At 67.0% G+C, this 110864-nt stretch carries 115 protein-coding genes, 1 tRNA gene and 1 other RNA gene (2 of these 117 only partly in view); 49 read left to right on the top strand and 68 right to left on the bottom strand.

Annotated features, from left to right (window positions below):
- The 3 genes in view from ATO11_RS02745 to bcoG are tightly spaced (each overlapping or abutting the next) and all read right to left on the bottom strand, a layout consistent with a single transcriptional unit that may run on beyond the window.
- Nucleotides 1–569, bottom strand: the start of a protein-coding gene (locus ATO11_RS02745; RefSeq protein ID WP_050529264.1) for a carnitine 3-dehydrogenase. 850 nt of this gene lie to the left of the window's left edge; the window shows 569 of its 1419 coding nt (coding positions 1–569); the start codon lies at nt 567–569; the stop codon falls past the left edge of the window.
- Nucleotides 566–1327 (bottom strand): SDR family oxidoreductase, encoded by a 762-nt coding sequence (locus ATO11_RS02740; protein ID WP_050529263.1) that lies wholly within the window; start codon nt 1325–1327, stop codon nt 566–568. Before ATO11_RS02740 ends, ATO11_RS02745 begins: the two co-directional genes overlap by 4 nt.
- Nucleotides 1324–2232, bottom strand: a complete 909-nt coding sequence (gene bcoG / locus ATO11_RS02735; RefSeq protein WP_050529262.1) for a 3-dehydrocarnitine:acetyl-CoA trimethylamine transferase BcoG — start codon at nt 2230–2232, stop codon at nt 1324–1326. The genes ATO11_RS02740 and bcoG overlap by 4 nt, the downstream gene beginning before the upstream one ends.
- A 74-nt stretch (nt 2233–2306) precedes the next feature.
- On the opposite strand from bcoG, the gene ATO11_RS02730 reads away from it, so the two are divergent.
- The gene (locus tag ATO11_RS02730; RefSeq protein WP_050529261.1) at nt 2307–3272 is read left to right on the top strand and encodes a GlxA family transcriptional regulator; all 966 of its coding nucleotides are present in this window, start codon (nt 2307–2309) and stop codon (nt 3270–3272) included.
- Between the two features lie 28 nt (nt 3273–3300).
- Nucleotides 3301–3528 carry a hypothetical protein gene (locus ATO11_RS02725; protein ID WP_050529260.1) on the top strand — a complete coding sequence of 76 codons (228 nt, stop codon included), beginning with the start codon at nt 3301–3303 and terminating at the stop codon, nt 3526–3528.
- A 7-nt stretch (nt 3529–3535) separates the two neighbouring features.
- On the opposite strand, the gene ATO11_RS02720 is transcribed toward ATO11_RS02725, so the two are convergent.
- From ATO11_RS02720 to ATO11_RS02710, 3 genes are all read right to left on the bottom strand, one after another.
- Nucleotides 3536–4258 (bottom strand): RlmE family RNA methyltransferase, encoded by a 723-nt coding sequence (locus ATO11_RS02720; protein WP_050529259.1) that lies wholly within the window; start codon nt 4256–4258, stop codon nt 3536–3538.
- Nucleotides 4259–4350: 92 nt separating this feature from the next.
- Entirely contained in the window at nt 4351–5463 is a 1113-nt protein-coding gene (locus ATO11_RS02715; protein ID WP_050529258.1) for a Ppx/GppA phosphatase family protein, read from the bottom strand.
- A gap of 64 nt (nt 5464–5527) precedes the next feature.
- The gene (locus ATO11_RS02710) at nt 5528–6190 is read right to left on the bottom strand and encodes a sulfotransferase family 2 domain-containing protein (RefSeq protein WP_050529257.1); all 663 of its coding nucleotides are present in this window, start codon (nt 6188–6190) and stop codon (nt 5528–5530) included.
- 157 nt (nt 6191–6347) lie between these two features.
- Between ATO11_RS02710 and ATO11_RS02705 the strand changes: the two genes are divergently transcribed.
- The 3 genes from ATO11_RS02705 (at nt 6348) to ATO11_RS02695 (ending at nt 9342) form a co-directional block, all read left to right on the top strand.
- A complete protein-coding gene (locus ATO11_RS02705; protein ID WP_050529256.1) occupies nt 6348–6644 on the top strand; it encodes a virulence factor in 297 nt (98 codons plus the stop codon).
- A 26-nt stretch (nt 6645–6670) separates the two neighbouring features.
- A complete protein-coding gene (locus tag ATO11_RS02700) occupies nt 6671–7597 on the top strand; it encodes a methylenetetrahydrofolate reductase (RefSeq protein WP_050529433.1) in 927 nt (308 codons plus the stop codon).
- Nucleotides 7598–8268: 671 nt separating this feature from the next.
- Nucleotides 8269–9342 (top strand): methyltetrahydrofolate cobalamin methyltransferase, encoded by a 1074-nt coding sequence (locus ATO11_RS02695; protein ID WP_050529255.1) that lies wholly within the window; start codon nt 8269–8271, stop codon nt 9340–9342.
- Here the strand turns inward: ATO11_RS02695 and ATO11_RS02690 are convergent.
- The 7 genes from ATO11_RS02690 to ATO11_RS02660 form a co-directional block, all read right to left on the bottom strand.
- Nucleotides 9339–9839, bottom strand: a complete 501-nt coding sequence (locus tag ATO11_RS02690) for an RES family NAD+ phosphorylase (protein ID WP_050529254.1) — start codon at nt 9837–9839, stop codon at nt 9339–9341. The two genes, ATO11_RS02695 and ATO11_RS02690, sit on opposite strands and share 4 nt — an antisense overlap.
- Nucleotides 9836–10237, bottom strand: a complete 402-nt coding sequence (locus tag ATO11_RS02685) for an MbcA/ParS/Xre antitoxin family protein (protein ID WP_207382929.1) — start codon at nt 10235–10237, stop codon at nt 9836–9838. The genes ATO11_RS02690 and ATO11_RS02685 overlap by 4 nt, the downstream gene beginning before the upstream one ends.
- Nucleotides 10238–10293: 56 nt before the next feature.
- Nucleotides 10294–11181, bottom strand: coding sequence for a dimethylarginine dimethylaminohydrolase family protein (locus ATO11_RS02680; RefSeq protein WP_050529253.1), 888 nt, complete (start codon nt 11179–11181; stop codon nt 10294–10296).
- Nucleotides 11182–11375: 194 nt separating this feature from the next.
- Nucleotides 11376–12770, bottom strand: coding sequence for a dihydrolipoyl dehydrogenase (gene lpdA / locus ATO11_RS02675; RefSeq protein WP_050529252.1), 1395 nt, complete (start codon nt 12768–12770; stop codon nt 11376–11378).
- Nucleotides 12771–12899: 129 nt separating this feature from the next.
- Complete coding sequence (locus ATO11_RS02670) at nt 12900–13478, bottom strand: DUF924 family protein (RefSeq protein ID WP_050529251.1); 579 nt, start codon at nt 13476–13478, stop codon at nt 12900–12902.
- Nucleotides 13479–13610: 132 nt separating this feature from the next.
- The gene (locus tag ATO11_RS02665; RefSeq protein WP_050529250.1) at nt 13611–14867 is read right to left on the bottom strand and encodes an MFS transporter; all 1257 of its coding nucleotides are present in this window, start codon (nt 14865–14867) and stop codon (nt 13611–13613) included.
- Between the two features lie 109 nt (nt 14868–14976).
- Nucleotides 14977–15615: a GntR family transcriptional regulator gene (locus ATO11_RS02660; RefSeq protein WP_050529249.1), complete on the bottom strand. Its 639-nt coding sequence runs from the start codon at nt 15613–15615 to the stop codon at nt 14977–14979.
- Between the two features lie 95 nt (nt 15616–15710).
- Here ATO11_RS02660 and ATO11_RS02655 point away from each other — a divergent pair, with 95 nt between their 5' ends.
- Together ATO11_RS02655 and ATO11_RS02650 are read left to right on the top strand one after the other, a co-directional pair.
- Nucleotides 15711–16355, top strand: coding sequence for a pyrimidine 5'-nucleotidase (locus ATO11_RS02655; protein WP_050529248.1), 645 nt, complete (start codon nt 15711–15713; stop codon nt 16353–16355).
- Between the two features lie 67 nt (nt 16356–16422).
- Nucleotides 16423–17622: an FAD-dependent monooxygenase gene (locus ATO11_RS02650; protein ID WP_050529431.1), complete on the top strand. Its 1200-nt coding sequence runs from the start codon at nt 16423–16425 to the stop codon at nt 17620–17622.
- Nucleotides 17623–17628: 6 nt separating this feature from the next.
- On the opposite strand, the gene ATO11_RS02645 is transcribed toward ATO11_RS02650, so the two are convergent.
- Nucleotides 17629–18549 (bottom strand): DMT family transporter, encoded by a 921-nt coding sequence (locus tag ATO11_RS02645; protein WP_050529247.1) that lies wholly within the window; start codon nt 18547–18549, stop codon nt 17629–17631.
- 60 nt (nt 18550–18609) lie between these two features.
- On the opposite strand from ATO11_RS02645, the gene ATO11_RS22025 reads away from it, so the two are divergent.
- The 3 genes from ATO11_RS22025 to ATO11_RS02635 all read left to right on the top strand — a co-directional run bounded on the left by ATO11_RS22025 (nt 18610) and on the right by ATO11_RS02635 (nt 20761).
- Nucleotides 18610–18780 (top strand): hypothetical protein, encoded by a 171-nt coding sequence (locus ATO11_RS22025; RefSeq protein ID WP_165586919.1) that lies wholly within the window; start codon nt 18610–18612, stop codon nt 18778–18780.
- 99 nt (nt 18781–18879) lie between these two features.
- The gene (locus ATO11_RS02640; RefSeq protein ID WP_050529246.1) at nt 18880–19914 is read left to right on the top strand and encodes a hypothetical protein; all 1035 of its coding nucleotides are present in this window, start codon (nt 18880–18882) and stop codon (nt 19912–19914) included.
- Nucleotides 19898–20761, top strand: coding sequence for a hypothetical protein (locus tag ATO11_RS02635; protein ID WP_134643052.1), 864 nt, complete (start codon nt 19898–19900; stop codon nt 20759–20761). The genes ATO11_RS02640 and ATO11_RS02635 overlap by 17 nt, the downstream gene beginning before the upstream one ends.
- Before the next feature lie 42 nt (nt 20762–20803).
- Here ATO11_RS02635 and ilvC read toward each other — a convergent pair whose 3' ends face one another.
- Nucleotides 20804–21826: a ketol-acid reductoisomerase gene (ilvC, locus tag ATO11_RS02630; RefSeq protein ID WP_050529244.1), complete on the bottom strand. Its 1023-nt coding sequence runs from the start codon at nt 21824–21826 to the stop codon at nt 20804–20806.
- A gap of 130 nt (nt 21827–21956) precedes the next feature.
- Here ilvC and ATO11_RS02625 point away from each other — a divergent pair, with 130 nt between their 5' ends.
- The 3 genes from ATO11_RS02625 to ATO11_RS02615 all read left to right on the top strand — a co-directional run bounded on the left by ATO11_RS02625 (nt 21957) and on the right by ATO11_RS02615 (nt 24112).
- The gene (locus ATO11_RS02625) at nt 21957–22412 is read left to right on the top strand and encodes an Lrp/AsnC family transcriptional regulator (protein WP_050529430.1); all 456 of its coding nucleotides are present in this window, start codon (nt 21957–21959) and stop codon (nt 22410–22412) included.
- Nucleotides 22409–22867: an Lrp/AsnC family transcriptional regulator gene (locus ATO11_RS02620; RefSeq protein ID WP_050529243.1), complete on the top strand. Its 459-nt coding sequence runs from the start codon at nt 22409–22411 to the stop codon at nt 22865–22867. The genes ATO11_RS02625 and ATO11_RS02620 overlap by 4 nt, the downstream gene beginning before the upstream one ends.
- Before the next feature lie 120 nt (nt 22868–22987).
- Nucleotides 22988–24112 (top strand): aminotransferase class V-fold PLP-dependent enzyme, encoded by a 1125-nt coding sequence (locus ATO11_RS02615; protein WP_050529242.1) that lies wholly within the window; start codon nt 22988–22990, stop codon nt 24110–24112.
- A 297-nt stretch (nt 24113–24409) separates the two neighbouring features.
- Here the strand turns inward: ATO11_RS02615 and glmM are convergent, their stop codons facing one another.
- From glmM to ATO11_RS02575, 8 genes are all read right to left on the bottom strand, one after another.
- Complete coding sequence (gene glmM, locus ATO11_RS02610; protein WP_050529429.1) at nt 24410–25753, bottom strand: phosphoglucosamine mutase; 1344 nt, start codon at nt 25751–25753, stop codon at nt 24410–24412.
- Complete coding sequence (gene folP, locus ATO11_RS02605; protein ID WP_050529241.1) at nt 25743–26768, bottom strand: dihydropteroate synthase; 1026 nt, start codon at nt 26766–26768, stop codon at nt 25743–25745. Before folP ends, glmM begins: the two co-directional genes overlap by 11 nt.
- A 13-nt stretch (nt 26769–26781) precedes the next feature.
- Nucleotides 26782–27690 (bottom strand): dihydroneopterin aldolase, encoded by a 909-nt coding sequence (locus tag ATO11_RS02600; RefSeq protein ID WP_050529240.1) that lies wholly within the window; start codon nt 27688–27690, stop codon nt 26782–26784.
- Between the two features lie 88 nt (nt 27691–27778).
- Nucleotides 27779–28417: a cell wall hydrolase gene (locus ATO11_RS02595; RefSeq protein ID WP_050529239.1), complete on the bottom strand. Its 639-nt coding sequence runs from the start codon at nt 28415–28417 to the stop codon at nt 27779–27781.
- Between the two features lie 149 nt (nt 28418–28566).
- The gene (locus ATO11_RS02590) at nt 28567–31095 is read right to left on the bottom strand and encodes a putative PEP-binding protein (protein WP_082176127.1); all 2529 of its coding nucleotides are present in this window, start codon (nt 31093–31095) and stop codon (nt 28567–28569) included.
- A gap of 53 nt (nt 31096–31148) precedes the next feature.
- Complete coding sequence (glyS, locus tag ATO11_RS02585; RefSeq protein ID WP_050529238.1) at nt 31149–33203, bottom strand: glycine--tRNA ligase subunit beta; 2055 nt, start codon at nt 33201–33203, stop codon at nt 31149–31151.
- Nucleotides 33203–33727, bottom strand: a complete 525-nt coding sequence (locus ATO11_RS02580) for a DUF6446 family protein (protein WP_050529237.1) — start codon at nt 33725–33727, stop codon at nt 33203–33205. Before ATO11_RS02580 ends, glyS begins: the two co-directional genes overlap by 1 nt.
- Nucleotides 33728–33730: 3 nt before the next feature.
- A complete protein-coding gene (locus ATO11_RS02575; RefSeq protein WP_050529236.1) occupies nt 33731–34651 on the bottom strand; it encodes a glycine--tRNA ligase subunit alpha in 921 nt (306 codons plus the stop codon).
- Nucleotides 34652–34864: 213 nt separating this feature from the next.
- Between ATO11_RS02575 and ATO11_RS02570 the strand changes: the two genes are divergently transcribed.
- On the top strand, nt 34865–36607 hold the full coding sequence (locus ATO11_RS02570) for a serine protease (protein WP_242601335.1): 1743 nt from the start codon (nt 34865–34867) through the stop codon (nt 36605–36607).
- Nucleotides 36608–37171: 564 nt separating this feature from the next.
- On the opposite strand, the gene ATO11_RS02565 is transcribed toward ATO11_RS02570, so the two are convergent.
- Both ATO11_RS02565 and rocF read right to left on the bottom strand, forming a co-directional pair.
- Nucleotides 37172–38215 carry an ornithine cyclodeaminase gene (locus tag ATO11_RS02565; RefSeq protein WP_050529234.1) on the bottom strand — a complete coding sequence of 348 codons (1044 nt, stop codon included), beginning with the start codon at nt 38213–38215 and terminating at the stop codon, nt 37172–37174.
- Nucleotides 38212–39150, bottom strand: a complete 939-nt coding sequence (gene rocF / locus ATO11_RS02560; RefSeq protein ID WP_050529233.1) for an arginase — start codon at nt 39148–39150, stop codon at nt 38212–38214. The genes ATO11_RS02565 and rocF overlap by 4 nt, the downstream gene beginning before the upstream one ends.
- A 71-nt stretch (nt 39151–39221) precedes the next feature.
- Between rocF and ATO11_RS02555 the strand changes: the two genes are divergently transcribed.
- Both ATO11_RS02555 and ATO11_RS02550 read left to right on the top strand, forming a co-directional pair.
- Nucleotides 39222–39680: an Lrp/AsnC family transcriptional regulator gene (locus ATO11_RS02555; RefSeq protein ID WP_242601334.1), complete on the top strand. Its 459-nt coding sequence runs from the start codon at nt 39222–39224 to the stop codon at nt 39678–39680.
- Between the two features lie 42 nt (nt 39681–39722).
- Complete coding sequence (locus ATO11_RS02550; RefSeq protein ID WP_050529232.1) at nt 39723–40610, top strand: fatty acid desaturase; 888 nt, start codon at nt 39723–39725, stop codon at nt 40608–40610.
- A 4-nt stretch (nt 40611–40614) separates the two neighbouring features.
- On the opposite strand, the gene ATO11_RS02545 is transcribed toward ATO11_RS02550, so the two are convergent.
- A complete protein-coding gene (locus tag ATO11_RS02545) occupies nt 40615–41670 on the bottom strand; it encodes an anhydro-N-acetylmuramic acid kinase (RefSeq protein ID WP_050529426.1) in 1056 nt (351 codons plus the stop codon).
- A gap of 95 nt (nt 41671–41765) precedes the next feature.
- Here ATO11_RS02545 and tyrS point away from each other — a divergent pair, with 95 nt between their 5' ends.
- A complete protein-coding gene (gene tyrS, locus ATO11_RS02540) occupies nt 41766–43001 on the top strand; it encodes a tyrosine--tRNA ligase (protein WP_050529231.1) in 1236 nt (411 codons plus the stop codon).
- A 121-nt stretch (nt 43002–43122) separates the two neighbouring features.
- A complete protein-coding gene (locus ATO11_RS02535) occupies nt 43123–43821 on the top strand; it encodes a GNAT family N-acetyltransferase (protein ID WP_082176100.1) in 699 nt (232 codons plus the stop codon).
- 88 nt (nt 43822–43909) lie between these two features.
- Here ATO11_RS02535 and ATO11_RS02530 read toward each other — a convergent pair whose 3' ends face one another.
- From ATO11_RS02530 to ATO11_RS02520, 3 genes are all read right to left on the bottom strand, one after another.
- Nucleotides 43910–44878, bottom strand: coding sequence for a DUF3179 domain-containing protein (locus ATO11_RS02530; RefSeq protein ID WP_050529229.1), 969 nt, complete (start codon nt 44876–44878; stop codon nt 43910–43912).
- A 95-nt stretch (nt 44879–44973) separates the two neighbouring features.
- Nucleotides 44974–45525, bottom strand: coding sequence for a peptidylprolyl isomerase (locus tag ATO11_RS02525; RefSeq protein ID WP_050529228.1), 552 nt, complete (start codon nt 45523–45525; stop codon nt 44974–44976).
- Nucleotides 45515–46024, bottom strand: a complete 510-nt coding sequence (locus tag ATO11_RS02520; RefSeq protein ID WP_050529227.1) for a peptidylprolyl isomerase — start codon at nt 46022–46024, stop codon at nt 45515–45517. Before ATO11_RS02520 ends, ATO11_RS02525 begins: the two co-directional genes overlap by 11 nt.
- A gap of 134 nt (nt 46025–46158) precedes the next feature.
- On the opposite strand from ATO11_RS02520, the gene ATO11_RS02515 reads away from it, so the two are divergent.
- Nucleotides 46159–47346, top strand: a complete 1188-nt coding sequence (locus ATO11_RS02515) for a phosphoglycerate kinase (RefSeq protein ID WP_050529226.1) — start codon at nt 46159–46161, stop codon at nt 47344–47346.
- Between the two features lie 81 nt (nt 47347–47427).
- Nucleotides 47428–48321: a fructose bisphosphate aldolase gene (locus ATO11_RS02510; protein ID WP_050529225.1), complete on the top strand. Its 894-nt coding sequence runs from the start codon at nt 47428–47430 to the stop codon at nt 48319–48321.
- Between the two features lie 174 nt (nt 48322–48495).
- On the opposite strand, the gene ATO11_RS02505 is transcribed toward ATO11_RS02510, so the two are convergent.
- From ATO11_RS02505 to ATO11_RS02495, 3 genes are all read right to left on the bottom strand, one after another.
- The gene (locus ATO11_RS02505) at nt 48496–50295 is read right to left on the bottom strand and encodes an ABC-F family ATP-binding cassette domain-containing protein (protein WP_050529224.1); all 1800 of its coding nucleotides are present in this window, start codon (nt 50293–50295) and stop codon (nt 48496–48498) included.
- A gap of 220 nt (nt 50296–50515) precedes the next feature.
- Nucleotides 50516–51268: a GNAT family N-acetyltransferase gene (locus tag ATO11_RS02500; RefSeq protein WP_050529223.1), complete on the bottom strand. Its 753-nt coding sequence runs from the start codon at nt 51266–51268 to the stop codon at nt 50516–50518.
- A gap of 62 nt (nt 51269–51330) precedes the next feature.
- The gene (locus tag ATO11_RS02495; RefSeq protein ID WP_050529222.1) at nt 51331–51792 is read right to left on the bottom strand and encodes an outer membrane protein assembly factor BamE; all 462 of its coding nucleotides are present in this window, start codon (nt 51790–51792) and stop codon (nt 51331–51333) included.
- A gap of 88 nt (nt 51793–51880) precedes the next feature.
- Here ATO11_RS02495 and ATO11_RS02490 point away from each other — a divergent pair, with 88 nt between their 5' ends.
- From ATO11_RS02490 to ATO11_RS02455, 8 genes are all read left to right on the top strand, one after another.
- Nucleotides 51881–52447, top strand: a complete 567-nt coding sequence (locus ATO11_RS02490) for a YceD family protein (RefSeq protein WP_082176099.1) — start codon at nt 51881–51883, stop codon at nt 52445–52447.
- A 204-nt stretch (nt 52448–52651) separates the two neighbouring features.
- Entirely contained in the window at nt 52652–52858 is a 207-nt protein-coding gene (rpmF, locus tag ATO11_RS02485; protein ID WP_050529221.1) for a 50S ribosomal protein L32, read from the top strand.
- Nucleotides 52859–52943: 85 nt separating this feature from the next.
- On the top strand, nt 52944–54011 hold the full coding sequence (plsX, locus tag ATO11_RS02480; RefSeq protein ID WP_423212691.1) for a phosphate acyltransferase PlsX: 1068 nt from the start codon (nt 52944–52946) through the stop codon (nt 54009–54011).
- Nucleotides 54008–54979 carry a beta-ketoacyl-ACP synthase III gene (locus ATO11_RS02475; RefSeq protein WP_050529219.1) on the top strand — a complete coding sequence of 324 codons (972 nt, stop codon included), beginning with the start codon at nt 54008–54010 and terminating at the stop codon, nt 54977–54979. Before plsX ends, ATO11_RS02475 begins: the two co-directional genes overlap by 4 nt.
- Nucleotides 54980–55094: 115 nt before the next feature.
- On the top strand, nt 55095–55397 hold the full coding sequence (gene ihfA / locus ATO11_RS02470) for an integration host factor subunit alpha (RefSeq protein ID WP_050529218.1): 303 nt from the start codon (nt 55095–55097) through the stop codon (nt 55395–55397).
- Nucleotides 55398–55403: 6 nt separating this feature from the next.
- Nucleotides 55404–56387, top strand: coding sequence for a MerR family transcriptional regulator (locus ATO11_RS22285; RefSeq protein ID WP_082176098.1), 984 nt, complete (start codon nt 55404–55406; stop codon nt 56385–56387).
- Nucleotides 56388–56450: 63 nt separating this feature from the next.
- A tRNA-Pro gene (locus tag ATO11_RS02460) sits at nt 56451–56527 on the top strand.
- 52 nt (nt 56528–56579) lie between these two features.
- Nucleotides 56580–57653 (top strand): 2'-deoxycytidine 5'-triphosphate deaminase, encoded by a 1074-nt coding sequence (locus ATO11_RS02455; protein WP_050529424.1) that lies wholly within the window; start codon nt 56580–56582, stop codon nt 57651–57653.
- A gap of 36 nt (nt 57654–57689) precedes the next feature.
- Here the strand turns inward: ATO11_RS02455 and ATO11_RS02450 are convergent, their stop codons facing one another.
- From ATO11_RS02450 to ATO11_RS02415, 8 genes are all read right to left on the bottom strand, one after another.
- A complete protein-coding gene (locus ATO11_RS02450; protein ID WP_050529217.1) occupies nt 57690–57920 on the bottom strand; it encodes a hypothetical protein in 231 nt (76 codons plus the stop codon).
- Between the two features lie 69 nt (nt 57921–57989).
- Nucleotides 57990–58589 carry an SMC-Scp complex subunit ScpB gene (gene scpB / locus ATO11_RS02445; protein ID WP_082176125.1) on the bottom strand — a complete coding sequence of 200 codons (600 nt, stop codon included), beginning with the start codon at nt 58587–58589 and terminating at the stop codon, nt 57990–57992.
- Nucleotides 58590–58645: 56 nt separating this feature from the next.
- Nucleotides 58646–59431 carry a segregation and condensation protein A gene (locus ATO11_RS02440; protein WP_050529215.1) on the bottom strand — a complete coding sequence of 262 codons (786 nt, stop codon included), beginning with the start codon at nt 59429–59431 and terminating at the stop codon, nt 58646–58648.
- Nucleotides 59432–59443: 12 nt separating this feature from the next.
- On the bottom strand, nt 59444–60436 hold the full coding sequence (locus ATO11_RS02435; protein ID WP_050529214.1) for a glycoside hydrolase family 3 N-terminal domain-containing protein: 993 nt from the start codon (nt 60434–60436) through the stop codon (nt 59444–59446).
- Complete coding sequence (locus tag ATO11_RS02430) at nt 60433–61458, bottom strand: SPOR domain-containing protein (RefSeq protein WP_050529213.1); 1026 nt, start codon at nt 61456–61458, stop codon at nt 60433–60435. The genes ATO11_RS02435 and ATO11_RS02430 overlap by 4 nt, the downstream gene beginning before the upstream one ends.
- A gap of 77 nt (nt 61459–61535) precedes the next feature.
- Nucleotides 61536–63281: an arginine--tRNA ligase gene (argS, locus tag ATO11_RS02425; protein ID WP_050529212.1), complete on the bottom strand. Its 1746-nt coding sequence runs from the start codon at nt 63279–63281 to the stop codon at nt 61536–61538.
- A gap of 70 nt (nt 63282–63351) precedes the next feature.
- Nucleotides 63352–63927: a Rossmann-fold NAD(P)-binding domain-containing protein gene (locus tag ATO11_RS02420; protein WP_050529211.1), complete on the bottom strand. Its 576-nt coding sequence runs from the start codon at nt 63925–63927 to the stop codon at nt 63352–63354.
- Between the two features lie 79 nt (nt 63928–64006).
- On the bottom strand, nt 64007–65146 hold the full coding sequence (locus tag ATO11_RS02415) for a deoxyguanosinetriphosphate triphosphohydrolase (protein WP_050529210.1): 1140 nt from the start codon (nt 65144–65146) through the stop codon (nt 64007–64009).
- A gap of 78 nt (nt 65147–65224) precedes the next feature.
- Here ATO11_RS02415 and ATO11_RS02410 point away from each other — a divergent pair, with 78 nt between their 5' ends.
- Complete coding sequence (locus ATO11_RS02410) at nt 65225–65548, top strand: HesB/IscA family protein (protein ID WP_050529423.1); 324 nt, start codon at nt 65225–65227, stop codon at nt 65546–65548.
- On the opposite strand, the gene ATO11_RS02405 is transcribed toward ATO11_RS02410, so the two are convergent.
- The 3 genes from ATO11_RS02405 to ATO11_RS21630 all read right to left on the bottom strand — a co-directional run bounded on the left by ATO11_RS02405 (nt 65549) and on the right by ATO11_RS21630 (nt 68297).
- Nucleotides 65549–66448 (bottom strand): DMT family transporter, encoded by a 900-nt coding sequence (locus ATO11_RS02405; protein ID WP_050529209.1) that lies wholly within the window; start codon nt 66446–66448, stop codon nt 65549–65551.
- Nucleotides 66445–67542 (bottom strand): DUF6902 family protein, encoded by a 1098-nt coding sequence (locus ATO11_RS02400; protein WP_050529208.1) that lies wholly within the window; start codon nt 67540–67542, stop codon nt 66445–66447. Before ATO11_RS02400 ends, ATO11_RS02405 begins: the two co-directional genes overlap by 4 nt.
- Nucleotides 67543–67622: 80 nt before the next feature.
- A complete protein-coding gene (locus ATO11_RS21630) occupies nt 67623–68297 on the bottom strand; it encodes a DUF6749 family protein (RefSeq protein ID WP_110553516.1) in 675 nt (224 codons plus the stop codon).
- 373 nt (nt 68298–68670) lie between these two features.
- Between ATO11_RS21630 and xth the strand changes: the two genes are divergently transcribed.
- Nucleotides 68671–69450 carry an exodeoxyribonuclease III gene (gene xth / locus ATO11_RS02390; RefSeq protein ID WP_050529207.1) on the top strand — a complete coding sequence of 260 codons (780 nt, stop codon included), beginning with the start codon at nt 68671–68673 and terminating at the stop codon, nt 69448–69450.
- 54 nt (nt 69451–69504) lie between these two features.
- Here the strand turns inward: xth and dksA are convergent, their stop codons facing one another.
- On the bottom strand, nt 69505–69927 hold the full coding sequence (gene dksA, locus ATO11_RS02385) for an RNA polymerase-binding protein DksA (RefSeq protein WP_050529422.1): 423 nt from the start codon (nt 69925–69927) through the stop codon (nt 69505–69507).
- A 191-nt stretch (nt 69928–70118) separates the two neighbouring features.
- Here dksA and ATO11_RS02380 point away from each other — a divergent pair, with 191 nt between their 5' ends.
- The 7 genes from ATO11_RS02380 (at nt 70119) to ATO11_RS02355 (ending at nt 76510) form a co-directional block, all read left to right on the top strand.
- A complete protein-coding gene (locus ATO11_RS02380) occupies nt 70119–70958 on the top strand; it encodes an AAA family ATPase (protein ID WP_050529421.1) in 840 nt (279 codons plus the stop codon).
- 222 nt (nt 70959–71180) lie between these two features.
- On the top strand, nt 71181–71636 hold the full coding sequence (locus ATO11_RS02375; protein ID WP_050529206.1) for a GNAT family N-acetyltransferase: 456 nt from the start codon (nt 71181–71183) through the stop codon (nt 71634–71636).
- On the top strand, nt 71637–73010 hold the full coding sequence (locus ATO11_RS02370; protein WP_050529205.1) for a DUF2927 domain-containing protein: 1374 nt from the start codon (nt 71637–71639) through the stop codon (nt 73008–73010).
- Between the two features lie 14 nt (nt 73011–73024).
- The gene (locus ATO11_RS22020; RefSeq protein ID WP_165586918.1) at nt 73025–73195 is read left to right on the top strand and encodes a hypothetical protein; all 171 of its coding nucleotides are present in this window, start codon (nt 73025–73027) and stop codon (nt 73193–73195) included.
- A 240-nt stretch (nt 73196–73435) separates the two neighbouring features.
- Complete coding sequence (locus ATO11_RS02365; protein WP_050529204.1) at nt 73436–74620, top strand: vWA domain-containing protein; 1185 nt, start codon at nt 73436–73438, stop codon at nt 74618–74620.
- A complete protein-coding gene (locus tag ATO11_RS02360; protein ID WP_050529203.1) occupies nt 74617–75768 on the top strand; it encodes a M24 family metallopeptidase in 1152 nt (383 codons plus the stop codon). Before ATO11_RS02365 ends, ATO11_RS02360 begins: the two co-directional genes overlap by 4 nt.
- 58 nt (nt 75769–75826) lie before the next feature.
- The gene (locus tag ATO11_RS02355; protein ID WP_050529202.1) at nt 75827–76510 is read left to right on the top strand and encodes a M48 family metalloprotease; all 684 of its coding nucleotides are present in this window, start codon (nt 75827–75829) and stop codon (nt 76508–76510) included.
- 418 nt (nt 76511–76928) lie between these two features.
- Here the strand turns inward: ATO11_RS02355 and ATO11_RS02350 are convergent, their stop codons facing one another.
- From ATO11_RS02350 to ATO11_RS22015, 3 genes are read right to left on the bottom strand one after another with little or no spacing between them, the layout of a single operon-like run.
- Nucleotides 76929–77471, bottom strand: coding sequence for an RSP_2648 family PIN domain-containing protein (locus ATO11_RS02350; protein WP_050529201.1), 543 nt, complete (start codon nt 77469–77471; stop codon nt 76929–76931).
- Entirely contained in the window at nt 77468–78664 is a 1197-nt protein-coding gene (locus tag ATO11_RS02345; RefSeq protein ID WP_050529200.1) for an RSP_2647 family RNA methyltransferase, read from the bottom strand. The genes ATO11_RS02350 and ATO11_RS02345 overlap by 4 nt, the downstream gene beginning before the upstream one ends.
- Before the next feature lie 40 nt (nt 78665–78704).
- Nucleotides 78705–79166: a DUF6778 family protein gene (locus tag ATO11_RS22015; protein WP_165586917.1), complete on the bottom strand. Its 462-nt coding sequence runs from the start codon at nt 79164–79166 to the stop codon at nt 78705–78707.
- 289 nt (nt 79167–79455) lie between these two features.
- Between ATO11_RS22015 and edd the strand changes: the two genes are divergently transcribed.
- The gene (gene edd / locus ATO11_RS02335; RefSeq protein WP_050529198.1) at nt 79456–81261 is read left to right on the top strand and encodes a phosphogluconate dehydratase; all 1806 of its coding nucleotides are present in this window, start codon (nt 79456–79458) and stop codon (nt 81259–81261) included.
- A 35-nt stretch (nt 81262–81296) separates the two neighbouring features.
- Nucleotides 81297–81929, top strand: coding sequence for a bifunctional 4-hydroxy-2-oxoglutarate aldolase/2-dehydro-3-deoxy-phosphogluconate aldolase (eda, locus tag ATO11_RS02330; RefSeq protein ID WP_050529197.1), 633 nt, complete (start codon nt 81297–81299; stop codon nt 81927–81929).
- A gap of 52 nt (nt 81930–81981) precedes the next feature.
- Here the strand turns inward: eda and ATO11_RS02325 are convergent, their stop codons facing one another.
- From ATO11_RS02325 to ATO11_RS02255, 15 genes are all read right to left on the bottom strand, one after another.
- Nucleotides 81982–82704, bottom strand: a complete 723-nt coding sequence (locus tag ATO11_RS02325; protein WP_050529196.1) for an alanyl-tRNA editing protein — start codon at nt 82702–82704, stop codon at nt 81982–81984.
- Between the two features lie 25 nt (nt 82705–82729).
- A complete protein-coding gene (locus tag ATO11_RS02320; protein WP_082176097.1) occupies nt 82730–85177 on the bottom strand; it encodes a DUF3772 domain-containing protein in 2448 nt (815 codons plus the stop codon).
- Nucleotides 85174–86208 (bottom strand): cysteine synthase A, encoded by a 1035-nt coding sequence (locus ATO11_RS02315; protein WP_050529195.1) that lies wholly within the window; start codon nt 86206–86208, stop codon nt 85174–85176. The genes ATO11_RS02320 and ATO11_RS02315 overlap by 4 nt, the downstream gene beginning before the upstream one ends.
- A 52-nt stretch (nt 86209–86260) precedes the next feature.
- Nucleotides 86261–87352, bottom strand: coding sequence for an NUDIX domain-containing protein (locus tag ATO11_RS02310; protein ID WP_050529194.1), 1092 nt, complete (start codon nt 87350–87352; stop codon nt 86261–86263).
- Nucleotide 87353: 1 nt separating this feature from the next.
- The gene (locus tag ATO11_RS02305) at nt 87354–87806 is read right to left on the bottom strand and encodes a TrgA family protein (RefSeq protein WP_050529193.1); all 453 of its coding nucleotides are present in this window, start codon (nt 87804–87806) and stop codon (nt 87354–87356) included.
- A 1-nt stretch (nt 87807) separates the two neighbouring features.
- Nucleotides 87808–89016 carry an SAM-dependent methyltransferase gene (locus ATO11_RS02300; RefSeq protein WP_050529192.1) on the bottom strand — a complete coding sequence of 403 codons (1209 nt, stop codon included), beginning with the start codon at nt 89014–89016 and terminating at the stop codon, nt 87808–87810.
- An 85-nt stretch (nt 89017–89101) separates the two neighbouring features.
- Entirely contained in the window at nt 89102–90523 is a 1422-nt protein-coding gene (locus ATO11_RS02295; protein WP_050529191.1) for a cryptochrome/photolyase family protein, read from the bottom strand.
- A gap of 51 nt (nt 90524–90574) precedes the next feature.
- A complete protein-coding gene (locus tag ATO11_RS02290) occupies nt 90575–91774 on the bottom strand; it encodes an aminotransferase class V-fold PLP-dependent enzyme (protein ID WP_050529420.1) in 1200 nt (399 codons plus the stop codon).
- A gap of 32 nt (nt 91775–91806) precedes the next feature.
- Nucleotides 91807–92472, bottom strand: coding sequence for a site-2 protease family protein (locus ATO11_RS02285; RefSeq protein ID WP_134643051.1), 666 nt, complete (start codon nt 92470–92472; stop codon nt 91807–91809).
- Nucleotides 92473–92590: 118 nt separating this feature from the next.
- The gene (locus ATO11_RS02280) at nt 92591–94273 is read right to left on the bottom strand and encodes a BCCT family transporter (protein WP_050529189.1); all 1683 of its coding nucleotides are present in this window, start codon (nt 94271–94273) and stop codon (nt 92591–92593) included.
- Nucleotides 94274–94526: 253 nt separating this feature from the next.
- Nucleotides 94527–95516, bottom strand: coding sequence for an acryloyl-CoA reductase (gene acuI, locus ATO11_RS02275; RefSeq protein WP_050529188.1), 990 nt, complete (start codon nt 95514–95516; stop codon nt 94527–94529).
- A 63-nt stretch (nt 95517–95579) separates the two neighbouring features.
- Nucleotides 95580–96680, bottom strand: coding sequence for a dimethylsulfoniopropionate demethylase (locus tag ATO11_RS02270; RefSeq protein WP_050529187.1), 1101 nt, complete (start codon nt 96678–96680; stop codon nt 95580–95582).
- Nucleotides 96671–97186, bottom strand: a complete 516-nt coding sequence (locus ATO11_RS02265) for a DinB family protein (protein ID WP_050529186.1) — start codon at nt 97184–97186, stop codon at nt 96671–96673. Before ATO11_RS02265 ends, ATO11_RS02270 begins: the two co-directional genes overlap by 10 nt.
- Nucleotides 97183–97890, bottom strand: coding sequence for a DUF1326 domain-containing protein (locus ATO11_RS02260; protein WP_050529185.1), 708 nt, complete (start codon nt 97888–97890; stop codon nt 97183–97185). The genes ATO11_RS02265 and ATO11_RS02260 overlap by 4 nt, the downstream gene beginning before the upstream one ends.
- A 3-nt stretch (nt 97891–97893) precedes the next feature.
- The gene (locus tag ATO11_RS02255) at nt 97894–98766 is read right to left on the bottom strand and encodes a DUF2182 domain-containing protein (protein ID WP_050529184.1); all 873 of its coding nucleotides are present in this window, start codon (nt 98764–98766) and stop codon (nt 97894–97896) included.
- A 54-nt stretch (nt 98767–98820) separates the two neighbouring features.
- Here ATO11_RS02255 and ATO11_RS02250 point away from each other — a divergent pair, with 54 nt between their 5' ends.
- Nucleotides 98821–99540 carry a FadR/GntR family transcriptional regulator gene (locus ATO11_RS02250; RefSeq protein WP_050529183.1) on the top strand — a complete coding sequence of 240 codons (720 nt, stop codon included), beginning with the start codon at nt 98821–98823 and terminating at the stop codon, nt 99538–99540.
- Here the strand turns inward: ATO11_RS02250 and ATO11_RS02245 are convergent.
- From ATO11_RS02245 to ATO11_RS02235, 3 genes are read right to left on the bottom strand one after another with little or no spacing between them, the layout of a single operon-like run.
- Nucleotides 99537–100796 (bottom strand): flavin-dependent oxidoreductase, encoded by a 1260-nt coding sequence (locus ATO11_RS02245; protein WP_050529182.1) that lies wholly within the window; start codon nt 100794–100796, stop codon nt 99537–99539. The genes ATO11_RS02250 and ATO11_RS02245 overlap by 4 nt on opposite strands.
- Entirely contained in the window at nt 100793–101974 is a 1182-nt protein-coding gene (locus ATO11_RS02240; protein ID WP_050529181.1) for a cytochrome P450, read from the bottom strand. The genes ATO11_RS02245 and ATO11_RS02240 overlap by 4 nt, the downstream gene beginning before the upstream one ends.
- Nucleotides 101975–101977: 3 nt before the next feature.
- Complete coding sequence (locus ATO11_RS02235; protein ID WP_050529180.1) at nt 101978–102745, bottom strand: SDR family NAD(P)-dependent oxidoreductase; 768 nt, start codon at nt 102743–102745, stop codon at nt 101978–101980.
- 86 nt (nt 102746–102831) lie between these two features.
- Here ATO11_RS02235 and ATO11_RS02230 point away from each other — a divergent pair, with 86 nt between their 5' ends.
- The 4 genes from ATO11_RS02230 (at nt 102832) to ssrA (ending at nt 105210) form a co-directional block, all read left to right on the top strand.
- On the top strand, nt 102832–103671 hold the full coding sequence (locus ATO11_RS02230; protein WP_050529179.1) for an SDR family NAD(P)-dependent oxidoreductase: 840 nt from the start codon (nt 102832–102834) through the stop codon (nt 103669–103671).
- A gap of 41 nt (nt 103672–103712) precedes the next feature.
- Nucleotides 103713–104426 (top strand): DUF1194 domain-containing protein, encoded by a 714-nt coding sequence (locus ATO11_RS02225; RefSeq protein ID WP_050529178.1) that lies wholly within the window; start codon nt 103713–103715, stop codon nt 104424–104426.
- Nucleotides 104427–104474: 48 nt separating this feature from the next.
- Nucleotides 104475–104822, top strand: coding sequence for a DUF4345 family protein (locus ATO11_RS02220; RefSeq protein WP_050529177.1), 348 nt, complete (start codon nt 104475–104477; stop codon nt 104820–104822).
- Between the two features lie 39 nt (nt 104823–104861).
- Nucleotides 104862–105210, top strand: a transfer-messenger RNA (tmRNA) gene (gene ssrA / locus ATO11_RS21130).
- Between the two features lie 71 nt (nt 105211–105281).
- Here ssrA and ATO11_RS02215 read toward each other — a convergent pair.
- Nucleotides 105282–105875, bottom strand: coding sequence for a hypothetical protein (locus tag ATO11_RS02215; RefSeq protein WP_134643050.1), 594 nt, complete (start codon nt 105873–105875; stop codon nt 105282–105284).
- A gap of 278 nt (nt 105876–106153) precedes the next feature.
- On the opposite strand from ATO11_RS02215, the gene chrA reads away from it, so the two are divergent.
- The 5 genes from chrA to ATO11_RS02190 all read left to right on the top strand — a co-directional run bounded on the left by chrA (nt 106154) and on the right by ATO11_RS02190 (nt 109924).
- Nucleotides 106154–107434, top strand: a complete 1281-nt coding sequence (chrA, locus tag ATO11_RS02210) for a chromate efflux transporter (RefSeq protein WP_242601333.1) — start codon at nt 106154–106156, stop codon at nt 107432–107434.
- Nucleotides 107435–107502: 68 nt separating this feature from the next.
- Nucleotides 107503–107985, top strand: a complete 483-nt coding sequence (locus ATO11_RS02205) for an SspB family protein (RefSeq protein WP_050529174.1) — start codon at nt 107503–107505, stop codon at nt 107983–107985.
- 94 nt (nt 107986–108079) lie between these two features.
- Nucleotides 108080–109471, top strand: a complete 1392-nt coding sequence (fumC, locus tag ATO11_RS02200) for a class II fumarate hydratase (protein ID WP_050529173.1) — start codon at nt 108080–108082, stop codon at nt 109469–109471.
- Between the two features lie 40 nt (nt 109472–109511).
- Nucleotides 109512–109691, top strand: coding sequence for a DUF4169 family protein (locus ATO11_RS02195; protein WP_050529172.1), 180 nt, complete (start codon nt 109512–109514; stop codon nt 109689–109691).
- Nucleotides 109688–109924 (top strand): ribbon-helix-helix domain-containing protein, encoded by a 237-nt coding sequence (locus tag ATO11_RS02190; protein ID WP_050529171.1) that lies wholly within the window; start codon nt 109688–109690, stop codon nt 109922–109924. Before ATO11_RS02195 ends, ATO11_RS02190 begins: the two co-directional genes overlap by 4 nt.
- 3 nt (nt 109925–109927) lie before the next feature.
- On the opposite strand, the gene ATO11_RS02185 is transcribed toward ATO11_RS02190, so the two are convergent.
- Nucleotides 109928–110197, bottom strand: coding sequence for a hypothetical protein (locus tag ATO11_RS02185; RefSeq protein ID WP_050529170.1), 270 nt, complete (start codon nt 110195–110197; stop codon nt 109928–109930).
- Nucleotides 110184–110864 carry the end of a [protein-PII] uridylyltransferase family protein gene (locus ATO11_RS02180; RefSeq protein WP_050529169.1) on the bottom strand. It continues 2076 nt past the right edge of the window, so the window shows 681 of its 2757 coding nt (coding positions 2077–2757); its start codon lies off the right edge, out of view — the gene reads right to left on this strand; its stop codon occupies nt 110184–110186. The genes ATO11_RS02185 and ATO11_RS02180 overlap by 14 nt, the downstream gene beginning before the upstream one ends.

Here is a 110864-nt window from a genome sequence, read left to right as displayed (position 1 = left end):
TCGGCGATATGCGCATCGATCTCGGCCCGAACCCGCAAGGGCGCCATGCCGAGCCCCGTCAGCACCTCTTCGGCCCAGGCCACGGCGCGCGGATCGTGTGTGTCGCCGGGCACCAGTTCGACCAGCGGGAGCAGGTAGACCGGGTTGAACGGGTGCGTCACGAGGATTTGCGTCGGGTCCTTGGCCCCCTGTTGCAACTCGGACGGTTTGAAACCCGATGTCGACGAGCCGATCACCGCCTCGGGGTCGAGATGCGACTGGATTTCGGCGAAGACCCGGTGTTTCAGGTCGAGCCGTTCCGGCACGCTTTCCTGCACCCAGGCCGCACCGGTTACCGCCTCGCCCACCGAGTTATGGAAGGTCAGCGTGCCTTCGTCGGGCAAAGCCACGTCGTAGAGCATGGGCAAAGCGCGGCGGGCGCCTGCCAGAACATCGCCGATCTTGCGCTCGGCCTCGGGGTCGGGGTCATGCACCCGCACGTCCCACCCCATCAGCAGGAACCGCGCGGCCCAGCCGCCGCCGATCACGCCGCCACCGATGATCGCGGCGGTCTGTCTTGCATCCGTCATGGCGCGTTCGTCTCCGTATGTCCGTCCACGGCCAGCACCTGGCCTGAAATCTTCGAGGCGGCGGGCGAGGCAAGGAACAGCACGCTGTCCGCGATATCGTCCGCCGTCACCCATGTGCGCATCGACACGCCCTGCACGTATTGCGCGCGCACCTCTTCCTTGTCGCGACCGCCTGCCTGCGCCTCGCGCTCCAGCACCCGCTCCATCCGGTCGCCTTCGACCGCGCCGGGGCAGATCGCGTTCACCCGAACTCCCACCGGCCCAAGCTCCATCGCAAGCGTCTTGGTCAGCCCGATCAGCGCCCATTTCGCGCTGGCATAGGGTGAGCGGTAGGGATGGCCCCATTGGCCCGACGTGGATGAGGTTATCGTGATAAGCCCCTGTTTCTGCTTGCGCATCACGCGCGCGGCCCAGCGGCAGGTCAGGAAGGCGCCGTGCAGGTTGACGGCCACGCAATCCTGCCACGCCTCATAATCCAGATCCTCGATCCGGCCTGCTGGCCCGCCGGTGCCTGCATTGGCGCAGACGACGTCGATCCCACCGAACTCCGCCTCGACCCGTGACAGGAAGGCATCCATCCCGGCTTCGTCCGTCACATCAACTGTCTCGGCCAAGACATTGGCATGGGACGATTTCATCTGATCGACAGCCACGGGATCGGCGTCACAGATCGCCACGCGCGCGCCCGTGTCGAGGAACCGTTCGGCAATCCGCCGACCGATCCCTGCAGCGCCACCCGTGACCAGAACGCGCGTCACCGGGGCGCTCGTTTGTTCAGACCAAGACGGGTGCGCACCTCCTCCGGGCCGATCACCCGCGCGCCCAAGCCTTCGATGATGCCCACCGCGCGTTCGACCAGTTGCGCGTTGGTCGCCAGCTGCCCCTTGCCGAGCCACAGGTTGTCCTCCAGCCCCACGCGGACGTTGCCGCCCGCCAGCACCGCCGCCGCGACATAGGCCATCTGGTGCCGCCCCAGCGAGAAGGCCGAAAACGTCCAGTCGCTGGGCACGTTGTTGACCATCGCCATGAAGGTATTCAGGTCATCCGGCGCGCCCCACGGCACCCCCATGCACAATTGCACCAGCGCGGGCGCGTCTAGGATGCCGTCTTCGACCAGCTGCTTGGCGTACCACAGGTGGCCGGTATCGAAGGCCTCGATCTCGGGCTTCACGCCCAGATCGGTCATCATCCGCCCCATCGCCTGCAACATGCCCGGCGTGTTGGTCATCACGTAATCGGCCTCGGCAAAGTTCATCGTGCCGCAATCGAGCGTGCAGATCTCGGGCAGGCACTCGGCGACATGGGCCACCCGTTCCTCGGCGCCGATCATGTCGGTGCCCTCGGCCAGCGGCAGCGGCGCCTTGGCGCTGCCGAACACGATGTCGCCGCCCATGCCCGCGGTCAGGTTCAGGACCATGTCGACCTCGGCGTCGCGGATGCGGTCGGTCACTTCGCGGTAATAGGCCAGGTCGCGGGCGGGCGTGCCGGTTTCGGGGTCGCGCACGTGGCAATGCACGATCGCCGCGCCCGCCTTGGCCGCCGCGATGGCGCTGTCGGCAATCTGTTTCGGAGAGCGCGGCACGTGCGGCGAGCGATCCTGCGTGCCGCCCGATCCGGTAACGGCGCAGGTGATGAAGACCTCGGTGTTCATGGTCAGTGGCATGCGGCATCTCCCTGTTTCGTGCGCCAGCCTAGTGCGCTAGACGGGACAAAACGCGGCCAAAGGCGACAGAAACCATGCAAGAGTGGACAAAACCGGCAGATGAGGCGACCTCGGTCGCGTTCGTGCTGTTCGACCGATTTTCAAACCTGTGCCTTGCCAACTGCCTCGAACCCCTGCGCGCGGCGAACACGCTGGCCGGGCGCGATGTCTTTGCGTGGCGATTCTACAGCCCCGATGGCGCGGCGGTGCGGTCGTCGTCCGAACTGCCCGTCCTGCCCGATGCAGCACTTGCCGACATGCCGCGCGTCGACCTGATGGTGGTGCTGGCCAGTTATGACCACCTGCGCCACGACACGCCGCAGACCCGCCGGTTGCTGAACGCCGCTGCTCGCCGAGCCAAGGTGGTCGTGGGCCATGATGCAGGTCCGTGGTTGCTGGCGGCGGCGGGGGTGCTGGCGGGCCATACCGCGACGCTGCACCGCGACCTGATCGATCCCTTTGCCGAGCGGTTCCTCGACGTAACGGTGCTGGACGATCCCGTCGTGCGGGACCGGGCGCGGCTGACCTCGGCGGGTGCGATGGCGGCCTACGACCTGACGCTCGACCTGGTGCGGGACGTGTGCGGCGCGGCCCTGACGCTGGATATCGAGGCGCTCTTTCTCAGCGACGCCGCCCCGCGTGGCCGCCAGCGGGAGCCGCGCGACCCGGTCCTCGCCCGTATGCTGGCCGAGATGCGCCGCACCCTTGGCGCGCCCATCCCCGTCGCGGACCTCGCGGCGCGGCTGGGGTTGCGCACCCGCACGCTCGACCGGCGCTGCCGCGCGGGGCTGGGGGCGAGCCCCGGACAGGTCTATCGCCATCTGCGGCTCAGCGCCGGGGTGCAGATGATCACGACGACCCGCCTGCCCCTGTCGGAAATCGCACTCAGATGCGGGTACGAAACACCCACCGCCTTCACCCGCGCCATCCGCGCACGGTTCGGCGCGACGCCGCGCGCGTTGCGCGCCCGCCCCGAAATGGCCCAAAGGCCGCGCAATTAAGGCCGTATTGGCGCGCTACACCCGTGCCATGGCCCCGAAGGACATCATATCCAACGCGACGCTCGAACGCCGCCGCCGCGCCAGGTTGATGGAGTTGATCCGTCAGCAGGATGCCGCGCTTCAGCGCCCTGCACCCTCCGACCCGCCATTGCCCACGGGTTTTGCCCGGCAGTTTCAGGACAATGCCGCGCGATCGCTGGGTCATCGCCCTGCCGATCAGATCCTGTCGTTGCGCCTGCGCGGCTGGCTCGGCTGACCCGCGCCTAGTCGTCCTCGACCGGCTCTGGCGGGCGAAACCCCTGCGCCACCACGAACTTTTCCGAACTGTCCGACCGCGATGCGGGTGGCTTAACGTTCGCCACCTTGGCAAAGCGCTGTTTCAGAAGCGTCTGAAGGCTCGCCTCCGCCCCGCCCTGCAGCACCTTCGCGACGAAGGTGCCGCCGGGTTCGAGAACGTCCATGGCGAACTCCGCCGCCGCCTCGCACAGCGCAACGATGCGCAGGTGGTCGGTCTGCTTGTGCCCGGACGACGCCGCCGCCATGTCCGACATGACCACGTCCGCCGGGCCGCCCAGCCAGTCCTTCACCTTCTCGTCTGCCCCGTCTTCGAGGAAGTCGAGGACATGCAGTTCGGCCCCCGGAATGGGCTCCACCTCCTGCAGGTCGATGCCAATGATGCGACCCTGCGCCTTGCCGGGCTTCAGTCCCAGCGCGTTGATGCGCGGCACAGCGACCTGGCACCAGCCGCCCGGCGCACAGCCAAGGTCGACGACCCGCGCACCGGGGACGAGGAAGCGGTACTTGTCGTCCAGTTCGAGGATCTTGTAGGCCGCGCGGCCACGATACCCGTCCGCCTTGGCGCGCTTGACATAGGGATCGTTCAACTGCCGCTGCAGCCAGCGGGTCGAGGACAGCTTGCGCCCCCGTGCGGTCTTTACCTTGACCTTCAGATCGCGCTGCCCGCGCCCGGATGTGTTCTTGGCCATCTCGTGGTCTCGTCTCAGGGGGTCGGCTGGCAAGCAGTCGACCTACATCTCCGCGGCGCCGTAGGTCGGCTGATCCTCAGCCGACCTGCCTGCTAATAGGGACCGTCCTCCAGCACGCCGTCGGCGCACATCTGCGCGTAAAGCAGGCCCTCGCGCAAGCCACGATCCGCCACCGACAGCCGGTCCGTCGGCCAGCAGCGCAGCAGCGCCTGCAGGATCGCGGCACCCGACATGATCAGCGCCTGCCGGTCCTGCCCGATCCGCGGATCGCGCCGCCGCCCCGCGGGGCCAAGTTCAAGGTAGTTGCGGATCACCGCCTCGATCTGGTCGGAGGTCATGCGCAGCCCGTCCACCTTGGTCCGGTCATAGCGCTTGAGCCCGAGGTGAGAGGCCGCAACCGTCGTGACGGTGCCCGAGGTGCCGACGATCTGGAACCCCTCGCGCGTCTGCTCGTCTTTGTAAGGCGCGAATTCGGCAAGGTTTTCCTCGAAAAACCACGACATCAGCGCATAGCGCGCCGCGTCGTCGCTCACGTCCGAGAACTGGTCGCGCAGCGTCGCCACGCCCAGCGGTACGCTGATCCAGTCCACCACCTTGGCCGCCGGAAACGGGCTTTCGGTCGAATGGAACCCGGCATGCAGGCGCATGATCGATTTCGGGCGGTCGCGCGGCGGCACGTCGCTGAGGTCGATCCAGACCAGCTCGGTCGAACCGCCACCGATGTCGACGACCAGCAATTGCTCGGTCTTGGTCGACACCAGCGGCGCGCAGGAGATCACGGCAAGCCGTGCTTCCTCCTCCGGCTGGATGATCTGCAGATCAAGCCCGGTCTCGCGCTTCACGTAGCGCAGGAAATCGCGCGCGTTGCGGGCGCGGCGGCAGGCCTCGGTCGCGACCAGCCGCATCCGCGTCACGTTGTGCCGCTTCAGCTTCTGCTGGCAGATGCGCATCGCGTGCACCGTGCGGCTCATCGAGGCACGGCTCAACCGTTCGGAGCTTTCCAGCCCCGATCCCAACTGTACGGATTTCGAGAAGCTGTCGACCACGTGGAACTGGCTGCCCTTCGGCTGGGCAATCAGCATGCGACAACTGTTCGTCCCCAGATCAAGCGCGGCGTACAGGTCCGCGGGATCGGGTTTGGCCGGTGCAGGGCTTTCGACCGGTTTCGGGAACGCGCCCGCACCTTTGGAGCGCCTGGGCGCCATCGTCACGCCCTCCGGATGTCAAGTTACCCTCACCCTATGGACCGACCCGACGTCACGCAAGGGGTCAGCCCATCGGATTGTCATAGAAGCCCTTCAAATAGGCGTATTCCGCCGCAAGGTAGGACCGCAGCGCATCGCGCGTCGCGGGCTTCAGATCGTCCAGCGTCATCTTCGCGCCGGTGCTGTTGGCCTTGGGGATCGAGACCGGCAAGCGGCTCCGCGCCGCCAGCGCCTCGGCCAGGTAGGGCATCTCCTCGGTGCGGTAGATGCGGTCGTAATGGTCGGTGATCGGCCCCGGACCGAGGAACAGCCACGCCTCGGCCACGTGATGCTTCACGACCGATGACGCCTCGGCATAGTCCCAGAGGTTCTGGAAGAAGAAATCGGGATCGGGATCGTCCGTCAGGTGCGGGAAATCCCCGCGCGCAAGACGGCGCGAGTTCTTCAGCTCGCCCCGCTTCACCACCCGGTCCAGGTAGCCCGACATCAGCCGCTTCACCGGGTCGCGCACGACGCAGAACCGCCAGTGATCGGCCACCGCGTCCCACCGGTGCGGGCGAAACCGCGTGGTAGGATAGGCCGTGTGCCATGCGCGGATCAGGTTCGGTTCGTCCGGCGCGATCTCCACCGCTGGATCGATCTGCGCCAGCGCCGCCTTGACCGACGTGCACCCCGCCTTCGGCAGCGCCATGTAGGCAATCTTGAAGGCATCCACCGTGATGACCATGACACTCTCGCACCTGCTCAGGGCCTTGTGGTACCGTTCGTCCCGCGACGCTCGCAAGCCCGCCTGTCGCCATTGTCGCGCGTGATGTCGAATTTGTCTCACACCCGCGCGCGGCTCCGGCGTATGAGGGCCGCAACATGAACACAGGAGCCGGGACATGCCCGACGTCACCATCGTCTACTGGCGCGACATTCCGGCCCAGGTCATCGTCGGCAAGGGCCGCCGGGGTGCCAAGAAACAACTGCCCGAACGGTTCGAACAGGCCATCGACCGCGCCGCGATGAAGGTTGGCGCGCAGGACACCGACGCCTATCTTGCCGAGTGGCGCAAGGCCGCGCCGGTTGCGATGGACGGTGACCCGGCCGAGCTTGCCGAAAGCGAAGCCACGCGGCTTGACACCGAATACGACGCCGAGCGCATCAAGGCGCTGATTGCAAACGACGGATGGGCGTGAACATCACGCGGATAAGGGAGGCTGCCATGGCCCTTTTGAACTTCAAGCGCAAGGACGCGCCCGTGACGACCTCCTCCCCCGAGATGGAGGCGTTCCTGCAAGGCTACTCGATCGAGGTGATGCCGCGCACCGCCGCCAAGGTCGAGGATTTCAAGGCGCTGCTGGCCCCCGGCACCCGCGTCTACATCGCCCATATCGAGGGCACGCCGATCGAGGAAATGGTGGATACCGCCAAACGCCTTGCCGCCGACGGCTTCCCCGTCATGCCCCACTTCCCCGCCCGCATCATCAAGGACGAGGCGACGCTGGCCGACTGGATCGCGCGGTACCAGGGTGAGGCCGGTGTCGACCAGGCGCTGCTGCTGGCCGGTGGCGTGACCACCCCGCACGGCGACTACCACTCCTCCATGCAACTGCTGGAATCGGGCCTCTTCGACAAGGCGGGCTTCAAACGCCTGCACGTCGCGGGCCACCCCGAAGGCAACCGGGACATCGACCCGGATGGCGGTGAGGCCAACGTGATGGAGGCCCTGCGCTGGAAGCAGGACTTCTCGAACCGCAGCGACGCGCAGATGGCCCTCGCCACCCAATTCGCGTTCGAGGCCGGACCGATCATCGCATGGGTCGACGGCCTCAAGGCGGCCGGCATCGACCTGCCCGTCCACATCGGCATCGCGGGCCCCGCCAAGCTGCAAACGCTCATCAAGTTCGCCATCGCCTGCGGCGTCGGCCCCTCGCTGAAGGTCCTGCAGAAACGCGCGATGGACGTGACCAAGCTTCTGTTGCCCTACGAGCCGACCGAGGTCCTGTCAGAGCTCGCCGCCCACAAGGCCGCCAACCCCGATTTCGGCATCGAACAGGTCCACTTCTTCCCATTGGGCGGGATCAAGACGAACGCCAACTGGGCGATTGAGAACGGCGGGGCGGCGACGCAACCGGTTGCTGCAGCCTGATCGCGGATCGGCCACAAAGTTGCTCAGCCCGTCCCAACAGGCCCGCGGGCGGAGAGGTTCCGGGTCAGGCCCCGGATGGGCAGCGCAACCGCCGCAGGCCTGATGCAGAATGTGCGAGTTCGGCCACGTAAGACTTGGCGGCCTCCTCCACGATTGCAGACGGGCCGCGGTACGTCGATCCAACGATCGAGGCTCTGCACTTTATGCCTGCCAAGCCCGCATTCCGCCCAAGCGACGCACCAAGCCGGGCCAAATCGACGTGCCGTGGGGGCGGCCCGTCGATGCGCGGCGGGCTGACGCCCTTGATTCCGCGCGGGTATGCAGCCCGGCGGTAACAGCTGACACGATGCGTCGAATTGGCATCCGGTCTGCCGTCCTTCTCAGGCAATGAAATGTTTGCCGTACGGCGACATTCCATCATTCAGGTCTATCCCGTTCACATCAGCTGCTTGTCACGCCTTCGCCATAGACGCCTGCTTCCGCCCGAAATGATGCTCCAAACAACACGTAGACGCCGCGTCTCGACGTCCTGTACCCACCCACCTCATCATCAACATGAGCCGAATGATCCTCCACGTCGCGGGCGTTCGCGGTTATGTCGTTTGCGCGCAGACCCTGCGCAGGCACCACTCTAAACATCGCGCAAACAGCGCCAGACAGAAGGCCCGCACATGACCCGCACCGTGATCGAGTCGAAGACCAAAACCGCCATCATCGGCTTTGACCAGCCGTTCTGCGTGATCGGCGAGCGGATCAACCCCACGGGCCGCAAGATCCTGAACGAAGAGCTGGAGCGCGGCGATTTCTCCCGCGTCGAAACCGACGCGCTGGCGCAGGTCGCCGCCGGAGCCAACGTGCTTGATATCAACTCGGGCGCGGTGTTTTCCAACAAGATGGCCGAAGACCCGCGCTATGCCGACAACAACTTCGTCGAGCCGGATTTGATGAAGCAACTGGTCGAGCGTGTGCAGGCCGTCACCGATTGCCCGCTCTGCATCGACTCGTCCGTGCCCGGTGCGCTGGAAAACGGCCTCGCCGCTGCCGAAGGCCGCCCGCTCCTGAACTCGGTCACCGGTGAAGAAGAGCGGCTGGAAATGGTCCTGCCGCTGGTCGCGAAATACAACGTGCCGGTCGTGGCGATCTCGAACGACGACACCGGGATCAGCGAAGACCCCGACGTGCGGTTTGCCGTGGCGAAGAAGATCGTCGAACGCGCCGCCGATTTCGGCATCCCCGCGCACGACATCGTGGTCGACCCGCTGGTCATGCCCATCGGCGCGATGGGCACCGCCGGCCTTCAGGTCTTCACCCTCGTCCGCCGGTTGCGCGAGGAACTGGGCGTGAACACCACCTGCGGCGCGTCCAACATCTCGTTCGGCCTGCCCAACCGCCACGGCATCAACAACGCCTTCCTGCCCATGGCGATCACCGCCGGCATGACGTCGGCCATCATGAACCCCGTCGCCCTGCCCGTCGGCCCCAAGAAACTGGCCGAGGCGAAAGAGAAAGTCGCCGCCGCGGGCATCGTCCTGCCCGACGGCATGGATGACGAGGCGTTCTGCCAGATGTTCAACCTCGGCTCCACCAAGCCCCGCGCAGGCAAGGAGATGGAGGCCATCCGCGCCGCCAACTTCCTGACCAACAACGACGAAGGCGGCGGCGCGTGGATCGCGTTCAACAAGCCCGCGGGTGAAGCTGGCGAGGGCCGTGGCCGCCGGGGTGGAGGCCGCCGCCGCCGCGCCTAGGGCCAGCTGCGCTGATCGCGCGGCAGATCGCCGCCGGGATCGTGGACGCGCACGCTGCCTTCGGTGAGGTTCGTGGGAAACAGAACGAGGTTCAGGCCGCCCGGCGCGATCTGCGACGGGAAGAGGATGCCCATCACGCCGTCCTCCACCGCGCGGTCACCGATCTCCCAGCTTCGGGGCGTCTTGCCTTCGATCCGATGGATGTAGCGCCAGTCGTCATCCCAGCCGGTGGGCGCATCGTCCTCTCGCATGTCGTGGACAAGCCGGACATCGACAAGATAGGTCACCGCCAGCAGCGGCCGCGACAACAGCGCCCCCTGCTGGGCCTCCTTGAACGCGGTCTCGATCTCCTGTGACAGGTAGAGCGCCGGGACGCCGGGACGGTTGAACCGTCCACCCAGCGACGCAGCCCCCGCCCCGCTCAACGGATCATAGGACCAGCGCGGGGTCAGGCAGCGGTAGAAGATGGCATCCGGCCCAAGACGGGCCAGCGTCACCCGTTCGCTCCGTTCTCCAGATCCTCGATGAACTGCATCACCGCGCGCGCATGACCCGCCGCCACCAGTTCCAGCGCGGTCTGGTTGCGATAGGCCGCGATGGGTTCGTTCCGGAACCAATATGCCGCCCGGTCCGGATCACCGCACAATTCGGTCGCGCGCATGATGATCCGCACGACCTCCTGCAGCTTGCCCTGCACGGTGTCCGATCCGGGGTTGCGCAGCGTGTTGCGGTGCAGGCCAAGCGCCTTCGACAGCCCCGATTTCGACATGCCCAGCACCTCGGCCAGGCGGTCGGGAGAAATATAGGGCGTGCGCGGCTCCTGCAGCGAGGCCATGAACCGCGCCACGCCGGATTGCGTCACCGCATCGGGATGCAACATCGTGTCAACGGGCATGTTCCGGCTCCTTCATAGCGTTATGCACACAAATATGCACATGATTGCGCACAATTTCAAGCCCCCTCCCTGCACAACGCCTGGCACAGGCAATGCACCCCGCCACCGCCAAGGGTGAACATCGACATATCCGGCTCGAACACCTCGAACCCCAAGGCACGCATCTTGCCATTCAACTCGTCCGCGCCCTTCATCGACAGAACCTTGCCGTCCCCTAAAGCCACAAGGTTCACGCCAAGGTTCTTCGCCTCGCGGTAGGGCACGTCAACGAAATCGAACCCCCAGCCGCGCAGATGGTCAACGAGCCAAGGCTCCATCGCGTCCACACAGGCCACCAGCAGCTTCTCGGCCAAGGGCACGACCAGCCCGTCCATATGCACGAACTCGCGCGAGATCGGGGCCGTCAGCGCGTCCCACCCCTCGTCGCGCACGAATTGCGCAACCTGCTCCGATCCCTCCTTCTCGGACCGCTCCCCGCAATATCCGATCAGCACCTTGCCGGGTTCGAGGATCACGAAATCCCCGCCCTCGAAATGCCCCGCCGTGGCGAACTTCCAGATCGGGATGCCCGCCTCTTGGTAGAACTTGATGACCGTCGCGTAATCCGCGCGGCGGCACTTCAATTGCATATGGCAGATCAACGCCCCCCACGGCGTCATGGCCGAGGAATCGCGGGCAAAGAAGTTGCGGTGCAGCGCCTCGTCCGCGTCGAGGTAATGGCACGCCACCCCCGCCTCTTCATAGACCCGCACCATCTCCGCATGCTGCGCCATCGCCAGCTGGTGATCGAACCGCACGCCCGTCCGATCCGCATTGGCCAGCGTCCGCCCGATCAGCGGACCCGCCTCCACCCAGCGATAGAACTCGGGCTTGCCCAGCAGCACGTGGCTCAGCCTGGCATAGTCGTTGTCGATCCCCCACGGGACGGTTGCGGCGTCTTTCATCGGCAGGCTCCCTAGCTGGCGGCAGCCTGTCACATCCCGACCGCGTCGCAAAATGGCGATTGCCGGACATCAGGTATTTTCGAACCAGAGAAGACCTGGACCACCGCCCTGCTTCTCTGGTTTCGAAATACCTCGGAGGTGAACGGGGAAACGCCGTGCGTTTCACCGGAGGGGGCTGGCCCCCTCCTGCACCGTCAGATGTGGATCACGCGGTCATAGGCGTCGAGAACCGACTCGTGCATCATCTCGCTCAGCGTGGGGTGCGGGAAGACCGTGTTCATCAGGTCTTCCTCGGTGGTCTCCAACTGGCGGCCCACGACGTAACCCTGGATCAGTTCGGTCACTTCCGCCCCGATCATGTGCGCGCCCAGCAACTCGCCGGTCTTGGCGTCGAACACCGTCTTGATCATGCCCTCGGCCTCACCCAGCGCGATGGCCTTGCCGTTGCCGATGAAGGGGAAGCGGCCGACCTTGATGTCGTATCCCGCCTCTTTCGCCTGCGCCTCGGTATGGCCGACGGAGGCGACCTGCGGCTGACAATAGGTGCAGCCGGCGATGCTTTCGGGTTTCACGGGATGGGCGTGCTTGCCCGCGATCAGGTCGGCGACCATGACGCCTTCGTGGCTGGCCTTGTGTGCCAGCCACGGCGCGCCCGCGATGTCGCCGATGGCATAGAGCCCGTCGACGCCGGTGCGGCAGAATTCATCGGTGATGACATGGGTCCGGTCGACCTTCACGCCGAGGCCTTCCAGCCCCAGCCCCTCGACATTGCCGACGATGCCCACGGCGCTGATCACCGTGTCGAACTCGTGCTGTTCGACCTTGCCGCCCGCCTCGATATGCGCGGTGACCTTGCCCTTGGCGCGGTCGAGCTTCTTGACCATGGCCTTTTCCATGATCTTCATGCCTTGCTTGGTGAAGCTCTTCTTGGCGAAGGCCGAAATCTCGGCATCCTCGACCGGCAGGATCCGGTCCATGACCTCGACCACCGTCGTTTCGGCGCCGAGCGTGTTGTAGAAGCTGGCAAATTCGATCCCGATCGCGCCCGATCCGATCACCAGCAGCTTCTTGGGCATGCGCGCCGGTTGCAGCGCGTGCTTGTAGGTCCAGACCAGGTCACCATCCGCCTCCAGTCCCGGCAATTCGCGGGCCCGCGCGCCGGTGGCGAGGATGATGTTCTTGGCCATCAGGTCCTCGGTCCCCTTGTCGGTCTTTACAGACACCTTGCCCTGGGCGGGGATCGTCGCCTCTCCCATCACGACGGTGATCTTGTTCTTCTTCATCAGGTGGCTGACGCCCGACGACAGCTGCTTGGCCACGTTGCGGGAGCGTTTAACCACGGCGCCAAGGTCATACCCCACGCCCTCGGCGCTCAGCCCGAATTCCTTGGCGCGGTGCATGAGGTGAAAAATCTCGGACGATCGCAGCATCGCCTTGGTCGGGATGCAGCCCCAGTTGAGGCAGATGCCGCCCATGTGCTCGCGTTCGACGATGGCGACCTTCAGCCCGTTCTGGGCCGCCCGGATCGCGGCCACGTACCCGCCGGGGCCTGCCCCGATCACCACCACGTCGAAGGATTGCTGCGCCATCTCCGCCTCCCATCTGAAACTGGTTTAACGCTAAACCATTTTTCCGGGCACAGCCAGACGGCCGCAAGGCTAGCAGCTATGCAGTGGTCGCAACGCTCGTTCGGCAGGCAGGGTTCCGAGCGGGACCGGTCAGGCGGCGAGTTTTTCCAGCTCGCGCACGATGGCGCCGTAGCCGCCCTCCTTCATGAAGGCGGTCTCGGCCTCGGTCGACGCACGGTCAAGCGCGGCGTTGCGGAACGGGAACCGTCCGAAGCGGCGGATCACCTCGCGATGCGCGCGGGCATGCAGCAGGGTGGAACCCTCGGCATCCATCCGTTCACACACCAGCCGGACGCAATGGTCCTGGTCGCTGAGGTTCTCGGAATGCATCAGCGGCATGTAGAAGAACTGCCGCGCGGGCGGGTCGATCTTGAGGTCCCAGCCATGCCGGATCGCGCTTTTCGCGGCGGCCCGCGCCCAGCGGTCGGCCGAGAAGGCGCGCGCGGTGTCGCGGAACATGTTGCGCGAGAACTGGTCGGTCAGGATGATGTAGGCCAGCGCGCCCGACGGGTAGGTCAGCCAGAAACCGTTCCGCCCGGCCAACGTGTCCTCGAATGTCGAAAGAAAGCGCTGGCGGATGGTCTCGTCCAGCGTGTCCGAAGCGGTGTACCAGTCCTCGGGCGACAGTTCGTCCAGCCAGAAGCCAAGGATTTCGTCCGGTTGCGCCATGATGCTCCTCCGCATGGGCCGCCTTGCGTCACACAAAGGTTAGCAAAAAGTTACGCGAAGACAGGAGGGAATTCTTGTGCCCTTGCGTCACTTTAGGCCCTGCGCGAGTCGTTTCTGCAACGCTTGGCCCGGTCAGTCGCCTTCTTCCTCCTCGGCCGCGGCATCGGCGGCGTATTCCCACGCCGCGTCGACGATCACCGCCGACGACCCCTGCGCGACCGGGGCATAGGCCCCGGTATCGTCCACCGCGGGCGCGGCGCGCTGGGTCATCCGCCACACGCCGTAGGCCATGATCGCGCCCAGCAGCGCGAGGATGAACAGGAAAAAGCCCGACGGTCCGAACATGTCGAGCATCCAGCCCGTGATCAGCGGCCCGGCAATCGCGCCCAACCCGTTGATGAAGATCAACCCGCCCGACGCCGCTGCCATGTCCTCGAGATCGAGGAAGTCGTTGGTGTAGGCCAGCAGCAGGGAATAAAGCGGGTTCGACATGCCGCCAACAAGGAACCCCGAGACAAGCAGCACGGCAAAGTTGCCGCTGAACATCGCGCCCAGCAGCGCGGCAAGCGCGCCCAGCCCGGCGGCACCGATGATCAGCACGCGACGGTCCATCCGGTCCGACAGCCAGCCCAGCGGGTATTGCAGCGCCAGCGCGCCAATGAAGAAGGTCGACACGAAGATCGAGATATGGGCGACGCTCAGCCCCGCCACGGTGCCAAAGACCGCCGACATGCCGAACTGCGCCGCGAAAACCCCGCCCAAGAGGAACATGCCGACGCAACCCAGCGGCGACACGCGGTACAGCGCCGTCAACGGCAGCGGTTTGGTGCTGTCATAGGGGGGTGTCGGGCTGATCGACAGAAGGATCGGCGTGAAGGCCACGGAAACGAGGACCGACGGGACGATGAACAGGATCCATCCGCCCGGATCGCCCAGACCGACAAGCGCCTGTGCGGCGACGATACCCAGCATCTGCACGATCATGTAGGCCGACAGTGTCTGCCCGCGCGTCTCGTTCGACGACGCGTTGTTGAGCCAGCTTTCCGCCGTCACGTAGAGGCCCGAGAAGCAGAACCCGACCAGCACGCGCAGCATCGTCCACGCCCAGGGATCGGTGATCGCGGGGAAGAGGATCAGCGCGGCCGAGACGAGCGAGCCGAGCGCCGCGAAGACCCGCACATGCCCGACCCGGCGGATCATGTCCGGCGCGGCGCGCGATCCGCCGAGGAACCCGGCGAAGTATCCCGCCATCACCACCGACATCTGGAAGGTCGAAAAGCCCTCGATATCGCCGCGCACACCCAGCAGCGTGCCCTGCACGCCGTTGCCGACCATCAGAAGCCCGATGCCCAGAAGCAGCGCCCACAATGACAGGATGATCTTCAGCATGGCGCGCTCCGCTGGCCGGTACCTTGTCCCGCCCTAGGCGAGTCGCCCGCCTGCTGCAATGCAGCAAACGACGCCGGATGTCGGTTTTGCGCGCGCGCGCCGGGGCGGATCAGTCCGCGGCGTCCTCGCGCAGCCGCGTGGTGAAGGCCTTCGAGATATGCTCGCGCAGGGCCGAATAGGCCGCCGCGCCGTCCTTTGCCTCGATCGCGGCGACGATGGCGGAATGCTCTTCCAGCGCCTCGGGTCCCCGCCCTTCGGCGGCAAGCGACGTCGTCGCGATCAGCGCCATCGACCGGTGCACGAGGTCCAGTTGCCCGACGAGGAAGCGGTTGTGCGAGGCCAGGTGGATCTGCTTGTGAAAGCGCCGGTTCGACCGTGACAGCGCCTGCGGGTCGTCGACCAGCGCGCGGTCCTCCTCGACCATGTCGCGCAACAGCCTCACCTCTTCCTCGGTCGCGTGCTGCGCGGCCAGCTTCGCCGCCAGCCCCTCCAGCTCGGCCCGCACGACGTAGAGTTCGGACATCTCGTTATGGTCCAGCGAGGCGACGATCAGGCTCCGCCCGTCCCGCGTCAGCAGCGATTGCGTCTCCAGCCGCTGCAAGGCCTCGCGGATCGGTGTGCGCGAGACGCCGAAGCGGTCCGCGAGATCGCTTTCGACCAGCCGGTCGCCGGGTTTGTAATCCCCGTCGTCGATCGCCTTGAGGATCATCGCGTAGGCGTCTCGTGGCATGGTCACCTGGTCCATCATCTGTCAATCCTTCCTGACACCTTGCCACCCTAGCGGAGGGATGCAAAAGGGATCAAGCGTCGCTGTGTCGCGCCGCGTAGAAGGGGACCCCGCCCATGCCCAAGCCCGATCTGGACCACGTGGAGACATGGGTCTTCGACCTCGACAACACGCTTTATCCGCCGGCGATGCGACTCTTCGACCAGATCGAGCTGCGGATGACCGCCTTCATCGAACGCACGCTGGGAATCGGGACCGAGGCCGCGAACGACCTGCGCCGCGTCTACTGGGACCGCCACGGCACGACGCTGGCGGGGCTGATGGCCGAACATGACGTGGAACCGATGACCTTCCTGCATGACGTGCACGACATCGATTTCTCGGTCCTCGCGCCCGATCCCGACCTTGCCGCGCGCATCACCGCCCTGCCCGGCCGGCGGATCGTCTATACCAACGGCGACGCGCACTATGCCGGCAACGTGCTGGCCGCGCGCGGCCTCGGCGGGGTGTTCGACGCGGTCTATGGCGTCGAACATGCGGGCTTCATGCCCAAACCCGCCCGCGCCGCGTTCGAAACCGTGTTCGCCATGGACGGGCTCGACCCTACCCGCGCCGCGATGTTCGAGGACGAGGCGCGCAATCTCGAAGCGCCGCACGCGATGGGCCTGCGCACGGTCCACGTCGCACCCGACCCGCTGCCGCGCCCCTTCATCCACCACCATACCGACGACCTGTCGGCCTTCCTCGCCGGAGGCAGGTGATGCCCTGCGACCAACCGCCCCGCCCCGGCCCTTGGACCACGGGCCGCCCTGCACCTACATAATGACCATGAGCGACACGACCTGCGATATCCTGATCTCCGGCGGCGGCATCGCCGGGCTGACCGCGGCGCTGCTGTTCGGACAGGCGGGGTTCGACGTGATCTGTGTCGACCCGGTGCCGCCGGTGACCGACGACACGCAGGACGGGGCCGACATGCGCTCGACGGCGTTCCTGCAACCCGCCCGCGACACGCTGGAAGCGGCTGGCCTCTGGGTCAGGCTGGGGGAGAACGCGACGCCCCTGCAGGTCATGCGCCTGATGGACGTGGCGACCGACCCGCCCGTCACCCGCGATTTCGATGCCGCCGACGTGTCCGATGCGCCGTTTGGCTGGAATGTGCCCAACTGGCTGATGCGGCGCGAACTGGTTGCCGCCGTCGCGGAGACCCCCGGCGTGACGTTCCGTCCCGGCACAGGCGTCGCGCGCTTCACGCCCCGCAGCGGCGAGGCGCTGATCGACCTGACCGATGGCGACCGCATCCGCGCCCGGCTCGTGATCGGCGCGGATGGCCGCAACTCGCCCACGCGCAAGGCGGCGGGGATCGGGGCACACACCACCCGGTTCGGCCAGCGCGCGCTTGCCTTCGCCGTGACCCACCCGATCCCGCATGGCAACGTCTCGACCGAAATCCACGACACCGGCGGCCCCTTCACGCTGGTGCCCCTGCCCGACCGGGACGGCGTGCCCGCCTCTGCCGTCGTCTGGATGGATCGCGGGCCCGCCGCGCAAGAGGTCTACAACCTCGATGAACCCGCGTTCAACGCGGCGATGTCGGAACGCTCGCACCACGTGCTCGGGCCGCTCACGCTCGCCACGCGCCGCTCGATCTGGCCGATGATCGCGCAACTGGCCGATCGGCTGGACGGGCCCCGCCTTGCACTGGTGGCCGAGGCCGCGCATGTCGTCCCGCCGATCGGCGCGCAAGGCCTGAACATGTCGCTCGCCGACCTCGTGGCGCTGCGCGATGCCGCCGTCGCCGCGCCCGACACGCTGGGAGAGCCAGAGATGCTGCGCCGCTACCACCGCGCGCGGTACGCCGATATCAGCGCGCGGGTGACCGGGATCACCGCCCTCAACCGCGCCTCGATGGCGGCGTCGCCACTGGCGCGGTCGGCGCGGGCGCGCGCCATGTCGGCGCTTTACGATGTGGCCCCGGTGCGGAGCGGGCTGATGCAACTGGGGCTCGGCACGCGCAAGCTGGGCTGACGCCACTCAGGCGCGCAGCAACAGCCGACGCAGGGCCGCGCCCTGGCTCAATGCCATGCCCGCAAGGATCAGGATCAGCGCCAGCAGCAACGAGGACGGCAGCGGCTCGGACAGGACGATCCAGCCCAGAAGCACCGACCAGACCGGCACGAGGTAGTTGACCAGCGACATGAAGACCGGTCCCGCCGTGCGCACCAGCACCACCCGCAACACGTTGGCAAAGGCCGTGGGCACCAGCCCAAGGTAGATCACCCACCAGAGCGACGCGCCTTGCGGCAACGACGGCGGCCCCTCGACCGCCCAGGCCAGCGGCACCGCCAGTACCGCACCGATCGCCAGAAGCACCCCGGCCAGCGTCACCGGGTCACAGGGCGGCAGCTTCCGCATCATCACCGAACTCAGCGCATAACACCCCGCCGCCGCGAGGCACGCGAGCCGCCCTGCCGGTTCAAGCGCGGCGCCGGTCGTGTCAAAGGCCTGTGCCCCGATCAGGAACACAACGCCCGCGAACCCGATGACAAATCCCAGCGACGTGCGCCAGGTCATGCCCTCGCCCGGTATCATCAGGTGCGCCATGGGCAGCACGAACAGCGCCACCGCCGCCATGCTGACCCCCGCGAACCCCGATGTCACGTATTGCTGCCCCCAGCACAACAGCGCGAACGGCAGGGCCGAGGACAACAGCCCGATCACGAACAACCTGCCCCACGGACGCGCGCCCGGCTCGGTGAAGAGCGGCTTGCCCCGTGCCCAGATGATCGCTCCCATGAGCAAGCTGCCCAGCAGGATGCGGCTGGCCGCCAGCCAGAACGGCGGCACGCCCTCCAGCCCCATCTCCATGGCCAGGAAAGCACCGCCCCATGTCAGGCTCAGCACGCCGACCAGCGCCCAGCTGGTCGCGGTGATCTGCGGCGGATTGGTCGTCATGGGAACCTCGGGATGCGGATGTCGTTGACCCGGTAACATCAGACAACCGGAGAACTCACAATGGATATTCCCTATGTCGTCCCGATTCTGGCACTTCTCACGCTTCTGGGCGTGACCGTCTTGGCGATCCGGTCGCAACAGAAGGTGCAGCACCGCATGGACAGCGACAAGGCCCGCAAATCGACGCTGGCCGCCGACAAGGCATCCGACGGCACACCCGCCGACGCCTGACCCGCTCACGCCCCGCGTGTGTTCGAAATTTAAAATTCTTGTCGGACATCGGGTCACTTGCTACGCTTGGGCCATTGAACCAAGAGTGCATTGCAGCCCATGTCCGACGCCAAAGCCAAGTATAACTTCGTTCGCAAGGTCGACGGTTTCCTGCGCGAGGGGATGTTCCTCGAAGAAGCGCTGAAAGCCGCGCGCGAACCCGATGCCACCACCCCGACGCTCAAATCCTATGTCGAGTGGAAGGAGATGATGGATTATGTCGAGGAGTTGCACGCCGACGGCCTCGTCGGCCTGCGCGTGGCGCTGGTCCGCTTCTTCTCTTCCGGCGTGTTCTTTATCATCCTTGGCGGGATTTTCCTTTATTTCTCGGTCGTTCTGCAGGGCGGCACGCATTCGTCCTTCACCTTCGTCTTCGTCGTGCTCGGCATCGCGATCCTGCTTTACGGCACCGGCACGCAGGGCACCGGCGCGCTGGAAAGCGACACCGCGACGTGGAAGCTGAAAGGCTCGATCGCCGGGGGCGCGGGCGTCCTCGCGCTGCTTGCCGGCTACCTTTTCGTCGAAAAGCACCCCGAGATCCGCAAGGCGTTCGAACCGCAGCGCCAGTACGTCAAGATCGTCACCAACCTCTCCGACCGGACCGCCGGGACCATTAAAGACCTCGACGTGAAGAACCTGTTTCTCGTCGCCAACCAGCACGGCCGCTCGGTCCCCGTCGCGCTGGAGGATGGGCGTTTCGTGCTTTACCTGCCCTATTTCACCCACAAGCGCCCCTGCGAATTCATCGTCGAGGTGATCGCGCACGATACCTCCGACCCGACCGCGCGCCCGCTGCAACAGATGTTCAGCCTGACCCAGCAGGCCACCGGCCGCGTGCAGGTCGAAAACGCGCTGTTCGACACCTGCGAGGCGCAGACCGTCTCGGTTCCCGCGGAGCCGGTGGAGCTTTATGCAAGCGACACCTCGGGCGTCGATTTCAATGAATTCGTCGCCGACATCATCTATACCGAAACCACCGCCGCCGCGCCGGTGGCGGTTGAGGTCAAGGAAACGGCGACCCTTGACCCGGTTCTCGAAGCGGACAAGCTGGCGCCATCACAATTCCAGGGTTTGCCGCATGTTGCATTCGACTGACCTCTTGCGCGCCATTGCCCGGATCGGCGCCGCCATCGCGACCTGCCTCGCCCTGCCCGGCGCGGCGCTGGCCAAGGATCCCGATACAAGGGATTTCTGCGGCGAACTCCGCGCCATCGCCGGTGTCGGACGGGTGATCCCCGAGGCGCTGAGCCTCGACTACCAGCGGTCGCTGCCCTGCATCACCTCCGCCCTACCGGAATTCGCCGACCGCCTGAACTCGCGCGAATTCGCGGGCAAATCGCCGTGGCTGCGCGAATACCTGTCGCTGACGGATACCGCGGCCGAAATCCTGCAGACCTACGGCGCGCCCGCGGTGCGGGTTTTCCGCGAACATGACAGCCTCGCCGTCATCGACGCGCTGGCCGCCGGGGCGCGGCACACCGAACGCGGCGTGCGGATCAATTCGGCGGTCATCCTGTCGAACGTGATCGACAACACCTCCACCTGCGTCGTGCTCGACCACCTCGCCGCGCCGGTGCGTGAAAGCGAGGTCGACAATCCCGATATCGTGGGCCGCTCGAACCTGATCGGCACAACGCTGTCGGTGGCGCTTTGGGCGCACCGCGACAATGCGCTCGCCCTGAAACAGACGCTCGACCGGATCAGGGAGCGGATCAGCGGCCTGCCGGACGCCGTCCAGAACAACCTCGTGAAGACGAAGGGACGGATCGAGGCAGTCGAAGCCCGCCTTGATGCGGCGCGCAACGGCGAGGGGCTGATCTCACCCGATCATGGCAAGGCCTTCATCGACGTGCCCCTGCCCGAAGAGATGCGCGCGGCCTGCGCCGCGCACACGTATCGTTACTGGTTGACCGACAACCCCTATATCCCGGTCACCCAGTAGCCGGGAGCGGGCCTGCATGGCCCGCCCCCGCTTTTTCGCGGATCAGTTGCGATCCTTGTCGACCATCTTGCCGGCCGAGATCCACGGCATCATGCCGCGCAGGGTCTCGCCCACGGCTTCGATCTGGTGCGCGTCGTTGTTGCGGCGGATCGCCTTGAACGACGGCTGGCCGACGGCGCACTCCGCCATCCAGTCGCGCACGAACCGGCCTTGCTGGATGTCTTCCAGAACCGCCTTCATGCGCGCCTTGGTCTCGTCGTAAGGCAGGATGCGCGGACCGCTGACATATTCGCCGTACTCCGCCGTGTTCGAGATCGAGTAGTTCATGTTCGCGATGCCGCCTTCATAGATCAGGTCGACGATCAGCTTCACCTCGTGCAGGCACTCGAAATAGGCCATCTCGGGCGCGTAACCCGCCTCGACCAGCGTTTCGAACCCCATGCGGATCAGCTCCACGAGGCCGCCGCACAGGACCGCCTGTTCGCCGAAGAGATCGGTTTCGCACTCTTCCTTGAAGTCCGTCTCGATGATGCCCGAACGCCCGCCGCCGATGGCCGAGCAGTAGCTGAGACCGATTTCGAGCGCGCGGCCCGAAGCGTCGTTGTCCACGGCCACGAGGCAGGGCACGCCGCCGCCCTTGACGTATTCGCCGCGCACGGTGTGGCCGGGGCCCTTGGGCGCCATCATCAGCACGTCCACCTCTTTCGGCGCCTCGATCAGGCCGAAATGCACGTTCAGGCCGTGGGCAAAGGCAATCGCCGCGCCGGGCTTGATGTTGTCCTTGACGTACTTGTTCCAGGTGTCGGCCTGCAATTCGTCGGGCATCGTGAACATCATCAGGTCACACCACGCCGCCGCGTCCGCGATCGACATCACCTCCAGCCCCTCGCCTTGCGCCTTGGCCGCTGAAGGCGACCCTTCGCGCAGGGCCACGGCCACGTTCTTGGCGCCGGAATCGCGCAGGTTGAGGGCATGGGCATGGCCCTGGCTGCCATAGCCGAGGATCGCCACCTTCATGTCCTTGATCAGGTTCACATCGCAATCGCGGTCGTAATAAACGCGCATCGTATCTCTCCATCATGTTCGACTGAGGTGCGTTATACGGGCGACAGCGCGGATTGTGATTTCGGGATTTTCAGGTATTTATCAAACCGAAGAAGAAACATTCGCGATATGAGCCATGGGCGAAGCAATCATTCTCGACGATGTGGACAGGCGCCTCCTGCGCTATTTCCAGTCCGATCCCGGTGCCTCTGCGGCGGACCTCGCCGAACGGGCGGGGTTGTCGGGTGCCGCGGGCTGGCGGCGGCTGGAGCGGATGCGCGAGGCGGGCATCATCCGCGGGGTCGAGGCGCGCATCGACTGGGCGGCGCTTGGATATGCCGTGGAAGTGTCCCTGCGCATCGCGCTCGACAAGGGCGAGGCGCGCGCCTTCGACACCTTCCTTGCCGCCGCGCGCGAGGTGCCCGAGGTGATCGAGATCCAGACCTTCCTTGGCCGCGTCGACGTGCGCTTGTCGGTCCTGGCCCGCGACATGGCGCATTACCAGCAGATCTACCGCGACCGCATCCTCGCCCTGCCCCACATCGCCGATATCGAGGCGCTGATGCTGGTCGCCCGCGTCCACCATGACGAGGCGCTGCCGCTGTGATCTCCCTCGACACCATCGACCGGCAGGTGCTGCGCGCTCTGTCCGAGGACGCCACGCAAAGCGCCTCGGCGCTGGGGCGGCGGTTCGGGCTGTCGCAACCCGCGATGTGGAAACGCATCCGGCGGCTGGAAGAGGCGGGCGTGCTGGCGGGCCGCCGCCTGAAGCTTGATGCCGAGGCGCTGGGGTTCGGCGTCACCGTCTTCCTTGGCGTGAAGCTTGGCACCAAGGGGCGCGTCAGCCTCGAGGATTTCGAACGCGCCGTCCGCGCCATCCCCGAGGTGCAGACCGTCGAACATGTTCTGGGGCTTTACGATTACCGCCTGCGCGTTGTTGCGCGCGACATCGCCGATTTCGAACGCGTCCTGCGCCGCCGCATCATGACCCTGCCGGGCGTGGGCGATGTGGAGGCCAACGTGCTGCTGAGCGAAGAGCGCCGCCCCGGTCCACTGGGCTAGCCACGGGTTTCCGATCGGCACCCGCCCTGCGACATCGCGGCACGTCCCCGGCGCGCTTGGCGGTGGCGGCAGGCCGCCGCGCACCCTAGATTGGCCCCATCATCGCAGGAGGTGCACGTCATGGCTTTGCTCGATACCGTCGATCCACAGGGGCTCGAAGAATTCTCGGTCGTCTTCACCGACCGCTCGCTCAACCACATGTCGCGCACCTTCCAGAAGGTGATGACCGACATCTCCGACATGCTGAAAGAGGTCTATGCCGCCGATGCCGTTGTCATCGTGCCCGGCGGCGGCACCTACGGGATGGAGGCGGTCGCCCGCCAATTCGCCCGCGACAAGCGCGTGCTGGTGGTGCGGAACGGCTGGTTCTCGTACCGCTGGTCGCAGATCGTGGAAACCGGCGGCTTGACCGCCGAGGCCATCGTGATGAAGGCCCGCCAGACCGGCAATGACAGCCGCGCGCCCTTTGCCCCGGCGCCCATCGACGAGGTGACCGCGCGCATCCGGGCCGAGAAGCCCGATGTCGTCTTCGCCCCGCACGTCGAGACCTCGGCGGGCGTGATCCTGCCCGACGATTACGTGGCAGCACTTGCCGAGGCCGCGCATGACGTCGGCGCGCTTATGGTGCTCGACTGCATCGCGTCGGGCTGTGCCTGGGTGGACATGCGCGAGCTGGGCGTGGACGTGCTGATCTCGGCCCCGCAAAAGGGCTGGTCGGCCTCCCCCTGCGCGGGTCTGGTGATGCTGTCGGACCGCGCTGTGGCGCGCATGGGCGACACGCAATCCGACAGTTTCGCGGTGGATCTCGGCAAATGGCACGCGATCATGCAGACCTATGAAGGCGGCGGGCACGCCTATCACGCGACCATGCCCACCGATGCCCTGCGCGAGTTTCGCGACACCATGATCGAGACGCGGGAATACGGGTTCGACCGCCTGCGAGAGGCGCAGTGGCGACTGGGCGACGCGGTGCGCGCGTGGTTCGCCGAACGCGGCGTGCGGTCGGTCGCGGCGGACGGATACGGTGCGCCCGGCGTGGTGGTCAGCTATACCGACGACCCCGAGATCCAGACAGGCAAGGCCTTCGCCGCCCAAGGCATGCAGATCGCGGCGGGCGTGCCGCTGCAATGCGACGAGCCCGAGGATTTCCGCACCTTCCGCATCGGGCTGTTCGGGCTCGACAAGCTGTATGACGTGGACGCCACGCTCGCCCGCCTGACCCGCGTGCTGGACAAGGTGATCTAGGGGAGCGCGAGGCCGGGCCCGGTAGCAAGAACAACAGTTTGTAAAACGTCTGCAGACGGGCCGCGGCGCGTCGATCCGACGGGCGGGCTAACGCATTTTATGTTTGCCAAGTTCGCGAGTTGCCCCAGCGATGCACCAAGCCCCACCAAATCGACGTGCCGTGCGGGCGGCCCGTCGATGCGCGGCGGGCTAAAGCCCTTGATTCCGCGCGGTACAAAGCGTTGCGGTTGCCAATCTGGTTTCTGCACGGCGGGCTGAAGCCCTTGATTCCGCGCAGGTGCGAGCAACCGTTGGGCGTTACACCACCGCTTCGACGGCAGCGACCACGCGGTCCACGGCCTCGACCAGCACCGCGTCATCCTCGCATTCGGCCATCACGCGGATCAGGGGCTCGGTGCCCGACTTGCGGATCAGCAAGCGCCCCTGCCCGTCCAGCTGCGCCTCGGACGCGCCGATGGCCGCCTGCACGCTGTCGGCATCCAGCGGCGCCTGCCCGGCGCTGAACCGCACGTTCTTCAGAAGCTGCGGCACCGGCGTGAAACTGCGCGCAAGGGTCGAGGCCTTCGCGCCGGTCCGCACCATCTCGGCCAGGAATTGCAGGCCGGCCATCAGCCCGTCGCCCGTGGTCGCGTAGTCGGTCATCACGATGTGACCCGACTGCTCGCCACCAAGGTTGTAGCCGCCCGCGCGCATCGCCTCCACGACATAGCGGTCGCCCACGCCGGTGCGGTGCAGCCGCACCCCATGCGCCTGCAAGAAGCGCTCAAGCCCGAGGTTCGACATCACCGTCGCCACCAGCGTGCCACCGTTCAGCCGTCCCTGATCGGCCCAGCGGGCGGCCATCAGCGCCATGATCTGGTCGCCGTTCGCCTCGGCCCCGTTCTCGTCGAGGATCAGCATCCGGTCGGCATCGCCATCAAGGCACAGGGCCACGTCGGCCCCGTGGGCCACCACCGCCTCGGCCGCGGTCTGCGGCTTGGTTGAACCGCAGGCCTCGTTGATGTTGGTGCCGTTCGGGGAGACGCCCACCGGGATCACCTCGGCCCCCAATTCCCACAGCACTTCCGGCGCCGCGCGGTAGGCCGCGCCGTTGGCGCAGTCGATCACCACCTTCATCCCGTCAAGGCCCATGCCCGCCGGGAAGGTCGATTTCACCCGCTCGACATAACGGTGCAAACCGTCGTCGATCCGCTTGGCGCGGCCGATGTTCCGGGCCTGCACGGGCGACACGCCGCCCGCGATCAGCGCCTCGATCTCCATCTCGGCCTCGTCCGACAGCTTGAACCCGTCGGGCCCGAAGAACTTGATCCCGTTATCCTGCGCCGGGTTGTGGCTGGCCGAGATCATGATGCCCACATCCGCCCGCATCGACGGGGTCAAAAGGCCCACCGCCGGCGTCGGCACCGGGCCAAGAAGCAGCACGTTCATGCCGGTCGAGGTCAACCCCGCCGTCAGCGCGTTCTCGAACATGTAGCCCGACAGGCGGGTGTCCTTGCCGATCACCACGCGGTGCGTGCGCTCGTCGTCGCGCCGGAAATAGCGCCCCGCCGCCGCGCCGATCTTCAGCGCCATCTCGGCCGTCATCGGATGGGTGTTGGCAAGACCCCGCACCCCATCGGTCCCGAACAGGTCACGCGCCATCGCGCTCTCCTCCATCCTCGACCGCGCGCCACAGCTTCAGCGCCTGTGCGGTCTCTTTTACGTCATGGACGCGCACCACCTGCGCCCCGCGCGCCGCCGCCGACAAGGCCACGGCCACCGAGCCGCCCAACCGGTCGGTCGGGTCCCTTGTCTCCCCGATCCGCCCGATGAACCCCTTGCGCGATGCGCCCAGCAGGATCGGGCAGCCAAGGCTGTGGAACAGCGCCAGCCCCTCCAGCAGCGCGAGGTTATGCGCCACAGTCTTGCCGAAACCGATGCCCGGATCGACAAGGACCTGGCATCGCGGCAGGCCGAGGCTTTCCAGGTGGGCCACCTGCGCCTCGAGGAAGTCGTAGACGTCAAGCAGCACATCGTCATAGCGCGGATCGTTCTGCATCGTCTGCGGATCGCCGCGGGCATGCATCAGGCAGACGGGCACGCTCCGTTCGGCGGCAAGAACCGCGAGTTCGGGATCGTGGGTGAAGCCCGACACGTCGTTGATCAGCCCCGCGCCCGCCGCCAGCGCCACCTCGGCCACCGCGCGTTTGCGCGTGTCGATCGACATCGCCACCGGCGTGCCGTGGCGCACCGCGCGCATCACCGGCTCGATCCTGGCGATTTCGGCCTCGACCGGCACCGGTTCGGCGCCCGGCCGGGTGGATTCACCCCCGATATCAAGGATATGCGCCCCGTCCGCCACCATCCGCCGCCCCGCGCGGCTGGCCTGTGCGGGGGCCGCGTGCAGGCCACCATCGGAAAAGCTGTCGGGCGTCACGTTCAGGATGCCCATGACGTTGCACTGGCTCATGTCGAGCCCCGCAAGCCGCCCGCGCCCGGCCGTCAGCCGCCGCAGGGACGCCTCGTCAAGGCCAGAGGCCGCCCTCCGCACCGGCGCGGCACCGCGCGACAGTTCCAGTACCTCGGTGAACCACAGCCGCCCGCCCGCCAACGTCTGCGCGTCGTCGGGCCGGTGCGGCCCGGCCTGCACGAGGGGGCGGATATAGGTCCTGCTCACGCCGCGCCGCCCGTCAGTCGAGATCGGCAAACCGCTGCACGACCACGACGGGCCGCGTCCCGCCTTCGGGAGGCGCCGCCGCCACGAAACTCATCCGCTCCGCGTCCAGCACGTCCGCCAGCCAGACCGCCAGCGCCTCGGGCACGTCCGAGGCGGGCTTCTCCACCGCGTCCAGCACCAGCTTGGAGGGTGCCCAGACGCTGATCTGGCCGTTCTTCATCGCCCAGTCGAGCTCGGTCCGGGTGTCGACCACGACACAGCGGGCATCGCGCGCGGCAAGGCACCACGCGTTCTGTTCCACCGCCAGCAGGTCGATCCGCCGCTGCGCCAGCGGATGCGCCGCCTTGGGCGGGGCGATGGCCGGTGCGCCCACGCACAGCACCAGCGGCACCGCCTGCGCCTCGGCCCGGTCGAGCCAGCCCGCCAGCGCGGGATCGTCGAACGCGTCATTGCCAAGGAACACGACATGTGGATGCACCACCGCGTGTTCGTCCGGCACCGGGTCCGCCGCGCGGGCGCGCACGATCTCCACCCCCAGCGCGCCGGGGCCGCGATCGAGCTTCTCGATCCGCACGAAGGCCCGCAGCGCCTGCGGTTCCAGCAGCACCCGTTCCGCCACCCGTTCGGCCAGCGTCTCCAGCAGGTTCAGCCGCTCCGCCGCCAGTTCCTGCGCGATCGCCTCGGTCACCCGGTCATAGGAAAGGATCGTGTCGACATCGTCATCCACCGCGTCCCGCGGCGCGACCTCGACCACCACGTTGAAACAGACCCGCTGGGTCGTCCCGCGCTCGGCCTGGAAGGCGCCGATCTCGACCTCGACCACGTGGTCGCGCAGCGAAATCCGGTCGGGCAAGCCGGTGCCTTCCGTGGCCCGCGCGCGCTCCGCCGGATGTTCGAATGCAAGGTGAATGTCGTGGCTCATGTTGTCCCCTGTCCCGTCGTGACAGACCTAGAGCCTTGCCGCGCCGAACGCACGGGGAAAATCCGCGCCCGGCACGACCTTGCCGGCCTCAGCCGCGGCGATAGAAGACGTGAACGCCGATCTTGGCCGTGCGCTTGAAGACACGCGACCATTTCGGGCGCACCGCCGTGGTGTGATAGAAGGTGGCGCCCTTGGTCAGCGGACGGCTGGCACCGTCCAGCATGGCGCGGGCCACCTTGCCCACCCGTTCGAAGGCGCGGGGTTCGTGGATCTTCTCGGGCCGACCGTCACAGGTATAGGTGAACTGGCAGGCGAACTTGCGCCCCGTGCCTTGGTTGATCACAGCGCAGAAGCTGTTCGGGAAACGCTTGCTTTCGACCCGGTTGGCGATCACCTCGGCCACCGCGAACTGGCCCTTCAGCGTCTCGCCGCGTGCCTCGAAATAAAGCGCCTCGGCAAGGCAATTCCATTCCCGCCCGCCCGTCGCCTTCGGCTGCGCATCAAGCCATGCCTGCGTGTAGGCGACTTTCTTGCCGCCCGACCGTGCCAGCAGCCCCTCGGGGCGCAGGCGCGGTTTGACCAGCGCTTCGAGCTTGCCCTCGGGTTGCGCTTCAAGCGCGGCCAGTTCGATGGAGACAAGCTGCTCGACCTTGCGCTTGGCATCCTGGGCCACGCCCTGGACACTCCACGCGACGAACAAGGCGATGGTCACAACGAACAGGCGCATTTACCACGGTCCCCCAACCGTTTTTCCTTCAGGCATCACGCGGGTTTACACCAGAAAACCCGTTCAGGCCAGCCAGTCGCGACCGGCATCGGCAAGGCCACGCCGCTTATGGACGCGGGAAGCCGATCTTGGGTCGCGGTCTGGAAGGGCTACACGATTTTGGGCTTCAAGGCCAGCTGGGCCGCGGCAAGCCGCGCGATGGGCACCCGGAACGGGGAGCACGAGACATAGTCGAATCCCGCCTCCCGGCAAAACTCGATTGATTCGGGGCTGCCCCCGTGCTCGCCGCAGATCGACAGCACGATGTCGGGCGCGGCGCGCCGCCCGCGCTCTGCCGCGATGGTCAGCAACTCGCCCACCCCGTCGCGATCGAGCGTGTGGAACGGGTCCTCGGGGAAGACGCCCTGCTGCACGTAGGCCGACATGAACCGCCCGGCATCGTCGCGGCTCAACCCGTAGGTCATCTGCGTCAGGTCGTTGGTGCCGAAGGACATGAAGGCACAATAGGGCGCGATATCCCCGGCCCTGAGCGCCGCGCGCGGCGTCTCGACCATCACGCCCAGCTTGTAGTCGAAATCGGCGCCGGTGCGCGTGCGCACCTCGGCCGCGACCGCGTCGACGCGGGTCTTGACCAGTTCGACCTCGCGCTTGGCGGTGACCAGCGGGATCATGATCTCCGGCACCACGGGCTCGCCGCCATCCTGGGCGATCGTCGCCTCGAAGATCGCGCGCGCCTGCATGTCGTAGATCTCGGGCAGCGCGATCCCCAGCCGCACGCCGCGCATGCCCAGCATGGGGTTGTATTCGGTCAGCTCCTCGACCCGGCGCGTCACCTCGCTCAGGGGGCGGTCCAGCGCCTCGGCCAGCGCCTGCTGGTCGACGCGGTTGGTCGGCAGGAACTCGTGCAGCGGTGGGTCGAGCAGCCGGATGCAGACCGGCTTGCCGGCCATGATGCGGAACAGGTCGCGGAAATCGTCGCGCTGCATCGGCAGCAGCAGGTCGAGCGCATCGCGCCGCTCTTCCGTGGTGTCGGCAAAGATCATCTCGCGCATCACCGTCAGGCGGTCGGCCTCGACGAACATGTGCTCGGTCCGGCAGAGCCCGATGCCGTCTGCTTCGAACATCCGCGCCGTCTCCGCGTCCTCGGGCGTGTCGGCATTGGCGCGCACCTTGATGTCGCGCACCTCGTCCGCCCAGCCCAGAAGCTTCCGGAACGCGTCGTCGAGAACCGGTTCGATCAGGCGCGGCGCACCGGCCAGAACCTCCCCGGTCGATCCATCGATGGTGATCGTGTCGCCATCGCGGACCACGCGGCCGTCGCGCGCGATCAACTGCTTGCGCCGTGTCTGGAACCGCAACTCGGACGCGCCGACCACGCAGGGCACGCCAAGCCCCCGCCCGATCACCGCCGCGTGCGAGGACATGCCCCCACGTTCAGTCAGCACCGCCGACGCGGCATGCATGCCGCGGATGTCCTCGGGAGAGGTCTCGCGCCGCACGAGGATGCAGGCCTCTCCCCGCGCCGCCGCGGCCTGCGCGGCAGAGGCGGTGAAGACAACCATGCCCGTCGCCGCGCCCGGAGATGCCGCGACACCCCGACCCAGCACATCGCGTTCGGCCCCCGGCGCGACCTGCCGGTGCAGAAGCTCTGCCAATGCCCGCGGCTCCACCCGGCACACGGCCTCCTCGCGCGGGATGATCCCGTCTTCGGCCAGCCGCACCGCGATCCGCACACCGGCGCGGTTCGAGCGCGGCACGCGCACCCCGTCGAGGATGAAGACCTCCCCGTTCTGGATGGTGAATTCCACCTGCATCTCTTCGCGCAGGCGGTGGCGCATCAGCGCTGAATGCTGTTTCAGGACCTCGAACGCCTCGGGCAGCGCCTCTTCCAGCGACGGCCCGCGCGGGTCGCGCTCAAGGTACAGAACGTCGCTCGCACCCCCCAGCGCCTCCCGGCCCTGGCTGCGGCCAAGGTAGCGCCCGGTGATCTGTTCCAGCCCCGTCTCGCTGGAGGCCAGTTGCATCACGCCCGATCCGCAATCGCCCTGCCCCAGCGCCATCTGCTGCACGATCAGGCCAAGGCCCGCATCCGCCGGCGCGCCCTTGGCCTGCCTGAGCAGCCGCGCCGTCGTGCCCTGCCACGCCCGCGCCATCGACCGCAGAACGCCGGCAAGCTGTTCCGCCGGGTCCTGCGGGAAGGGCGTCTCCATCTCGTCCTCGTAGGCGCGCAGCGCGGCGGCCAGCGCCACGTCGGGCGCCGCCTCCGTCTCTTCGAACTCGTCGGGGTCAAGGCGTGCCACGTGCACCGCGTAGGATTGCACGAACCGCAGGTAAAGCCGCGTCGCCTCTTCCTCGCCCAGCGTCGCGGCCAGCGCATCGCGCCGCTCGGCGCTCATGCCGACGTTCATCATCGCGCCCGGACCGCCCCAGTCGGGGTCCTCGGACGAGGGCCGCACGCACAACAGCACACCGGGTTCGAATTGCGACAGGATCATCCCGGCATCCGGCATCTGGCCGTTCGCGATCTCCAGCACCGTGTCGAAACTCAACACCACCGTGCGCGGCACCGGCAGGTCCAGCCGCACCAGCCGCTGCAGACATTTCGCGCGCCCGCCATGGGTCGCCACCGCGATGGGCGCGGTGGGCGTCACAAGCGTGATGTCAGGCTGCTGCGGCATGGGCTCGTCCTTTCGCAGGTGCAGCATAGACATGCGCGCCCGCCGGGCAAGCCCTACCCCTCGATCCGCGTCAAATCAGCCACCCCGGAACAGAGCTTGCGGATATCGCCCAGCAGGTTCAGGCGGTTGCGCCGCACCACGTCGGCCTCGGCATTGACCTGCACCGCTTCGAAGAACGCGTCGATGGGCGCGCGCAGTGCCGCCATCTCGGCCATCGCCGTGGCGAAATCCTGATCGGCCATCGCCGCCTCGATCCTGGGCCGTTGCGCGTCCATCGCGGCAAACAGCGCCTGTTCGGTCGCGTCCTCGGCGAACCTGGCATCCGCCCCGAACGAGTATTCGACCCCGTCCTTCTCCTCGGCCTGCGTCAGGATGTTGTTGGCGCGCTTGAACCCCTGCACGAGGTTCTCGCCATCATCGGTCTTCAGCACGTCGCTCAGCGCCTCGGCCCGCTTGACCAGCAGCGCCAGATCATCCGCGCCCGGCATCGCGATGCACGCATCGATCACATCATGCCGGATACCCTTGTCGCGCAGGTAGACCTTGAGGCGGTCGTGGAAAAAGGACACGAGATCAGCGGCATCCGCGTCGTTCTTCGCCTTCCCGATCACCTCGGTCAGTGGCAGCGTCGCTCCCGTTTCCAGCACGATCCGGATCACGCCCAAGGCCGCGCGGCGCAAGGCGAACGGGTCGCCCGACCCGGTCGGTTTCTCGCCGATCGCCCACATGCCCGTCAGCAGGTCCAGCTTGTCGGCCAGCGCCACCGCCTGAGAAACGGCACCCGTCGGCACATCGTCTGACGGGCCAAGGGGCTGGTAATGCGCGGCGCAGGCCTCGGCCACGGCCTCGCTCTCACCCGCCGCGCGGGCATAGTAGACGCCCATGACGCCCTGCAATTCGGGGAATTCGTACACCATTTCCGAGGACAGATCGGCCTTGGCAACTTCCGCCGCCCGAGCGGCTTCGTCAGGATCGGCACCCACCACGGGCGCCAACTCGCGCGCCAGCGCGGCGATCCGGTCGATGCGTTCCTTCTGTGACCCGATTTTGCGGTGGAACGTCACGTTTTCAAGCGCTTGCAGCCAGACGCTCATGTCGGTCTTGGCCACGCGCAAATCGTTCTCCCAGAAGAACTTCGCATCCGCCAGCCGCGCCGACAGCACCTTCTGGTTGCCCGCAAGGATGGTCGCGCCCTGATCCGCCGTCTCTCGGTTGGCCACGGTGACGAAGCGCACGATCCGCCCCGTCTTGTCGCGGACCGAGAAGAACTTCTGGTGCTCCTTCATCGAGGTCTGAAGCACCTCCGGCGGCAGTTCGAGGAACTCCGCCCCGATCTCTCCCATCAGTACGACGGGCCATTCGACCAGCCCCGCCACCTCTCGCAACAGGCCCGGATCCTCGACCACGTCCAGCCCCTGCGCGAAGGCCTGGTTGGCGGCGTCCGACTTGATCGTCTCGGCCCGTTCCTCGGGGTTCAGAACGACATAGGCGCGCTTCAGCTTCGCCTCGTAATCCTCGAAAGACACGACGGAAAATGGCTCCGGCGCCATGAAGCGGTGGCCTTCGGTCACGTCGCCCGACGTGATCCCGTCCACGTCCAGCGGCACCACCGTCGCCCCCGCCTCGTCCGTCAGGATGCACAGGATGCGGTGCAGCGGGCGCACCCAGCGCAAGGAACCCGCGCCCCAGCGCATCGCCTTCGGCCACGGGAAACCGCGCACGGTCGCTTCCAGCACCTCGGCAATGATGTCGCCAGCGGGGCGGCCTTCCTTCACGACGGTGGCGAAAAAGAACGTGCCCTTCTTCTCCTCGCGCTCTTCAAGATCGTCGCGCGCAACGCCCGCGCCACGCAGAAAGCCCTCGATCGCCTTCTCGGGCGCGTCCACACGGGGCCCGCGACGTTCCTCGCGCAAGGTGGGCGATGCCGCAGACACGCCGTCGACCGTCAGGCACAGCCGGCGCGGCGTGGCAAAGGCCGCGGCCGAGCCATAGGTCAGCCCGGCCTCGACCATCCCGTTCGTCACCAGTTTCTTCAGGTCCTCGGCGGCGCGCGCCTGCATGCGCGCGGGGATTTCCTCGGAAAAGAGTTCGATCAGCAGATCGGGCATCACTCGGCCTCTCGTTCGGGGCAATCGTCGCCCAGGGGCGAGCCGTCATAGGACTTGTCGCCGCATTCATTGATGTCGTGCCAGACATATCCGCGCCCGTCCTCGGTGATGGCGACGATCCGGTCGATCCCGAACTCGATATTCGCCTCGCCAAGGAAGGCGAGCGCGCGGCCGTCTTCCAGCATCTCGCCGATGCTTTCGGCATCGAAACAGTCGAACCACCCCGGCGCGACGCGTGGCGCCGCGCGGTCGAGGCCCACATAGGTTTCGGTCAGCATCGGCAGCGACATGGTGGTGGTGAAACAGGCGCGGTAGCGGATGGGCGAACTGTCGGAATCGATGGCGCGAAATGCGTCGTAGAGGATCGGCTCCGCCTCCCCCGACACCAGCGAGGTCAGCTGCACCGCATCGCTGCCCGTGTCCGAGATCTCGTCATAGAACCCGTAGACCTGCAGCCAATACATGACCACGCCCGCCACCAGTGCGATCATCAGGATGCCCCCCACCACGATCCGGCCCGCCATGGCTCAGGCCACCGCCGCGTCGGTCTGCACGAAGGCATCCGCGCACATCTTCGCCAGCGCCCGCACCCGCCCGATATAGGCCTGCCGCTCGGTGACGGATATCACGCCGCGCGCGTCGAGCAGGTTGAAGATGTGGGACGCCTTGATGCACTGGTCGTAGGCCGGGTGCGCCATGATGATGCGCTTGCCGGTCTTCGGGTCCTCGTGCGGTTCCGCAAGGATCGCCGCGCAATGCGCCTCCGCCTCCTCGAACTGTCGCAGCAGCACCTCGGTATTGGCCACGTCGAAATTCCAGCGGGAATATTCCTGCTCGGTCTGGCGGAAGATGTCGCCGTATGTCAGCGCGATGGGCGCGTCCGGGTCGTTGAACGGCATGTCCATCACGTGATCGACGCCAAGCACGTACATCGCCAGCCGCTCAAGCCCGTAGGTCAGCTCGCCCGAGACCGGCTTGCAATCGTGCCCGCCCACCTGCTGGAAATAGGTGAACTGGCTCACCTCCATCCCGTCGCACCAGACCTCCCAGCCAAGCCCCCACGCACCCAAAGTCGGGCTTTCCCAGTCGTCCTCGACGAACCGGATGTCGTGCAACTCGAAATCGATGCCAATGGCCTTGAGCGAGCCAAGGTACAGGTCCTGCATGTCGGGCAGCGAGGGTTTGATCAGCACCTGGTACTGGTAATAATGCTGCAGCCGGTTGGGGTTCTCGCCATAGCGCCCGTCCGTGGGGCGGCGCGAGGGCTGGACATAGGCCGCCGCCCAGGGCTTTTCCCCCAGCGAGCGCAGCGTGGTGGCGGGGTGGAACGTGCCCGCGCCGACCTCCATGTCATAGGGCTGCAACACGGCACAGCCCTTCGACGCCCAGTAGGTCTGAAGGCGCAGGATGATTTCCTGGAAGCTGCGGGGCGCTGCCACGTCGGCCATCTGTCACTCCTCTGCCCGGGTCGCGCACTGATTACGGGGGCCTACCCATGGGGTCAACGGGCATTGATGGCAGGAATTTGATCGCGGGCGCGGCGATTTTGGGGTGCAGGCCCGCCGACTTTTGATAAGCTGCCCAGCAAAGGCCGCAAAGGCCAGGAGACGAGGGGAAGATCGGGCATGGCAAAGACGTGGTTGGCAGCGTGCGTGGCGGTAATGGTCTGGGTTGGTGCCGCGTTGGCGCAGGGAGCCGATAACCGCGTCTGGATCCAGGTCGAAGCCCAGCCAAGCCTCACCGCCGCGCAGAACCGCCTCCGCGCCTTCGCGCAGGTCTTCCCGGACGTGAACGGGTTTTCGCTGGGGGGCGGCTGGTACGGCATCGCGCTTGGCCCCTATGCCCGGTCCGAGGCCGACAGCCTCCTGCGCTCCTACCTTGCGAACGGGCTGATCCCGCCCGACAGCTACATCGCCTTTACCCGCTCGTTCCGGTCGCAGTTCTGGCCAGTGGGCACCAACCTTCTGGCCCCGTCCGACGCCACCGCGCCGGCACCGACCGGCACGGCAGTGGCCGAGCCGGAAACCCCCAACGTCGAAGCACCCGAACCGCAGCAAGAGAACGAGATCGCCGTTCCCGACGAAACCCCGCGCGAGGCCCGCGCGTCCGAGGCGCGCCTGACCCGCGACGAGAAGAAGGAATTGCAGGTCGCGCTGAAATGGGCGGGCTTCTACACCGGCGCGATCGACGGGGCCTATGGCCGTGGCACGCGCGGCTCGATGGCCGCCTTCCAGGAAGAGAACGGGTACGAGGTCACGGGCGTCCTGACCACCGCGCAGCGCGCCGAGCTGATGCGCCAGTATAACGCCGTGCTCGACGGCATGGACCTGCGCCGCGTCACCGATACCCGCGCCGGGATCGAGTTGCTCTTGCCCACCGGCGTCGTCGCGTTCGAGAAATACGAGTTTCCCTTCGCCCAGTACGATGCCCGCACCGACCTCGGCGCGCGTGTCCTGCTGATTTCGCAACCGGGCGACCGGGACACGCTGTCGGGCCTCTACGACATCATGGAAACGCTCGAAATCGTGCCCACCGAGGGCCCCCGCGAGAAGGGGCGCAGCGCCTTCACCCTGACCGGCGAGAACGCGAAGATCGTGTCCCATACCGAGGCACGCCTGCAGAATGGCGAGGTCAAAGGCTTCACCCTGATCTGGCCTGCCGGAGACGAAGAACGCCGCACCCGCGTCCTGCAGGAAATGCGCGCCTCGTTCCAGGTGCTGCCGGGAACGACGCTGCGCCGGGACGACACGCAGGGCGCCGAACAGACGCTCGACCTGGTGTCGGGGCTCAAGCTGCGGCGGCCGATCCTGACCCGCTCGGGCTTCTGGACGGATGCCAGCGGCACGGTCCTCACCTCGAGCGAGGCGGTGGGCCAATGCGCCCGCATCACGCTGGACGGTGACTACCCCGCCGATATCGCCGCGCGGAATGACCGGCTGGGCGTGGCGGTGCTGAAACCGCGCGACGCCCTGTCGCCGCCCGCCCACGTGACCTTCCGCGATGGCGCGCCGCGCCTGCGGTCCGAAATCGCCGCCGCCGGGTTCTCCTATGGCGGCCAGCTGGGCGCGCCCACCCTGACCTTCGGGCGGCTCGAAGACCTGCGCGGGTTGCGCGGGGAGGAAAACCTGCGCCGCCTCGCCGTCGACACCCTGCCCGGCGACACCGGCGGCCCGGTCTTCGATGGCGGAGGTGCGGTGCTGGGCCTGCTTCTGGCCGAGGACGAAGGCGGTCGCCGCCTCCCCGACGGCGTCCGCTTTGCCGCCAGCAGCGACGCCCTGCGCGCCGTTCTGGAAGAGGCCGGCGCCGATCCCGGCTTCACCGTGACCGAGCAATCCATGGCCCCCGAAGACCTCACCACCCTCGCCCGCGACGTGGTTGTGCTGGTGGAGTGCTGGGAGGACTAGACCTGACCTGACTTGCGCGGAATCAATGGCTTCAGCCCGCCGCGCATCCGTTGCCCTTCCGTCCGTCTGCAACCACACCGCTGTAGCCCGCGCGGAATCAAGGGCTTTAGCCCGCCGCGCATCGACGGGCCGCCCCCCGGCACGTCGATCTGGCTGGTCTTGGTGCGTCGCTGGGGCGTTCTACGGACGTGGCAACCATAAACCGCCCAGCCCACCCGTCGGCTCGACGCACCGCGGCCCGTCTGCAACCGACGCACCCCGCGCGGAATGCAAGACCGCAGGCCGGCGCGCATCCGTTGCCCGGCAGTCAGACTGCAACCGCGCCGCTGTAGCCCGCGCGTAATCAAGGCCGCAGGCCGCCGCGCATCGACGGGCCGCCCCCACGGCACGTCGATATGTCTAACCTTGGCGCACCGCTTGCGCGTTATGCGGACTTGGTAACCATAAACCGCCCAGCAGACCCGTCAGTTCGACGCACCGCGGCCCGTCTGCACCCGTCGCAACCCGCAATCCTTACCCAAAAGTTAAGCAATTACAGACAATTGTAGTAACCCATGGGTTACCTCACGCCGCCCGCATCACCATCCCGAACAAGTCTCGCGGATCATCCGGGTCAGCCAGCATGTCCAGCATCTGGCCCAGCCCCGTCCCCGGCAGCGCGTCGCGCACGTACCGCAGGGCCGAGAAATCCTCGATCGCGAAACCGACCCCGTCGAACAGCGTGATCTGCCGGTCCGAGGTGCGGCCCGGCTTCGCCCCGGTCAGCACCTCCCACATCTCGGTCACCGCGAAATCCTCGGGCTTTTGCTGGATCTCCCCCTCGATCCGGGTCTGCGGCGTGTATTCGACGAACACGTCCGCGCGGTCGAGGATGCCGGGATGCAGCTCTGTCTTGCCCGGACAATCTCCGCCGATCGCGTTCAGGTGCACGCCCGCGCCGACCATGTTGTCGGTCAGGATCGTCGCGTATTGCTTGTCGGCGGTGCAGGTCGTCACGATGCCCGCCCCGATCATCGCCTCTTCCGACGACCGGCACGCCACCGCCTCGATCCCCGTGCCGGCGAGGTTGCGCATCGCCTTCTCGGTCGCCGCCGGGTCGATGTCGTAAAGCCGCACTTTCGAGATCCCACACAATTCAGCCATCGCCAGCGCCTGGAACTCCGACTGCGCGCCGTTGCCGATCATCGCCATCGTGTCGGTCGCGGGCGCCAGTTGCCGCGCCACCATGGCCGAGGTCGCCGCCGTGCGCAGCGCCGTCAGCACCGTCATCTCGGACAACAGGACCGGGTAGCCCGTGCCGACATCGGCCAGAAGGCCGAACGCCGTGACCGTCTGCAACCCTTCCCGCGTGTTCTTTGGATGGCCGTTCACGTACTTGAACCCGTAAACCTCGCCATCCGAGGTCGGCATCAACTCGATCACGCCCTGCGCCGAATGGGAGGCCACGCGCGGGGTCTTGTCGAACAATTCCCAGCGGCGGAAATCCTGCTCGATATACTCCGCCAGCCCCCGCAGCATGGGCCGTAGACCGACATGGTGCACAAGCCGCATCATGTGATCGACGCTGACGAAAGGCACCAGCGCGGTATCGGACGGGGCGAGGGTCATGCCGCGAGCCTCCCCGCATTGGGCCGGTTGGGCCGGTCGAGGACCCGGCGGCCGAACAGGCTCGCCACGAGGTCGGTCACCAAAAGCGCCGTGCGACCCCGGTCGTCGAGGAACGGGTTCAGCTCGACGAGGTCGAGCGAGGTCAGGCGACCCGAATCGTGCACCATCTCCATGATCAGGTGCGCCTCGCGGAAGGTCGCGCCGCCGGGCACCGTGGTCCCCACGGCGGGCGCGATGGCGGGGTCGAGGAAATCGACGTCGAAGCTCAGATGCAGATGCCCGTCCTCCGCCGCGACCCGTTCGAGGAAGGCACGCAGGGGCTCGGCCACGCCGCGTTCGTCGATGGCGCGCATGTCATAGGCGTCGACGCCAGTGGCGTGGATCGCCTCGGCCTCTGGCGGATCGACCGAGCGCAGGCCGAGCATCGTGATGCGGGTCGGATCGACCGGGTTCGGCACCTCGGGAAAGACTGGAAAGGGCGCGAGGTTCGCCGCGTAAGCCACTGGGCAGCCGTGCAAATTGCCGCTCACCGTACTTTCGAGCGTGTTCATGTCCGGGTGCGCATCGAGCCAAAGCACGAACAAGGGCTTACCCGCCCGCGCGGCCCGGTTGGCCGCCGCCGGAAGCGTCGCCGCCGCCATGGAGTGATCGCCGCCGATGAAGATCGGGATGTCGGTTTCTTCCATTGCCTTGTCCGCCGCGCCGCGCAGGGTTCGCACCCAGTCGGCGGTGTGCTGGAGGTTCTTCAGGACCGGGTTCGGATGCGTGACCTTTGGCCCCTCGACGAGCGCGAGGTTGCCGCGATCCGACACGGTGACCCCCTGCCCTTCAAGCGCCGCGACAAGCCCCGCCGTGCGCAAGGCGTCCGGCCCCATGATGCATCCCGGCTGGCCCGCGCCGGACTGGATCGGCGCCCCGATGATCTGTGCTTGCATGTCGTTCTCCCATTCCTTTCACTCCGATTACCCGGTCACCCTGCGCAAAGAGAGGTGGCGTTTTGGGACGCATGGCGATATTCCTGCGCAAATCGCACAATATACTGGTCGAAATGCTCACACCCTTGGACACCGCGCTGATCGCGCAGCTGCGCCGGGACGCCCGCGCCTCGGTCACGGAACTGGCCGCACGCACGGGTGCCTCGCGCAACACGGTGCGCCACCGGCTGGCGCGGCTGGAGGAAAACGGCACCATCCTGCGTTACACGATCGAGACCGCACCCGAGACGGCGCCCGGCGTGCGCGCGATCATGACGATCGAGTTACAGGGATCGCTGTCGCGCTCGGTGATCCGCGCCCTGCGCGCCCTGCCCGAGATCGAGACGCTGCATTCCACCAACGGCGCCTGGGACCTGGTGGCGCAATTGGCGGCGACGGACCTTGCCGGCATTGACGCGGTCCTGCGGCGCATCCGCGAAATCCCCGGCGTGACGAACTCGGAAACCAGCCTGCTGCTTGCGCCGGTCTGATCCCCCCTTGCCAAGCCGCCCCGCGCCCGGTCACATCGCGCCATGACCCATGTGGAAGTGCTGAAATCCCTGCCTGGCGCGCTGCGCGTGCGGTTGCAGACCCGGTCGGACGCGGCGGGGCTGTGGCACCTCGCCTCGCATCTCGTCGCGATTGCGGTCACGGGGACGTGGATCGCGCAAGGCTGGGTGCTGTGGCCCGTGGTGATGGTGCTGCATGGCGTGCTGGTCGTCTTCCTGTTCACGCTGCAGCACGAATGTACCCATGACACGCCCTTTGCCACGCCGCGACTGAACCGGATCGTGGGGCACGCGGTTGGCGTCGTCATTTTCCAGCCGTTTCAATGGTTTCGCCTGTTCCACATGGCGCATCACCGGCACACGCACGACCCCGACCATGACCCCGAACTGACCGAAGGGACCAAGCCCGAAAGCTGGGCGGCATGGGTCTGGCATGTGAGCGGCGTGCCGGTCTGGGTCGCGTCCCTAAGTCTGATCGTTCGGAACGCGACCCGACCCACGCCCGCGCCTTACCTGCCCGCTTCGGCCCTGCCCCGGTTGCGGAAGGAAGCGCGGGGGATGCTGGCGGTCTATGCGCTGGCGGCGCTGTCGTTTTCGTGGACGGACGCGTTGCTTTGGCTGTGGCTGGTGCCGATGGCCATGGGACAGCCCTTCCTGCGGCTCTACCTGCTGGCCGAGCATGGGCGCTGCCCGCACGTGGCAGACATGCTGGAAAACACGCGCACCACCTTCACCACCCGCGCGGTGCGCTGGCTGGCGTGGAACATGCCCTATCATATCGAGCATCACGCGGCCCCGAACGTGCCGTTCCACAACTTGCCGGAACTGCACCGGCACATGGCGCCTCACCTGAAATCGACATCACCATCTTATGCAGCGTTCACAAGGGATTACGTGTCGGATTTCACGTGACACGTCAACGCGGATAGCTGACCGTTCCACCCCCGACCTTGGCCGGAACCCCTGTGGTTGACGGGCAGGAGGTGGGCAGGCCGCGCGCCACCCGCACGGCGAGGAAGGCAAAGGCCTGCGCTTCGAGCATGTCACCGTCGAGGCCCACCGCCTCCACCGGCTCGACCGGGCAATCGAGGCCTGCGGCCAGCATCTGCATCATCACCGGGTTGTGCCGCCCGCCGCCCGTGACCAGCAGGCGCTCGGGTGGTTCGGGGCAATGCTCGACCCCCTGCATCACCGCCGCCGCCGCCATGCCCGTCATCGTCGCCGCCGCATCGGCGTCGTCCAGTTCGCGCACGAGGTCGAGCATGGTGGCGAAACTGTCCCGGTCGAGCGATTTGGGCGGGATGCGCGGGAAATAGGGATCGTCGAGGAATAGCTCCAGCGCGCCCTCCTCGACCTCGCCCTGCGCGGCGAGCGCGCCATCGGCGTCGTGGGTGAGGCCCCGGCGGGTCATCATCAGGTCGTTGATCGGCGCGTTTGCGGGCCCGGTATCGAAGGCCAGAAGCGCGCCCGGCGCCTCCGGCGCGTCGCGGGACGGGTCGATCCACGTGATGTTGCCCACCCCGCCGAGGTTCAGGAAGGCCAGCGGACGCACGGCACCGATCCAGCGGGCGCAGGCAAAGTGGAAAAACGGCGCAAGCGGCGCGCCTTCGCCGCCCAAGGCCACGTCGGCGCTGCGGAAATCCCAGACAACGGGCCGACCCAGGGCATCGGCCAGCGCCTGCCCGTCGCCCAGCTGGTGCGTGCCGCGCCCGCGCGGGTCATGCGCCAGCGTCTGGCCGTGAAAGCCCACCACCTCCGCCTCCAGCCCCGACAGGGCCGCGACGTGTGCGTCGTGCACGACCTTCGCAGCTTCGGAAAGGTCATCACCCGGCCAGCGCCCGAGGGCGGCGCGCAGCACCGATTGCTCGGCATTGGAATAGGCGCGGTAGGTGTGTTCGCCGAAGCCATGGATCGCATGGCCGTCCGTGTCGATCACGGCGGCATCCACCCCGTCGAGCGACGTGCCCGACATCGCGCCCGCGGCTCGGATCACGCCTGACTTCCGCACACCCTTTCCCTCCGTCCGATGCGCCACTATAGACACCTCCCGAGACGGAGGGACAAGTCATGACCTACCACCCCAAATCCGACTTCCTGACGGTGATGATGGAGCGCGGCTTTCTCGCCGATTGCACCGATTACCAGGCGCTGGACGATGCCGCGCTGAAAGGCGGGCTGACGGGGTATATCGGGTTCGATGCCACGGCGCGGTCGCTGCACGTGGGATCGCTGATCCAGATCATGATGCTGCGCTGGTTGCAGAAGACCGGTGGGCGTCCGATCACGCTGATGGGTGGCGGCACGACCAAGGTGGGGGACCCGTCCTTCCGCGCCGATGAACGCCCGCTGCTGACGCCCGAGATGATCGACCAGAACATCGCCGGGATCAAACGCGTGTTCAGCGCCTATATCGACTACGACGCCGGCGCGTTGATGATCAACAATGCCGAGTGGCTGGACGATCTGAACTACCTCGATTTCCTGCGCGACATCGGGCGGCATTTCTCGGTCAACCGGATGCTGTCGTTCGAGTCGGTGAAGTCGCGGCTGGATCGCGAACAGAGCCTCAGCTTCCTCGAATTCAACTACATGATCCTGCAGGCCTATGACTTCCTCGAACTGAACCGACGCTATGGCTGCCTGTTGCAGATGGGCGGGTCGGACCAGTGGGGCAACATCGTCAACGGGATCGACCTGACGCGCCGGGTGCTGGATGCCGAGATCTATGGCCTGACCTCGCCGCTCTTGACCACGTCGGACGGCAAGAAGATGGGCAAGTCGCAATCGGGCGCGGTGTGGCTGAACGCCGACATGCTGTCGCCTTACGAGTTCTGGCAGTTCTGGCGCAACACCACTGACGCCGATGTGGGCCGGTTCCTGAAGCTCTATACCGAGTTGCCGCTGGACGAGTGCGACCGGCTGGGTGCGCTGGCGGGGTCCGAGATCAACGAGGCGAAGATCGTGCTCGCCAACGAGGTCACGACGCTGTTGCACGGGGCCGACGCGGCGAAGGCCGCCGAGGCGACCGCGCGGGAGGTGTTCGAGAAGGGCGGCACCGGGGACGACCTGCCGACGCTTGAAGTCGCGGCGGGGGATCTGCCCCTGTCGATCGTGCAGGCCTTCGTGAAATCGGGTCTGGCCGGGTCGGGCAAGGAGGCCAAGCGTCTGATCGCAGAAAACGGCGCGCGGATCGACGACGCGCCTCTGACCGATGCGGGGCTGATGCTGGATGCGGGCGCGTTGGCGTCTCCGGTGAAGCTGAGCGCGGGCAAGAAGCGCCACGCGCTGGTCAAGCTCGTCTGAACATTTTCGCGGCACCGGGCGCGAACAAGCGTCGCAGCGTGAAAAATTCCCCGCAAGCAATCGTTGCTCCACCGGGGAGGACGCTCTACGTCCATCAGGTACGCAAGCGGATCGGAGCGGGATGTCAGTTGGTGCCGAAAACCGGGTGAGCGGCCAGTGGCCGCAGGGCGCGTTCCCGCGCCGCACCGACGGGCCGCTGTCGCCCGCCGACATCGCCAGGTGCCGCCGCGACAACATCCCGCTGGCCTATGATCCCAACCAGATCGGCTGGGTGCGGGCGGATTGCATCGACGATGTCGCCCACCCCGCCCCGCGCCAGACCGCCGACAGGCCGGACTGGCGGTTCCGGGACTGGCGGGCAAGCGATGCCGCCGCTTATGCCGCGATGCTGGATGATCCGACGCTGTGGCGCTACCTGCCCGAACCCGCGCCTGAAGCGATCACCGAGGCGGGCGCGCGGGACCTGATCGCGCTCACCCGCGCGACGGACCGCCATGTCGTGAAGGCGATCGAGGTGGCGGGCCGCCCCGCCGGGCAAGTGCGCGTCCTGTTCGGCGTTCGCGGCGACGATGCGGGCGTGGCCGAGGTGAGCTACTGGATCGGGCGGGACCATCGCGGACGCGGGCTTGCCTCGCGCGCGGTGCGGCGCTTTGCCAGGGACGTGCTGCGCCCGGACGGGCATGTCACGCGGCTGATCGCGCGGGTGCACCGCGACAACGCCGCCTCGCGCGCGATCGTCGCCAAGGCGGGATTCGTGCCCGTCCCTGCCGAACATGACGGCGTCTGGCAGGTCTTCGAACGCCGCCGCGCCCGCGCCTGACGGGGCTTGCCACAAGGCACGGCGGGTCCAGTCGCTGGCCGTCCGGCGGCCACGGGGCACCAGACCAAAGCGCGCGCCTTGGGCGCGCTCAATTTGGCAGCATCCACGTGCCATCGGGCCAGAAGGCGTGGAAGGCGAAGGCGAACATCACGTCATGCGGCACGTCGCGGCCACGCGCATCGCGCACCCGGATCGATCCCACGTCGCGCCCGCGCTCGATCCGGCCCGCATCCAGCGCCGAGGCCTGACCCGGCGCCCACGAAATCGTCACGCCCGCCTCGGTGATCTCGGTCACGGCACCGAACCGGGTCAGCGGCCATGCCCGGTCGCCCACCCGCACGACGCGTTCCAGCGCCGGGATGCCGTGGGGCGGCAATTCGCCGGAATAGAGGAACGGCCGGGTCGAACTGTCGTACCCGCGATAGGGGTTGCGCCCGTAATCGCGGTTGTAGTCCGGTTCGTTCATCACCAGCCCATCGGGATTGCGCGCGGTGAACTCCGCCCAGCTTTCCATCCACGTGGGCAACATGTCGAGTTCCGCGCCCGTCATCTCGCCCACGATCCCCTCGCCCATGGCCTGTTGCCACCAGCTTTGGGTTTCGCGGTCATACATGATCATGTCGGAATTGCGCAGCTTGCCGGACACGCCGAAGGTCAGGACGCGGCCCCTGACGCGGCGGTCGAAAGTGATGCCGGAATTGCACAAGGGGCAGAAGGTGACGGCGACGGGCACGCCGCCCACCGTATCGTTCACGATTTCATGCCACGTGAGGTAGCGCACCGGGTAGGCGCGGGGTTCGGCGCCGGGCATCTCCAGCGTCATCACCGGCTCGTTCGGCGCGATCCGGGTCTCGTCGCCCGCGCGCAGGAAGGTGGGATCGCTGATCGCCGGGATGCCGTCCTTGGGCGGGCCGCCCGACAGGATCTCCACCCAGTTCTCGACGCTGGTGCGGGAGAAATCGGTGTCGGGCCATTCGAATTTCCAGAAGTCGGGGCTGGCCAAGACCGGACCGGTCAGCGCCAGCGCAACCGCCACCATGCCGAGGAATCCGCGCATCTTGCCCTCCTGTGCGTCGTGTCACGCCAAGGATGGCAAGAAAAAGGGGGCCGCCACAGCCCCCTTTACGCAATCGTGACAGGATGTGCGTGGACCTACTCGGTCACGGTCACCGTCTGCATGTAATCGGCGGCGCCGATCACCATGCCGTTCGGGCCGGTGCCGCGCTTGATCGCGTCGACCACGTCCATCCCGTCGGTCACGCGGCCCACGACCGTGTATTGACCGTTCAGGAAATAGCCTTCGTCGAACATGATGAAGAACTGCGAGTTGGCGCTGTTGGGGTTTTGCGAGCGGGCCATGCCGACGATGCCGCGGTCATAGGGCACGTCGGAAAACTCTGCCGGCAGGTCGGGCTTGTCCGATCCGCCCCGGCCCGCGAATTGCACGTCACCGCCCGACTTGCCGTATTGCACGTCGCCTGTCTGCGCCATGAAGCCGTCGATCACGCGGTGGAACACCACACCGTCATAGGCACCTTCGGCCGCCAGTTCGGTGATGCGCGCCACGTGCAGGGGTGCCACGTCTTCCAGAAGGTCGATCGTGACGGTGCCGTTGGCCTCACCCGCGATGGTGATCTCCAGCCCCTTGGCCAGCGCCGGGCTCGCCGCGAGGGTCAGCGCGACCGCTGCCGCCTCACGCCACATCGGCGGCCACCTTGACGCTGATCATCCGGTCGGGGTTCGCGGGCGGCTCGCCGCGGGTGATGTTGTCAACATGCTCCATGCCTTCGATCACCTGGCCATAGACGGTGTATTGCCCGTTCAGGAAGTCGTTGTCCTTGAAGTTGATGAAGAACTGCGAGTTCGCGCTGTCGGGGTTCTGCGACCGGGCCGCGCCCAGCGACCCGCGCGCATGCGGCACGCGAGAGAATTCGGCCTTGAGGTTCGGCTTGTCCGACCCGCCGGTGCCCGCCATGCGGATGTTGAAGGCGTTTTCCATGTTGCCGTTCTGCACGTCACCCGTCTGCGCCATGAAGCCGTCGATCACGCGGTGGAAGGCGACGTTGTCATAAGCCCCTTCGCGCGCCAGTTCCTTCATCCGCTCCACGTGGCCCGGTGCTACGTCCGGCAGCAGCTTGATGACCACGGTGCCGTCTTTCAGTTCCATCAGGATGGTGTTCTCGGGATCGTCGTACTCGGCCATCGGGGCCCTCCTTTTCCAAGTCGGCCCAAGGGCTACCCGTTCTGGGGCCTGAGCAAAAGGGGGAAAGCCCGGTTGACCCGGCACGGGCGAATCTGCGCAAAGGTGGCGCGAACCCGAACGAACCGGAGGCAAACATGGCCTGGACCCCCCTTTCCGACATCGACCTTGCCGGCAAGCGCGTGCTGACGCGCGTGGATATCAACGTCCCCGTAGAGGATGGCGTGGTCACGGACACCACCCGCATCGACCGGATCGTGCCCACCGTGCACCACATCCTCGACGCGGGCGGAATGCCGATCCTGCTGGCCCATTTCGGGCGGCCCAAGGGCAAGGTGGTGCCCGAGATGTCGCTGCGCCCGCTGGTGCCCGCGCTGGAAGCCGCGATTGGCGCGCCCGTCGTCTTCGTCGCCGATTGCCGGGGCCCGGCGGCCGAGGCCGCGGTGGGCGCCCTGCAACCCGGCGAGGTCCTGCTGTGCGAGAACACGCGCTTTCATGCGGGCGAAGAGAAGAACGACGCCGCCCTCGCGGACGAGATGGCGCGGCTGGGCGATGTCTATTGCAACGACGCCTTCTCCGCCGCGCACCGCGCCCATGCCTCGACCGAGGCGCTGGCGCGGCGCCTCCCCGCCTGCGCGGGCAAGCTGATGCAGGCGGAACTGACGGCGCTGGAAAGCGCGCTTGGGTCGCCCGAACGCCCCGTGGCTGCCGTTGTGGGTGGCGCGAAGGTGTCGACCAAGCTCGACCTGCTGGGCAACCTTGTCGAGAAGGTCGACACGCTCATCATCGGCGGCGGCATGGCCAACACCTTCCTCGCCGCACAGGGCATCGACGTGGGCAAGTCGCTGGCCGAACACGACATGACCGACACCGCGAAGGAGATCGCCGCCAAGGCCGCCGAAGCGGGGTGCGAGATCCTTCTGCCCCGCGACGTCGTCGTCGCCCGCGAATTCAAAGCGAACGCCCCGCACGAGGTGGTCATGGCCGAGGACTGCCCGGCGGACGCGATGATCCTCGACGCGGGTCCCGACAGCGTGGCGCATATCAAGCAGGTCCTCGACCGGTCGAAAACGCTGATCTGGAACGGCCCGCTGGGTGCGTTCGAACTGGAACCCTTCGACGCCGCCACCAACGCCGCCGCCGCCCATGCCGCCGCGCTGACGCGCGAGGGCAAGCTGATCTCGGTCGCGGGAGGTGGCGACACCGTCGCGGCGCTGAACCAGGCCGGGGCGGCGGAGGATTTCACCTATATCTCCACCGCCGGCGGTGCCTTCCTTGAATGGATGGAGGGCAAGACCCTGCCCGGCGTCGCCGCACTGGGGTGATCCGTTAGCGCAACCACAATTGATCGTTGCGCGCGCCTTGTCATAGGACAAGGTGGCGCATCAATAAAAAGGATTTGAGGTATGTCGAACGCGGAAATGGCCAGACAGGCGGAATTCGGCGAAGGGTTCATCGCGGCCTTGGACCAGTCCGGCGGATCGACGCCCAAGGCGCTGCGGCTCTACGGGATCGAGGAATCAGAGTATTCCAACGATGACGAGATGTTCGACCTGATCCACGCTATGCGGTCGCGCATCGTGATGTCGCCCGCCTTCACCGGCGACAAGGTGATGGGCGCGATCCTGTTCGAAATGACGATGGACCGCGAGATCGGCGGCAAGCCCTCGGCCCGCTACCTGTGGGAAGACCGGCGCGTCGTGCCCTTCCTGAAGGTCGACAACGGGCTGGAAGAGGCCGCCGACGGCGTGCAGGTCATGAAGCCGATGCCGACGCTGGACGAGGTCTGCGCCCGCGCCGTGGGCCACGGGGTGTTCGGGACCAAGATGCGCTCGGTCATCGGCGCGGCCAATGCCGAAGGGGTGGAGCGCAACGTCGCCCAGCAGTTCGAGATCGGCCGGCAGATCCTCGGCCACGGGCTGGTGCCGATCCTTGAACCGGAGGTCACCATCTCGATCCCCGACAAGGCGGAGGCGGAGGACATGCTGCGCTCGGCCATCCTTGCGCAGCTGGAGGCGCTGCCGGACGACCAGCGCATCATGCTGAAGCTGACGCTTCCGGAAATGGATAACCATTACAAGGTGTTGATCGATCATCCCCAGGTGATGCGCGTGGTGGCCCTGTCGGGCGGATACAGCCGCGAAGAGGCCAATGCGCGGCTGGCGCGCAACACGGGCATGATCGCCAGCTTCTCCCGCGCGCTGACCGAGGGTCTGTCGGCCAAGCAGTCGGACGCGGAGTTCGATGCGACGCTCGCCGCGACGATCACGTCGATCTACGAGGCGTCGGTCGCGGGGTAGCGCCGGCGCGGAATCAAGGCCGCAGGCCGCCGCGCATCGCCGGGCCGCCCCCCGGCACGGCGATCTGTCTGCCATCCGCGCATCGCTGGTATGGTTTGCGGATATTGCGACGATAAAGGTGTGTAGCGGCGTCTTCGGATCGCCGCACCGCGGCCCGACGACACGCGGCGCGCGCTACCCCGCCTTCTCCTCCAGCGTCAGCCACTCTTCCTCTGCCGCCGCCAGCTTCTCCTGCCGCGCAACCAGCGCCTCGGTCGCCTTCTGGAACTTCACCGGCTCGCGCGTGTAGAGGTCGGGATCGGCCATCAGCTCTTCGAGCTTGGCGATCTCGGCCTCCAGCCGCTCGATCTCTGCCGGGAGCGCGTCGAGGCGGTGTTTCTCGGTGAAGGTCAGCCCCTCGACCGGCTTCACGCTTTGCGTAACCTTCTTCTCCTTGGGCTTTGTTTTTGCGACACTTTCAGGCGCTTCAGCCTTGCGCTGCACCAGCATGTCGGTCCAGCCCCCGGCATAGACAACCGCCCGCCCGCCGCCTTCCAGCGCCACGGTCGTCGTCGCTACCCGGTCGATGAAATCCCGGTCGTGGCTGACCAGCAGGACCGTCCCGTCATACTGGCCCAGAATGTCCTGCAAGAGGTCGAGCGTTTCGACGTCCAGATCGTTGGTCGGTTCGTCCAGCACAAGCAGGTTCGAGGGCCGCGCCATCAGTTTCGACAGCAGAAGCCGCGCCTTCTCCCCGCCCGACAGCGAGCGCACGGGCGCGCGGGCCTGACGTTCGTCGAACAGGTATTCCTTGAGGTAGCCCACCACGTGTTTCGGCGTGCCGCGCACCATGATCTGGTCGGACTTGCCGGACACGCCCAGTTCGGGATCCCCCGCCAGCGTCTCCCACAGCGTCATGTCGGGGTCGAGTTGCGCGCGCGCCTGGTCAAACACGGCGACGGACAGGTTGGTGCCAAGGCTCACGCGGCCTTCGTCCGGTTCAACTTCGCCCGTCAACATCTTGATCAGAGTGGTTTTTCCCACCCCGTTCGGCCCGACGAAGGCAACGCGGTCGCCGCGCAGGACGCGCAGGGAAAACGGGCGCAGGATCACGTTGTCGCCGAACCGTTTGGCGATCCTGTCCGCCTCGATCACGAGTTTGCCGGATTGCGGGCCGGCATCCAGCGCCATCGCGGCGGCGCCCTGCCGGCGGATCATGGCGGCGCGTTCGGCGCGCAGGTCCTTCAGGGCGCGGACGCGGCCCATGTTGCGCTTGCGCCGGGCGCTGATTCCTTCGACGGCCCATCGCGCCTCGGCCTTGATCTTGCGATCCATCTTGTGGCGGGCCTGGTCCTCGTCTTCCCACGTCTTGTCGCGCCATTCCTCGAACCGGGCGAAGCCGCGCTCCTGCCGTCGCACGACGCCCCGGTCGATCCAGAGCGTGGCGCGGGTCAGCGCGGTGAGGAAGGCGCGGTCGTGGGAGATGAGGACGAAGCCCGCCTGCGTGGCAGAGAGTTCGGCTTCGAGCCACTGGATCGCCTCGATATCGAGGTGGTTGGTGGGCTCGTCGAGCAGCATCAGTTCGGGCGCTTCGGCCAGCAGGCGGGCAAGTGCCGCGCGGCGGCGTTCCCCGCCCGAGGCGGTGGCGACGGGGCGCGCGGGATCAAACGACAGGCCCGCGCCCGCGCGTTCGACCTTGTAGAGCTCTCCGGGCGCAAGCGCGGCGGAGGCGAAATCGCCGAGCGTGGCAAAGCCCTCCATCGAGGGGTCCTGCTCCATGTAGCCGACGCTCACGCCCGGAGGCACGACGCGCAGGCCGGAATCGGGTTCAACAAGACCCGCCATGACCTTGAGAAGCGTGGATTTTCCCGATCCGTTGCGCCCGACCAGCGCAGCCCGGTCGCCCGGTTGCACGACGAGCGAGACGCCGTCGAATACCGGGTCGCCCCCGAAGGTCAGCGAGATGTCGTTCAGTTGCAGAAGCGGTGCGGCCATGGCGGGTGAGCTAGCCTTGGGCGCGCGGCGGCGCAAGGGGGAGCCGCGCATCGACGGGCCGCGGTGCGTCGATCCGAAGGTGCCGCTGATGCGCTTTATGCCTGCCACGCCCGCATGACACCCCCGCGATGCACCAGGCCCCAGCCAGATCGACGTGCCGGGGGGCGGCCCGTCGATGCGCGGCGGGCTGACGCCCTTGATTCCGCGCGCGCGGCTCGGGCTACCCCGCCACGGCCCGCAACAGGCGCTTGCGGGCGGGCGGGATGCGGCCGATCTCGACCCCGGTGAAGACGTGCAGCGTGTTCATGTGCGCGTCGATCACGGCGTGGTCGCTGACCCAGCCGCCCATCGACAGGTAGGTGCGCAACAGGGGCGGCATCGTGCGTTGGGCGCGCGTGGCATCGGGCGAACGCCGCAACCGGTTGGCGAACCGGAAGACGTTCGGCGCCTTGACGCGCGGCAACCAGCGGCCGGGCGCAAGGTGGCGGTCGCGCAGCATGGCAAAGGCGTCGTGATAGGCCGCGGCATCGGTGCCCTCGAACGAGGTGCAGCCGAACAGCAACTCCACCCCCGTCTCGTCCACGAACCGGGTCATCGCCCCCCACGCCACGCGCAAAACGTCGGCGTTGCGCGCCTCGGGGTCGATGCAGAAGCGCCCCATTTCCAGCAACCGGCCTTCGAACCCGGCCAGCGCCGACAATTCGTAATACTGCGCGGAATAACTGCGCGAGATCTGCGCCCCGCCCTCAAGCGGCATCATGCGGAAACAGCAGGCAAGGCGGCCGGTGCGGGTGTCCTCGATCAGCACGTGCACGCATTCGGCATCGAACCGGTCGCGATCAAGCCCGTCGGGATCGTTCAGACGGCTGCCGTCGCGGGCGAACACGCGGTAGCGCAGCGCCTGCGCCGCGCGCAGATCGGCATCACTTTCGGCATGGCGTGCCGCGTAGCGGCCCTTGTTCAGCGTGATCATCGGCACTCTGCATACCGGGGGTTGCCGCGTTCAGGCCAGCGGCACGGTCTCAAGTCGTGACGTCAGCGGGCGCCGAGGAGATCGCCCGCGTTGAAATTGCCGAGGTTTCTCAGCAAGCGGCGAATGAACCCGATATCGGCGGTGTTGGACTTGGTGACCCGGCGCGCCAGCGGCACGACCTGCCCGTTTTCCAGCCCGAAGCGTTCGATGTTGGTGACCACGCCCGCCTCGTCGAAGGAGATCGCCAGCACCTCGCGCTCCACCACTTCGGGGCGGCGATAGGCGAAGGTGCGCACGCGGGAGCGCACGTAGTAGAAGCCGGATTCGTTCAGCACGCCCGCTGTCGACGGTTCGCCCACGATGTCGGCGACGGTGTCGCGCGTGTCGATGCCGACGACGATCTGGCTCAGGTCTTCTTCCAGCGGGATATAGCCGTGATTGCGGAATTGCGCCGTGCAGGCCGACAGGGCCACGAGGGCGAGCGCGGCAACCGCGATCCGCAATGTCTGAGTTGTGCCCGGCATGTCTGCCCTCTTGTCACGGCGTGTTCCGCCTTTTAACCCGGCTTACTAAAGGATTGATCTTCATTCAAGCCAAGGACGGGGCCTGCCCATGCCGACACAGCTGACCGACCCGCTGCACGACCCGGCGCACGTGCTGCGCACGGCGGACCTGTCGCACCGCAAGGATACGCGGTTCGACGTCGCGCCCCTGCCCGAAACCATTGAGGCGCTGATCCGCGACCTTGACCTGTCGGCGCTGCGCAAGATGCGCCTTTCGGGCGCGGTCGAGCCGGTGGGCGCGCGCAATTTCCGCCTGCGCGCGCGGCTGGGCGCGACGGTGGTGCAGCCCTGCGTCGTGACGCTGGCCCCCGTGACCACCCGGATCGAGGCCGACGTCGAGCGGATGTATGTCGACGGGCTGGAAGCGCCCGAGGGTGACGAGGTCGAGATGCCCGAGGACGAATCCCTCGAACCCTTGGGCCCCGAAATCGACCTCTTGGCGATTCTCGCCGAGGCGCTGGCGCTGAACCTGCCCGCCTATCCCCGCGCCGAGGGCGTTGAGGCGGGCGAGATGGTCTTTGCCGAGCCGGGCGTGGCGCCGATGCGCGACGCGGATGTAAAGCCCTTTGCCGCCCTGAAGGCGCTGCGCGACAAGCTGGGCGACGGCGAAAGCTGATCCGGGCTTGCCATTGCCCGCGAAACGCGTATTTTCCGCGCCTCCCGGCAAATACCACTTGCCCCGCGCGCATGATCCGAATTATGAGCCGCGGACACGGAATAACGCGGGTTGCGCGCGTCCATCGCGCGCCGCCCCTGGCAAACGGACCCGGCCCCGCCCCCCGAGGGCACGCACCGGTCACTGGAAAGATAGGTTGAGGACATGGCTGTCCAGCAGAACAAGGTTTCGAAATCGCGTCGTAACAACCGTCGTGCGCATGACTCGCTGACGGCCGCGAACCCGAACGAATGCGACAATTGCGGCGAAATGAAACGCCCGCATCACGTCTGCCCCGCCTGCGGTCACTACCGTGAGCGTGAGGTCGTGGCCATGGTCGACGAGATCGATCTGGACGAAGACGCCGCATAAGACCCGTCCGCGCAGGTGACAGATGACCGAGGCGCCCAAACCACCGACTAAGGGGTCCGGGCGCATCGTATTGTCGATCGACGCCATGGGTGGCGATTTGGGGCCATCGGTCGTGGTGGCCGGCATGGCCCGGTCGGCCAAGATCAACCCCGCGCTTCATTTCATTCTGCACGGTCCGCAGGACACGCTGGAAAAGCTGGTCGCCAAGCGCAAGCCGCTGGCGGGCCGCGTGGCGTTCCGCGATGCGACCGATGTCGTCAAGATGGACGACAAGCCAAGCCAGGTCATGCGCTCGGGCAAGGGCACGTCGATGTGGTCGGCCCTCGAATCGGTGCGCGAGGGCGAGGCGACGGTGGCGGTCTCCTGCGGCAATACCGGCGCGCTGATGGCGCTGAGCATGATCCGCCTGCGCAAGCTGCCCGGCGTGGCCCGCCCCGCCATCGCGGTGCTGTGGCCGTCGCGCAATCCGCAGGGCTTCAACATCATGCTGGACGTGGGTGCGGACATTCGCGCCGATGCGTCCGACCTCGTGCAATACGCGCTGATGGGCGTCAGTTATGCCCGCAACGGCATGGGGCTGAAACGCCCGCGCATCGGCCTGCTGAATGTCGGGACCGAGGAACACAAGGGCCGGGCCGAGCTGAAGACCGCGCACGAGATGATCGCGGCCCTGGCGGACCGGTCGCAATTCGATTTCGTGGGCTTCGTCGAAGGCAGCGACATTCCCGGCGACAATGTCGACGTGGTCGTGACCGACGGGTTCACCGGCAATGTCGCGCTGAAGACCGGCGAAGGCACGGCGAGCCTGATCGGCGAGTTGCTGCGCGAGGCGTTCCGCTACACCCCCCTGTCGCGGCTGGCCTCGCTTCTGGCGCTGACATCGCTGCGCCGCCTGCGCCAGCGGATCGACCCGCGCCGCGTCAATGGCGGCGTGTTCCTCGGGCTGAACGGCACGGTGGTCAAGAGCCACGGCGCGGCGGATGCGACCGGGATCTCGGCCGCGATCAAGCTCGCGTTCGAACTGGCGCAATCGGGCTTTTCCGAACGGCTGGCCGCGCGCGTGGCGCTTGCCGCGCAGACGGCTGACGAGGCCGTTTCTGACGCAGACCAACAACAACAACAAGACAAAGACCAAGAGGCCAACAAGGCATGACCCGGCGGGCAGTGATCAGGGGCGTGGGGCATTATCTGCCCGAGCGCGTGGTACCGAATGCGTATTTCGAGGAGACGCTCGACACGTCGGACGAGTGGATTCGCGCCCGCACCGGGATCGAGCGCCGTCATTTCGCCGCCGAGGGGCAGACGACTTCGGACATGGCCGCCCGCGCCGCCGATATCGCGCTGGTCAATGCCGGTCTGAAGGCGTCGGATATCGACGCGATCATCGTGGCGACCTCCACCGCCGACCTGACCTTCCCCTCTGCCGCGACCATGGTGCAGGCCAAGATCGGCATGAAGCACGGCTTTGCCTTCGACGTGCAGGCGGTCTGCGCCGGTTTCATCTTTGCCATGACCAACGCCAACGCGCTGATCGTGTCGGGCCAGGCCGAGCGTGTGCTTGTCATCGGGGCCGAGACGTTCAGCCGGATCATGGACTGGACCGACCGCACAACCTGCGTCCTGTTCGGTGACGGCGCGGGGGCGCTGGTCCTCGAATCGCAGGAGGGCGCGGGCACGCCGCAGGATCGCGGCATCCTGGCAACCGACCTCAATTCCGACGGGCGTTTCAAGGACTTGCTGTATGTCGACGGGGGCGTATCGACCCAGTCGACGGGCTATTTGCGGATGGAGGGCAACCAGGTCTTCCGCCACGCGGTGACCAAGCTTGCCGCGACCGCCAAGGCGGCGCTGGACAAGGCCGGCCTGACGGCGACGGACGTGGACTGGATCGTGCCGCACCAGGCCAATATCCGCATCATCGAGGGCACCGCGAAGAAGATGAACCTGCCCATGAGCAAGGTCGTCGTGACCGTGCAGGACCACGGCAACACCTCGGCCGCGTCGATCCCGCTGGCGATGTCGGTTGGCCGCGCCAACGGCCAGATCAAGGACGGCGACCTGGTCGTGACCGAGGCCATCGGCGGCGGGCTGGCGTGGGGCGCGGTGGCGCTGCGCTGGTGAGGCGTGAAACCGCTCTTCGGACGGTGAATCAACGCGGGTTTGCAACCCCTTGATATTGACTCGGAAAATTGAAGCGCCCTAATGTCGCGGGATAAACGAGGGACGGGGGTGCCGCATGGCCAACAAGACATTGACTCGCATGGATCTGAGTGAAGCCGTTTTTCGTGAAGTCGGGCTGTCGCGCAACGAAAGCGCGGATCTCGTGGAAAGCGTTCTGAAACACATGTCGGACGCGCTCGTGAATGGCGAGCAGGTCAAGATCTCGTCCTTTGGCACGTTCAGCGTGCGTGACAAGGCGGCCCGCATCGGGCGCAACCCGAAAACCGGCGAGGAAGTGCCGATCAACCCGCGCCGCGTCCTGACCTTCCGTCCCTCGCACCTGATGAAAGACCGCGTGGCGGCGGGCAACAAGTCCTAAGCCCGCATGACCAAGTCCGCCGACGCCTTCCGAACCATCAGCGAAGTCGCCGACACGCTTGATACGCCAGCGCATGTCCTGCGGTTCTGGGAAAGCAAGTTCAGCCAGGTGAAACCGGTGAAGCGCGCTGGTGGGCGGCGGTATTACCGGCCCGCCGACATCGCGCTTTTGGGTGGCATCCGCAAGCTGCTGCATGACGACGGCATGACCATCAAGGGCGTGCAGAAGATCCTGCGCGAAAAGGGCGTGCGCCATGTCGCGGGCCTGACCGATCTTGGCGAACCCGCCGATCCGCCCGATGACACGCTTGCCCCCTCGATCGAGGTTGAGACCCCGGCCGAAACGGCCTCGGTCCTGCCCTTCACCCCGAGGGGGGATGACAGCGCAGCGGAAGAAGACGCGGCGGCGGAGACTACCGAAGACAAGGAAGAGCCTGCCGCTGCCGATGCTGCGGAAGAAGATGCCGGGGCCGAGGATGACGCGCCCGGCCTGCCTGGTTTCCTGACGGCGCCTGCCGAAGACAAATCCGAAGAGCCCGCACCTACCGAAAGCACGGACGACGCGCACCTGCCGTCCTTTCTGACCCAGCCGCTGGCGGCCGAGGCCGACGACGATGAGACGCAGGAGGTCGCGGAAGCGGATGAGGCGACGCCCCAACCCGAAGACGACCCGCAGCCCGAAGAGGAACGGTCGGACGAACCGGACGCCCTGCCCTCTTTCCTGACGCAGTCGCAGCCGGCGGAAGCGGAGGCCGAAGACCCGGCGAAAGAGGGTGATGCCCTGCCGTCCTTCCTGTCGCGCCCGCCCGCGGCTGAGCCCGAAACACCGAAGCGTCCCGCCCCGGAACCCGAGGCGCTGCCCGAGCGCACGCCATGGCCGCGCCTTCTGCGCAAGAGCCTTGCGCGGCGCGGCGCGGTGCCGGAAAAGGCACGCCCGCATGTCGAAGCGCTGCGCGCATGGGTCGACCGGCAGGACGAGACCGGCTCCTGATCCGGTCACCGGGCAATTTCGCACTTGTCACGCGGGACAGATCGGGTAAACCACCCCTCACGTCGGGCTATGGCGCAGCCTGGTAGCGCGTCCGTCTGGGGGACGGAAGGTCGCAGGTTCGAGTCCTGCTAGCCCGACCAAATCTTCCCCTCATTCCCTCAGAACGACCGCTACCTTTGCAAGGGGTCGCGGATGCACGGCGTGTTGCCCAGCCAGATGCTGAACGACCTGATCGCCGAGGGTGCGATCGGGGCCTCCGATCCCGTGATCGCGGCGCAGGTCCAGCCTGCGAGCCTCGATTTGCGGCTGGGGCGCGTGGCCTACCGCCTGCGCGCCTCCTTCCTCGCGGGCGACGACCGCACGGTGATGGAGCGCCTGCCGGAATTCGAGATGCACCGCATCGATCTCGACGCCGGCGCGGTGCTGGAAAAGGGCTGCGTGTACCTCGTGCCGTTGATGGAGCACCTCGCCCTGCCCGCGCACCTGTCGGCGGTGGCCAATGCCAAAAGCTCCACCGGGCGGCTCGACCTGCTGACGCGTCTGGTGACCGATCGCGGGGCCGAGTTTGACCGGATCCCCGCGGGCTATACCGGCCCGCTATATGCCGAGATCTGCCCGCGCTCCTTCTCGGTCCTCGTGCGACCGGGGATGCGGCTGAACCAGATGCGCCTGCGCGCGGGCGATGCGACGCTGTCGGATGCCGACCTGCGCGCGCTGCATGCCGAAACCCCGCTGGTGACGGGCGGCGCACCGGTGATCGCGGACGGGCTGGGATTTTCCGTCGACCTTGAACCCCAGGACGGCGATCTTGTCGGGTACCGCGCCAAACCGCATACCGGCGTGATCGACCTCGACCGCATCGGCCATTACCCCGCGCGGGATTTCTGGGAGGACGTGCGCAGCCAGTCGGGGCAGATCATCCTTGATCCGGGGGCATTCTACATCCTCGTCAGCCGCGAGGCGGTAACGATCCCGCCCGAGGCCGCCGCCGAGATGGCGCCCTACCTTGCCATGGTGGGCGAGTTCCGGGTGCATTACGCGGGCTTCTTCGATCCGGGCTTCGGCCATGCCGCCGCGGGTGGCGCGGGATCACGCGGGGTGCTGGAGGTGCGCTGCCACGAGGCCCCCTTCGCGCTGGAACACGGGCAGGTCGTGGGGCGGCTGATCTACGAGAGGATGCTGGCGGTGCCGGACATGCTGTATGGTCGCGAGATCGCGTCGAACTACCAGGGCCAGGGCCTGAAACTGTCGAAACACTTCCGCTGAGCGGAGGCAAAATTTTCCTGCGAAAATTTTGCCGCGTCACCCCTGCCGTGCGGCGCGGCGGGCGCGGCGGGCGGCGCGGATGCGTTGCTGTTCGGCGCGGTCGGCTTCGGTCGGGCCGGACTGGGGGGCGACGCGACCGGCATTGGCGGGACCTGCCGGGGCGGGACGGCGCCCGCTCACCTGTTTGACGCCCGCATTGATCGCCGAATTGATGCCTTTGCGCATGACGATCCGCAGCACCATGTTGATGATCTGTGAGCCGTTCATCGCGTGCTCCTGCCTGAATTGATGTGTTTTGCAGGAGACTAGCGACGAAATGTGGAAAAATCGTGGCACTCAGTCGTCGCTGTCGTCGATCACGTCCTCTTCGGCATCGAACAGCCCATCCTGCTGGTCGTCCTCGCTGCCCTCTTCGGCCTCGGCATCGGGTGCGGGGCGGCTTTCCAGAAGGCCCGCGGCCCGCAATTCCTGCAGGCCCGGCAGGTCGCGGGCGCTTTCCAGCCCGAAATGGTCAAGGAAGCTTTCGGTCACCACGAAGGTCACGGGCCGGCCCGGTGTCATGCGGCGGCGGCCAAAGCGGATCCATTCCAGTTCCAGAAGCTGGTCGACCGTGCCGCGCGACACCGACACGCCGCGGATCTCCTCGATCTCGGCGCGGGTGACGGGCTGGTGGTAGGCGATGATGGCAAGGGTTTCGATGGCGGCGCGGCTCAGCTTGCGCACCTCCACCGTTTCCTTCTGCATCAGGAATCCAAGGTCTGGCGCGGTTCGGATCGCCCAGGCCTCCCCCACGCGGACGACGGCGACGCCGCGCCCTTCATAGCGTTTCTGCACCGCGCGCACCGCGATCGAGGCATCGCAGCCATGCGGCATGCGCGCGTTCATGTCGGCGACCGAGACCGGCTCGGCGCTGGCGAAGAGGATCGCCTCGACCATGCGCTCCTGTTCGGCGGCGGGGGGCGCCTCGAATAGGCTGTCTTCAAGCGGCTCGTTCAAGTCTTGGGCTTCCTGCGCAGTTCGATCGGGGCGAAGGTTTCGGATTGTCGTATCTCAAGATGCCCCTCCTTGACCAGTTGCAGCGAGGCGGCAAAGGTGGCCGCCGTGGCCGAACGGACCATGTCGGGTTCGGTCGTCCAGCCGTCGGGCAGGTAGGCCGACAGCGTCGTCCAGCTGCCCGCGAAGCCGATCATCCCGCGCATCCGGTCGAGCGCCTGTTCCATGGTGAAGACGCGGTCGCGGTCCATGGTGAAGGGGCGGAATTCGTCGCGGGTGCGGATGCGGGCATAGCCCTGCATCAGGTCCAGCAGCGTCGCGGTATAGGTCACGCGGCGCACCCGTTCGACGCGTTCCGGCACCCCCCGGACAAAGAAGTCGCGGCCCATCTGATCGCGCCCCATCAGCCGCGCCGCCACTTCGCGCATGGCGTTCAGGCGTTCCAGCTGGAAGGCGAGGTGCGCGGCCAGCTCCTCCCCCGAGGGGCCTTCATCCGCCGGGTCGGGCGGCAACAGAAGGCGCGATTTGAGGAAGGCGAGCCACGCCGCCATCACGAGGTAATCGGCGGCCAGTTCGATCCTGAGTTCCTTGGCGCGGTCGATGAAGGCGAGGTATTGCCGCGCCAGCGCCAGCACCGAGATCTTGCGCAAATCGACCTTCTGCGTGCGCGACAGCGTCAGCAGCAGGTCAAGCGGCCCTTCGAACCCGTCGACATCGACGATCAGCGCCTCCGCCGCCAGGCGGTCGGCCACGTCGGGTGGCGCGTCCTCGAACGGGTCAGACATGGTGCAGGGCCTTCAGGTACCGATCATTTCGGCCAGCTTGGCCTCAAGCCCCGGAATGTCAACCGGCGCGGGCGTGGCACGCTGCGACAGGGCGCTGCGTCCGCGCTTTTGCGCCTCTTGCGTCATGGGCGGGAGGGTGGCGGCGATGTCACGCATCTCGGCCAGGTCGCCGTTGCAGTGGAGCGTCACGTCGCACCCGGCGGCCAGCGCCGCCGCGCTGCGTTCGGCCACCGTGCCCTCCAGCGCCTCCATCGAGATGTCGTCGGTCATCAACAGACCGTCAAAGCCGATCTGCGTGCGGATGAGGTCGATCACCACCGGGCTGATCGTGCCGGGGCGCGGGTCGATCGCGTCATAAATCACGTGCGCGGACATCCCCAGCGGCAGGTCGGCCATCGCCTGGAAGGGCGCGAAATCGGTGGCCTCCAGCGTGGCGCGATCCTCGGTCACGCGGGGAAGGTGCAGGTGGCTGTCGACCTGCGCGCGGCCATGGCCGGGGATGTGCTTGATCACCGGCAGGACGCCGCCATCCATCAACCCGCCCGCGACAGCCTGCCCGATGGCCGCTACCTGCCGCGGATCGGTGCCGTAGCAGCGGTTCAACAGGAAGGGATGCGTGCCCTCCTGCGCCACGTCGAGCGTCGGGATGCAGTTCACATCGATGCCGAGCGACAGAAGCTCATGCGCGATGATGCGCGCGCGCAGGTACATCGAGGCGGCGGCGTTGTCACCGGCCCGCGCCACCTGTTCCAGCGGCGGCAACCAGTCGCGCGCCACGGGCGGGCGGGCGCGCTGCACGCGGCCCCCTTCCTGGTCGATCAGGATCGGCGCGTCGTAGCCGACCGCGTCGCGCAGATCCTCGGTCAGTCTGAGGGTCTGGGCGGCGGTGTCGATGTTGCGGGAGAACAGGATGAAGCCCCACGGGCGCACGTCGCGGAAGAACGCGGCCTCGTCAGGCAAAAGCACCGGGCCCGCGCATCCCAGGATCGCGGGCAGATGGGTCATCGGGTCACGACCGGGATGCAATCGGCGCGTTGCGCGGTCAGCGCGGAACAGAAGCGCCGCGCGTCGCTGAGATCGGCAAAGCCCATGGCGCGGAGACGGTAGAACACGCGCCCCCCGCTTTTTGCGCGCTGCACGACGCGCTGCTTGCCGTCGAGATAGGCGTCGAACTTGGACGACAGGCGTTCCCATTCCGACCGGGCGACCTCGGCGCTGTCGAACGCGCCAAGCTGCACAAGCCGGGTGCCTGCCGGGATGGTCGCCGGATCGACATCGAGCGCGCCGGCGGGCAACGTCGCGGCGGACGAGGCCACTTGCGCGGCGACGGTGGCGACATCGGCGCTGCGCAGGCCCTTGGGGCGCAGTTGCGGACGCAGGGACCGGGCCAGCGCGCCTTTCGGCACCGGTTTGGCGGCGGGCGCCTCGGGTTGGGCGACCTCTGCCCCGGCGATTTCGGTTTTCACGGGTGGCGTGTCGGCGGGGCCGGTATCGCTGAGCGGGGCGACGCCGCTGGCGATCTGGTCGGCCAGCGCCTGGATCGTGGCGTTGGCGGCCGATGGCGCGCGGGGAGCGGGCGCTGCCGCGTTCTGCGTGACCTTCGGCGCGAGCGGTTCGAGCGGCTCGATCGCGGCGACGGTGCTGTCATCCTCGGGCCGGGAGAGCGCGGTCTTGACCGGGACCTTCACGCCCGGCGCGTCCGCCTCTTCGATGCCCGCCTGCCGCGGTGCGAGAAGCAGGCGATCAGGTGCGGGTTGCGCGGCGCCCTGCCCCGCGACCTGGTTGACCGACAGGCCCTGGTGATCGGCGGCGACCCCGCCGGGATCTTCGGGTGCCTCGCGCATCGGGCCTTCGATGGCCCGCACGACGGGCACGCCGCTCACATCCCGCATCACCAGTTGGTAGCCCCAGACGCCGACCCCGCCCAGAAGCGCGAAGGAGATCACCGCGCCGGCGAACGTCGCCGCCGTGCCAAGGGTTCGACCGACCGGCATACCACCGGTGCCTTGCATGGAAAGTTCCGCCATCTCTGCCTCATCTGCCCGCGGGATACACAGCCCCACAGGTCCGTTCACTGCTCGTATCGGCAGGCTGCGCCTTGTGGTTAGCGCATTTCCTCTGCCGGAGTGACGCCCAAGATACCGAGGCCCGCTGAAATAACAACCGACACGGCCCGCGCCAGCGCGATTTTGGACCGTGTTGTTGCAGGTGTGTCTTCCTGGACAAAGCGGAGCGAGGGATCATCGTTGCCGCGGTTCCACAGACCGTGGAATTCTGCTGCAAGTTCAGAGAGATACCCGGCGATCCTGTGCGGCTCGTTGGCCCGCGCCGCGATTTCCACGACCCGTGGCCATTCGGCCAGTTTGCGCATCACCTGCAGCTCGGCCACGTGGGTCAGGCCCGACAGATCGGCGGAGGCCAGCGCATCGTCGCCCACATCCACGCCCATCGCGCGCGCCTTGGACAGGACCGAATGGACCCGCGCATTGGCGTATTGCACGTAGAAGACGGGGTTGTCGCGGCTTTGCTCCAGCACCTTGTCGAAGTCGAAATCGAGCGGCGCGTCGTTCTTCCGCGTCAGCATGATGAAGCGGGTCACGTCCGGCCCGACCTCGTCGATCACGTCGCGCAGGGTCACGAAGGTGCCCGCGCGTTTCGACATCTTGTATTCGGCCCCGTCCTTGAACAGCTTGACCAGCTGGGTGAGCTTGATGTCGAGCGGCACGCGCTCTTCGCTTAGCGCCGCGACCGCCGCCTTCATCCGCTTGACGTACCCGCCGTGATCCGCGCCGAACACGTCGATCAGCGCGTCGAACCCGCGCTGCACCTTGTCGTAGTGATAGGCGATGTCGGGCGCGAAATAGGCCCAGCTGCCGTCGGCCTTCTGCACCGGGCGATCCTCGTCATCGCCATAGGCGGTGGAGCGGAAAAGCCATTGCTCGCGCGGTTTCCAGTCTTCGCCCGCCTTGCCCTTGGGCGGCGGCAGGGTGCCCCAGTAGACGAGGCCCTTCGATTTCAGGTCCTCGATCGCGGCCTCGATCCGGCCCGTGCCGTAGAGCGACTTCTCGCTGAAGAAGACGTCCATCGTGACGCCAAGCGCGGCGAGGTCGGCGCGGATCAGGTCCATCATCGCCTCGGTCGCAAATTCGCGCACCTCGGCCAGCCAGACGTCCTCGGGCTGGTCGACATAGGCGTCGCCCACCCGCTCTTTCAGCGCGGCGCCCGCCGGGATCAGGTAATCGCCGGGATAGGTTCCGTCCTCGAACGCGACCTCCTGCCCGTGCGCTTCGAGGTAGCGCAGGTAGACCGACCGCGCGAGCGTGTCGACCTGCGCGCCGCCGTCGTTGATGTAGTATTCGCGCGTCACGTCAAAGCCCGCGAAGGCCAGCAGCGACGCCAGCGCATCGCCAAAGACCGCGCCCCGCGTGTGGCCCACATGCAGGGGACCGGTGGGATTGGCGCTGACATATTCGACGTTCACGCGCTGCCCCTGCCCCATCGTGGAGCGCCCGAAATCGGTGCCGGCCCGCAAAGCCGCCTGCGTCACCCCCTGCCACGCATCCGGTGCGAGGCGCAGGTTCAGGAACCCCGGCCCCGCGACCGAGGCTTCGGTGATCCGCGCGTCGCCGGTCAGGCGGGCCGCCAGCGCCTCGGCCAGGTCGCGCGGCTTGGCCTTGGCGGGCTTTGCGAGGACCATCGCGGCGTTGGTGGCCATGTCGCCATGCGCCGGGTCGCGCGGCGGTTCGACCGCGACATTGTCGAGCGAGAGGCCCGGCGGCAGATCGCCCGCCTCCATCATCGCCTCCAACTCGGTCACAACCAGCGCGCGCAGTTCGGCAAAAAGGTTCATAAGCCCTGTCCTTCGATCACCTGCCGCGTCTCTACCACGGCGCGGGCGGGCGTCAATCGCCGCGGCTGCGTCAGACCGCGCGCACGGCGCCGTTGCCAGTCGGCAAGGCACCGGTGGCGATGTCGACGGCCATGCCCGCGATGGCCTTGCCGCGCGCCCCCGCCGACAGAAGGCCCACGGTGCGGAACCCCGCCTTCTGATGCGCAAGCGCCAGCGCCCGGAGCGCGCGGGAATGCGCGCCCTCGGCCGCCTGCGACAGCGGGTCTTCGAGGTCGCGGGAACGGGGCATGGCGACAAGGTTCACGCCACGCGCGGCGCGCAGACCCGCCGCGAAGGCCCCTGTCATCAACGCGACCGAACGCACGGCAAGAGTGATCTGCAACGGCATCAGAACCGGCTGAAATTGCGCCAGCGCATGCAGCGGCTCGTCCCCCCAGACGGCACCCAGCTGCTCGGCATTTTCGCGGGAATTCAGCGCCATCGGCAACGGGTCGATCCGGTCCGGCGCGCGTTCGGCAAGCGCCATGAGCCGCTCGGCATCCTGCCCCACGACGATGACCTGCCAGTTCAGTTCAGCCAGTTGCACGGCCATCCGTTCGGCCGCAGTATGGCCGGCCCCGACGATCAGAGCGGTTTTCTGCTCCACGACCCCGACCGACCCTTTCAGAAATTCATCAATTCATAACTGATTAACCGGTACCGCAACGTCACCCGTTTGAAAAGTGTCACGAGGGTGAACAATGCGTTGCAAATTTCTGCAGCGCGTAGCGGTCGGTCATGCCGGCGATGTAGTCGCTGACATGGCGCGCGCGTAGCGTGGCGTCACCGGTGTCGGCCTCTTCCGACCAGCGGCCCGACATGTCCTCGGGATGGGCCAGGTAATGCGGGAAGAGCGCGTTGACGACGCGGGTCACGCGTTCGCGTTCATCCATGACTTGAGGAGCGCGGTACATGTTCTTGAAAAGAAACGCGCGTATGACTTTAAGGTCTTCCCACTTCGCGGCGGAAAACGCGATCACCGGGCGGCCCAGATGGCGGATTTCGGCGGCGCTTTGCGCGCCAGAGTCCCGCAAGAGATCGCGGGAGGTCACGATCACGTCGCTGACCATGTCGCCGAAGACGCGGCGCAGCGCCTCGTGCCGCCGACGCCGCCAGTTAAGGCCCGGCCACGCCGCGTCCACCTCGGCATAGGCGGGGCCGACGATCGGCAGATGCGCGACGTCGTCGTCGGAAAACAGTTCCGCCCGCAAACCGTCCTGCAGATCGTGGTTGGTATAGGCGATGTCATCCGACAGGGCGGCGATCTGCGCCTCGGCACTGGCATGGGTGTGCAGTTCAAGGTCGTGGCGCGCATCGTATTCGGCCAGCGCATAGGGCAGATCACCCGTGACCGGACCGTTGTGCTTGGCAATGCCTTCGAGCGTTTCCCATGTCAGGTTCAGCCCGTCGAAGGCGGCGTAATGCTGTTCGAGCGAGGTCACGATCCGCACCGTCTGCGCGTTGTGATCGAACCCGCCATAGGGTTGCATCAGCGCATCCAGCGCGTCCTCACCGGTATGTCCAAACGGCGTGTGGCCAAGGTCATGGGCCAGCGCCACCGCCTCGGTCAACTCGTCGTTCAGACCCAGCGCGCCCGAGATCGTGCGCGCGACCTGCGCCACCTCGATCGAGTGGGTCAGGCGCGTGCGATAGACGTCGCCTTCATGTTCGACGAAGACCTGCGTCTTGTGCTTCAGCCGTCGGAAGGCCGTGGAATGGATGATCCGGTCACGATCGCGCTGAAAGCACGAGCGAAACGCGCTTTCATCCTCGTGCACCAGACGCCCGCGGGATCCCTTGGGATCGCAGGCAAAGGGGGCTGCCATGATCTGCCTCGCGTCTTGTGGCGCGTTATGGTGGTCTTATATAAGGAAAGTCCGCACGTGAACACCAAGGTTGCGACCATGCAATTGCCTCCATCCGTCACCCCCCGCGCGTTCGACCGCCTTGCCGAGATCGGCGCCGCCGACCAAGGACAGGCGCTGCGCGTCGCCGTCGAAGGCGGCGGCTGTTCGGGGTTCCAGTACGACATCCGGCTCGATACGCCCTGCGAGGATGACCTGAAGCTGGAAGGCAACGGGCAGGTCGTGGTGGTGGATTCGGTGTCCCTGCCCTTCCTTGCGGGTGCGGTGATCGATTTCTCGGACGAGTTGATCGGGGCGCGGTTCGTGATCGACAATCCCAATGCCACGGCCTCTTGCGGCTGCGGCACCAGTTTCTCGATCTGATCAGCCGCGGGCGAGGGCCGCGCGTTCCGGCATCAGCTGGTCCCAGAGCAGGTAAAGCCCCGAGGACACGACCACCGCCGCCCCGGCATAGACCTGCACGCCCGTGACCTCGCCGAAGACGGCCGAGCCAAGAAGCGTCATCCAGACGAATTGCAGGTTCATCAGCGGCGTGGCGACATGCGCGGCAAGGTGGCGCAGGGCCACGACCAGCATCCAGCGCGCAACGAACAGAAGCACCGCATAGGCCACGATCAGGATGGCGTCCTCCGGCCCCATCGGGCGCCAGACGAATGGCAGGGCCAGCCCCATCGTGAGGCACAGCGCGGCATTGGGGTAGAAGACCTGCGCCAGCGCGTTCGTCTCGTACCGCCCGATATAGCGTGCGAGCACCATGGAGGCCGTGCCAAGCGTGGCGGCGGCAAAGGCGATCCCGTGGCCCCAAGTGACGGCGGCGACGCCGTCGGGGAACAGGCACAAGACGCCGATGAACCCGGCCAGAAGCGCGATCCAGACGGGCAAGCGCACCTCTTCCTGCAGGATCGGCCCAGCCATCAACGCGGCCAGAAGCGGGATCAGGCCGATGAAGATGAAGACCTCGGCAAAGGGCAGAAGGCGGAAGGCGAAGAAGAATGCGACCGAGGCGAGCACGGTGAAGCCCGCGCGCAGCGCCATCGCGCGCGGGCAGGACGTGGCGAGCCCCTGCCCCGCACCGCCCAGGGGCACGCCCGGCACCCGCGCCCCGATGGCCGACAGCGCAACGACGATCGCGCCCGAGAAGAAGAACAGCTGCGGCGGCGCGAAATCCGCCGCGAATGCCTTGGTGATCGCGTCCGCTCCGGCGATCACGGCGGTATAGGCGACGATCAGGACCGCGCCCAGCGTCGCGGTGGCGCGGATCATGCGCCGAACCCGCTGTCGAGCCCGCTGGGCACCGCACCCCAAGGCAGGGCCCGCGCGAACACGTCGAAGAAGGCCGCGAAATCGGGAGAGGTTTCAGCGACATGCGCAAGGTGCAGGCCCGCGTCGTGGCTGAGCGCCCCGTCGAGCCGCCGCTGCATCACCTCCCAGTCGCCGGTGCGGGCGGGATCGTGCATCAGCGCCTGGCTCACCTCGCGCAAGGCATGGACGGAGGGGCCCGGAACAAGGAAATCCACCGCGCCTTCGCCGATCTCTCCACCGAACTGCGCGCCACCGGTCAGGCCGGCATGCCACTGGGTCACCAGATAGGGGTGATAGCCGTCTGCCACCGGTGTGCCGTCCTGCGGCAGCACGCGGGACGCGGCCACGAAGCGCGCCAGCCAATCCTCCCACCCGGCGGGCGGCGTCCAGCCGCCGAACCGCAGCGCGACGCAGATTTCCGACAGCAGGTCGGCATTCATTTCCAGCGCGGCGAGCGTGCCCGCGTTTTCAAGGCTGCGGCGCACGGCGTCGGGCAGGTCCGGCGCGCGTCGTCCGTATTCGGACAGGTAGAAGACGATATGCGTGAGTTCATACGCCGCCTTCTTGTTCGGCAGCGCGAAGGTTTCGGGCCGCGAGGCGAAGACGATCAACCTGTCGGTCAGGCCGGGATCCTTCACCGGGTCGATCCCGCGCCGCAGCATGAGGCGCCGCGCCTCGGCCCGTTGCAGATCGCTCAACTCGGCAGCGACAAGATCGCGGTCGCGCGCGAACTCGGCCAGTTGCAGACCCGTCTCTCCACCGCCGCGCAGCGCTTCGAGGTCCAGCACCATGCCAAGGAAGAAGCGGTAATATTGCGGGAAATAGGCCATGCGTTCGGCCGCGCGCGCGTAGAAATCGTCATAGACTTCAAGCGCATCGTCTGAGACGTCGAGCGGCCCGGTTTCCAGCACGTTGAGGAATTCGGCGTTTTCCTTCAGCCACAACACGTCCTCGCCGAACCGGCGGTGACGGGCGAAGCTGTGCGACAGGCGCCAGGCGCGGTCATCGGCTGTGGTGGCGCGCGGTTTGAAATCGACGGCAACGACGTTGGACATGGCGGATTCCTCGGGAAATTCTGGACGTCGGACAAAAAAAGGGTGTCCGGTGACCCGGACACCCCCAGCACAAGGCGCGCTTACATCGAGGTCGTGAAGGCCTCGGTCGCGTCACCGGCCTCGGCATCGGAACCCGACACCATCGAGGTGGTGAACAGCTGCGCGCCTTCACCCGCACCTGCATCCGTGCCGGACACCATCGACGTGGTGAACGCCTCGGTCGCTTCGCCCGCGGCGGCGTCCGAACCCGAGACCATCGACGTGGTGAACGCCTCGGTCGCTTCGCCCGCAGCGGCGTCGGAACCGGAGATCATCGACGTGGTGAACGCCTCGGTCGCTTCACCTGCTGCCGCGTCCGAGCCCGAGATCATCGACGTGGTGAACGCCTCGGTCGCTTCGCCCGCTGCGGCGTCGGAACCGGAGATCATCGACGTGGTGAACGCTTCGGTCGCTTCACCTGCGGCGGCGTCGGTGCCGGAGATCATCGACGTGGTGAAAAGCTGTGCGCCTTCGCCGGCGCCTGCATCGGTGCCCGAGATCATCGAGGTGGTGAACGCTTCGGTCGCGTCACCTGCGGCGGCGTCGGTGCCGGACACCATCGAGGTGGTGAAAAGCGCCGTTTGCGCGCCGCCATGCAGCGTCGCGTCTGCCGAAACCATGCTTGTCGTGAACAGGTCGACCCCGTCGCCAGAGAGCGCATCTGCGCCGGTGGTAACGATTTCTTCACGGACGGTGGTTGTCTTAAGCTGTGCCATTCGAGAGCCTCCCAGAAGTGGACTTGAGTGCGTGTGTGCTAACGTCGGAAAGGCTTGCACGGCCCGATTGAATTACAAATGTTAATTTCTTGTTAAGGTAGTTTTCCACATGGTTTCAGACAGTTAAAACACCCCACATGCGGTTGAGAATCCGGCGGGTTCAGCTTTCACGTGTGTGAAGAAATTTTCTTATCCACATCCGGTTAATAATTAGGATCGGTGCGGCCCCACCGTTCGAATCGTTAACGTTTTGTTAACCATTGCGAGACGCCCCAACTCGCCAGAATCGGGTGGCGATTCGGGGGGAGGTGCCGCGCGCTCTTGCCCTGATCGCCCGTGTGCGGGATAGATCGGGCATCGAAAAGGGGCCGCCATGAAACTCGCAACCTTCAACATCAACGGGATCAAGGCGCGCGCGCCGGCGCTGGCCGAGTGGCTGGACGAGGCGCAACCCGACGTCGCGGTGTTGCAGGAGATCAAGTCGGTCGACGAGGCCTTCCCGCGCGAGATGTTCGAGGATCGCGGCTATGCCGTCGAAACCCACGGCCAGAAATCCTTCAACGGGGTGGCGATCCTGTCGAAACTGCCGCTGGAGGACGTGACGCGCGGCCTGCCCGGCGATGACGAAGACGACCAGGCCCGCTGGATCGAGGCGACCGTGGTGGGCAAGACATCTTTGCGCATCTGCGGGATGTACCTGCCCAACGGCAACCCCGCGCCCGGCCCGAAATACGATTACAAGCTGGCCTGGATGGAGCGGTTGCACGCGCGGGCACAGGACCTGCTGAAGTCAGAGGAACCGGCGCTGATGACGGGCGATTTCAACATCATCCCGCAGGCCGAGGATGCCAAGACGCCGGATGCGTGGCGCGACGACGCGCTGTTTCGCCCCGAAAGCCGCACCGCGTTCCGCCGGATCGTGAACCTTGGCTTCACCGATGCCTTCCGCGCCCGCACGTACGGGCCGGGGCATTATTCGTTCTGGGATTACCAGGCCGGCGCGTGGCAGCGCGACAACGGCATCCGGATCGACCACGTGCTGCTGTCGCCCGAGGCGGCGGACCTTCTGAAAGACTGCAAGATCGACGCCTATATCCGCGGCAAGGAAAAGCCGTCGGACCACGTGCCCGTCTGGGTGGAACTGGACATCTAGGCAGACATGAAAAAGGCCCCGCGCGGGGGCCTTTCGGATCACGGTACCGGACGATCAGTCGTCGCGGTGGACCTTTTCGCGCCGCTCGTGACGCTCTTGCGCTTCGAGGCTCATCGTGGCGATCGGGCGCGCATCGAGGCGTTTCAGCGAGATCGGCTCACCCGTCACCTCGCAATACCCGTACTCGCCCTCGTCGATGCGGCGCAGGGCGGCGTCGATCTTGGCGACCAGCTTGCGCTGGCGGTCGCGGGTGCGCAGTTCCAGCGCGCGGTCGGTCTCTTCGCTGGCGCGGTCGGCCACGTCGGGAATGTTGCGGGTGCCGTCCTGAAGGCCCTGGATCGTGTCCCGGCTTTCATCCATCAGATCGGCTTTCCATGCGAGCAGTTTCCGACGGAAATACTCCACCTGGCGTTCGTTCATGAACGGCTCGTCCTCGGCCGGGCGGTAATCCTCGGGAAGGAACGTTTCTGCCTTCATTGTTGTATCCTTGTCCAGCGTCGTCACAGCATCGATTCTGGTCTTGTTCCAAGGGACTTGGCATGGGTCCCCTTGCTCGTGGCGCCTCCCTACCGGACAGTCTGCCCCTTGTCACTAGCAATTCGCACTGGCACAGAGCGCGGGGCGCGCACGGGCGCATCACGAATTGGAGACCTGCGGGGGACATGGCGATGAAGTTCGAAGGCACCAAGGCCTATGTTGCGACCGACGACCTGACCATTGCCGTCAATGCCGCCGTCACGCTGGAACGGCCGCTTCTGGTCAAGGGAGAGCCGGGCACCGGCAAGACCGAACTGGCCCGCCAGGTGGCCGAGGGGCTGGGCCTGAAGATGATCGAGTGGAACATCAAGTCCACCACCAAGGCGCAGCAGGGTCTTTACGAATACGACGCCGTCAGCCGCCTGCGCGACAGCCAGCTGGGCGATGCCAAGGTGCAGGACGTGTCGAATTACATCCGCCGCGGCAAGCTGTGGCAGGCCTTTGATGCCGATGAGCGCGTGGTGCTGCTGATCGACGAGATCGACAAGGCCGATATCGAGTTTCCGAACGACCTGTTGCAGGAGCTCGACCGGATGGAGTTCCACGTCTACGAGACAGGGGAGACGGTGCGCGCCAAGGTGCGGCCCATCGTCATCATCACGTCGAACAACGAAAAGGAGTTGCCCGACGCCTTCCTGCGCCGCTGCTTCTTCCACTACATCCAGTTCCCCGACACCGAAACGATGCGCAAGATCGTCGAGGTGCATCACCCCGGCATCAAGTCGGACCTGTTGAACACCGCGCTGACGCAGTTTTACGAGGTGCGCGACACGCCGGGGCTGAAGAAGAAGCCGTCGACCTCGGAGGTGCTCGACTGGCTGAAGCTGCTTCTGGCCGAGGATCTGGCACCCGAGGACCTCAAACGCTCGGGCGCGAACGCCCTGCCCCGCCTGCACGGCGCGCTGTTGAAGAACGAACAGGACGTGCACCTGTTCGAGCGGCTTGCTTTCATGGCGCGGTCGGGCCGCTAAAGCCGAACGCCGCCATGGAATGTGGCGCCCATGAGGCGCGTGCCTTTCCGTGGGCCGCCCCAGCACGTCAACCTGCGCGAGAAAACTTGCGAAAACGCAACAGTTTCGCGGTTGTGCGCGGCATTGGTTACGAAACCGCAAAAATGCCCTATAGTCCTCGCAAATAAAACAGGGTCGAACCCGAAAACGGGCGGCACCTGATAACGAGCAGATGGCAGGCAAATGACCGCTGAACGCACTGGGAGAGTGCGCGCCCTGACCCGGGAGGACCGGGACGTCTGGGCGCGGCTTTGGACCGATTACCTGGCTTTCTATGAAAGCGCGGTGGACGCGCCCGTGTATGACAGCACCTTCGATCGGCTCCTGGGATCGGACCCCCGCGACTTCAACGCACTGGTGTACGAGGTGGATGGCCAAGTCATTGGACTTGTTCACTATCTCTTCCATCGCCATGCGTGGAAGATCGAAGAGGTCTGTTATCTTCAGGATCTGTACGTCGCCCCCGAAGCACGCGGCACCGGCGCCGGCCGCGCCTTGATCGAGGCGGTCTATGCCGCCGCCGACACCCACCGCGCCCCGTCCGTCTACTGGCTTACTCAGGACTTCAACGAAACCGCGCGCCAGCTTTACGACCGCATCGGTCGGCTGTCGCCGTTCATAAAGTACCAGAGGGCCTGAATGCGTCAGTACCGTCGTTTCATCCTGCCACTCTACCTGCTGCTGGGCGCATGTATGCCCGTGACCCCGGCAGAGGTTCCCTCCCGCGCGGCCACAACCGCGACGGGCCTGCCCCCGATCAAGACCTTCGCGGTGCCGCGCCCCGTCCCGGCACAGCGGTCGAACACCGATATCGCCCGCGATTTCCTCGAACTCAGCTTCAAGCTGGAATCGGGCCGCGACATCCCCGTCTTTACCCGGTTCGAGGGACCGATCACCGTGCGCGTCACCGGCGCGCCGTCCTCGAACCTGCAATCGGACCTGAACCGCCTGCTGCACCGTCTGCGGGCCGAGGCGCGGATCGACATCAGCCAGACCGCCACGGGCCCCGCCAACGTCACCATCGAAAGCGTGTCGCGCGCCGATATCCGCCGCGCCCTGCCGATGGCCGCCTGTTTCGTGGTGCCGAACGTATCGAGCCTTGCCGAGTATCGCCGCGCCCGCCGGTCGCCTGCCGTCAACTGGCTGCGCCTGCGCAAGCGCGAGAAGATCGCGATCTTCGTGCCCAATGACGCGCCGCCGCAAGAGGTGCGCGACTGCCTGCACGAGGAACTGGCGCAGGCGCTGGGGCCGCTCAACGACCTCTACCGCCTGCCGGATTCGGTCTTCAACGACGACAACGTGCACACGGTTCTGACCGGGTTCGACATGCTGATCCTGCGCGCCTATTACGACCCGGCGCTGCGCAACGGCATGACCCGGCGCGAGGCGGCGCTGAAGATCCGCGACATCCTCGCCCGCATCAATCCGCAGGGCGCGAACCGTCCCTCGCACCGGCTGGAACGCACGCCGCGCCTGTGGATCGAGGCGGTGCAGACAGCGCTTGGCCCCGGTGCGAAATCGGCGCAGCGCCGCCGCGCCGCGGCCGAGGCGTTGCAGATCGCGGCCGCGATGGGGTGGCAGGATCACCGCCGCGCCTTCTCGCATTATGCGATGGGCCGCCTGAACCAGCTGTCCGACCCCAAGGCTGCCGAGGCCGAGTTCCGCAAGGCCAATGCGTACTACGCGCGGTCGAACGACACCTCGCTGCACCGCGCCTATGTCACCTCGCAACTCGCCGCCTTCGCGATCTCGTCCAACGAGCCGCGCACCGCGCTGGAAATGCTGGGGCCGTCGATCCAGATCGCAGCGCGGCATGAAAACGCCGCCCTTCTGGCGACGCTGATGATGCTGCAGGCCGAGGCGCTGGACCTTGAAGGCCGCGCGTCCGAGGCGCAGAGGATCCGTATGGACAGTCTGGGCTGGGCACGTTACGGGTTCGGCCCGGAATGGGCGGTGCGGTCCAAGCTGCGCGAGATCAGCGCGCTGAACCCGCTGAAACGCCCGAGGTTGTAAGCGGAGCCACACCCATGCCTTTTGCCCTGACCGGTCTTGTCCTCGGCGCGATCTGGGGAGGGCTGACAGCCTATCGGCGCAAGGGCAAGCTGGTCGACATCCTGCAATACGCCGCCGGGTTCGGCATCCTGTTCGCGCTGATCGGGCTGACCCTTTCGGTCACGATCTTCCGCATCGCCAGCTGAGAGGGCGCGCGGGGTCGGGCCCTGGTTCCGACGGGTGCAGACGGGCCGCGGTACGTCGATCCCGCCTGTCCGCTTCACGGTTTATGCCCGCCAAGTCCGCACGCCGCCCAAGCGGAGCACCAGGACCTGCCATATCGACGTGCCGGGGGGCGGCCCGTCGATGCGCGGCGGCCTGCGGCCTTGATTCCGCGCGGGTTTGGCGCGTTCCCTCCCGATCTGGTGCGTGCTAAACCCCGCCCCATGTTCGTGCCCTTCTTCGAAACCCTGCGCCGCACCGGCGTGCCCGTCTCGCTGCGCGAGTACCTGTCCTTCCTCGACATGATGGATGCGGGGCTGGCGACCTATGACGTCGATGCCTTCTACTACCTCGCCCGCGCCGCGATGGTGAAGGACGAGCGCAACCTCGACAAGTTCGACCGCGCCTTTGCCGAGATGTTCCAGGGACTTGAAAAGATCTCGTTCGAGGAGATGGTGCAGGCGGTGGACCTGCCCGAGGAATGGCTGAAGAAGCTCGCCGAGAAGACGCTGTCGCCCGAGGAAATGGCCGAGGTCGAGGCGATGGGCGGGTTCGACAAGCTGATGGAGACGCTGAAGAAGCGGCTCGAAGAGCAGAAGGGCCGTCACCAGGGCGGCAACAAGTGGGTCGGCACCGCCGGCACCTCTCCCTTCGGCGCCTATGGCTACAACCCCGAAGGCGTGCGCATCGGGCAGGACGGATCGCGGCACAAGCGCGCGGTGAAGGTCTGGGACAAGCGCGAGTTCCGCAACCTCGACGGCGATGTCGAACTGGGCACGCGCAACATCAAGGTGGCGCTGAAACGCCTGCGCAAATGGGCCCGCGACGGGGCGGCGGACGAGTTGGACCTCGACGGCACGATCCGCGCCACCGCCGAACACGGCTACCTCGACGTGCAGACGCGCCCCGAACGCCGCAACGCCGTGAAGGTCTTGTTATTCCTTGATATCGGCGGGTCGATGGACGCCCACGTGCAAGTGCTGGAAGAGCTGTTTTCCGCCGCGCGGAGCGAGTTCAAGCACCTCGAAGTCTTCTATTTCCACAACTGCCTCTACGAAGGCGTCTGGCGCGACAACCGCCGGCGCTGGCAGGAACAGACGCCCACCTACGAGGTGATGCGCACCTACGGGTCGGATTACAAATGCATCTTCGTGGGCGACGCGTCGATGTCACCTTACGAGATCGCCTATCCCGGCGGCGCGAACGAGCACTGGAACGCCGAGGCCGGACAGGTCTGGCTGCAACGCGCGCGCGACCAGTGGCCATCGCACCTGTGGATCAACCCCACGCCGGAACGGCACTGGGGCTATACCCAGTCGATCGGAATGATCCGTGACCTTTTCGAGGACCGCATGGTTCCGATGACGCTGTCGGGCCTTGAAGACGGCATGCGGCAGTTGACCCGGTGACCCCGCCGCTTTTCGAGCGATCCGAATATGCCGACCGGCAGGCGCGGGCCCGCGCGGCCTTGCGCGAGGCGGGGCTTGACGCGCTGCTGGTTTTCGCCCCGGAAAGCATGTTCTGGCTGACGGGCTATGACACGTTCGGCTTTGCCATGTTCCAGTGCATGGTGCTGCGCGCCGATGGCGGGATCGACCTGCTGACCCGCCTGCCCGACCTGCGGCAGGCGCAGAACACCTCCGTCCTCGCTGACGACCAGATCCATGTGTGGAGCGAGGTCGAAGGCGCGAACTCCGCGCAGGACCTCGCCGAACTGTGCCGCATGCGCGGGCTTGCCGGCGCGCGCATGGGGATCGAGACGCAGACCGCCGGGTTGACTCACTGGAACGGCCAGGCGGTCGCCGCCGCCCTCCCCGGCCTTGTCGAGGCCTCGTCCCTGATCCGCACCCTGCGCCACGTCAAATCCCCCACTGAGCTGGCAATGATCCGGCGCGCGGCGGAATTGTCCGACGATGCGCTCGACGCGGCTCTGGCCACGGCGGGACCGGGCGCGTTCGAGGGCGATATCCATGCCGCGATGCAATCGGCGATCCTGTCGGGCGGAGGCGAGCCTGCGGGCAACGAGACGGTGATCGGATCGGGGCCGAACGCGCTTCTGTGCCGCTCCTATGCCGGGCGCAGGCATCTGGACGCGGAGGACCAGTTGACGCTGGAATGGTCCGGCAGTTTCGGCCGCTACCACGCCGCGATGATGCGCACGATCGTGATCGGCACACCGAGCGACACGCACAAACGGATGCACGCGGCCTGTGACGAGGCACTCGCCGCCTGCGAGGCCGCGATCCGCCCCGGTGCGCCGATGTCGGATGTCTATGACGCGCATGCGCGGGTGTTCGATGCGCACGGGTTTGCGGAAGCGCGACTGCAGGCCTGCGGCTACGGCATGGGCGCCGTCTACAACCCGATCTGGGTCGAGTTCCCGATGTTCTACGCGGGCAACCCGCTGCCGATGCAGGTGGGACAGGTGTTTTTCCTGCACATGATCCTGATGGACAGCGCCATGGGCTGCGCCATGACCCTTGGCCATTCGGTCGAGGTGACAGAAACCGGCCCGAAACGGCTGTCGCGTCACGGGACACACCTGCTGACCGCGTGATCCCCTGTGACACCCTGTTGCGCTTGTCGTGGCATGGCAAGCCGCCCATATTCAGGACATGTTGAAAGTCGCCCCGATCCTTCTGGCCGTGCTTTACGGCCTTGTCATGTACCGCTTCTCGGTCTGGCGGACGAAACGCGAGCTGGACGAGCGCTCGACCGAACTGGCGGATGCCGGGTTGAAGCGGCTGATGGACCGGATGGCGGCGGCGCTCGACCTGCCGCGCATCCGTGTTTTCATCTACGAGATCGATCCGGTGAACGGTCTGGCGGCGCCGGACGGGCGGATCTTCATCACGCGCGGGTTCTATCGCAAGTACCAGCAGGGCGAGGTCACGGGTGAGGAGATGGCGAGCGTGATCGCCCACGAACTGGGCCACGTGGCGCTGGGACATGCGCGGCGCCGGATGATCGACTTCTCGGGCCAGAACGCGCTGCGCACGGCGCTTGCGCTGGTCCTGTCGCGGTTCATTCCGGGCATCGGCGTGTGGATCGCGAACGGTTTGACCTCGCTTCTGGCGGCGCGGATGTCGCGGAGTGACGAATACGAGGCGGATGCCTATGCCGCTGCACTGATGACCAAGGCCGGTTTCGGGGTCGAACCGCAGAAGACGCTGTTTACCAAGCTGGAGGCGCTGACTCAGTCGCGCGCGGGCGCGGTACCCGCGTGGCTGATGAGCCATCCCAAGACGGCGGAGCGGGTTGCCGCGCTGGAGGCGCTGGAGGCGAAGTGGGGCGCGTGAAAGCAGTTGCGTGACCTTGCAGACGGGCCGCGGTGCGTCGATCCGACGGCACTGCTGCTCGGTTTATGTTTGCCAAGTCCGTGCGCTGCTTTAGCGATGCGCCAAGACCAGCCAGATCGACGTGCCGTGCGGGCGGCCCGTCCCCTCTCATCGATTTTTCGCAGAAAAATCGACTGCCGGGCCATGGATGCGCGGCGGCCTGCGGCCTTGATTCCGCGCAAAGTCTCAGTTCTAACTGTTCAGACGGGCCGCGGTGCGTCGAACAGTCAGTTCCGCTGCTCGGTTAATGCCTGCCAAGTCCGTGTGCTGCTTTAGCGACGCACCAAGATCAGCCAAATCGACGTGCCGGGGGGCGGCCCGTCGATGCGCGGCGGGCTGAAGCCCTTGAATCCGCGCGGTGACACGGATCAACCGGTCGCTAAGCAGCCAGCGCCTTAGCGAGCCTTGGAAGGCGGGCCTTTTTCAATAGCGGGCGCATCTCCCATGACTGGCCCGACAGGCGGTTGGCGTCGGCCAAAACCGCTTCGGCAGCGGCGCGGACGGGATCAGGTGACGCCTCGAAACAGCCGATCAAAAGCGCGTCGGGGTCGACGCGGGACAGGCCCTCTTCGGCCAGAACGCCACGCGGGAAATCGCGGGCATTCAACGTCACGATCCCGTCCGCCGAACTTGCCACCGCCGCCGCCAGCACGTGCACGTCCGCCGCGTCCGGCAACCACAACCGCGATTCAAGCGAGGGCGCCCATGTCACCTGCGCGTCGGGCCACGCGGCGGAGGTAAGCGCGATCTCGGCCTCCGCCTGCGCCACGCCGGCAGGCCCCAGCTTGACCGCCGCGCGGCGCCATTCCTCGAGGATCCGCGCGGACCAGAGCGGTGTGAACGCCCCCGTCGCCGCCACGCCCAGCAGAACCTGCCGCATCACGGTCGGGTAAAGCACGCAGGTGTCGAGGACGAGCTTCATAGCGCGAAGAACAGCGCCTTGAGATAGCCGGTTTCGGCCAGCTGCGGCAGGACCGGATGGTCCGGCCCGGCAAACCCCTGATGGATGATCCGTCCCTGCCGCCCGGCCCGCCCGATCCCGCGCGCGGAGGTCGCGCGGAACGCCGACAGGTCGGCAGCGTGGGAACAGGAGCACAGCCCCAGCACGCCGCCGGGCGCGACCAGCGGCGCGGCAAGGCGCGCGACGCGTTCATAGGCCCGCAACCCCGCATCGAGCGCGGCCTTGGTCGGCGCAAAGGCGGGCGGATCACAGATCACGACGTCGAAGGTTTCGCCCTCGGTCCCCAGTTGTTCCAGCACGGTGAAGGCATCGCCCTTGCGGGTGCCGAACCGGTCGGCCACGCCCGAGGCCTCTGCCCCGTCGCGCGACAATTGCAAAGCGGGACCGCTGGCATCGACGGCGAGCGCGCTGGCGGCGCCGCCCGCAAGGCAGGCCAGCCCGAACCCGCCCACATGGCTGAACACGTCCAGCACCCGCGCGCCCCGCGCGACAGAGGCGGCGAAGGCGTGGTTGGGGCGCTGGTCATAGAACAGGCCGGTCTTTTGCCCGCCGGTCAGGTCCGCCATGTAGGTCGCCCCGTTCATCGGCACCGGCACCGGCGCGTCGGGCGCGGTGCCCAAGAGCACGGCCGGTTCGTCATCGAGCCCTTCCAGCGCGCGGGTCCGCCCGCCCGCGTTCTTGAGGATCGTGGCCACGCCCGTGACCTCGGCCAACGCGGCGGTCAGCGCCTCGATCTGCACCTCGGCCCAGGCCGCGTTGGGCTGGATGATGCAGGTATCGCCGAACCGGTCGACCACCACGCCGGGCAACCCGTCGGCCTCGGCATGGACGAGGCGGTAGAAGGGCGCATCGAACAGCCTTTCGCGCAGGGCCAGTGCCGCGCGGAACCGCTCCGCCATCCATGCCCGGTCGATCACGGCGGTCGCGGACCGGTCGAGCATGCGCCCGGAAATCTTGGAATCGGTATTCACGGCGACCACGCCCAGCGGGCGGCGCGCATCGTCTTCCAGAACGGCGAAACCGCCCGGCGCGATCTTGCGCGCCCGGCGGTCCAGCACCAGTTCGTTCTGGTAGACCCAAGGATACCCATGGCGGATGGCGCGGGCGTTTGCCTTGGGTCGCAGGCGCAGGGCGGGATAGGTCGGGGCCGTCATGGGCCCCTGATAATCGCGCCCGGCGTGGTTGGAAAGCCGGTTAGAGCCGCGCGCCCATCGTGTCGAGTTCGTCGATGATGCGCCCCGCGATCCAGTGCACCAGCGTGCGCCGGTCGAGGTTCAGCTGCTGGCCTGCCCGCAGCTTCATGCGCACCGTGCGCGATGCCCCCACCAGCCGCCCGGTATGGGGATCGACCGGTTGCAGGCGAAACGCGATGGTTTGCGGACGTTTCACGTTGGTCGTGGTGTCCGGAAACCGCAGCACCGTCACGTCCAGCCGCACCGGCCGCGACACCTTCCACAGCGGCAAGACCCGGTCGAGGCTATCCTCGAACAGGCCCGCCACCTGCATCTGGCTATGCGGCAGGTGTGCCGTCACGCGGCTTTGCACCATGGCCTGTTGCGTCATGCCATAGGCGGTGCCAAGCGACGTCTGCGCCTCGGCCCCGGTTGTCAGAAGCGCAAAGGCAGCCACGGCCCCGGCGCGCATCCATTTGCTCATCATTGCTCTGCCCTTTCCTCGGATCCGCCTGCTTGATTGGTGCGACGGTTGAAACAGAGTGTCGCCGGGAAACGTGCAAATATTGAGGCAATCTGCAGGTAAAGTTGCGAAATCGGTGCCAATCGGCGCCCTGCCCCGCGATTGGTCCCCGATCCTGCATCAATCGCCCGCGACAGTGCGACACGCGCCTGCCGGCTTGCATTGATGCGTGGCGTGGCGTAGGTGGCAGGCAACTGTTAGCGCTATCATCGCGTTTGACCACCTCAGGACCAAAGCCGGAGCCTGCCCCATGCCCCTCGACGCCACCATCGCCCGCGTGACCGACCGCATCCGCGAACGGTCTGCTGACAGCCGCAGCGCCTACCTCGCCAAGATCGAAGCCGCACAGGAGGCAGGCGTGCGCCGCGCGCATCTGAGTTGCGGCAACCAGGCCCATGCCTATGCGTCGATGGGCGGCGACCAGGCGCGGCTGCTGGAAGAGCGCGCCCCGAACCTCGGGATCGTGACGGCCTATAACGACATGCTGTCGGCACATCAGCCGTTCAAGGATTTCCCCGATCTCATCAAGGCAACCGCGCGGGCACAGGGTGCAACTGCGCAGGTCGCAGGCGGCGTGCCGGCGATGTGCGACGGGGTCACGCAGGGCCAGCCGGGGATGGAGCTGTCGCTGTTCTCCCGCGACGTGATCGCGCTGGCGGCGGGCGTGGCGCTCAGCCACAACACGTTCGACGCCGCACTTTACCTTGGCGTCTGCGACAAGATCGTGCCGGGGCTCATCATCGCGGCGGCGACCTTCGGGCACATCCCGGCGGTGTTCCTGCCCGCAGGGCCGATGCCCTCGGGCCTGTCGAACGACGAAAAGCAGGCGGTGCGCAAGAAGTTCGCCAAGGGCGAATGCGACCGGGCCGAGCTGATGGCGGCAGAGATGGCGAGTTACCACTCGCCCGGCACCTGCACCTTCTATGGCACCGCGAATTCCAACCAGATGCTGATGGAGTTCATGGGGCTGCACCTGCCCGGCGCCTCCTTCGTCAATCCCGGCACCCCCTTGCGCGATGCGCTGACCGTGGCGGGCACCGAACGCGCGCTGGAGATCACGGCGCTTGGCAATGCCTATCGCCCGGCGGGCGTGATATTGGACGAGCGCGCCTTCGTGAACGGGATCGCGGGGCTGATGGCGACCGGCGGGTCGACGAACCTTGTCCTGCACCTGCCCGCGATGGCCCGCGCGGCGGGGGTCGAGTTGCGGCTGGAGGATTTCGCCGACATCTCCAGCGTCGTGCCGCTGATGGCGCGCGTCTATCCCAACGGCATGGCCGACGTGAACCATTTCCACGCTGCGGGCGGGCTTGGCTATATCATCGGCGGGCTGCTGAAGGCGGGGCTGCTGCATGAAGACGCCGCGACCATCATCGGCGACGGGATGGAGGCGTATACACAGGAACCACGGCTTGACGGCGACCGCGTCACCTATGTTCCCGGCCCGACCGAAAGCCTCAACGACAGGATCGTGCGCCCCGCGACGGACCCGTTCCAGAAGACCGGCGGCGTGTCGTCGCTTGACGGCAATCTGGGGCGCGGGATCATCAAGGTGTCTGCCGTGGCCGAGGACCTGCGCGTGATCGAGGCACCGGTGCGCATCTTCCACGATCAGGAGGCCGTCAAGGACGCGTTCCGCGCGGGCGCGTTCACCGAGGACACGGTGGTGGTCGTCCGGTTCCAGGGCCCGGCGGCCAACGGGATGCCCGAACTGCATTCGCTGACGCCCACGCTGTCGGTGCTGCTGGATCGCGGGCTGAAGGTGGCGCTGGTGACCGACGGGCGCATGTCGGGTGCCTCGGGCAAGGTGCCCGCGGCGATCCACGTCGCGCCCGAAGCGGCCAAGGGCGGTCCCATCGCCAAGCTGCGGGACGGGGACAGGGTGCGGGTGGACGCCACCACCGGGACGCTGGACTGTCTTGAGCCCGGTTTCGACGACCGACGCCCGGTCACCGAGGACCTGGGCGCGAATGCGCTTGGCTTGGGCCGGGAAATGTTCGAAGTGTTCCGCCGGAACGCCGGGATGGCCGATACCGGAGCCGGTGTCGTCGTCTGACCGCGACACGGATAAACGAGCAGAAGGACCGCCCCATGACCCCGTTGGAAGCCAGCACCCAGACGATGGAAATCTGCCGGATGGCACCGGTGATCCCGGTCCTGGTGATCGAGGATCCCGCCAAGGCGCGGCCCCTGGCCGAGGCGCTGGTGGCGGGTGGCCTGCCCGCGCTTGAAGTCACCCTGCGCACGCCCGCCGCGCTCGACGTGATCGCGGCCATGGCCGAGGTGCCGGGCGGTGTCGTCGGAGCCGGGACGCTGCTGACGCCCGACGACGTGCGCGCGGCCAAGGCCGCGGGCGCGACCTTCGGCGTGTCACCGGGCGCGACCGACCGGCTGCTGGATGCCTGCGAGGCCGAGGGCCTGCCGCTCTTGCCCGGTGCCGCCACGGCCAGCGAGGCGATGCAGCTTCTGGAGCGTGGTTTTTCGGTGCAGAAGTTCTTCCCCGCCGAGGCGGCAGGCGGAGCGGCGGCGCTGAAAGCCATCGGCGCGCCGATCCCGCAAGTCACCTTCTGCCCAACCGGCGGCGTGACGCCCGCGAACAAGGGCGATTACCTCGCGCTTCCGAACGTGGTTTGCGTCGGCGGAAGCTGGGTCGCGCCCAGGGACAAGGTCGCGGCAGGCGACTGGGCCGGGATCGAGGCGCTGGCCCGCGAGGCCCGCGCCTGACGCCGCCGCGCATCGTGTAGGTCGGCTGCTCGTCAGCCGACCCCCTTCGCGGTCAGCTGTCGAGGTGCAAATAGACCCGGCGGTTCTGGCGGCCCTTCTTCTCGAACTTGCCGAGCCTCAGCGCGCCGATCTCGCCCGTGCGGGCCACGTGGGTGCCGCCGCAGGGTTGCAGATCGACCTGTTCGTCGCCCTCCCCGATACGGATCAGGCGCACCGTGCCCGCGCCCTTGGGCGGCGCGACCGACATCGTCTTCACGAGATCCGGCTGCCGCGCGAGGTCCGCTTCGGAAATCCAGTCCTCGGTCACCCGCAAGTCGCGATCGACAAGGTCGGTCAGAAGCGCCTGCAGCGCGTCGCGGTCCTGCGTCATCTCGGGCATGTCGAAGTCGAGCCGCCCCTTCTCGGCCGAGATCGCACCACCGGTGACCGGCAGCGGTATGACGACCGACAGAAGGTGCAGCGCCGTGTGCACGCGCATGTGGCGGTGGCGGCGGTCCCAGTCCAGTTGCTGCACCACCGTCGCGCCCACCGGCGGGAGCCGTCCCGGCTCTCCCGGCACCAGCGCGATGTCGCCGGTGTCGCGCACCTTCACGGCGGTCGCGATGGGCAGGCTGTTGCCTTCCCACGTGACCGTGCCGCTGTCGCCCGGCTGGCCGCCGCCCGTGGCGTAGAAGAGGCTTGCATCGCACAGGATGCCGCCCTCGGCGGTGTGGCCCAGCACGGTGGTTTCGGCCTCCCGCTGGTAGGGATCGCTGCGGAACAGCAGGTCTGTCATGGCGTGGCCCTCGTCTGCGCGCCGGTTACGCGTCGCCGGTGGATCCGCTGCCGCCCTCGCCGGGCGGGCTTGCGGCCTCGGCCTCCTCGTCCTCGGTGTTGGGCGGTGTTTTGCCCGGTTGCGACAGCCCTGCCAAGTCCTGCGCGTTGCGGATCCAGATATCGCGCTGCGCGAAGGGGATCTCGATCCCTTCCTCGGCAAACCGCTTGGCGATCTCGTGGTTCATGTCGTTCCGCACGGCGACCAGCCAGTTGATGTCGCGGATGATGGCGCGGATGCGGAATTCCAGCGCATCCGCGCCGAAGGCCATGAAATCCGCCGCTGGTGCGGGCGTCAGCAGGACCATCGGGTGATTGCGCGCGATGTCGAGCAGGATCTCCTCGACCTTGCGGGTATCGGTGCCATAGGCCACGCCCACCGGCACCAGCACCCGGCCCACCTGGCTGCCGCGCGTCCAGTTGATCACGTTGGACGAGATCAGGTCCGCGTTGGGAACGATCACGTCGGTGCGGTCGAACGTCTCGATCCGGGTGGAGCGGACCGAGATGTCCTTGACGATGCCCATGTAGCCGCCGACCTCGATCCAGTCGCCCTCGGCGATGGGCCGTTCGATCAACAGGATGATGCCCGAGACGAAGTTCGACACGACGGTCTGCAGGCCGAACCCGATTCCGACCGACAGCGCGCCGGCCACGATGGCGAGCGACGACAGGTCGATGCCCGCGGTGGTGATCGCCATCAGCGCGGCGACGAAAATCCCGACATATCCGAGGCCGGAAATGATCGCGTTCTGCCCGCCGGTATCGATCTTGGTGCGCGGCAGGACCGAGGTGCGCAACGCCCCCTGCGCCAGCCGCGTGATCATGAAGCCGACCACGAAGACGATGATGAAGGTCAGGAAGTCGGTGGGCGAAATGCGGGTGTCACCCAGCTGGAACCCGGCGCGGAACCGCGACCACATCTCGGTCAGGTCGGCGACACGCGCGCCCCAGATCAGCGACAGGGGCGGAATGATCGCCAGCGTCAGGAGGAAGTTGGCAAGGATCGGCAGCAGGCTGTCGGCATCCGGCGCGCGGAACACGAAGCGATAGATCGCCCGCGTCAGCGTGTGCAGTACCAACAGAAGCCCCAGCAGACCCAGCGTCAGGACCGAAGGCGACACGATGCGGTCGGCCGCCGTGTCATAGCCGATGATCGCAAGGATCGGGCCGACCACGCCGACGACAGAGGTCGCCCGCGCGATGAACCGCACGAGGCGGCCGCGCAATTGCCGGTCGGCGGCCTCGTTGCTGCCATCGGTCTCGCTCGACGTGTCATGCACGCGGCGCATGGCACCAAGCAGAAGCAGACCGAAGCGGAACAGGATCAGGCCCGTCAGGACGGTCACCGGCGCCTGCAGGATCGCCACCGTCGTTTCGGAATAGCGGTCGAACCCGCCCATTTCGACGATCGCCTCGCGCACGACGTACAAAACGGCAAGCGCGGTGACATAGGTGCGCGCCTCAGCCCGCTGTGCGGACGTGCCGGGCAGGATCGCGACCTCGGCATCATGGTTGAACAGCCGGTCCCCCAGCCAGCGCGCGGCAAGGATGATCGCGCCCCAGATCGGCACGCTGGTCAGGATGAACGTGCCGCGCAACCCGAAGAGCCCGGTGGCGAACATCGCCTCGGTCAGGAAATAGAGACCGATCAGCGGTAGGAAGATGCTGCCCAGCGACACCAGCATCGCCCACAAGGTCGCCCCGCGCCCGGACTGCTGGAACAGGAAGGCTTCGAGCCGGGCCATCCAGAACCGGCCCCGCAGCACCAGCGAAGCCGCGATCAGGAGATAGGCGACGATCAACGGCAGGTTGCGGCGCAACTCGGCACGCTGAGCCTCGGATTGCCACGCCCGCACGACCTCGCGCCCGATGGTCGCCGCCGAGGTCGACAGGCTTGTCAGCGCCGCAGTCCAGTTCGCGGGGTTGAGCGGCGACGGCCCGATCGTGAACAGCGCGTCGGCCTGTCGTTCGCGGATCGTGCGGTCGATCTCGGTCACGAGGCCGTTGGCACGGGAATAGGCCTCTTCGGCGCGCCGCACGGGCGCCAGCAGTCGTTCCAGCTGGTCGTTCAGGTCGGCACGCCGGGCGACGATGTCGGCGGCCTCGGTCTCTCCCTCGGCGGGCTTGGGGCCAAGCGCCGCGATCTGGTCCCGCAGGGTCTTGATCCGCGCGGCGTTGGTGTTCTGCGCGGCAAGGAAACTCTCGCGGAAGGTCACGATCTGCGCGCGCAGCGATTCCAGCGCGGTCGATGACGCGCGCCCCAGTTCCAGCGTCGCCTCTGCCCGCTCCGCCGTCGAGGCCCAGGCCTCGTAATCCGGCGGTTCGGCCGTTGCGGCAGGCTGCGCGACCGCCATCGCGGTCGACAGGATCAGCGCGACAAGCAGGGCGGCCAGTCGCCGCAACAGGTGGTGCGGGGTGAAAACGGCGCTCATGCCTCGACGAAAACCTCTGGAATGTCGGCGCTGTCCTCGGTCATCCAGTCCGGCACCGGAAGGTCCTTGGAACGCAGGAAATCGGGATTGTAGAGCTTGGACGCGTACCGCGTGCCATAGTCGCACAGGATCGTCACGATGGTGTGGCCCGGCCCCATCTCACGCGCCATGCGGATCGCGCCGGCGATGTTGATGCCGGTCGAGCCGCCCATGCACAGCCCCTCGTGGCGCAGCAGGTCGAAGACGATCGGCAGCGCCTCGGTATCGGGGATCTGGAAGGACATGTCGGGCGTGAACCCTTCGAGGTTCGCGGTGATGCGCCCCTGCCCGATGCCTTCTGTGATCGAGCCGCCCTCGGATTTCAGCTCACCCGTGGTGTAATAGCTGTGCAGCGCCGCGCCCATCGGATCGGCGAGGCCCACCTTGACGCCATTGGGCTGCAGGTACGCGCCCATGCCCGCCACGGTGCCGCCCGACCCGGCGGCGCAGATGAAGCCGTCGACCTTGCCGCCGGTCTGTTCCCAGACTTCCGGCCCGGTCGTGTCGATATGTGCCTGCCGGTTGGCGACGTTGTCGAACTGGTTGGCCCAGATCGCGCCATTGGGCAGCGTCGCGGCCAGCTTTTCCGCAAGACGGCCCGAATAGCGCACGTAGTTGTTGGGATTGCGGTAGGGCGCCGCTGGCACCTGCACCAGTTCCGCCCCGGCGAGGCGGATCATCTCTTTCTTCTCTTCGCTCTGCGTCTCGGGGATCACGATGACGGTCTTGTAGCCCATCGACGCACCTACCAGCGCAAGGCCAATGCCGGTATTGCCTGCGGTGCCTTCGACAATCGTGCCGCCCGGTTGCAGCGTGCCCCGCGCCACCGCGTCGTTGATGATCGACAGCGCCGCGCGGTCCTTGACCGACTGGCCGGGGTTCAGGAACTCGGCCTTGCCATAGATATCGCAGCCCGTCGCCTCGGACGCGGCGGTCAGGCGGATGAGGGGCGTTTTGCCGACCGCGTCGGCAAGGTTGCGGGCGATGCGCATGGGCGGGCTCCTTGGGCTTTGGCCACCGGTCTACGCCCGGCGCTGGCGGGGTTCAAGCGGCCCCGGCCTCTGCCCGCAGCCGCGCGCGGTGCCGTGCAAGCCAGAGGCCCATCAGGACAAGCGGACCGGCGACGAACCCGTCGCCATCGATCCGGGCCAGGAAATCCTCGGCCGGGAAGAGGTGTGACCGGATGTCCTCCGCCTCGCTGTCGAGCCCGCCCTGCCCCGTCACGTCGTCCGGCAGGTCGGCCAGACCCACGAACTTGTGAAAGAACTCGGTGCCCGCGCCGGGTGACGGATGGGCGCGGCAGACGACGTGCAGCGCGCCCAGATCCAGCCCCGCCTCTTCCCGCGCCTCGCGGCGGGCGGTCTCTTCGGCGGTCTCTCCGGGATCGATCAGGCCGGCGATGGGCTCCAGCACCCACGGGTTGGCCGAACCGCGCGCGGCGGCGCCGATGCGGAACTGTTCGACCAGCAGCACCCGGTCTCGCACCGGATCATAGGGCAACAGGAGCGCGGCGTCCGAGGACAGGAAGACCCCGCGCGTCACCGTGTCCGACATCGAGCCGTCGAACCGCGGGAATCGCAGGTCGTATTCGTGCATCGCGAAGAAATCGGCATAGGCGTGGCGGTGATGGTCGATCTGCACGCGCGCCTTGGTCGGCGGCTGGCCCATGTCGCGCGGTCCCTCGCCGCGCGCCCCCAGCCGCGCCCAGGCCCGCATCCGCATCATCGGCAACATCCGCGCAACGCGCGCGGGTGGTTTGCGGTCGTGCCACGCCAGCAACTCGCCCATCGCCTCGGCGAGAATGCGGCCCGCATGTTTGGTCCAGTCGGCGGGCACCGGCGCGGTCGCCTCGCCCACGACGGGCGCGGTGCCGACCAGCGGATCGGGCTGGTCGTGGCCGGTGAGAATGGTCAGAAGGCGCGCGATGCGCAGGGCCTCTTCGGGCGCGAGACCGCGGAAATCGACCGCCTCGGTCTCGGCCCCGTCACGCGGCACGAAGACCGGCACCTCGGCCGCCCCGTGCAGCCGCGTGACGTAGTTCTTCAGGGTGACGCGGCGCAGCGGGTGATCGGCATCGACCACGTGCGACACAAGAAACACCCACGCAAGATCGGCGGGCAGCCGCAGGTCGGCCATGTCAGCGCCAGCGCCGGGCGGCGAACTCCGCGGCGATGCCCGACACGATGCCGCCGACGATCAGCGTCATCCAGATCTCGACCGTGGACATCAGGAAGAAATACTCGATGGACAGCTCGAACACGGCGGTCACGGCCTCGACCGGGCCGTCGTAGCGGTTCTTCATGGCGAGCGCGATCATCTCGTTCGCGCCCTGCAGGCCGAGGCCCCAGAGCACCATCAGCGCCATGCCGGTGATGCCGATGCCGATGGCGGCGGACATGCCCCCGCCCGCGCGGCTGCCGATGAACACCCAGCCGACGATCGCGCCGATCACGGCGTTCACCACGCTGAACCAGCCGAAGGCGGTGATCACCTTCGCCTCGGTCACCAGCGGTTTGATGAGTTCGGACACATACCAGCCGAGCGCCCCGAGGCAGACGGCGGCGACAAGCTTGGCGGCGGTGGGAAACATGTCAGGCGGGCCTGCGGATCGTGATCTGGGTCACATCACAGTTACCGAAGCGGAAGGTCGACGCGCAAGAGGTGAGATAGAAATTCCACATCCGGCGGAACCGGTCGTCGAACCCCAGCGCGCGCACCTCGTCCCAGCGTTCGTTGAACGTGTCGTGCCAGCGCCGCAGCGTGATGTCGTAACTTTCGCCGAATTCGATGGATTTCTCGACACTTAGACCGGCTTTTTCAACCTCTGCCTTCAGAACCGAGGGCGCGGGCAGCATGCCGCCGGGAAAGATGTATTTCTGGATGAAATCGACGCCCCGCTTGTAGACGTCCCAGCGGCGGTCCTGCACGGTGATGATCTGCAGTGTCGCCTGCGCGCCGGGCACCAGCCGGTCGCGGACGGTGTTGAAGTAGGTGGGCCAGTATTTCTCTCCCACCGCTTCGAACATCTCGATCGAGGCGATGCCGTCATAGGTGCCGCGCTCGTCCCGGTAATCCTGCAGCTTGAACGTGACCTGGTCGGAAAGTCCCGCCTTTTCAATGCGATCCACGGCGTAGTTATACTGTTCTTGACTGATGGTCAGGCCGGTGACCTTCAACCCGCGCTCCTTGGCGGCGTATTCCGCGAACCCGCCCCAGCCGCAACCGATTTCCAGCACGTGGTCGCCCGGTTTCACGCCCATCTGGTCGACCATGCTGGCATACTTGGCGGTCTGGGCGGCCTCGGTCGATTCCTGCCCGGTGGCGAACAGCGCCGAGGAATAGGTCATCGTGTCGTCAAGCCACAGCCCGTAGAACTCGTTGCCGAGGTCGTAATGGTAGGAGATGTTCTTCTTCGCCTGCCCGCGCGAGTTCGATTGCAGCCAGAAGCGCAGCTTCTCATAGGCGCGCACCAGCCCCATGCCGGGAAAGCCGTCATACATGTTCTCGTTGTCGGCATGCACGAGGTCCATGAAGGCCTGCAGATCGGGCGTCGACCACCAGCCGTCGAGATAGGCGTCGCAGAAACCCAGGTCGCCCTCGCGCAGCAGGCGCGCGAAGATGTCGGGGTTGTGGATGTGCAACACGCCGACGGGGCCGGGATTGCGCCCCTCGGCCCGGAAGGTGCGGCCATCCGGCAGCACGAAATCGAGCCGACCGTTGTTCATCTCGCAGGCCATCGCGAAGACGCGGGACAGGTAACGCGGCAGATCGCTCTGCCCCTCGGTCGTGGTCAGGATCATCGTGCTCTCCCCAATGTGACGGAGACCTTGCGACGGTTCCGGCCCGCCGCGCAAGGTTTTTCATGCGTTCGCAACATCTTGGACGTCAAAAGTCGCGCTTCTCGTAAGCGTTCAGCGCGCGCTTGCGGCCCTCGTCGGCGGCGACGACGGGTTGCGGGTAGTCGTCGTCGGGCGACATGTTCCAGCTGCGCGGGATCGCGTCGAAGTACGACAGCGCCTCGGGCGCCTTCTTGGAATAGGGCTCGGCCAGCCACCTGCCGACATAGGCGCGGTCTTTGTCGAACTTGTCGAGCTGCGTGACCGGGTTGAAGACCCGGAAATAGGGCGTGGCGTCCGGCCCCGACCCCGCCGACCACTGCCAGCCCATCGCGTTCGAGGCCGGGTCCCAGTCGATCAGGCAATCCTCGAACCACTTCTGGCCGACCTGCCAGTGGGTCAGAAGGTGCTTGGTCAGGTAGCTGGCCACGATCATGCGCGCGCGGTTGTGCATCCGGCCGGTCACGTACATCTCCCGCATGCCTGCATCGACGAACCGGATGCCGGTGCGGCCCCGTTTCCACGCCTTGACCTCGGCCTTGCGTTCGTCGGTGTTCCACGGGAAGGCGTCCCAGTCCTCGCGCCAGTTGCCCGACACGATGCGCGGCGTGTGATAGACGAGGTGATAGGCGAATTCGCGCCAGACCAGTTCCTTCAGGAAGGTCTCGGCCCCGGCCTTGCCGTCCTGCATGGCGCGCTGGCCCGCATGCCAGCAGGTATGCGGGCTGATCTCTCCCAACGCGAGGTTCTCGCTGAGGTTCGACGTGCCGTCCTTCCACGGAAGGTCGCGATTGGTGTCGTAGCCGTCGATGCCATGCGCGATGAACGCCCCCAGCCGGGACGAGGCCGCGCGTTCGCCCACGTTGGCGTGGCGCGCGACCACCTCCGCGCCCCGGTTCATCGCCGCACCGAGCCGCCAGTCGTCCAGCGCCTCGCTGTCGGGCCACGTATCGGGCGCGGGGATGCGCGACGGGGCGGCCAAAGGCGCGTCGACGTCGCGGTCGCGGTTGGATTTCCAGAACGGCGTGTAGACCTTGTAGAACCCGCCGGTCTTGGTCTCGGACGTCCACGGTTCGAACATCAGGTGACCGCCGAAGGATTTGGCGTCGATCCCGTCCTCCTTGAGCGCCGCCTTCACATTGGTGTCGCGGTCGCGCATGTCGGGGTCGTACCCGCGCGTCCACCAGACAGAGGTGGCCCCGGTATCGGCGATCAGGTCGCGCAACACGTCGAGCGCGCGCCCCGAGCGATAGGTCAACCGGCTGCCCACGTCGCGCAGGGAGGCGTCGAGCGCGGCGAGCCCCTCCCCCAGCCGCCATTTCGGCGCGGCGCCATAGGCATCGACCACGCCATCGCGGATGAAGACGGGGATGACCGGCCGCCCGGCGCGGGCGGCGGCATCAAGCGCCGGGTGATCGGACAGCCGCAGGTCGCGGCGGTACCACAAAAGGATCGGTGTCGTGTCAGTCATGCATGCCCCTGCCCGGTTTGACTGACATACGACCGGAGGCGGCGTTCGGTTTCAAAATACCGCGTCGAGCGCGGCGAGCAGCTGGTCGATCTCGTCCCGCGAGGTGTAGTGCACGAAGCTCAGCCGCAGGACGCCCGGATCGGGCGCAACGCCCATGCCTTCAAGCGGGCGCACGGCGTAGAAATCGCTGGCCGCGGTCATGATGCCGTGCTCGGCCAGTGCGGCCGCCTTGCCCGCCGGGTCGGTGACCTCCAGCGCGACGGTGGGCGCGCGGGTGGCCGCATCCGAGGGGCCCAGCAGACGCACGTCGTTGCGCGCGCGCGCCCAGTCGAGCAGCGGTTGCAGCAGCACCGTTTCATGCGCGCGCATCAGGTCGTGCACGCCTGCCGCGTCGGTGCCGTGATGCGCCGCCAGCGCATCGAAGTAATCGACCATGCCCGCCAGCGCCGCGACCTGAGCATGGTCGGGGCCCGCGGGCGTGAACCGCTTGGTCAGGCTGCCCGCGTTGAACCCGTGACCCTGGTTCGGCAGCATCTCGGCCAGCGGGCGGCGCACACCCATGACACCCTGGTGCGGCCCATAGGTCTTGTAGGCCGAGAACATGTAGATATCAGCGCCCAGATCGCCCACGTCCGGGATGCCGTGCGGGGCATAGGACACGCCGTCGACGCAGACGAAGGCCCCGCCGGCATGGGCGAGCGCGGTGATTTCGACCACCGGGTTCACCTCTCCGACCACGTTGGAACAATGGGGGAAGCAGACCAGCCGCACGCGTTCGTCCAGAAGCCCCTCCAGGGCCTCGGGGTCCAGATGCCCCGTGGCCGGGTCCATCCGCCATTCCCGCACCTCGATTCCGCGCGACGCCAGCCTGCGCCACGCGCCGGTATTGGCCTCGTGATCCTGGTTGGTGACGATGATCGCGTCGCCCTGCCCCAGCCACTCGCCAAAGGCCTGCGCCAGCACGTAGACGTTCTGCGTGGTGGACGGGCCGACATGCAGCTCGTCGCGGTCAAGGCCCATGAGACACGCGAGGCGGGTTTGCGCCTCGTCCATCTCCTCTCCGCCCAGTCGGGAGGGCGCGTAGGGGCCGTAAGGCTGCACCTTGCGCTCGGTATAGAACCGCATCAGCCGCTCGATCACCGGGCGCGCGGTATAGCTGCCCCCGGCATTTTCAAAGAAGGCCTGCCCTTCAAGCGCGGGCGCGTCGAAGGCGGGAAACTGCGAGCGGACGAAGGAGAGGTCGAGTGTCATGCCGCGCATTTGGCGCAAAGCCCGCGCAGGCGTCAATCGCCGATGCGCGCCTGCAGCATGCGCCAGTGCAGGCGGAAGGAGGGGAAGAAGATCAGGATCAGCCCCAGCGTCGCCCATGCCCAGATCAGCGCCGGGATATAGAGGATGCAGGCTACCAGCCCCACCCCTCCCGCGACGCGCACCGCCGCCTGCCGCGGCAGCACGCGCATGAGCCCCAGCAACAGCAGGCGCCCCCCGTCGAGCGGCTGCACCGGCAGCAGGTTGAAGATCAGCAGAAGCCCGTTCACGAAGGACAGCATGCCAAGGCCCCAGGCCACGAGCGGCGCGGAGACCTGCGGCGCAAGCAGGCCCGGAACGGCCCAGAGCACCGCCGTGACGACGGGCCCCATGGCGACGATCACCTCGTCCTCGCGCGCGGTGGTGGTGCGGGCAGGCTGGCAGAACCCGCCGCCGCCATGCAGCACGACCCGCGCCACCGGCACGCCCTGCACCACGCATCCCCATGCGTGCCCCAGTTCGTGCAGCAGGATCGACCCGATGATGATGGCGGCAAAGGCCAGCGCGACGGCGATATTGCCGCTGTTCATGCCGATCAGGACGAACAGGCCGACCAGCAGCAACAGGCTGCGCCCGACCTCGATCCGCACGCCCCACGGGCCGCGCATCGCAAACATGGGAGTGTCGGGTCCGAACATCATCTGCCTTCCTGTACGTGGTGGCAGGTGTACCGGGCGCGGGCCGCGTCCGAAAGCGTGTTCGGGAGGGGGTCGTCCGAAAGTCCGGGCCCCGCGCAGGTGGCGGGGCCCGGAGGAAGGCTTATTCGGCCGGGGCCGAGGCGGCCTGGTCATGCGTGGTGGCAATCCCGACCGCGTTGCGGCGACCGTCGTTGTAGATCGCCTTCACCAGCGCGATGCCCTGCAGCACCATCACGATGGAGAACGGGAAGGCCCCGATCACCATGGCCGTCTGGATGGCCTTGAGACCGCCGCCGCCAGAGCCGCCCGCGATCAGCAGCGCCGCAACCACACCACCAAGGGCGATGCCCCAGAAATAGATATGCGGCTGTGCCTTCGGCCCTTCGTCCCCCGCCGCGTTGATCGTGTTCACGATCAGCACCGCGCTGTCGGCGGTGGTCACGAGGTAGGTCATCAGCAGGATCACGATCACGATCGACATGATCCAGCCGAACGCGGCGCCCAGCATGTGGATCACCATGGCAAAGATCTTGTCGCCGTCGGACGCGCCGAAGATCGCGTCACCCGCATCGCCGTTCAGCGTCAGGTCGATGGCGGTGCCACCGGCCCACGTGAACCAGACGAAGCACATCAGCGACGGCACGATGATCGCGCCCAGCACGAATTCGCGGATCGTCCGGCCCTTGGAGATGCGCGCAAGGAACAGCCCCACGAAGGGCGCGAACGCGATCCACCAGGCCCAGTAGAACACTGTCCAGCCGCCCTGCCAGCTTTCCAGCTGGCTCGCGACCGAGCCTTCGACCCCGTCGGACCGCCACACGGTGAACAGCATCTCGGGCAGCGCGATGATGTAATCCCAGATACCCACGACCAGCGATTGCAGGCCAAAGAAGGTGGCCCCGAACAGCAGGAAGAAGGTCAGAAGGAAGATCGACAGGCCCATGTTCAGGTTCGACAGCCACTTGATGCCCTTGCCGACACCCGACAGCGCCGACATGGTCGAGGCCGCCATGATGATGACGATGGCCACGATCACGCCCAACGTGTTGGCCGTGCCGCCCTCGCCGATCAGTCCGCCGATGCCGATCCGGGTGAGACCGGCCACGAATTGTTCGACCCCGAAGCCCAGTGTCTGCGCGACGCCGAGGATGGTGGCGACCACCGCGACGATGTCGATCAGGTGCCCCAGCGGGCCCGACAGCGACTTGCCGAAGAGCGGCGTCAGCGACGACCGCATCGTCAGCGGCAGGCCGCGACGGTAGCAGAAGAAGCCAAGCGCGAGGCCCGCGATGGCGTAGCACGCCCACGCGCCGAAGCCCCAGTGCAGGAACGACCACTTGTAGGCCGACCGTATCGCCTCGGCCGTGCTGCCTTCGACGGCGCCCTTGATGACGTCGGGGTTGTTCTGGAAGTGATAGACCGGTTCGGCGACCGACCATGTCAGCATCCCCACGCCGATCCCGGCGCCGAACATCATGGAAAACCATGAGAAGTTCGAAAACTCCGGTTCGTCGCTGTCGAGGCCGAGCTTCAGCCGCCCGGCGGTCGGCCAGATCGCGAGGAACGCGCACAGCAGCACGAAGAACGCGACGATATAGACGTACCAGTAGGCGGTGTTGGCAAGGATGAAGCTGTTCAGCGCGTTCAGCACCGATCCCGCCTGGTCTGGAAAGACGATGGCCCAGACCACCAGCGCGGCGACGATGATCTTCGACACGATGGCCACGGTCTTGCTGAAGCCCGAATAAAACCCGCTATCGGCGGTGCTTATGGGCAAATCCATGAGAGGTGGTTTCACTGACATTTTTGGCTCCCTGTCTGTGACGCACCCGGTCTTTGCCGCCCGGAGCATGTAGAAGCCTCCCCGGGAGCCGCCGGGTTGGGTCAGAGCGTCCTCGTTCACCCCGAAGTTGTCAAGGAAAACGACCTGAATGTGCGGATTGCACGAAAATTCTTTTCGGAATTTCAGGAATTTGCGGAACGAAGTTCACGCGCAGGATACAGGACGCGCCCGGCCGGCAAGGCCGGACGCCCCGGTAGGACCATATGTGGACGGGTCAGGCGTTCACGTCGACGACGACGCGGCCCTTGACCTGTCCTTTCAGAATGTCGCGGCCCAGCTGCGGCAGATCGCCGAGCGTGGCCGGCTGCACCATCGCTTCGAGCTTGTCCATCGGCAGGTCGCGGGCGATCCGCTCCCACGCGCGGACGCGGTTGTCATAGGGCTGCATGACGCTGTCGATCCCCAGCAGGTTCACGCCGCGCAGAAGGAAGGGGATCACCGTCGCGGGCAGGGCCGCGCCACCGGCCAGACCCACCGCCGCGACGCTGGCACCGTATTTCATCTGCCCCAGCACGCGGGCCAGCATCGCGCCGCCCACGGCATCGACGCACCCCGCCCAGGTCTCGGTCTCGAGCGGGCGCTTGACGGTTTCGTTGATCTCTTCGCGGGGCACGATGCGGGTCGCACCGAGGCCCTTGAGGTAATCGCCGGTCTCGGGCCGACCCGTCACGCCCGCGACCTCGTAGCCGAGATTGGCGAGAATCGCCGTGGCGACCGACCCGACGCCACCGGCGGCGCCGGTGACCAGCACCTCGCCCTGCCCCGGTGCCATCCCGTGATCTTCCAGCGCCTGTACCGCCAGCATCGCGGTGAAACCCGCGGTGCCAACGGCCATCGCCTGCCGCGTGTCGAGCCCTTTCGGCAGCGGCACCAGCCAATCGGCCTTCACCCGCGCCTTCTGCGAATAGCCGCCCCAATACGCCTCGCCCACGCGCCAGCCGGTCAGCACGACCTTGTCGCCGGGCTTGTAACGGTCGTCATCCGAAGCCTCGACCGTACCGGCGAAATCGATGCCCGGCACGTGCGGGTAATTGCGCACCAACCCGCCGCCCGGCCCGATGCACAGGCCGTCCTTGTAGTTGACCGTGGAATACTCGACCGCGACCGTCACCTCGCCCTCGGGCAGGCGATCCTCGCCGATCTGCTGCACGGATGCGGACGTCTTGCCCTCGTCATCCTTCTCGACCACCAGTGCGTTGAACATCCGCTTTCTCCTTCGTCGTCTCTTGTGAAATAGCGCGGGCCGGGATCGCCCCGGCCCACCGCGTCAAATCCAGAATTCCTCGTGCACCTCGGCGTCGAAGGTGCCGTCCTGCGTCTCCACCTTCAGCGCGGTGCCCGCGTCCCAATGCGTCATCCGCACCATGCCGATGGCGACATTGGTGCCGAAATCGGGTGAGCGCGCGCAGGAGGTGACCTGCCCCACCTTGGTCTTGCCCGCCATCAGCGGCCAGGCCCGGTCGCAGGTGGGCAGGTCGCCGGTAATCGAGATCGCGCGGATCTGCCGGACCGGCCCTTCCTGCGACACGCGCAACAGCGCGTCGCGGCCGACGCAGCCGATCGCCGTCTGGGTCGAACAGAACCGCCCCAGCCCGCATTCATGCGGCGTGTTCGACCGCGTCATGTCGTTGCCATAGCTGAGAAGCCCGCCCTCGATCCGTTCGATCAGGTTAGGGCAGCCCGCGTAAACGTCGAGGTCCTTGCCCGCCTCGAACAACGCGTTCCACAAAGGCATGCCGAGGTGCCCGCCCTCGACATAGATCTCGAACCCGCCCTGTTTCGAATAGCCCGACCGCGCGATGACAAGCTGCGTGCCGTCGAAATCGAACCAGCCGAAGCGGAAGAAGCGCAGGTCGCGCACCGCGTCGCCGAAGACGCGGGCCATCAGGTCATCCGCCTTCGGTCCCTGGATCGCCAGCGGAGAGACATCGGGTTCGTCCACCAGCACGTCCAGCCGGAAGCCGTAGGCGATGCCCTTGACCCACATCAGCAGGTCGCTGTCGGCGATCGAGATCCAGTAGCGGTCCTCGGCCAGCTTGACGGCGACGGGGTCGTTCAGCATGCCGCCGGTTTCGTCCACCATCGGCACGTAATAGCACTGGCCGGGCAGCATGCCGCGCAGGTCGCGCGGCGTCAGCATCTGCATCAGGCGGCCCGCGTCGGGGCCGCGCACCTCGACCTGCCTTTCGACGGCCACGTCCCAGACCTGCACCGCCTCCTTGAGGTGGCGGTAATCCTCTTCGACCGACCGGAACACGGTTGGCAGAAGCATGTGGTTGTAGACGGTGTAACCCTTGACACCCGCGGCGGCGACGCCGTCGGAAAAGGGCGTACGGCGCACGCGGCGCGACGGTGCGATCACAGCCATGGTCCGGTCTCCGGCATGAGGAACAAATCGGTATCCTGCGTCATTGCCCCCGCCGCGGTCAGCATCGCGTGGATCTGGCCGCGGTGGTGGGTCTGGTGGTTGAAGAGTTGGGTGACGCACAGCGCCTTCGGTTTCGTCACCTCGCGGCCCAGCACGCCCGAATGCCATGTCAGGTCACCGGTCAGGTCGATGCTGCGCAGCTTTTCGGCCCAGGTCAGGATGCGGCCATCGGTGCGGAACCTCTCGGTTCCCCATGTGGCCAGCGTCGGCGTCAGCTCGGTATGTTGGTCGGGCCCGACAGAGGGGCCTTCCCTGCCATCGAACCGCGACATCCAGAGGCGGTCACCCCACAGAAGGTGGTTCGCCGTGGCGAGGATCGAGCCGAAGAACGCGCCGCGATCCTTGCGCAGGGCGGCCTCGGTCAGGCTTTCCATCGCTTTCTTCATCCCCGCGTTCTGCCAGGCGTTGTAGCGCGCCATGGTCAGAACGTAGTCGCGGTCGATCACTTGCCCGGACCCGACCAGTCGATCGGGCAGATTTCGGCCGACTTGCCGCCGAAGTCCCAGACGCGGCCATAATCGCGCACCTTGGATTTCAGGCCGCGCGCGGCGATGATGTTGGGACCCATCCAGTATTTCGAATTGGTGACCATCACGGGTTCGTTCGGGTCGGCGCCGGTGATCATCTCGATCTCGCCGGAAATCTTGCGCCCGATATGCAGGCCGCGCTTGGTGCCGTCGCGGACGATCTCCACCGGCGCGCGTTCGGCCCCGATAATGGTCGACACCAGCATGGTGAACAGGCCCGTCGTGCCGCCCGCCTGCCCCGAGAAGATGCGCAGGATGCCTTCATAGGCCTTGCCGCTGGCGCGCTCGTCGACATAGGCCGCGACCTTCCAGTTGCCTTCGGCCATGCGACCCGGAATTTCGACCATGAGACCCACGTTCAGGCCCGACAGGTCCTCGCCCTCGTAATGGCCCTCGTCGATGGCGATGGCCATCCACGCCCGGCAATCGCCCTCGGTCGGCGGGTGCGCGCCAAGGCTGACCACGCAGGGACAGAACACCGTGCAGGAGCAGTTCAGGAACAACTCGCCCTTGATGACCCACTCGCTGGGGTTCTGCGTGCGCCGCGCGGGGTTCTGCACCCGGCTGTCGATGCGCTGGCTGACCGGCAGGCGGTCCGCGTCGGGTTTGCGTTTCAGCGCCATGTCTTATCCTCCCGTAAAGCCCCATACGATCACGCCCAGTCCGGCGATCAGCAGGATCGCACCCATGGGCCTGGTCACAACGTGACCGACTTGCGGCAATTTTTCCACCACCATGAACAGCGTGGCCAGTCCCATCCACAAAAGGCTCATCACGCCGCCGACGAAACCCAGCACCATGAACCCCCAGCAACAGCCGACGCAGAACGCGCCCAGCCACAGCCCCATGCGCAACCCGCCCAGCGTGCCGGGCTGCCAGTTGCCGAGGAAATAGGTCATCGGCGCGTGGCAGACGCCATGGCAAATGTCCTTGGCGCGGGTGAACTGGAACGCGCCCACCAGCATCAGCAGACCGCCCGCGAAAAGCGTCGAGCGCGCGATGCCCATGCCGTCGATCAGCCCGCTGGCCAGCAGCGCGATCTGCACGCCCGAAATCAGCGCCGCGAAGGCCACCCAGACGATGAAAAAGCCCAGCAGCACGCCCACCCAGCCCGCGCGGGTGCCATTGGCGCTGACCATCAGGTCCTCGTAAGCGCGCAGCGTCGGTACCATCGTCGGCAGCATCATCGCCGCCATCATGATCGACCACATCGGGAAAAGCGTCGCGAAACCGGTCATCGACATGACCATCCCGCCCATGGCATCGCCGGACATCCCGTCTGCGCCGCCGTCCATCGCGCCGCCAGTCATCGTTCCGCCGTCCATAGCGCCACCGGTCATCGCGCCGTCGCCGGACATGGAGCCTGACGCCATCAGGTCGCCGGGCCTGCCGATCCAGTCGACCCCCATCGACATGGCCGTGGTGTAAAGGAACCACCAGGCCCAGAGGATCGTGGCAAAAAAGCCAAGCCACAACACGGTTCGCAGGTTTAACGCCATTCTTCTCTCCGACTCGCTTGTGTTTCAAATGTCAGACTTTTAAATGTCTGACAAATGAAAAAACCCCGTCCAGATCTTTCGGCCCAGATCGCCGCCTCGATCCGCGATGCCATCGTCGAGGGACGGCTGATCGTGGACGAACGCCTGCCCTCCGAAGCGGAGCTGTCGGAACAATTCGACGTGTCCCGCCCGACGGTGCGCGAGGCGCTGAAACGGCTGGGCGCGCAGTCGCTGATCCGCACGCAACGCGGTGCCACGGGTGGCGCCTTCGTCAACCATCTGCGCTACGAAGATGCCTATGCGCAGCACGTCACGACCTCGACCCTTCTGCTGTCGATGAACGACGTGAGTTTCGACACCGCCGCCGAGGCGCGCTTCGCGCTCGAAGCCGCCTGCGTGCCGCTGGCCTGCGCGCGGCGCACGCCCGATCACCTGGCCACGATGCGGGCCGAATGCCACCGGCAGGCGCAGCCGGGCCTGTCGGATGAAGGCTTCTGCGCCTCGGACGTGGCCTTTCACCGCGCGCTGGTCGACGGGGCGGCGAACCCCGTCCTGTCCTACCAGTTGGCGGGCGCGGTGGAGGCGATGCAGCCCCTGATGAACATGATCACCTTCTCGGCCCGGTCGCGCGGCGTGATCGTCGGCCTGCACGGACGCATCGCCGACGCGCTGGAGGCGCGGGACGCGGTCGCCGCCGACGTGGCGCTGAGCGAGCTGGCCGCGTATACCCGCGAGCTTGCACAAAGCGTGTTCGCCGAACGCGCGCGGCGCTAGAGGCGGGCACCGGGCGGGATCGTCGGCGGCGCGGCGTTCAGCGCCTCGATCGCGAACCCCGCTGCCGCCTTGTAGTCGCGCATGAAGGCCGCGCGTTCGGCGGGCGGGATCACGTCGTCGATATCGTCGAACACGCCCCCGCAGCGGGCATGCAGGATGTCGAGGATGCCGAACGGCCCCGCCCCGCGGTTGCGCAGCACAAGCGCCGACACCGACCCGCAGAGTTGCGCGTCATAGGCCGCCAGGGCCGCGGGCGTGACCCCGTGATCGAGCATCCGCGCGCCGATCACGCGGGCATCCACGATGGCCTGGCTCGCGCCGTTCGACCCGGTGGGGTACATCGCGTGCGCCGCGTCTCCCATCAGCGCCACCCGGCCATCGACCCAGGTGGGCACCGGGTCGCGGTCGATCATCGGGTTTTCGTACATGCAATCGGCCTCGGCCAGCATCGCGGGCACGTCCAGCCAGTCATAGCGGAACGCCTCGAAATGGTGCACGAACCGGTCGAGCGTCACGGGGCGGAACCAGCCTTCTTCCTGCCAGCCCGCGCTGGCATCGACCGTGACCTCGACAATCCAGTTCATCAGCGCCCGCCCGTCCGCATCGGGGCGCGAGATGGGGTACAGCACCAGCCGCTCGCGGTGGGTGCCGAGGCCGATGAAGGATGCGCCCGTGCGCGGCGGGACCATGCGCACCGTCCCGCGCCACATCAGCATGCCGCCCCAGTGGATCGGCGGCTGGTCGGGGTGCATCTGCGCGCGCACCTTCGAATGGATGCCGTCCGCGCCGAACAACAGCGCGCCACGTGCGCGCGTTCCGTCCGACAAGAGCGCCGTCACTCCATCGGCATCGGTCGCGTATCCTTCGACCCGCGCGCCCAGCGTGACGGCATCTGGCCCCAGCCGTTCCACCACGGTGTCGTACAAGGCCATGTGCAGCGCGCCGCGATGCACGGCGTATTGCGGCCAGTTGTACCCGGCCTCGATCCCGCGCGGCTCGGCATGGATTTCGCGCCCGTTCAGCCCGACCAGCGCCCATTCCCGCGCGGGCAGGCCCACCTTGTCGAGCGCGTCCGCCCCGATGCCGAGGTCGTAAAGCTCCCGCACCGCGTTCGGTTGCAGGTTGAGGCCGACGCCCACCGGCTCCATCCGACGGGCGGCTTCGAAGACGCGCACGGGCACGCCGATCTGGTGCAGGGTCAGCGCCAGCGTCAGCCCCGCGATCCCGCCGCCCGCGATCAGGACCGGCGCGGTCATTGCAGCAGGACCGGCAGCGTCACCGGCCCGTGAAACCCGAAGCCGCGCCAGATGACGGCCTCCGGGTCGGGAAGCGACAGGTTCGGGAACCGGTCGAACAGGACCGGCAGCATGACCTGCGCGATGGCACGCCGCGCGATATGCGTGCCCATGCAGAAATGCGGGCCGTTGCCGAAGGACTGGTGCGGCACGGGGGTGCGGAAGGCGTTGTAGACCTCGCCATTCTCCACCACGTCCTCGTCGCGGTTGGCGCTGGCCTGCACCGTCATCACCGTGTCGCCCGCCGCGATGCGGCAGCCGCGGATCTCGGTCTCTTCGGCGGCCACGCGGGCCGAGACCGAGATGGGCGCGACCCAGCGGATGCCTTCCTCGAACGCGCGGTCCCAGTCGCCGGTGCGCCTGATCTCGGCCAGTTGGTCGGGGTTCGACAGAAGCCCCGCCAGCGTGGTGTTGAGCGCGTCGCGCGGTTCGTTGATGCCGCCGCCAATGGCGATCTTGATGTTGGCGTGGATCTGGCTGTGGGGGATCGGGTCGTCGGCGTTCAGCATGACCGACAGGGCCGACGGGCCCGGATCGGCGCGGTGGCGCACCGCCAGCCGGTCGAACAGCGCGTGCATCTCGGCATTGGCGGCGTCCGACCGGGCAAACGGTTCGTCCCGCCAGCCGAAATTGCCCGCCCCGTCGATCAGCGCCTGCGACCAGCGCTGCATCTCGTCATCGCTCGCTTCGTCCAGCCCCAGCACTATCGCCAGCCCGCGCGCCGCGTAAGGCCCCGACAGCGCGGGAAAGAGGTCCACCACCTCGCCGCGCGGCAGGCGGGCCACGTACTCCTCGGCAATGCGCTGGTAGGCGGGCATCCAGACGTCGCGGATCACGCGCGGGGCAAAGGCGGGCGCCATCGCCTGCCGTTCGCGCTGATGCGCCGCGCCGTCCTTGCGCATCAGCGTGTGGGCGTGGAAGGCACGCCTCATCGGCGTGTCGGGATCGTCGGAACTGAAAAGACCGGGAGTGTCCTTCACGTACCGCGTGTCGGCGGCCTTGGTCAGCAGGATGCGCCCCGTGGCCGCGACCCGGCAGACCGGCGCCTCTGTCCGCAGGCGGCGGTAGACGGGAAAGGGATCGCGCGCGAGCTGATCGAGCGTGATCGTGTCGTCGACCGGGGGCGCGGCGGCGGCCATGGATCAGCGCGGCGACAGGCGGATCGCCCCGTCGAGCCGGATGACCTCGCCGTTCAGCATCGGGTTGCGGGCGATCTGGGCGACCATGTCGGCGAACTCGGACGGTTTGCCAAGGCGCGACGGGAAGGGCACCTGCGCGCCGAGCGAGGTCTGCACCTCTTCGGGCAGGCCTTCGAGCATCGGCGTCAGGAACAGCCCCGGCGCGATGGCGCAGACGCGGATACCCTTGTCGGCAAGGTCCCGCGCCATGGGCAGGGTCAACCCGGCCACCCCACCCTTCGACGCGGAATAGGCGGTCTGGCCTACCTGCCCTTCATAGGCGGCGATGGAGGCGGTGTTGACGATCACGCCCCGCTCCCCGTCCTCGCCCATCGGGTCCGCCTCGACCATGCGCGCGGCGGCCTGCGAGGCGCAATGGAAGGTGCCGATCAGGTTGATGCGGATGGTGCGTTCGAACATTTCGGGATCGTGCGACGCGCCGCGCGACACGGTCTTGGCGGCGGGCGCGATCCCGGCGCAGTTGACGACGATGCGCGCGATGCCCTGTGCCTCTTCCGCGGCCCTGATACCCGCTGCGACAGACGCCGCGTCGGACACGTCGACCTTCTGGAACCCGCCGCCGATCGCGGCGGCGTGGGCCTTGCCCCGCTCGGCATCGAGGTCGAACAGCGTCACGCGCATCCCGTCCTCGGCCAGCCGCACCGCCGTTGCCGCCCCCAGCCCCGACGCGCCGCCCGTGACGATTGCCGCCTCTCCTGACCAGTTGTGCATGTGCTCTCCCTCGTTCGTTGTCGCGCTCGACTTGCCGAGCGGCTTTCGGTGTATGCTGCCTTCACCCCGCGAACAAGGAGAGTGCCATGCGCCCGAGCGACCTGAAACCCGACCACGTGGCCGTCATCAGCGGAGGCGCGCAGGGTCTGGGCCTGTCTGCCGCACTGAGGTTCGCCGCGCGGGGCATGGCCGTGGTGGTGGCGGACGTGAACGCCGACGCCTTGCAGGTGGCCGAGACGCGGCTGCGGGATGCGGGCGCGCGCGCGGTCTTGGCGCATCAGACTGACGTGTCGGACCGCGACGCAGTGCGCGCCCTGCGCGACGAGGTCGATGCGACCCTTGGCGGCGCGGACGTGGTGATGGCGAATGCAGGCATCCAGCCCGGCAGCGACATCTTCGACGCGCAAGGCACGTGGGACCGGGTGCTGGCGGTGAACCTTGGCGGGATCGTCGCGCTGTGCCAGTCCTTCGTGCCCGGCATGATCGCGCGCGGCAGGCCGGGCATGGTCATCGCGACGGGATCGAAACAGGGCATCACCACCCCGCCCGGCGACCCGGCCTACAACGTGGCGAAGGCAGGCGTGCGCGCCTTTGCCGAGGCGCTGGCGCACCACCTGCGCGAGGTGGACGCGCCGGTCTCCGCCCACCTGTTCATCCCCGGTTTCGTCTTTACCAAGTTGAACCGCCGCGGCCGGACCGAGAAGCCCGAAGGCGCGTGGACGCCGGACCAGACGACCGCCTTCCTGTTCGACCGGATCGAGGCCGGCGATTTCTACGTGCTCTGCCCCGACAACGACGTGACCCGCGAGATGGATGAAAAGCGCATGGCCTGGGCGATGGGCGACATCATCGACAACCGCCCGCCCCTGTCGCGCTGGCATCCCGACTGGGCGGAGCGGTTCGCGGCATATCTCGAAGGCGGCTGAGCGCCGTTGCAGCGGTGCGCGCGCCATGCAAGGCTTCGCCCATGCGCGCGCTTCTGCTTGTCTTTCTCCTGTCCATCGCTTCGAGCGTTCAGGCGAATTGCCGCCATGCGCTTGTCCTCGCGCTCGACGTGTCAGGATCGGTCAATGACGCGGAATACGCGCTGCAGGTGGACGGGCTGGCGGATGCGCTGGCGTCGGACCCGATCCGCAGGCTGCTGCTGAACGGGCTGCCGCCGGTGAAGATCGCGGTGTTCGAATGGTCCTCGCAGAACCACCAGGGGCTGATCCAGCCGTGGATCGCGGTGGAGGATGACGCTGCGCTCGAACGGCTGATCGCCCGCATCCGGGCGCACCGCAAACAGCGCGTCGGGTTGAAGACCGCCATCGGGCGGGCGCTGGAATTTTCCGCCGCGCTGATGGCCGAGGTGCCGGAGTGCTGGCAGCAGACGGTCGACATCTCGGGCGACGGCAAGAACAATATCGGCCCGGTGCCGCGCGACATCACCGCCTTTGCCGCCTTCGACCGCATCACCGTGAACGCGCTGATCGTCACCGCCCCGCCCGCGACCCCACGCGACGCCACCAAGGCCGCGGCCAAGGCGCGCGAGTTGCGCCGATATTATGAGCGGGAGGTGATCCACGGCCCCGCCGCCTTCACCATCGAGGCGGAAGGGTACGAGGATTACGCCCGCGCGATGGAGCTGAAACTGGCGCGCGAGTTGCGCGTGCCCGTCTTCGGTGCCGCCCGCCCTTGACCCCGCGCCCCGCCGCGTCAGGTGGTGACGGGTAAAGGAGACGACCAAATGCACTTGCTGGACCTTATCGTGGCGATCCTGACCGTGGCTTTCGGAGCCTTCGGTTTCCTCGCCCCCCGCTACACCGCCGCCGCACTCGACCTTGCCCCGCAGGGATCGACCATGGGGTTGAGCGAGATGCGCGCCTCGGTCGGCGGGCTGTTCGTGGTCGCGGGACTGGCCGCGCTTTGGCTGAACGCGCCCGCCGCATGGGCGATGCTGGGCTTTGCCTATGCCGGCGCGGCGACGGGGCGGCTGATCTCCTTGCTGTTCGACGATCCGCCGAAATACAAATGCGCGGCGTTCGGCGCGATCGAGGCGGTGATGGCAGCGATCCTGCTGGCGCGTCACCTGTAGCGCGCTTTATCCCTGAAATCTGCGGGCAACCCGCGCGCGCCGCTTGCAACCGGCGCGTCCCGCACTTACCTTCAGGATGTCCTTCGGGACTATGGACATAAACGCGCTCGTAATAAGCGGATCGGACCCGGGGGCGGTACCCGGCGGCTCCACCAACATCCTTCGTTTGGGGAACATGGGGCCGAAACAGGATCGACGAACGTCTAAAGGGGTTAGCTTTGTCTCGGCGGTCTGCCACCGTTACCGGCGAAAACAGTACAATTGCAAACGACAATCGTGCTCCGGTTGCTCTGGCTGCGTAAGCAGTTAGAAAAACCGAAATCTTAAGCCCTGGGCCCTAGCCGGTCCAGGCGGGGTTCGCAGGCACCTGGCAACAGAAGCCTGCACCACTTCCCTTCCCCCGATATGAAAAAGCCGCGCCCGGCGGGACGCGGCCTTGGTGTGTCTGCCTGTGACCCGTCAGGTCGGGCAGTTGTCCAGCGTGGCGTCAAGCCGCCCGATCAGGCGGTTCTCGGCGCTCAGGTAGGCATAGGAATAGCGGAAGCCGTAGGTGCCGATCAGCTGGCGCACGGCGGCGTCGTTGCAGACCGTCTGGTTGATGTAGGACCGCTGCTCGGCCAGGATCACCTGCGGGTTCAGGTCGGCATAGTTGCGGCGCACGGTGTAATAGTACCGCACGTCCAGCCCATTGATGGCGAGGTGATCGAATTCGAGGTCACGGTTCAGGCGCTGGCCGCCCGCCTCGTTCATCTCGCGCGCGGTGCGCTCGAAGAAGGCGACGATCTGCTTCTGCTCTTCGGTCAGCTTCACCGTGCGCTTCAGCGGGCCCTGCGTGGCGGCGGCGACGATCTGCGTCAGTTGCGCGCTGTCGGCCCGCGTCGCGGGCGCGGCGGCGGCTTCGGGTTGCGGCGCCGGCTGGAACACCGAGGCATTGCGCGCCACCACGTCGCCGTCGCCCGCCATCAGGCCCGACGCCATGCGCGGGATGTTCGCGCCGAGGATGCCAAGGCCGACCCCCAGCCCGAGAATGATCAAGACCGTCGAAATACGCATGCTGCTCCCCCATATCTTGTAGGCGCCCGCTGTGGCAGCAGCGTTTTGGACGCCTTTTGACTATATACGGACATTTTCGCGCATCCGTCCACAAGCGATTCAGCATTTCGTACGCAAAACGTGGCGTGATGCCGCATTTTGTGGGAGGCTGGCGCGGGATTGACGTGATGGTGGGGCCGTATCGTCCGGCCATCCACGCGCCGCGCGCCACGGACGCTTGACAGGGCCGCGCCGATTTTCGATGCGCGTCAGGCCGCCACCCGCAGGGAGAGCCGGAGATGAGCGTCGACCCACCGCCCCCCATGCCCGCCCGCGCCTTCGTCGCGCTGTTCGGGCGGATCGGCCTTCTGTCCTTCGGCGGGCCCGCCGCGCAGATCGCGCTGATGCAGTCCGAGATCGTGGAGCGCCACCGGCTGATGCCGCAGGATGCCTTCCTGCGCGCGTTGTCCTTCTGCATGCTGCTGCCCGGTCCCGAGGCGATGCAGCTGGCCACCTATGCGGGCTGGCGCCTGCGCGGCGTCCGGGGCGGGATCGTTGCCGGCACGCTGTTCGTGGTGCCGGGCGCGGTGGTGATCGCGGCACTGGCGGCGCTGTATCTGGTTTATGGCGAGGTTGCGCTGGTGCGGGCCGCCCTTCTGGGCGTGCAGGCCGCCGTGATCGCGATCGTGGTGAAGGCGCTTCTGACCCTGCGCACCCGCGCGCTGAACGGCCCGCGCGACATCGCGATCGCGGTCGTGGCCTTCGCGGGGATCTTCGCCTTCCAGGTCCCGTTCCCCCTGATCATCGCCGCCGCCGCCGCCGCGGGCCTTGTCCTTGGTGACCGGCCAGAGGCGCAGCCGGTCACCCGGCCCGCGCCGCCCCTCTCGCGGCTTCTGGGAACGGTAGCGCTGTGGTCGGCTGTCTGGGCCGCGCCGCTGGTCGCCCTGTGGATCCTCGACGCCGACTTCCTGCTGACGCTCGGCCTGTTCTTTTCGAAACTCGCCATCGTCACCTTCGGCGGGGCCTATGCCGTCCTCGCCTACATGGCGCAGGCGGTGGTGGAGACTTTCGGCTGGATCGACACGGCCCAGATGATCGACGCGCTGGGGCTGGCCGAAACGACGCCGGGGCCGCTCATCCTCGTGACCGAATTCGTGGCGATCCTCGCAGGCCACGGCGCGGGCGGCTGGCCGATGGCGGCCCTTGCAGGTGCGCTGTGCCTGTGGGTGACCTTCGTGCCGTGCTTCCTGTGGATCTTCGCCGGCGCCCCTTATATCGAGCATCTCTCTGCCCTGCCCCGCCTGGCCGCGGCGCTGTCGGGCGTGACCGCCGCGGTGGTGGGCGTGATCGCCAACCTCGCTCTGTGGTTCGCGCTGCACGTCGTCTTTACCGAGGTCGGGCGGGCCGGGTTCGGCCCCGTCCACCTACCATGGCCCGAACTCGGCACGTTGCGGCCCGTGGCGGTGCTGCTGGTGATTCTTTCCACCCGGCTTCTGCTGTGGCGCGGCTGGCCTTTGTGGGCGGTTCTGCTGCTTGCCGCGGGTTCTGGTGGGTCTCTTGGATGGCTTGGCGCCGCCTGATTGCGAAAACAGGCGGTTCAATCGGCGAAAACTTCGTTTATGCTGACCTCAGCAGACGGGGGTTTTTGATGTCTGGCTTGATCGATTACGGTAACCTGATGCACCGCGCCATGCGCGGTTTGATCTTTGAAGTGCTGACCGATGTCGCCCAGAACGAGCTGCCGGGTGAGCACCATTTCTTCATCACCTTCGACACCTCCCACCCCCAGGTCGAAATCGCCGACTGGCTGGCCGAACGCTATCCGGGCGAGATGACGGTGGTCATGCAGCACTGGTACGACAACCTGTCCGTCACGACCGAAGGCTTCGGCGTCACCCTGAATTTCGGCGATGCGCCCGAGCCGCTGTATATCCCGTTCGACGCGATCAAGACCTTCGTCGACCCGTCGGTCGAATTCGGCCTGCGGTTCGAGAATTCGGACACGGAAGAGGCCGAGACGACCGAATTGTCCGTCGTGCAGGAACGTGGCGAGGCCGACCCCGCGCCAGAACCCGCGACCGGCGAAGCGAACGCCGACATCGTGTCGCTGGACAGTTTCCGCAAGACCTAACCCGCAAGACGGAATTGGGGGCGCAAACAGGCTTGTGGGCCCGCGCGCCCGCGCTTATGCCTCGCCCCGACATCGACCGACAGGAGCCCGCGCCATGACCGCCACCCGCACCGAGACCGACAGCTTCGGCCCCCTCGAGGTTCCCGCGGACAAGTACTGGGGCGCGCAGACGCAACGCTCGATCCTGAATTTCCCCATCGGGTGGGAGAAACAGCCCGTGGCCATCGTGCGCGCGCTGGGTGTGATCAAGCAGGCCTGCGCGACGGAGAACAAGGCAAGCGGTAAGCTCGACGCGACACTGGCCGACGCGATCATCCAGGCCGCGTCCGAGGTCGTGGCGGGCGATCTTGACGATCACTTCCCGCTGGTCGTCTGGCAGACGGGCTCGGGCACGCAATCCAACATGAACGCCAACGAGGTCATCGCCAACCGCGCGATCGAGATCCTCGGCGGCACGCTGGGATCGAAAGACCCGGTCCACCCCAACGATCACTGCAACATGGGCCAGTCGTCGAACGACACCTTCCCCACCGCCATGCACATCGCCACCGCGATGACGGCGCGGGACGTGACCCTGCCGGGACTGGAAAAGCTGCACGCGGCATTGCAGTCCAAGGTCGAGGCGTTCGACGGCATCATCAAGATCGGTCGCACCCACACGCAGGACGCCACCCCCCTGACGCTGAGCCAGGAATTTTCCGGCTATACCCACCAGGTCGCCATGGGCATCCAGCGGGTGAAGGACGCTTTGGGGCGCATCTATGAACTGGCGCAGGGCGGCACCGCCGTCGGCACCGGGCTGAACACGGCCAAGGGCTGGGACGTGGCCGTTGCGGGCCACATGGCCGACATCACCGGCCTGCCCTTCGTCACCGCGCCCAACAAGTTCGAGGCACTGGCCGCCCATGACGCGATGGTCGAGATGTCGGGCGCGCTGAAAACCGTCGCCGCCTCGCTCTTCAAAATCGCCAACGACATCCGCCTGCTGGGTTCCGGCCCGCGCTGCGGGCTGGGCGAGCTGATCCTGCCGGAAAACGAGCCCGGCTCGTCGATCATGCCGGGCAAGGTGAACCCCACCCAGTGCGAGGCGCTGACGCAGGTCTGCGCACACGTGATGGGCAACGACGCCGCCGTGGGTTTCGCCGGATCGCAGGGCCATTTCGAACTGAACGTCTACAAGCCGATGATGTCCTACAACGTGCTGCAATCCATGCAGCTTCTGGGCGACGCGGCGGTGGCGTTCACCGACAACCTCGTGGTCGGCCTGAAGGCCGACGAGGCGCGGATCGACAAGCTGATGCGCGAGTCGCTGATGCTGGTCACCGCCCTCGCCCCCGTGATCGGGTATGACAACGCCACGATCGTCGCCAAGACCGCGCACAAGAACAAGACCACGCTGAAGGAAGAGGCGATCGCGCTTGGTTTCGTCGACGAGGAAACCTTCGACCGCGTCGTGCGCCCGGAAAACATGGTCGGCCCCAAGTGAGCACCTCGCGCCCAAAGCGAGGCGCGCCTGCGAGGGCGCGATGAGCGGCACGCCGATCAACCTCAACCGCGCCCGCAAGGCGCGCGACAAGGTGAAAAAGCGCGCGCAAGCCGATGAGAACGCCGTGAAATTCGGTCGCACGAAAGCCGAAAAATCCAAGGATACGGCCGAGCGGGACAAGGCCACGCGCAAACTCGACCAGCATCGCCGCGACACATGAGCGCCCGCCCCGTCAAACGCTCCCTGACGCTGAAGGGGCACCGCACCTCGGTCTCTCTCGAAGACGCGTTCTGGCGCGAGTTTCGCAACATCGCAGATGAAAAAGGTATGCCGATCAACGCACTGGCAGCCGAAATCGATGCAGCACGTGATCTTGATACCGGGCTGGCCTCGGCCATTCGCCTCTACGTGCTGGACCATCTGCGCGCGCAGGTCGGCGACCGCCCGGACTGATCCCTATTGCCGCGCGCGGCTGCGCCAGCCACCCCGCCGCCGGGGCGCCGAGATCGTCTGCAAACCCGCCTCCAGCACCTCTGTCATCGGGTGACCCGCCGCGCCATAGGTTTTCAACAGCGCCTCGATCGCCGGTTTCTGCGGCACAGTGTCCGGCAGGCTCAGCGCCCAGTCGAGGAAGATGGACCGGCACTGATCCGCGCCGATCCCCTCGATCCGGTAGGCCTCGCGGATCAGGCCCTTGGGGTCTTCGATCATGTCACTGAGGCCCATTCCCGGCCCTTTCTGCGATCACGCGGTCGATCACCGCCGCCGCCGCACTGGACCGCGAAGCAAGCGCCGCGTCAAGCTGATCCCGGTCTGACTGCCCCGCGATCCGGACGATGAAAGCCTGCCCCCCCGCGCCAAGCTTGTCCGGATCCGACACGTCCGGCCCGATCAGCTGTTCCGCCATGCGCAGGCGCCAGCAGAGCGCATGGGCGTCCGTCAGCGCCTCCGCCTCCCGCTCCGTGATCCAGCCAAGCGCATGCGCGGCGGCGATCCCCTCGTCCACGTCGCCGTGAAACACGCCCGCGCACAGGCAGGCCGCCTGCGCGAAAAGCTCGATATCCTGCAGCCGTCCCTGCCCCAGCTTGCCTTCCCAGTCATCCAGCGTCCCGTGCGCCGCCGCGATCCGGTCGCGCATGTCGCGCAGGTCGGCCAGCACCGGCGCGGCCTCTCGCGGGATGGAAAGGTGGGTGTCGAGGAAGCCGCGCACATCCGCGCCGACCCCTGCATCGCCCGCCACGATGCGCGCCCGCGTCAGCGCCATGTGCTCCCAAGTCCAGGCCTGGTCCTGCTGGTAGTCCCGGAACGCCGTGAGCGACGTCGCAACCGGCCCCTGGTTGCCCGAGGGGCGCAGGCGCATGTCGACCTCGTAAAGCCGCCCTTCGGCGGTGGG

The organism is Pseudaestuariivita atlantica, assembly GCF_001205715.1.
GTDB lineage: Bacteria > Pseudomonadota > Alphaproteobacteria > Rhodobacterales > Rhodobacteraceae > Pseudaestuariivita > Pseudaestuariivita atlantica.
Note: the sequence above shows the minus strand (reverse complement) of the source record. Positions and strands in the feature narration are given on the sequence as shown.

Coding starts and splice junctions, on each gene's coding strand:
- ATO11_RS02215 (WP_134643050.1), bottom strand. CDS start 105,875: ATGCGTATTTCGACGGTCTTGATCATTCTCGGGCTGGGGGTCGGCCTT.
- ATO11_RS02415 (WP_050529210.1), bottom strand. CDS start 65,146: ATGGCAGCCCCCTTTGCCTGCGATCCCAAGGGATCCCGCGGGCGTCTG.
- ATO11_RS02315 (WP_050529195.1), bottom strand. CDS start 86,208: ATGCGCATCGCCCGCAACCTTGCCGACGCGGTCGGCAAAACGCCCCTC.
- ATO11_RS02710 (WP_050529257.1), bottom strand. CDS start 6,190: ATGGTCATCACGGTGGATGCCTTCAAGATTGCCTACATGGCGCTGCCG.
- ATO11_RS02600 (WP_050529240.1), bottom strand. CDS start 27,690: ATGAGCCACGACATTCACCTTGCATTCGAACATCCGGCGGAGCGCGCG.
- ATO11_RS22015 (WP_165586917.1), bottom strand. CDS start 79,166: ATGAGCAAATGGATGCGCGCCGGGGCCGTGGCTGCCTTTGCGCTTCTG.
- tyrS (WP_050529231.1), top strand. CDS start 41,766: ATGACCTACCACCCCAAATCCGACTTCCTGACGGTGATGATGGAGCGC.
- ATO11_RS02685 (WP_207382929.1), bottom strand. CDS start 10,237: ATGCCCGTTGACACGATGTTGCATCCCGATGCGGTGACGCAATCCGGC.
- lpdA (WP_050529252.1), bottom strand. CDS start 12,770: ATGGCGCAGCAATCCTTCGACGTGGTGGTGATCGGGGCAGGCCCCGGC.
- ATO11_RS02730 (WP_050529261.1), top strand. CDS start 2,307: ATGCAAGAGTGGACAAAACCGGCAGATGAGGCGACCTCGGTCGCGTTC.
- ATO11_RS02320 (WP_082176097.1), bottom strand. CDS start 85,177: ATGAGCGCCGTTTTCACCCCGCACCACCTGTTGCGGCGACTGGCCGCC.
- ATO11_RS02565 (WP_050529234.1), bottom strand. CDS start 38,215: ATGACCCTCGCCCCGTCCGATACCGCGCTGGTGCCTTTCGTCAGCGTC.
- ATO11_RS02185 (WP_050529170.1), bottom strand. CDS start 110,197: ATGGGCCTCAGTGACATGATCGAAGACCCCAAGGGCCTGATCCGCGAG.
- ATO11_RS02305 (WP_050529193.1), bottom strand. CDS start 87,806: ATGTTTCCCACCGCCGCCAAGCTTGTCGCCGCCGTCTGCCTCGGGGCG.
- ATO11_RS02530 (WP_050529229.1), bottom strand. CDS start 44,878: ATGCGCGGATTCCTCGGCATGGTGGCGGTTGCGCTGGCGCTGACCGGT.
- ATO11_RS02410 (WP_050529423.1), top strand. CDS start 65,225: ATGCAATTGCCTCCATCCGTCACCCCCCGCGCGTTCGACCGCCTTGCC.
- ATO11_RS02370 (WP_050529205.1), top strand. CDS start 71,637: ATGCGTCAGTACCGTCGTTTCATCCTGCCACTCTACCTGCTGCTGGGC.
- eda (WP_050529197.1), top strand. CDS start 81,297: ATGACCCCGTTGGAAGCCAGCACCCAGACGATGGAAATCTGCCGGATG.
- ATO11_RS02235 (WP_050529180.1), bottom strand. CDS start 102,745: ATGCACAACTGGTCAGGAGAGGCGGCAATCGTCACGGGCGGCGCGTCG.
- ATO11_RS02400 (WP_050529208.1), bottom strand. CDS start 67,542: ATGTCCAACGTCGTTGCCGTCGATTTCAAACCGCGCGCCACCACAGCC.
- ATO11_RS02450 (WP_050529217.1), bottom strand. CDS start 57,920: ATGAACGGCTCACAGATCATCAACATGGTGCTGCGGATCGTCATGCGC.
- ATO11_RS02285 (WP_134643051.1), bottom strand. CDS start 92,472: ATGATGTTCGGACCCGACACTCCCATGTTTGCGATGCGCGGCCCGTGG.
- xth (WP_050529207.1), top strand. CDS start 68,671: ATGAAACTCGCAACCTTCAACATCAACGGGATCAAGGCGCGCGCGCCG.
- ATO11_RS02260 (WP_050529185.1), bottom strand. CDS start 97,890: ATGGCGCTGAAACGCAAACCCGACGCGGACCGCCTGCCGGTCAGCCAG.
- ATO11_RS02475 (WP_050529219.1), top strand. CDS start 54,008: ATGACCCGGCGGGCAGTGATCAGGGGCGTGGGGCATTATCTGCCCGAG.
- ATO11_RS02290 (WP_050529420.1), bottom strand. CDS start 91,774: ATGACACTCGACCTCTCCTTCGTCCGCTCGCAGTTTCCCGCCTTCGAC.
- ATO11_RS22025 (WP_165586919.1), top strand. CDS start 18,610: ATGGATATTCCCTATGTCGTCCCGATTCTGGCACTTCTCACGCTTCTG.
- ATO11_RS02550 (WP_050529232.1), top strand. CDS start 39,723: ATGACCCATGTGGAAGTGCTGAAATCCCTGCCTGGCGCGCTGCGCGTG.
- ATO11_RS02205 (WP_050529174.1), top strand. CDS start 107,503: ATGTCTGGCTTGATCGATTACGGTAACCTGATGCACCGCGCCATGCGC.
- ilvC (WP_050529244.1), bottom strand. CDS start 21,826: ATGCGCGTTTATTACGACCGCGATTGCGATGTGAACCTGATCAAGGAC.
- ATO11_RS02490 (WP_082176099.1), top strand. CDS start 51,881: ATGCCGACACAGCTGACCGACCCGCTGCACGACCCGGCGCACGTGCTG.
- ATO11_RS02300 (WP_050529192.1), bottom strand. CDS start 89,016: ATGATCCTGACCACGACCGAGGGGCAGAGCGATCTGCCGCGTTACCTG.
- ATO11_RS02575 (WP_050529236.1), bottom strand. CDS start 34,651: ATGGCCGACGTGGCAGCGCCCCGCAGCTTCCAGGAAATCATCCTGCGC.
- ATO11_RS02705 (WP_050529256.1), top strand. CDS start 6,348: ATGCCCGACGTCACCATCGTCTACTGGCGCGACATTCCGGCCCAGGTC.
- ATO11_RS21630 (WP_110553516.1), bottom strand. CDS start 68,297: ATGGCACAGCTTAAGACAACCACCGTCCGTGAAGAAATCGTTACCACC.
- ATO11_RS22020 (WP_165586918.1), top strand. CDS start 73,025: ATGCCTTTTGCCCTGACCGGTCTTGTCCTCGGCGCGATCTGGGGAGGG.
- glyS (WP_050529238.1), bottom strand. CDS start 33,203: ATGCCCGATCTGCTGATCGAACTCTTTTCCGAGGAAATCCCCGCGCGC.
- bcoG (WP_050529262.1), bottom strand. CDS start 2,232: ATGCCACTGACCATGAACACCGAGGTCTTCATCACCTGCGCCGTTACC.
- ATO11_RS02635 (WP_134643052.1), top strand. CDS start 19,898: ATGTTGCATTCGACTGACCTCTTGCGCGCCATTGCCCGGATCGGCGCC.
- ATO11_RS02555 (WP_242601334.1), top strand. CDS start 39,222: ATGGCGATATTCCTGCGCAAATCGCACAATATACTGGTCGAAATGCTC.
- ATO11_RS02500 (WP_050529223.1), bottom strand. CDS start 51,268: ATGATCACGCTGAACAAGGGCCGCTACGCGGCACGCCATGCCGAAAGT.
- plsX (WP_423212691.1), top strand. CDS start 52,944: ATGGGTGGCGATTTGGGGCCATCGGTCGTGGTGGCCGGCATGGCCCGG.
- ATO11_RS02280 (WP_050529189.1), bottom strand. CDS start 94,273: ATGTCAGTGAAACCACCTCTCATGGATTTGCCCATAAGCACCGCCGAT.
- ATO11_RS02325 (WP_050529196.1), bottom strand. CDS start 82,704: ATGACAGACCTGCTGTTCCGCAGCGATCCCTACCAGCGGGAGGCCGAA.
- ATO11_RS02700 (WP_050529433.1), top strand. CDS start 6,671: ATGGCCCTTTTGAACTTCAAGCGCAAGGACGCGCCCGTGACGACCTCC.
- ATO11_RS02595 (WP_050529239.1), bottom strand. CDS start 28,417: ATGCGCCTGTTCGTTGTGACCATCGCCTTGTTCGTCGCGTGGAGTGTC.
- ATO11_RS02505 (WP_050529224.1), bottom strand. CDS start 50,295: ATGGCCGCACCGCTTCTGCAACTGAACGACATCTCGCTGACCTTCGGG.
- ATO11_RS02310 (WP_050529194.1), bottom strand. CDS start 87,352: ATGGCCGACCTGCGGCTGCCCGCCGATCTTGCGTGGGTGTTTCTTGTG.
- ATO11_RS02570 (WP_242601335.1), top strand. CDS start 34,865: ATGGTCTGGGTTGGTGCCGCGTTGGCGCAGGGAGCCGATAACCGCGTC.
- ATO11_RS02515 (WP_050529226.1), top strand. CDS start 46,159: ATGGCCTGGACCCCCCTTTCCGACATCGACCTTGCCGGCAAGCGCGTG.
- ATO11_RS02580 (WP_050529237.1), bottom strand. CDS start 33,727: ATGGCGGGCCGGATCGTGGTGGGGGGCATCCTGATGATCGCACTGGTG.
- ATO11_RS02670 (WP_050529251.1), bottom strand. CDS start 13,478: ATGGCGCAACCGGACGAAATCCTTGGCTTCTGGCTGGACGAACTGTCG.
- scpB (WP_082176125.1), bottom strand. CDS start 58,589: ATGGTCGAGGCGATCCTCTTCGCCAGCGCCGAGCCGGTCTCGGTCGCC.
- rpmF (WP_050529221.1), top strand. CDS start 52,652: ATGGCTGTCCAGCAGAACAAGGTTTCGAAATCGCGTCGTAACAACCGT.
- ATO11_RS02270 (WP_050529187.1), bottom strand. CDS start 96,680: ATGGCTGTGATCGCACCGTCGCGCCGCGTGCGCCGTACGCCCTTTTCC.
- edd (WP_050529198.1), top strand. CDS start 79,456: ATGCCCCTCGACGCCACCATCGCCCGCGTGACCGACCGCATCCGCGAA.
- acuI (WP_050529188.1), bottom strand. CDS start 95,516: ATGTTCAACGCACTGGTGGTCGAGAAGGATGACGAGGGCAAGACGTCC.
- rocF (WP_050529233.1), bottom strand. CDS start 39,150: ATGCAAGCACAGATCATCGGGGCGCCGATCCAGTCCGGCGCGGGCCAG.
- ATO11_RS02380 (WP_050529421.1), top strand. CDS start 70,119: ATGAAGTTCGAAGGCACCAAGGCCTATGTTGCGACCGACGACCTGACC.
- fumC (WP_050529173.1), top strand. CDS start 108,080: ATGACCGCCACCCGCACCGAGACCGACAGCTTCGGCCCCCTCGAGGTT.
- ATO11_RS02640 (WP_050529246.1), top strand. CDS start 18,880: ATGTCCGACGCCAAAGCCAAGTATAACTTCGTTCGCAAGGTCGACGGT.
- ATO11_RS02435 (WP_050529214.1), bottom strand. CDS start 60,436: ATGACCCATCTGCCCGCGATCCTGGGATGCGCGGGCCCGGTGCTTTTG.
- ATO11_RS02650 (WP_050529431.1), top strand. CDS start 16,423: ATGAGCGACACGACCTGCGATATCCTGATCTCCGGCGGCGGCATCGCC.
- dksA (WP_050529422.1), bottom strand. CDS start 69,927: ATGAAGGCAGAAACGTTCCTTCCCGAGGATTACCGCCCGGCCGAGGAC.
- ATO11_RS02545 (WP_050529426.1), bottom strand. CDS start 41,670: ATGTCGGGCACGTCGCTCGACGGGGTGGATGCCGCCGTGATCGACACG.
- ATO11_RS02535 (WP_082176100.1), top strand. CDS start 43,123: ATGTCAGTTGGTGCCGAAAACCGGGTGAGCGGCCAGTGGCCGCAGGGC.
- ATO11_RS02525 (WP_050529228.1), bottom strand. CDS start 45,525: ATGTGGCGTGAGGCGGCAGCGGTCGCGCTGACCCTCGCGGCGAGCCCG.
- ATO11_RS02615 (WP_050529242.1), top strand. CDS start 22,988: ATGGCTTTGCTCGATACCGTCGATCCACAGGGGCTCGAAGAATTCTCG.
- ATO11_RS02230 (WP_050529179.1), top strand. CDS start 102,832: ATGCGCCCGAGCGACCTGAAACCCGACCACGTGGCCGTCATCAGCGGA.
- ATO11_RS02255 (WP_050529184.1), bottom strand. CDS start 98,766: ATGGCGTTAAACCTGCGAACCGTGTTGTGGCTTGGCTTTTTTGCCACG.
- ATO11_RS02375 (WP_050529206.1), top strand. CDS start 71,181: ATGACCGCTGAACGCACTGGGAGAGTGCGCGCCCTGACCCGGGAGGAC.
- chrA (WP_242601333.1), top strand. CDS start 106,154: ATGAGCGTCGACCCACCGCCCCCCATGCCCGCCCGCGCCTTCGTCGCG.
- ATO11_RS02295 (WP_050529191.1), bottom strand. CDS start 90,523: ATGACTGACACGACACCGATCCTTTTGTGGTACCGCCGCGACCTGCGG.
- ATO11_RS02245 (WP_050529182.1), bottom strand. CDS start 100,796: ATGACCGCGCCGGTCCTGATCGCGGGCGGCGGGATCGCGGGGCTGACG.
- argS (WP_050529212.1), bottom strand. CDS start 63,281: ATGAACCTTTTTGCCGAACTGCGCGCGCTGGTTGTGACCGAGTTGGAG.
- ATO11_RS02440 (WP_050529215.1), bottom strand. CDS start 59,431: ATGTCTGACCCGTTCGAGGACGCGCCACCCGACGTGGCCGACCGCCTG.
- ATO11_RS02430 (WP_050529213.1), bottom strand. CDS start 61,458: ATGGCGGAACTTTCCATGCAAGGCACCGGTGGTATGCCGGTCGGTCGA.
- ATO11_RS02665 (WP_050529250.1), bottom strand. CDS start 14,867: ATGCTGAAGATCATCCTGTCATTGTGGGCGCTGCTTCTGGGCATCGGG.
- ATO11_RS02725 (WP_050529260.1), top strand. CDS start 3,301: ATGGCCCCGAAGGACATCATATCCAACGCGACGCTCGAACGCCGCCGC.
- ATO11_RS22285 (WP_082176098.1), top strand. CDS start 55,404: ATGACCAAGTCCGCCGACGCCTTCCGAACCATCAGCGAAGTCGCCGAC.
- ihfA (WP_050529218.1), top strand. CDS start 55,095: ATGGCCAACAAGACATTGACTCGCATGGATCTGAGTGAAGCCGTTTTT.
- ATO11_RS02350 (WP_050529201.1), bottom strand. CDS start 77,471: ATGAAGCTCGTCCTCGACACCTGCGTGCTTTACCCGACCGTGATGCGG.
- ATO11_RS02715 (WP_050529258.1), bottom strand. CDS start 5,463: ATGGCGCCCAGGCGCTCCAAAGGTGCGGGCGCGTTCCCGAAACCGGTC.
- ATO11_RS02720 (WP_050529259.1), bottom strand. CDS start 4,258: ATGGCCAAGAACACATCCGGGCGCGGGCAGCGCGATCTGAAGGTCAAG.
- ATO11_RS02220 (WP_050529177.1), top strand. CDS start 104,475: ATGCACTTGCTGGACCTTATCGTGGCGATCCTGACCGTGGCTTTCGGA.
- ATO11_RS02355 (WP_050529202.1), top strand. CDS start 75,827: ATGTTGAAAGTCGCCCCGATCCTTCTGGCCGTGCTTTACGGCCTTGTC.
- ATO11_RS02695 (WP_050529255.1), top strand. CDS start 8,269: ATGACCCGCACCGTGATCGAGTCGAAGACCAAAACCGCCATCATCGGC.
- ATO11_RS02655 (WP_050529248.1), top strand. CDS start 15,711: ATGCCCAAGCCCGATCTGGACCACGTGGAGACATGGGTCTTCGACCTC.
- ATO11_RS02240 (WP_050529181.1), bottom strand. CDS start 101,974: ATGGCCGCCGCCGCGCCCCCGGTCGACGACACGATCACGCTCGATCAG.
- ATO11_RS02510 (WP_050529225.1), top strand. CDS start 47,428: ATGTCGAACGCGGAAATGGCCAGACAGGCGGAATTCGGCGAAGGGTTC.
- ATO11_RS02455 (WP_050529424.1), top strand. CDS start 56,580: ATGCACGGCGTGTTGCCCAGCCAGATGCTGAACGACCTGATCGCCGAG.
- ATO11_RS02495 (WP_050529222.1), bottom strand. CDS start 51,792: ATGCCGGGCACAACTCAGACATTGCGGATCGCGGTTGCCGCGCTCGCC.
- ATO11_RS02680 (WP_050529253.1), bottom strand. CDS start 11,181: ATGAAAGACGCCGCAACCGTCCCGTGGGGGATCGACAACGACTATGCC.
- ATO11_RS02405 (WP_050529209.1), bottom strand. CDS start 66,448: ATGATCCGCGCCACCGCGACGCTGGGCGCGGTCCTGATCGTCGCCTAT.
- ATO11_RS02660 (WP_050529249.1), bottom strand. CDS start 15,615: ATGATGGACCAGGTGACCATGCCACGAGACGCCTACGCGATGATCCTC.
- ATO11_RS02225 (WP_050529178.1), top strand. CDS start 103,713: ATGCGCGCGCTTCTGCTTGTCTTTCTCCTGTCCATCGCTTCGAGCGTT.
- ATO11_RS02590 (WP_082176127.1), bottom strand. CDS start 31,095: ATGCCGCAGCAGCCTGACATCACGCTTGTGACGCCCACCGCGCCCATC.
- ATO11_RS02345 (WP_050529200.1), bottom strand. CDS start 78,664: ATGACGGCCCCGACCTATCCCGCCCTGCGCCTGCGACCCAAGGCAAAC.
- ATO11_RS02190 (WP_050529171.1), top strand. CDS start 109,688: ATGAGCGCCCGCCCCGTCAAACGCTCCCTGACGCTGAAGGGGCACCGC.
- glmM (WP_050529429.1), bottom strand. CDS start 25,753: ATGGCGCGTGACCTGTTCGGGACCGATGGGGTGCGGGGTCTTGCCAAC.
- ATO11_RS02520 (WP_050529227.1), bottom strand. CDS start 46,024: ATGGCCGAGTACGACGATCCCGAGAACACCATCCTGATGGAACTGAAA.
- ATO11_RS02250 (WP_050529183.1), top strand. CDS start 98,821: ATGAAAAAACCCCGTCCAGATCTTTCGGCCCAGATCGCCGCCTCGATC.
- ATO11_RS02645 (WP_050529247.1), bottom strand. CDS start 18,549: ATGACGACCAATCCGCCGCAGATCACCGCGACCAGCTGGGCGCTGGTC.
- ATO11_RS02195 (WP_050529172.1), top strand. CDS start 109,512: ATGAGCGGCACGCCGATCAACCTCAACCGCGCCCGCAAGGCGCGCGAC.
- ATO11_RS02365 (WP_050529204.1), top strand. CDS start 73,436: ATGTTCGTGCCCTTCTTCGAAACCCTGCGCCGCACCGGCGTGCCCGTC.